The 113318-nt window shown below is 61.9% G+C and carries 105 protein-coding genes, 1 tRNA gene and 1 pseudogene (2 of these 107 running past the window's edge); 65 read left to right on the forward strand and 42 right to left on the reverse strand.

Features of this window, described 5'->3' with window-relative positions:
• Both B9A31_RS12880 and dcd read right to left on the reverse strand, forming a co-directional pair.
• Positions 1-168, reverse strand: the 5' portion of a protein-coding gene (locus tag B9A31_RS12880; RefSeq protein WP_016713758.1) for a hypothetical protein. It extends 60 nt beyond the left edge of the window; 168 of the gene's 228 nt are visible here — the first part of the coding sequence; the start codon lies at positions 166-168; its stop codon lies beyond the left edge, outside the window.
• A 94-nt stretch (positions 169-262) separates the two neighbouring features.
• Positions 263-829 (reverse strand): dCTP deaminase, encoded by a 567-nt coding sequence (dcd, locus tag B9A31_RS12885; protein ID WP_003258001.1) that lies wholly within the window; start codon positions 827-829, stop codon positions 263-265.
• Positions 830-1157: 328 nt separating this feature from the next.
• On the opposite strand from dcd, the gene B9A31_RS12890 reads away from it, so the two are divergent.
• Positions 1158-1367: a cold-shock protein gene (locus B9A31_RS12890; RefSeq protein ID WP_003254922.1), complete on the forward strand. Its 210-nt coding sequence runs from the start codon at positions 1158-1160 to the stop codon at positions 1365-1367.
• Positions 1368-1488: 121 nt separating this feature from the next.
• Here the strand turns inward: B9A31_RS12890 and apbC are convergent, their stop codons facing one another.
• Positions 1489-2583: an iron-sulfur cluster carrier protein ApbC gene (apbC, locus tag B9A31_RS12895; RefSeq protein WP_016713757.1), complete on the reverse strand. Its 1095-nt coding sequence runs from the start codon at positions 2581-2583 to the stop codon at positions 1489-1491.
• A gap of 159 nt (positions 2584-2742) precedes the next feature.
• Between apbC and metG the strand changes: the two genes are divergently transcribed.
• The 7 genes from metG to B9A31_RS27310 all read left to right on the forward strand — a co-directional run bounded on the left by metG (position 2743) and on the right by B9A31_RS27310 (position 8431).
• Entirely contained in the window at positions 2743-4782 is a 2040-nt protein-coding gene (gene metG, locus B9A31_RS12900; protein WP_019096564.1) for a methionine--tRNA ligase, read from the forward strand.
• 89 nt (positions 4783-4871) lie between these two features.
• The gene (locus B9A31_RS12905) at positions 4872-5420 is read left to right on the forward strand and encodes an Rnf-Nqr domain containing protein (protein WP_025754566.1); all 549 of its coding nucleotides are present in this window, start codon (positions 4872-4874) and stop codon (positions 5418-5420) included.
• Positions 5417-6391 carry an RnfABCDGE type electron transport complex subunit D gene (locus B9A31_RS12910; RefSeq protein ID WP_025754567.1) on the forward strand — a complete coding sequence of 325 codons (975 nt, stop codon included), beginning with the start codon at positions 5417-5419 and terminating at the stop codon, positions 6389-6391. Before B9A31_RS12905 ends, B9A31_RS12910 begins: the two co-directional genes overlap by 4 nt.
• The gene (locus B9A31_RS12915; RefSeq protein WP_016713753.1) at positions 6388-6990 is read left to right on the forward strand and encodes an RnfABCDGE type electron transport complex subunit G; all 603 of its coding nucleotides are present in this window, start codon (positions 6388-6390) and stop codon (positions 6988-6990) included. The genes B9A31_RS12910 and B9A31_RS12915 overlap by 4 nt, the downstream gene beginning before the upstream one ends.
• Positions 6983-7507 carry an Rnf-Nqr domain containing protein gene (locus B9A31_RS12920; protein ID WP_019096561.1) on the forward strand — a complete coding sequence of 175 codons (525 nt, stop codon included), beginning with the start codon at positions 6983-6985 and terminating at the stop codon, positions 7505-7507. The genes B9A31_RS12915 and B9A31_RS12920 overlap by 8 nt, the downstream gene beginning before the upstream one ends.
• Before the next feature lie 4 nt (positions 7508-7511).
• The gene (nth, locus tag B9A31_RS12925; RefSeq protein ID WP_009684568.1) at positions 7512-8150 is read left to right on the forward strand and encodes an endonuclease III; all 639 of its coding nucleotides are present in this window, start codon (positions 7512-7514) and stop codon (positions 8148-8150) included.
• Positions 8151-8254: 104 nt separating this feature from the next.
• On the forward strand, positions 8255-8431 hold the full coding sequence (locus tag B9A31_RS27310; protein ID WP_019096560.1) for a PA3496 family putative envelope integrity protein: 177 nt from the start codon (positions 8255-8257) through the stop codon (positions 8429-8431).
• Positions 8432-8487: 56 nt separating this feature from the next.
• Here B9A31_RS27310 and B9A31_RS12930 read toward each other — a convergent pair whose 3' ends face one another.
• A complete protein-coding gene (locus tag B9A31_RS12930; RefSeq protein WP_019096559.1) occupies positions 8488-9111 on the reverse strand; it encodes a response regulator transcription factor in 624 nt (207 codons plus the stop codon).
• 369 nt (positions 9112-9480) lie between these two features.
• Between B9A31_RS12930 and B9A31_RS12935 the strand changes: the two genes are divergently transcribed.
• Positions 9481-9948: a hypothetical protein gene (locus B9A31_RS12935; RefSeq protein ID WP_019096558.1), complete on the forward strand. Its 468-nt coding sequence runs from the start codon at positions 9481-9483 to the stop codon at positions 9946-9948.
• Between the two features lie 71 nt (positions 9949-10019).
• Here B9A31_RS12935 and B9A31_RS12940 read toward each other — a convergent pair whose 3' ends face one another.
• On the reverse strand, positions 10020-11237 hold the full coding sequence (locus B9A31_RS12940) for an argininosuccinate synthase (RefSeq protein ID WP_016713748.1): 1218 nt from the start codon (positions 11235-11237) through the stop codon (positions 10020-10022).
• 208 nt (positions 11238-11445) lie between these two features.
• On the reverse strand, positions 11446-12384 hold the full coding sequence (locus tag B9A31_RS12945) for a flagellar protein MotY (protein ID WP_025754570.1): 939 nt from the start codon (positions 12382-12384) through the stop codon (positions 11446-11448).
• A gap of 130 nt (positions 12385-12514) precedes the next feature.
• On the opposite strand from B9A31_RS12945, the gene pyrC reads away from it, so the two are divergent.
• Both pyrC and rnt read left to right on the forward strand, forming a co-directional pair.
• A complete protein-coding gene (gene pyrC, locus B9A31_RS12950) occupies positions 12515-13561 on the forward strand; it encodes a dihydroorotase (RefSeq protein WP_019096556.1) in 1047 nt (348 codons plus the stop codon).
• Between the two features lie 59 nt (positions 13562-13620).
• Positions 13621-14232: a ribonuclease T gene (rnt, locus tag B9A31_RS12955; protein ID WP_225917480.1), complete on the forward strand. Its 612-nt coding sequence runs from the start codon at positions 13621-13623 to the stop codon at positions 14230-14232.
• 133 nt (positions 14233-14365) lie between these two features.
• Here the strand turns inward: rnt and B9A31_RS12960 are convergent, their stop codons facing one another.
• On the reverse strand, positions 14366-14968 hold the full coding sequence (locus tag B9A31_RS12960) for a peroxiredoxin (protein WP_012273884.1): 603 nt from the start codon (positions 14966-14968) through the stop codon (positions 14366-14368).
• A 224-nt stretch (positions 14969-15192) separates the two neighbouring features.
• Here B9A31_RS12960 and B9A31_RS12970 point away from each other — a divergent pair, with 224 nt between their 5' ends.
• Both B9A31_RS12970 and bfr read left to right on the forward strand, forming a co-directional pair.
• Positions 15193-15411, forward strand: coding sequence for a bacterioferritin-associated ferredoxin (locus B9A31_RS12970; RefSeq protein WP_016713743.1), 219 nt, complete (start codon positions 15193-15195; stop codon positions 15409-15411).
• 200 nt (positions 15412-15611) lie between these two features.
• A complete protein-coding gene (gene bfr, locus B9A31_RS12975; RefSeq protein ID WP_019096555.1) occupies positions 15612-16085 on the forward strand; it encodes a bacterioferritin in 474 nt (157 codons plus the stop codon).
• A gap of 56 nt (positions 16086-16141) precedes the next feature.
• Here bfr and grxD read toward each other — a convergent pair whose 3' ends face one another.
• Entirely contained in the window at positions 16142-16477 is a 336-nt protein-coding gene (grxD, locus tag B9A31_RS12980; protein WP_084297045.1) for a Grx4 family monothiol glutaredoxin, read from the reverse strand.
• A 91-nt stretch (positions 16478-16568) separates the two neighbouring features.
• On the reverse strand, positions 16569-18677 hold the full coding sequence (locus tag B9A31_RS12985; RefSeq protein ID WP_084297046.1) for a molybdopterin oxidoreductase family protein: 2109 nt from the start codon (positions 18675-18677) through the stop codon (positions 16569-16571).
• Between the two features lie 374 nt (positions 18678-19051).
• Between B9A31_RS12985 and argF the strand changes: the two genes are divergently transcribed.
• Together argF and B9A31_RS12995 are read left to right on the forward strand one after the other, a co-directional pair.
• Positions 19052-19972, forward strand: a complete 921-nt coding sequence (gene argF / locus B9A31_RS12990) for an ornithine carbamoyltransferase (protein WP_016713738.1) — start codon at positions 19052-19054, stop codon at positions 19970-19972.
• Entirely contained in the window at positions 19969-21078 is a 1110-nt protein-coding gene (locus B9A31_RS12995) for an ABC transporter ATP-binding protein (RefSeq protein ID WP_025754573.1), read from the forward strand. The genes argF and B9A31_RS12995 overlap by 4 nt, the downstream gene beginning before the upstream one ends.
• Positions 21079-21115: 37 nt before the next feature.
• Here the strand turns inward: B9A31_RS12995 and ybaK are convergent, their stop codons facing one another.
• Entirely contained in the window at positions 21116-21586 is a 471-nt protein-coding gene (ybaK, locus tag B9A31_RS13000; protein ID WP_016488787.1) for a Cys-tRNA(Pro) deacylase, read from the reverse strand.
• Between the two features lie 303 nt (positions 21587-21889).
• Between ybaK and B9A31_RS13005 the strand changes: the two genes are divergently transcribed.
• The 4 genes from B9A31_RS13005 (at position 21890) to glpD (ending at position 26863) form a co-directional block, all read left to right on the forward strand.
• Complete coding sequence (locus tag B9A31_RS13005; RefSeq protein WP_027609168.1) at positions 21890-22741, forward strand: MIP/aquaporin family protein; 852 nt, start codon at positions 21890-21892, stop codon at positions 22739-22741.
• Positions 22742-22792: 51 nt separating this feature from the next.
• Positions 22793-24292 carry a glycerol kinase GlpK gene (glpK, locus tag B9A31_RS13010; RefSeq protein ID WP_016713734.1) on the forward strand — a complete coding sequence of 500 codons (1500 nt, stop codon included), beginning with the start codon at positions 22793-22795 and terminating at the stop codon, positions 24290-24292.
• Between the two features lie 102 nt (positions 24293-24394).
• The gene (glpR, locus tag B9A31_RS13015) at positions 24395-25150 is read left to right on the forward strand and encodes a DNA-binding transcriptional repressor GlpR (RefSeq protein WP_016713733.1); all 756 of its coding nucleotides are present in this window, start codon (positions 24395-24397) and stop codon (positions 25148-25150) included.
• A 174-nt stretch (positions 25151-25324) separates the two neighbouring features.
• Positions 25325-26863, forward strand: a complete 1539-nt coding sequence (gene glpD / locus B9A31_RS13020) for a glycerol-3-phosphate dehydrogenase (protein WP_025754575.1) — start codon at positions 25325-25327, stop codon at positions 26861-26863.
• A gap of 60 nt (positions 26864-26923) precedes the next feature.
• Here the strand turns inward: glpD and B9A31_RS13025 are convergent, their stop codons facing one another.
• Positions 26924-31324, reverse strand: coding sequence for an NEL-type E3 ubiquitin ligase domain-containing protein (locus B9A31_RS13025; protein WP_084297047.1), 4401 nt, complete (start codon positions 31322-31324; stop codon positions 26924-26926).
• Positions 31325-31652: 328 nt separating this feature from the next.
• Here B9A31_RS13025 and B9A31_RS13030 point away from each other — a divergent pair, with 328 nt between their 5' ends.
• The 7 genes from B9A31_RS13030 (at position 31653) to B9A31_RS13060 (ending at position 38531) form a co-directional block, all read left to right on the forward strand.
• Positions 31653-32570 carry a glutamate/aspartate ABC transporter substrate-binding protein gene (locus B9A31_RS13030; protein ID WP_016713730.1) on the forward strand — a complete coding sequence of 306 codons (918 nt, stop codon included), beginning with the start codon at positions 31653-31655 and terminating at the stop codon, positions 32568-32570.
• A 147-nt stretch (positions 32571-32717) separates the two neighbouring features.
• The gene (locus B9A31_RS13035; protein WP_084297048.1) at positions 32718-33464 is read left to right on the forward strand and encodes an amino acid ABC transporter permease; all 747 of its coding nucleotides are present in this window, start codon (positions 32718-32720) and stop codon (positions 33462-33464) included.
• Entirely contained in the window at positions 33465-34136 is a 672-nt protein-coding gene (locus B9A31_RS13040) for an amino acid ABC transporter permease (protein ID WP_019096549.1), read from the forward strand. It begins immediately after the preceding gene.
• Positions 34133-34867, forward strand: a complete 735-nt coding sequence (locus B9A31_RS13045) for an amino acid ABC transporter ATP-binding protein (RefSeq protein WP_003258023.1) — start codon at positions 34133-34135, stop codon at positions 34865-34867. The genes B9A31_RS13040 and B9A31_RS13045 overlap by 4 nt, the downstream gene beginning before the upstream one ends.
• A gap of 73 nt (positions 34868-34940) precedes the next feature.
• Positions 34941-36845, forward strand: a complete 1905-nt coding sequence (locus B9A31_RS13050) for a two-component sensor histidine kinase AauS (protein WP_025754577.1) — start codon at positions 34941-34943, stop codon at positions 36843-36845.
• A complete protein-coding gene (locus B9A31_RS13055) occupies positions 36842-38170 on the forward strand; it encodes a two-component response regulator AauR (RefSeq protein WP_019096547.1) in 1329 nt (442 codons plus the stop codon). Before B9A31_RS13050 ends, B9A31_RS13055 begins: the two co-directional genes overlap by 4 nt.
• 25 nt (positions 38171-38195) lie before the next feature.
• Positions 38196-38531, forward strand: a complete 336-nt coding sequence (locus B9A31_RS13060) for a GlpM family protein (RefSeq protein ID WP_084297049.1) — start codon at positions 38196-38198, stop codon at positions 38529-38531.
• Between the two features lie 18 nt (positions 38532-38549).
• Here the strand turns inward: B9A31_RS13060 and B9A31_RS13065 are convergent, their stop codons facing one another.
• The gene (locus B9A31_RS13065; RefSeq protein WP_084297050.1) at positions 38550-39545 is read right to left on the reverse strand and encodes an alpha/beta fold hydrolase; all 996 of its coding nucleotides are present in this window, start codon (positions 39543-39545) and stop codon (positions 38550-38552) included.
• A gap of 196 nt (positions 39546-39741) precedes the next feature.
• On the opposite strand from B9A31_RS13065, the gene metR reads away from it, so the two are divergent.
• Complete coding sequence (gene metR / locus B9A31_RS13070) at positions 39742-40659, forward strand: transcriptional regulator MetR (protein WP_019097212.1); 918 nt, start codon at positions 39742-39744, stop codon at positions 40657-40659.
• Here metR and B9A31_RS13075 read toward each other — a convergent pair.
• Complete coding sequence (locus B9A31_RS13075) at positions 40643-41056, reverse strand: NUDIX hydrolase (protein WP_084297051.1); 414 nt, start codon at positions 41054-41056, stop codon at positions 40643-40645. The genes metR and B9A31_RS13075 overlap by 17 nt on opposite strands.
• 241 nt (positions 41057-41297) lie before the next feature.
• Between B9A31_RS13075 and B9A31_RS13080 the strand changes: the two genes are divergently transcribed.
• Positions 41298-42917 carry an FMN-binding glutamate synthase family protein gene (locus B9A31_RS13080; RefSeq protein WP_019097214.1) on the forward strand — a complete coding sequence of 540 codons (1620 nt, stop codon included), beginning with the start codon at positions 41298-41300 and terminating at the stop codon, positions 42915-42917.
• Between the two features lie 40 nt (positions 42918-42957).
• Here B9A31_RS13080 and B9A31_RS13085 read toward each other — a convergent pair whose 3' ends face one another.
• Positions 42958-44376, reverse strand: a complete 1419-nt coding sequence (locus B9A31_RS13085) for an amino acid permease (RefSeq protein WP_016713719.1) — start codon at positions 44374-44376, stop codon at positions 42958-42960.
• Between the two features lie 392 nt (positions 44377-44768).
• Between B9A31_RS13085 and B9A31_RS13090 the strand changes: the two genes are divergently transcribed.
• The 3 genes from B9A31_RS13090 to B9A31_RS13100 all read left to right on the forward strand — a co-directional run bounded on the left by B9A31_RS13090 (position 44769) and on the right by B9A31_RS13100 (position 49304).
• Positions 44769-47915 (forward strand): transglycosylase domain-containing protein, encoded by a 3147-nt coding sequence (locus B9A31_RS13090; protein ID WP_027615415.1) that lies wholly within the window; start codon positions 44769-44771, stop codon positions 47913-47915.
• Positions 47916-48004: 89 nt separating this feature from the next.
• Positions 48005-48550 carry a PadR family transcriptional regulator gene (locus B9A31_RS13095; protein WP_027615414.1) on the forward strand — a complete coding sequence of 182 codons (546 nt, stop codon included), beginning with the start codon at positions 48005-48007 and terminating at the stop codon, positions 48548-48550.
• Complete coding sequence (locus B9A31_RS13100) at positions 48543-49304, forward strand: siderophore-interacting protein (RefSeq protein WP_019097217.1); 762 nt, start codon at positions 48543-48545, stop codon at positions 49302-49304. The genes B9A31_RS13095 and B9A31_RS13100 overlap by 8 nt, the downstream gene beginning before the upstream one ends.
• 58 nt (positions 49305-49362) lie before the next feature.
• Here B9A31_RS13100 and B9A31_RS13105 read toward each other — a convergent pair whose 3' ends face one another.
• Positions 49363-49998, reverse strand: coding sequence for a Pr6Pr family membrane protein (locus B9A31_RS13105; protein WP_025754582.1), 636 nt, complete (start codon positions 49996-49998; stop codon positions 49363-49365).
• 1 nt (position 49999) lies between these two features.
• A complete protein-coding gene (locus tag B9A31_RS13110; RefSeq protein WP_016713714.1) occupies positions 50000-50221 on the reverse strand; it encodes a VF530 family protein in 222 nt (73 codons plus the stop codon).
• Between the two features lie 164 nt (positions 50222-50385).
• On the opposite strand from B9A31_RS13110, the gene B9A31_RS13115 reads away from it, so the two are divergent.
• The 5 genes from B9A31_RS13115 to B9A31_RS13135 all read left to right on the forward strand — a co-directional run bounded on the left by B9A31_RS13115 (position 50386) and on the right by B9A31_RS13135 (position 59575).
• Entirely contained in the window at positions 50386-52434 is a 2049-nt protein-coding gene (locus B9A31_RS13115) for a TonB-dependent receptor (protein ID WP_084297052.1), read from the forward strand.
• A 217-nt stretch (positions 52435-52651) separates the two neighbouring features.
• Positions 52652-53986: a carbohydrate porin gene (locus B9A31_RS13120; RefSeq protein WP_019097219.1), complete on the forward strand. Its 1335-nt coding sequence runs from the start codon at positions 52652-52654 to the stop codon at positions 53984-53986.
• Positions 53987-54015: 29 nt separating this feature from the next.
• Complete coding sequence (locus B9A31_RS13125; protein WP_016713711.1) at positions 54016-56427, forward strand: glucose/quinate/shikimate family membrane-bound PQQ-dependent dehydrogenase; 2412 nt, start codon at positions 54016-54018, stop codon at positions 56425-56427.
• Between the two features lie 227 nt (positions 56428-56654).
• Positions 56655-59075: an endopeptidase La gene (gene lon / locus B9A31_RS13130; protein WP_019097220.1), complete on the forward strand. Its 2421-nt coding sequence runs from the start codon at positions 56655-56657 to the stop codon at positions 59073-59075.
• A 107-nt stretch (positions 59076-59182) separates the two neighbouring features.
• Positions 59183-59575, forward strand: a complete 393-nt coding sequence (locus tag B9A31_RS13135; protein WP_019097221.1) for a protease inhibitor I42 family protein — start codon at positions 59183-59185, stop codon at positions 59573-59575.
• 6 nt (positions 59576-59581) lie between these two features.
• On the opposite strand, the gene B9A31_RS13140 is transcribed toward B9A31_RS13135, so the two are convergent.
• Together B9A31_RS13140 and B9A31_RS13145 are read right to left on the reverse strand one after the other, a co-directional pair.
• On the reverse strand, positions 59582-60517 hold the full coding sequence (locus B9A31_RS13140; RefSeq protein ID WP_025754584.1) for an alpha-xenorhabdolysin family binary toxin subunit B: 936 nt from the start codon (positions 60515-60517) through the stop codon (positions 59582-59584).
• Between the two features lies 1 nt (position 60518).
• Positions 60519-61709, reverse strand: a complete 1191-nt coding sequence (locus B9A31_RS13145) for an alpha-xenorhabdolysin family binary toxin subunit A (protein WP_019097223.1) — start codon at positions 61707-61709, stop codon at positions 60519-60521.
• A gap of 210 nt (positions 61710-61919) precedes the next feature.
• Between B9A31_RS13145 and cmoA the strand changes: the two genes are divergently transcribed.
• Both cmoA and cmoB read left to right on the forward strand, forming a co-directional pair.
• On the forward strand, positions 61920-62663 hold the full coding sequence (gene cmoA / locus B9A31_RS13150; RefSeq protein WP_019097224.1) for a carboxy-S-adenosyl-L-methionine synthase CmoA: 744 nt from the start codon (positions 61920-61922) through the stop codon (positions 62661-62663).
• The gene (gene cmoB / locus B9A31_RS13155) at positions 62660-63616 is read left to right on the forward strand and encodes a tRNA 5-methoxyuridine(34)/uridine 5-oxyacetic acid(34) synthase CmoB (RefSeq protein ID WP_019097225.1); all 957 of its coding nucleotides are present in this window, start codon (positions 62660-62662) and stop codon (positions 63614-63616) included. Before cmoA ends, cmoB begins: the two co-directional genes overlap by 4 nt.
• A gap of 68 nt (positions 63617-63684) precedes the next feature.
• Here cmoB and B9A31_RS13160 read toward each other — a convergent pair whose 3' ends face one another.
• Positions 63685-63888: a hypothetical protein gene (locus B9A31_RS13160; protein WP_009684756.1), complete on the reverse strand. Its 204-nt coding sequence runs from the start codon at positions 63886-63888 to the stop codon at positions 63685-63687.
• 239 nt (positions 63889-64127) lie between these two features.
• On the opposite strand from B9A31_RS13160, the gene B9A31_RS13165 reads away from it, so the two are divergent.
• Both B9A31_RS13165 and B9A31_RS13170 read left to right on the forward strand, forming a co-directional pair.
• Positions 64128-64802, forward strand: a complete 675-nt coding sequence (locus tag B9A31_RS13165) for a heavy metal response regulator transcription factor (RefSeq protein WP_003258489.1) — start codon at positions 64128-64130, stop codon at positions 64800-64802.
• On the forward strand, positions 64799-66181 hold the full coding sequence (locus tag B9A31_RS13170) for a heavy metal sensor histidine kinase (RefSeq protein WP_027615408.1): 1383 nt from the start codon (positions 64799-64801) through the stop codon (positions 66179-66181). Before B9A31_RS13165 ends, B9A31_RS13170 begins: the two co-directional genes overlap by 4 nt.
• Before the next feature lie 66 nt (positions 66182-66247).
• Here B9A31_RS13170 and pdxJ read toward each other — a convergent pair whose 3' ends face one another.
• The 10 genes from pdxJ to rpoE form a co-directional block, all read right to left on the reverse strand.
• On the reverse strand, positions 66248-66970 hold the full coding sequence (pdxJ, locus tag B9A31_RS13175) for a pyridoxine 5'-phosphate synthase (RefSeq protein WP_202607098.1): 723 nt from the start codon (positions 66968-66970) through the stop codon (positions 66248-66250).
• A 61-nt stretch (positions 66971-67031) separates the two neighbouring features.
• Complete coding sequence (gene recO / locus B9A31_RS13180) at positions 67032-67715, reverse strand: DNA repair protein RecO (protein ID WP_019097228.1); 684 nt, start codon at positions 67713-67715, stop codon at positions 67032-67034.
• Positions 67716-67839: 124 nt separating this feature from the next.
• Positions 67840-68742 (reverse strand): GTPase Era, encoded by a 903-nt coding sequence (era, locus tag B9A31_RS13185; RefSeq protein ID WP_016498176.1) that lies wholly within the window; start codon positions 68740-68742, stop codon positions 67840-67842.
• Complete coding sequence (rnc, locus tag B9A31_RS13190; RefSeq protein WP_016713699.1) at positions 68735-69424, reverse strand: ribonuclease III; 690 nt, start codon at positions 69422-69424, stop codon at positions 68735-68737. Before rnc ends, era begins: the two co-directional genes overlap by 8 nt.
• Before the next feature lie 163 nt (positions 69425-69587).
• Positions 69588-70442 (reverse strand): signal peptidase I, encoded by an 855-nt coding sequence (lepB, locus tag B9A31_RS13195; protein WP_016713698.1) that lies wholly within the window; start codon positions 70440-70442, stop codon positions 69588-69590.
• Positions 70443-70447: 5 nt separating this feature from the next.
• The gene (gene lepA, locus B9A31_RS13200; RefSeq protein ID WP_025754588.1) at positions 70448-72247 is read right to left on the reverse strand and encodes a translation elongation factor 4; all 1800 of its coding nucleotides are present in this window, start codon (positions 72245-72247) and stop codon (positions 70448-70450) included.
• 181 nt (positions 72248-72428) lie between these two features.
• Positions 72429-73826 carry a DegQ family serine endoprotease gene (locus B9A31_RS13205; RefSeq protein ID WP_371105074.1) on the reverse strand — a complete coding sequence of 466 codons (1398 nt, stop codon included), beginning with the start codon at positions 73824-73826 and terminating at the stop codon, positions 72429-72431.
• Positions 73827-74035: 209 nt separating this feature from the next.
• Positions 74036-75001, reverse strand: coding sequence for a MucB/RseB C-terminal domain-containing protein (locus tag B9A31_RS13210; protein WP_027609162.1), 966 nt, complete (start codon positions 74999-75001; stop codon positions 74036-74038).
• A gap of 12 nt (positions 75002-75013) precedes the next feature.
• On the reverse strand, positions 75014-75604 hold the full coding sequence (locus B9A31_RS13215; protein ID WP_019097231.1) for a sigma-E factor negative regulatory protein: 591 nt from the start codon (positions 75602-75604) through the stop codon (positions 75014-75016).
• A gap of 31 nt (positions 75605-75635) precedes the next feature.
• The gene (gene rpoE, locus B9A31_RS13220) at positions 75636-76217 is read right to left on the reverse strand and encodes an RNA polymerase sigma factor RpoE (RefSeq protein WP_003252049.1); all 582 of its coding nucleotides are present in this window, start codon (positions 76215-76217) and stop codon (positions 75636-75638) included.
• Positions 76218-76651: 434 nt separating this feature from the next.
• Here rpoE and nadB point away from each other — a divergent pair, with 434 nt between their 5' ends.
• Positions 76652-78256 (forward strand): L-aspartate oxidase, encoded by a 1605-nt coding sequence (gene nadB / locus B9A31_RS13225; protein ID WP_019097232.1) that lies wholly within the window; start codon positions 76652-76654, stop codon positions 78254-78256.
• Positions 78257-78374: 118 nt separating this feature from the next.
• Here nadB and B9A31_RS13230 read toward each other — a convergent pair whose 3' ends face one another.
• On the reverse strand, positions 78375-78833 hold the full coding sequence (locus B9A31_RS13230) for a protein YgfX (protein ID WP_084297053.1): 459 nt from the start codon (positions 78831-78833) through the stop codon (positions 78375-78377).
• Positions 78817-79071, reverse strand: coding sequence for an FAD assembly factor SdhE (locus B9A31_RS13235; protein ID WP_003252043.1), 255 nt, complete (start codon positions 79069-79071; stop codon positions 78817-78819). Before B9A31_RS13235 ends, B9A31_RS13230 begins: the two co-directional genes overlap by 17 nt.
• Positions 79072-79204: 133 nt before the next feature.
• Here B9A31_RS13235 and B9A31_RS13240 point away from each other — a divergent pair, with 133 nt between their 5' ends.
• Positions 79205-80146: a CAF17-like 4Fe-4S cluster assembly/insertion protein YgfZ gene (locus tag B9A31_RS13240; protein WP_084297054.1), complete on the forward strand. Its 942-nt coding sequence runs from the start codon at positions 79205-79207 to the stop codon at positions 80144-80146.
• Positions 80147-80201: 55 nt separating this feature from the next.
• Complete coding sequence (locus B9A31_RS13245) at positions 80202-81008, forward strand: HDOD domain-containing protein (protein WP_084297055.1); 807 nt, start codon at positions 80202-80204, stop codon at positions 81006-81008.
• A gap of 62 nt (positions 81009-81070) precedes the next feature.
• On the opposite strand, the gene B9A31_RS13250 is transcribed toward B9A31_RS13245, so the two are convergent.
• Both B9A31_RS13250 and B9A31_RS13255 read right to left on the reverse strand, forming a co-directional pair.
• Positions 81071-82450: a sensor histidine kinase gene (locus tag B9A31_RS13250; RefSeq protein WP_016713689.1), complete on the reverse strand. Its 1380-nt coding sequence runs from the start codon at positions 82448-82450 to the stop codon at positions 81071-81073.
• The gene (locus B9A31_RS13255; protein ID WP_016713688.1) at positions 82443-83114 is read right to left on the reverse strand and encodes a response regulator; all 672 of its coding nucleotides are present in this window, start codon (positions 83112-83114) and stop codon (positions 82443-82445) included. Before B9A31_RS13255 ends, B9A31_RS13250 begins: the two co-directional genes overlap by 8 nt.
• 201 nt (positions 83115-83315) lie before the next feature.
• Between B9A31_RS13255 and B9A31_RS13260 the strand changes: the two genes are divergently transcribed.
• The 5 genes from B9A31_RS13260 to B9A31_RS13280 all read left to right on the forward strand — a co-directional run bounded on the left by B9A31_RS13260 (position 83316) and on the right by B9A31_RS13280 (position 88741).
• Positions 83316-84605, forward strand: coding sequence for an OprD family porin (locus B9A31_RS13260; RefSeq protein ID WP_016713687.1), 1290 nt, complete (start codon positions 83316-83318; stop codon positions 84603-84605).
• 32 nt (positions 84606-84637) lie between these two features.
• On the forward strand, positions 84638-85633 hold the full coding sequence (locus B9A31_RS13265) for a Bug family tripartite tricarboxylate transporter substrate binding protein (RefSeq protein WP_084297056.1): 996 nt from the start codon (positions 84638-84640) through the stop codon (positions 85631-85633).
• A 107-nt stretch (positions 85634-85740) separates the two neighbouring features.
• The gene (locus B9A31_RS13270) at positions 85741-86199 is read left to right on the forward strand and encodes a tripartite tricarboxylate transporter TctB family protein (protein WP_019097236.1); all 459 of its coding nucleotides are present in this window, start codon (positions 85741-85743) and stop codon (positions 86197-86199) included.
• A 3-nt stretch (positions 86200-86202) separates the two neighbouring features.
• Complete coding sequence (locus tag B9A31_RS13275; protein WP_016713684.1) at positions 86203-87717, forward strand: tripartite tricarboxylate transporter permease; 1515 nt, start codon at positions 86203-86205, stop codon at positions 87715-87717.
• Complete coding sequence (locus B9A31_RS13280; RefSeq protein WP_027615405.1) at positions 87710-88741, forward strand: AbrB family transcriptional regulator; 1032 nt, start codon at positions 87710-87712, stop codon at positions 88739-88741. Before B9A31_RS13275 ends, B9A31_RS13280 begins: the two co-directional genes overlap by 8 nt.
• Before the next feature lie 26 nt (positions 88742-88767).
• Here B9A31_RS13280 and ung read toward each other — a convergent pair whose 3' ends face one another.
• Positions 88768-89460, reverse strand: a complete 693-nt coding sequence (ung, locus tag B9A31_RS13285; RefSeq protein WP_016713682.1) for a uracil-DNA glycosylase — start codon at positions 89458-89460, stop codon at positions 88768-88770.
• Between the two features lie 126 nt (positions 89461-89586).
• Between ung and B9A31_RS13290 the strand changes: the two genes are divergently transcribed.
• Positions 89587-90693 carry an enoyl-CoA hydratase/isomerase family protein gene (locus B9A31_RS13290; protein ID WP_019097238.1) on the forward strand — a complete coding sequence of 369 codons (1107 nt, stop codon included), beginning with the start codon at positions 89587-89589 and terminating at the stop codon, positions 90691-90693.
• A gap of 45 nt (positions 90694-90738) precedes the next feature.
• Here the strand turns inward: B9A31_RS13290 and B9A31_RS13295 are convergent, their stop codons facing one another.
• Positions 90739-91188, reverse strand: coding sequence for a hypothetical protein (locus B9A31_RS13295; RefSeq protein ID WP_016713680.1), 450 nt, complete (start codon positions 91186-91188; stop codon positions 90739-90741).
• 212 nt (positions 91189-91400) lie between these two features.
• Here B9A31_RS13295 and B9A31_RS13300 point away from each other — a divergent pair, with 212 nt between their 5' ends.
• The 5 genes from B9A31_RS13300 to B9A31_RS13320 all read left to right on the forward strand — a co-directional run bounded on the left by B9A31_RS13300 (position 91401) and on the right by B9A31_RS13320 (position 95214).
• Positions 91401-92882 (forward strand): sensor domain-containing diguanylate cyclase, encoded by a 1482-nt coding sequence (locus tag B9A31_RS13300; RefSeq protein ID WP_084297057.1) that lies wholly within the window; start codon positions 91401-91403, stop codon positions 92880-92882.
• Positions 92875-93087 carry a cysteine-rich CWC family protein gene (locus tag B9A31_RS13305; protein ID WP_084297058.1) on the forward strand — a complete coding sequence of 71 codons (213 nt, stop codon included), beginning with the start codon at positions 92875-92877 and terminating at the stop codon, positions 93085-93087. The genes B9A31_RS13300 and B9A31_RS13305 overlap by 8 nt, the downstream gene beginning before the upstream one ends.
• 9 nt (positions 93088-93096) lie before the next feature.
• Positions 93097-93789 (forward strand): pseudouridine synthase, encoded by a 693-nt coding sequence (locus B9A31_RS13310; RefSeq protein WP_019097241.1) that lies wholly within the window; start codon positions 93097-93099, stop codon positions 93787-93789.
• A 344-nt stretch (positions 93790-94133) separates the two neighbouring features.
• On the forward strand, positions 94134-95030 hold the full coding sequence (locus tag B9A31_RS13315; RefSeq protein WP_027609155.1) for an alpha/beta fold hydrolase: 897 nt from the start codon (positions 94134-94136) through the stop codon (positions 95028-95030).
• A 110-nt stretch (positions 95031-95140) separates the two neighbouring features.
• Positions 95141-95214: transfer RNA gene (locus B9A31_RS13320), tRNA-Gly, on the forward strand.
• Here B9A31_RS13320 and B9A31_RS13325 read toward each other — a convergent pair.
• Positions 95181-95381 carry a hypothetical protein gene (locus B9A31_RS13325; protein WP_080587352.1) on the reverse strand — a complete coding sequence of 67 codons (201 nt, stop codon included), beginning with the start codon at positions 95379-95381 and terminating at the stop codon, positions 95181-95183. The two genes, B9A31_RS13320 and B9A31_RS13325, sit on opposite strands and share 34 nt — an antisense overlap.
• On the opposite strand from B9A31_RS13325, the gene B9A31_RS13330 reads away from it, so the two are divergent.
• The 4 genes and pseudogenes from B9A31_RS13330 (at position 95380) to B9A31_RS13345 (ending at position 98967) form a co-directional block, all read left to right on the forward strand.
• The gene (locus B9A31_RS13330; RefSeq protein ID WP_019097243.1) at positions 95380-97086 is read left to right on the forward strand and encodes a SulP family inorganic anion transporter; all 1707 of its coding nucleotides are present in this window, start codon (positions 95380-95382) and stop codon (positions 97084-97086) included. The two genes, B9A31_RS13325 and B9A31_RS13330, sit on opposite strands and share 2 nt — an antisense overlap.
• 186 nt (positions 97087-97272) lie before the next feature.
• Positions 97273-97593: pseudogene (locus B9A31_RS13335) on the forward strand (type II toxin-antitoxin system RelE/ParE family toxin).
• The gene (locus B9A31_RS13340; protein WP_084297059.1) at positions 97590-97877 is read left to right on the forward strand and encodes a helix-turn-helix domain-containing protein; all 288 of its coding nucleotides are present in this window, start codon (positions 97590-97592) and stop codon (positions 97875-97877) included. The pseudogene B9A31_RS13335 and the gene B9A31_RS13340 overlap by 4 nt, the downstream one beginning before the upstream one ends.
• A gap of 79 nt (positions 97878-97956) precedes the next feature.
• Positions 97957-98967, forward strand: a complete 1011-nt coding sequence (locus B9A31_RS13345) for a DUF4917 family protein (protein WP_028614289.1) — start codon at positions 97957-97959, stop codon at positions 98965-98967.
• A gap of 46 nt (positions 98968-99013) precedes the next feature.
• Here B9A31_RS13345 and B9A31_RS13350 read toward each other — a convergent pair whose 3' ends face one another.
• Both B9A31_RS13350 and B9A31_RS13355 read right to left on the reverse strand, forming a co-directional pair.
• Positions 99014-100228: a class I SAM-dependent methyltransferase gene (locus tag B9A31_RS13350; protein ID WP_084297060.1), complete on the reverse strand. Its 1215-nt coding sequence runs from the start codon at positions 100226-100228 to the stop codon at positions 99014-99016.
• A 56-nt stretch (positions 100229-100284) separates the two neighbouring features.
• On the reverse strand, positions 100285-100902 hold the full coding sequence (locus tag B9A31_RS13355) for a TPM domain-containing protein (RefSeq protein WP_019097247.1): 618 nt from the start codon (positions 100900-100902) through the stop codon (positions 100285-100287).
• 187 nt (positions 100903-101089) lie between these two features.
• On the opposite strand from B9A31_RS13355, the gene bglX reads away from it, so the two are divergent.
• The 4 genes from bglX to B9A31_RS13375 all read left to right on the forward strand — a co-directional run bounded on the left by bglX (position 101090) and on the right by B9A31_RS13375 (position 108131).
• A complete protein-coding gene (gene bglX, locus B9A31_RS13360; protein WP_084297061.1) occupies positions 101090-103381 on the forward strand; it encodes a beta-glucosidase BglX in 2292 nt (763 codons plus the stop codon).
• A gap of 87 nt (positions 103382-103468) precedes the next feature.
• Positions 103469-105226, forward strand: coding sequence for a sensor histidine kinase (locus tag B9A31_RS13365; protein WP_019097249.1), 1758 nt, complete (start codon positions 103469-103471; stop codon positions 105224-105226).
• Positions 105220-106554: a sigma-54-dependent transcriptional regulator gene (locus tag B9A31_RS13370; protein WP_084297062.1), complete on the forward strand. Its 1335-nt coding sequence runs from the start codon at positions 105220-105222 to the stop codon at positions 106552-106554. The genes B9A31_RS13365 and B9A31_RS13370 overlap by 7 nt, the downstream gene beginning before the upstream one ends.
• 257 nt (positions 106555-106811) lie before the next feature.
• A complete protein-coding gene (locus B9A31_RS13375) occupies positions 106812-108131 on the forward strand; it encodes an MFS transporter (protein WP_016713659.1) in 1320 nt (439 codons plus the stop codon).
• Between the two features lie 164 nt (positions 108132-108295).
• Here the strand turns inward: B9A31_RS13375 and B9A31_RS13380 are convergent, their stop codons facing one another.
• Positions 108296-109048, reverse strand: a complete 753-nt coding sequence (locus B9A31_RS13380) for a COG4705 family protein (protein ID WP_019097251.1) — start codon at positions 109046-109048, stop codon at positions 108296-108298.
• Between the two features lie 342 nt (positions 109049-109390).
• On the opposite strand from B9A31_RS13380, the gene B9A31_RS13385 reads away from it, so the two are divergent.
• Both B9A31_RS13385 and B9A31_RS13390 read left to right on the forward strand, forming a co-directional pair.
• Positions 109391-109717, forward strand: coding sequence for a hypothetical protein (locus B9A31_RS13385; RefSeq protein ID WP_019097252.1), 327 nt, complete (start codon positions 109391-109393; stop codon positions 109715-109717).
• Between the two features lie 117 nt (positions 109718-109834).
• Positions 109835-110440: a flavin reductase family protein gene (locus B9A31_RS13390; RefSeq protein ID WP_016713656.1), complete on the forward strand. Its 606-nt coding sequence runs from the start codon at positions 109835-109837 to the stop codon at positions 110438-110440.
• On the opposite strand, the gene B9A31_RS13395 is transcribed toward B9A31_RS13390, so the two are convergent.
• Positions 110441-110707 (reverse strand): hypothetical protein, encoded by a 267-nt coding sequence (locus B9A31_RS13395; protein WP_016713655.1) that lies wholly within the window; start codon positions 110705-110707, stop codon positions 110441-110443. It abuts the gene before it with no gap.
• Between the two features lie 16 nt (positions 110708-110723).
• The gene (locus B9A31_RS13400; RefSeq protein ID WP_025753918.1) at positions 110724-111017 is read right to left on the reverse strand and encodes a putative quinol monooxygenase; all 294 of its coding nucleotides are present in this window, start codon (positions 111015-111017) and stop codon (positions 110724-110726) included.
• A gap of 202 nt (positions 111018-111219) precedes the next feature.
• Here B9A31_RS13400 and B9A31_RS13405 point away from each other — a divergent pair, with 202 nt between their 5' ends.
• A complete protein-coding gene (locus B9A31_RS13405) occupies positions 111220-112140 on the forward strand; it encodes an AraC family transcriptional regulator (protein ID WP_025753919.1) in 921 nt (306 codons plus the stop codon).
• A gap of 73 nt (positions 112141-112213) precedes the next feature.
• On the opposite strand, the gene B9A31_RS13410 is transcribed toward B9A31_RS13405, so the two are convergent.
• Positions 112214-113318, reverse strand: the 3' portion of a protein-coding gene (locus tag B9A31_RS13410; RefSeq protein ID WP_019097255.1) for a 5-guanidino-2-oxopentanoate decarboxylase. It continues 533 nt past the right edge of the window; the window shows 1105 of its 1638 coding nt (coding positions 534-1638); the start codon falls outside the window, past its right edge; its stop codon occupies positions 112214-112216.

Consider the following 113318-nt stretch of genomic DNA (forward strand, 5'->3'; position numbering starts at 1 on the left):
TGGCCTCTCGCCAGGCTCTGGTGGCTGCGGGGTATCGGGGTCAGGCTGATGGGGCACGCCCCCCGCCTGCATGGGCAGCGGATGCGCCAGCAATGACCAGGGCAACAACCCCACGTGGTTGGGCTGCAGGCCTGCCAGCTTGGCACTGATTGCGGGATGGAGTTTCATTGGCTGCTCCTGACGAAAGCCGATGCGCATCATGCGCACCGGCATTACATCGTTGGAGTGCCAAAGGCGCGGGTAATTCCCCGCGCTTGTCGGCTCAGGTGCGCGGCAGGGTGACGCCGCGCTGGCCCTGGTATTTGCCGCCACGGTCCTTGTAGGACACTTCGCACTCTTCGTCAGACTGCAAGAACAGCATCTGCGCCACGCCTTCGTTGGCGTAGATCTTCGCCGGCAGCGTGGTGGTGTTGGAGAACTCCAGCGTCACGTGGCCTTCCCACTCGGGTTCCAGCGGGGTGACGTTGACGATGATACCGCACCGAGCGTAGGTGCTCTTGCCCAGGCAGATGGTCAGCACGTCACGCGGAATGCGGAAGTATTCGACGGTGCGCGCCAAGGCGAAAGAGTTTGGCGGGATGATGCACACGTCGCTCTTGATGTCGACGAAGCTGCCGGCATCGAAGTTTTTCGGGTCGACGGTAGCCGAGTTGATGTTGGTGAACACCTTGAATTCGTCAGCGCAGCGTACGTCGTAGCCATAGCTGGAGACGCCAAAGGAGATCACCCGGCTGTCTTGTTCGCCGCGCACCTGGCGCTCGACGAACGGTTCGATCATGCCGTGTTCCTGCGCCATGCGGCGAATCCACTTGTCCGATTTGATGCTCATGGCGGGGGTGTCCTGAAGAGTTGCGTGGTGAAAATCGTGACGCGCATCTTACCGGTCCCGGCGCCCAGGTTAAAGTTCTATGCCTCATCCCGCGCCGGGCGGGGGCTGGAGCCGCCGTCGATCCGAATTTGCGTAAAGCGCCTTCTGACCATTGGCAGGTTGCGGAAAGTGGGGTAAGGTGGCGCCACTGTGCTGCACGTGACACCGAGAATCTCTAGTTTGATGCACGATCCTGATCGGCCCATCGCTGAATTTTCTGCTCTCTTTGCGCTCAGTCCCGGGCAGGGTTTTTCCTGACCGTTATCAAATTGTCCAAGGAGACAGAAAAATGTCCAACCGTCAATCCGGTGTTGTTAAGTGGTTCAACGATGAGAAAGGCTACGGCTTCATCACCCCTCAGTCGGGCGACGACCTGTTCGTGCACTTCAAAGCCATCCAAGCTGACGGCTTCAAAACCCTGAAAGAAGGCCAGGCTGTTACTTTCGTCGCTACCCGCGGCCAGAAAGGCATGCAGGCTGAAGAAGTTCAGATCGCCTAAGTCGATCTAGCTTCCTGGCTTTCAAAAAAACCCGCCTTCTGGCGGGTTTTTTTATGCCTCCCTGAAAGACCGAGTCGCCTGTTCGCGGGCAATCCCGCGAAGCAGGTGACTTGGTCTGCGGTCAGTCTTCGCTGATGGTAATGCTCGGCATCGCCGGCGCCGCCGCCTCTTGCAGCACAATCCGCGCGCCTACCTGGCGGGCCAGTTCCTGATAGACCATGGCAATCTGGCTTTCAGGCTCGGCTATCGCCGTCGGCTTGCCGCTGTCGGCCTGCTCGCGGATCAACATCGACAATGGCAACGACGCCAGCAGGTCAACGCCATACTGGCTGGCCAGCTTCTCACCACCGCCTTCGCCGAACAGATGCTCGGCATGGCCGCAATTCGAACAGATATGCACGGCCATGTTCTCGACCACACCCAGCACCGGGATATTGACCTTGCGGAACATCTCCACACCCTTCTTGGCATCCAGCAACGCCAGGTCCTGCGGCGTGGTGACGATCACCGAGCCCGCCACCGGCACTTTCTGCGCCAAGGTCAGCTGAATGTCGCCAGTACCCGGCGGCATGTCGATCACCAGGTAGTCCAGGTCATCCCAGGCGGTCTGGGTGACCAGTTGCAGCAGCGCACCGGAAACCATCGGGCCGCGCCAGACCATCGGTGTGTTGTCGTCGGTGAGGAAGGCCATCGACATGACCTCCACGCCATGGGCCTTGATCGGCACGAACCACTTCTGCTCGCGAATCTGCGGGCGGGTGCCTTCGGCAATACCGAACATCACGCCTTGGCTAGGGCCGTAGATATCGGCATCGAGAATACCCACCCGTGCGCCTTCGCGGGCGAGCGCCAGCGCCAGGTTGGCCGCAGTGGTCGACTTGCCCACACCGCCCTTGCCCGAGGCCACGGCAATGATGTTCTTGACGTTGGCCATGGCCGGCACCTGGGCCTGGGCCTTGTGAGCGGCGACCACGCAGTCGATCGATACCTGGGCGCTGCTGACGCCCTCAAGGTTGCCGATGGCCGTCTGCAACACCTGGGCCCAACCGTTCTTGAACAAACCGGCGGCATAGCCCAGCTGCAATTGCACGCTGACCTGCCCGCCCTGGATGTCGATGGCGCGCACGCAACCGGCGCTGACCGGATCCTGGTTCAGGTAGGGGTCGGTGTACTGGCGAAGCACGCCTTCGACGGCGGCACGGGTGACGGCACTCATGGAGACTCCCATTGGCAAACTGAATGTAAAACAGGCGCCTATCCTAACCCGTCAATCGTCAGTAGATGCGCATGCGGGGTGAAATATCTTCGCCAGCCCTTTATAGTGGCCGATCACCCTTAATTTTTACCCCGTCGCCAGATAAGTAGCCGAGCCACCATGTCCGAGCCACGTCAGATTCTCGTCACCAGCGCCCTGCCCTACGCCAATGGTTCCATCCATCTAGGCCATATGCTCGAGTACATCCAGACAGACATGTGGGTCCGCTTCCAGAAAATGCGTGGCAACCAGTGCATCTATGTCTGCGCCGACGACGCCCACGGCTCGGCCATCATGCTGCGCGCCGAAAAGGAAGGCATCACCCCGGAGCAACTGATCGCCAACGTCCAGGCCGAGCACAGCAGCGACTTCGCCGACTTCCTGGTGGATTTCGACAACTTCCACTCTACCCACAGCGAAGAGAACCGCGAGCTGTCGGGCCTGATCTACACGCGCCTGCGTGAAGCCGGGCACATCGCTACCCGTTCGGTAACCCAGTACTTCGACCCGGAAAAGGGCATGTTCCTGGCCGACCGCTTCATCAAGGGCACCTGCCCCAAGTGCGCAGCGGAAGACCAGTACGGCGACAACTGCGAAAAATGCGGTGCCACCTACGCGCCTACCGAGCTGAAGAACCCCAAGTCGGCGATCTCCGGCGCTACCCCGGTGCTGCGTGACTCCCAGCACTTCTTCTTCAAGCTGCCAGACTTCCAGGCCATGCTGCAGCAGTGGACCCGCAGCGGCACCCTGCAGGACGCGGTAGCCAACAAACTGGCCGAATGGCTGGATTCCGGCTTGCAGGAGTGGGATATCTCCCGCGATGCACCGTACTTCGGCTTCGAAATCCCGGGTGAACCGGGTAAATACTTCTACGTGTGGCTGGACGCGCCAATCGGCTACATGGCCAGCTTCAAGAACCTCTGCGCACGCCGCCCGGAACTGGACTTCGATGCGTTCTGGAACGAAGGCTCCAAGGCCGAGCTGTACCACTTCATCGGCAAGGACATCGTCAACTTCCACGCCCTGTTCTGGCCAGCCATGCTCGAAGGTGCCGGCTTCCGCAAGCCGACTGCCGTCAACGTGCATGGCTACCTGACCGTCAACGGCGCGAAGATGTCCAAATCACGCGGCACCTTCATCAAGGCCCGTACCTACCTCGATCACCTGCAGCCGGAATACCTGCGTTACTACTACGCAGCCAAGCTGGGGCGTGGCGTCGACGACCTGGACCTGAACCTGGAAGACTTCGTGCAGAAGGTCAACTCCGACCTGGTGGGCAAGGTCGTGAACATTGCCAGCCGCTGCGCCGGCTTCATCCACAAAGGCAACGAAGGCGTGATGGTAAGCGGTGATGCCGCGCCTGAGCTGACCGACGCCTTCCTGGCTGCCGCTCCGTCCATCGCTGAAGCCTATGAAGCCCGTGACTTTGGCCGCGCCATGCGTGAAATCATGGCACTGGCCGACCGCGCCAACGCCTGGATCGCCGACAAGGCACCGTGGTCGCTGGCCAAGCAGGAAGGCAAACAGGATGAAGTGCAGGCCATTTGTGCTCAGGGCATCAACCTGTTCCGCCAGCTGGTGATTTTCCTCAAGCCGGTACTGCCGGTGCTGGCAGCAGACGCCGAGGCTTTCCTCAACGTTGCCCCGCTGGCCTGGAACGACCACCTGTCGCGCCTGGAAAACCATAAACTGAACCCGTTCAAGGCCCTGATGAGCCGCATCGAACCCGCCAAGGTCGAAGCCATGGTCGCCGCCAGCAAGGAAGACCTGCTGGCCGCCGAAGCCAAGGCCCCGGCCGGCAACGGCGAACTGACCAAGGACCCGCTGTCGGCAGAAATCGAGTTCGACACCTTCGCTGCCGTCGACCTGCGCGTGGCGCTGATCGTCAAAGCCGAAGCCGTGCCGGGTGCCGACAAACTGCTGCAACTCACCCTGGACATCGGTGACGAGCGCCGCAACGTGTTCTCCGGTATCAAGTCGGCCTACCCCGACCCGTCCAAACTGGAAGGCCGCCTGACCATGATGGTCGCCAACCTCAAGCCCCGGAAGATGCGTTTTGGCGTATCCGAGGGCATGGTCATGGCTGCCGGCCCCGGTGGTGAAGAAATCTACCTGCTGAGCCCGGACAGCGGCGCCAAGCCAGGCCAGCGCATCAAGTAACACCCCCTGCCCCGGCCCTCGTGCCGGGGCAGTTTCTTCTGCGCCTTGATTACCGGACAATCACCCGCATTCCCGGCTATCGTCATCTCATGAGCGATTACCTTCTGGTCCTGATCGGCGCCGCGCTGATCAATCACCTGTGCCTGTCGCAGCAGCCAATCCCCCGGCTGAACCTGCATGTGCATGGCCTGGCCTGCGCCGTGTGCATTGCATTGGGCACGATCGGCGCGCAATTGCTGATGCGGGGGGTACTTGCCCCGCTGCACATCCCCGACCTTGCCCTGTTCCTGTTATTGCCCTGGCTGGCACTGCTCGCCTGGGGCTTGCCTTGGCTAATGACCAAGTGGCGCCCGGCCTGGCCCGTAGTCGGGTTGCCAGCGCTGCTGTCGAGCAATGCCACAGTGCTGGGGCTCGCCCTGCAGCAGGCAGGCGATGACAGCACCTGGCCCTCGACGCTGCTGCAAGGTTTACTGGCGGGCGGCGGCTTCTGGCTGGCTCTGATATTGTTCGCCGATTTGCGCCAGCGCATTGCCCATGCCGATATCCCCGGCGCACTGCGCGGCCTGCCACTCGAGTTGATCGGCGCCGGGGTGATGGCCATGGCATTTTCCGGCTTTAACGGCATGTTCGGACAATGATCAGCCAGCCCGATCCGCGACTGCGCACCAGTATGGGCCTGGTCCTGCTGGCCTGTTTGCCTGGACTGCTGGCGTTGTTGTGGTTGCATGGCTGGGGCATGCTGCTGAACCTGTTGCTAAGTGCCACCGCCGCATTGCTGTGCGAAGCTGTGCTGCTGGCGTTGCGCGGCCAAACGCTGAGCACAGCGCTAGGCGACGGCAGCGCACTGGTAACCGCCGTGCTGCTGGCGGCCGCCCTGCCCACCCTGGCCCCGTGGTGGTTGCCGGTGGTCGCGGCAAGCGTTGCCATCGGTTTCGGTAAACAGGCTTTTGGCGGCGTCGGACGCAACCCGTTCAACCCGGCCATGGTCGGTTATGCCTTCGTGCTGCTGAGCTTCCCGTTGCAGATGAACCATTGGCCGGGGCACCCCCCAGGCCTGCTCGACAGTTTGCAGCAGGTATTCACCGGAGGCGAACAGATCGACGCCTGGGCCCGGCCAACGTTGCTCGACGGCCTGCGCCACAACCGCAGCCTGACCATCGAGGAGCTGTTTGCCAGCCATCCAGGCTTCGGCAACATCGGCGGGCGCGGCAGCGAATGGGTCAACCTGGCATTCCTGCTCGGCGGCCTGTTCCTATTGCAGCGCAACGTGATCAGCTGGCATGCACCACTGGGCCTGCTGACAGGGCTGTTCGTGTTCAGCCTGCTGGGCTGGAACGGCTCTGGGTCGGACTCCAACGGCTCGCCCTTGCTGCACCTGTTCTCCGGCTCGACCATGCTGGCGGCCTTTTTCATCGCCACCGAGCCGGTGTCGGGGCCCAGGAACGAACGGGCCAGGCTGTACTTCGGCCTGGGTGCCGGCCTACTCATCTACCTGATTCGCACCTGGGGCAGCTACCCGGATGGCACCGCGTTCGCCGTCCTGCTGATGAACCTCATGGCTCCAACGCTTGAACGCCTTACGGCACAGCCCCAACAGGCCGCCCGATGAAACGCCTGACGCATGATGTGAGCTTGCTGGTGCTGATTGGGGTATTGGCAGTGTCTGCCACGCTGGCATGGCGGCACTTGACCGGCCCAGCCATCACCGGTGCCGAGAAGCAACTGCAAAGCCGTCAACGGCTGGCCGTGCTGCCCGAGGGCAGTTATGACAACCAACCGTTGGACAGCCCGCTCGCGAAGCCCGAGGCGCAGCGGCCCAACAGCCGCATCCTCGCGGCTTACCGTGCCACGATGGCGGGCAAACCAAGCGCGATCGTGCTGGTCACTCAAACTCAAGGTTATGCCGGGCCAATCGTACTGAGCGTGGCCATCGCCACAGACGGCCGCCTGATCGGCAGCCAGGTCATGGAGCAACAGGAAAGCCCCGGTCTGGGCGCACGCCTGGGCGACCCGCAGTTGCACTGGCTGGGGCAATTCGACAACCGCCATCAGGGCGACCATTGGGCGCTGAAGCGAGACCAGGGTGACTTTGACCAACTGGCCGGCGCGACCGTGACCTCACGGGCGGTGATCACCGCGCTGCAAGAGGCGCTGAGCTATTTCGATGAGCAGCGCAGCGTACTGCTGGAGGGTGCAGCACATGAATAGGTTCTGCCTGCTGGCCGTAAGCCTGACGCCCCTGCTGGGCGCTACTCGAACACTGCATGAGGGCATCGCCATTGGCCTGTGCGCAGTAGTGATGGGCAGCCTGCATCAGCTTTTGCTGACGCCGCTGCGCCAGCGCCTGGCCAGCTGGGCCTATGTGCTAGCCAGCTTGCTGATGCTGGCAGCCTTGGCCAGTTGCCTGCAAATGGCCCTGCGCGCAGGGTCGCTGCCTTTGGCACTTGCCCTGGGCCATTATCCCGCCCTGCTTTGCCTGCAGTGCCTGGCCAGCGATCATCTGCTGCCCGATCAAGGCCGCTGGCGCATGCTCGCCAGGTATTTCAGTGCGGTATTTGCCCTCTGCCTGGTGCTCGGCGCCAGCCGCCAATGGCTGGCCAACGTTGCCGACCTGCACGTGGCCAGCCTGGCCCCGGGCGCCCTGCTACTGCTCGGACTGCTGCTGGCCTTGTACAATCGCTTGCGTCCGGGCCCTGCCCACCCACGTCGTCAAGGAAAGCTCTGAATTCATGAATGCCGCCAAACGCCTGGAGATTTTTCGCAGGCTGCACGAAGACAATCCAGACCCGAAGACAGAACTGGCCTACACCACCCCGTTCGAGCTGCTGGTCGCCGTGACACTGTCCGCGCAATCCACCGACGTCGGCGTCAACAAGGCCACTGCCCGCCTGTTCCCCGTCGCCAATACGCCCGAGGCCATCTATGCCTTGGGCGTTGAAGGCCTTAGCGAGTACATCAAGACCATCGGGCTATACAACAGCAAGGCCAAGAATGTCATAGAGGCCTGCCGGCTGCTGATCGAACGTCACGGCAGCCAGGTGCCACAAACCCGCGAAGCCTTGGAGGCGCTGCCCGGCGTGGGCCGCAAGACCGCCAACGTGGTGCTCAACACAGCGTTCCGCCAGCCGACCATGGCGGTGGACACCCACATTTTCCGGGTGAGCAACCGCACGGGTATTGCCCCTGGCAAAACGGTGCTGGAAGTGGAAAAGAAACTGGTCAAGTTCGTGCCAAAAGATTACCTGCTCGATGCCCACCACTGGCTGATCCTGCACGGGCGCTACGTGTGCCAGGCGCGCAAGCCAAGGTGCGGCAGTTGCAGGATCGAAGATTTGTGCGAGTACAAGCACAAAACCTCCGACGATTGAGGCGATAGCTGGAAACCCGTCACCACGATTGAAAAAATCTTTTTTACCGGCGCCTGCTTTCTGGTTATAAGGACGGCCAATGGCCCCTTGGCTTGGAGCGACTCATGAGTACCGATAAAGACGACCTGTCGATCGAAGATGATTTTGTTGCCGCAGACGATGACGCGGAGCCCCATGTGGAACCTGCAAAGACCAACCTGAGCAAACGCCGCACCATCGATAACATGCTGGAAGAACGGCGCCTGCAAAAGCAGTTGGCCGATTTCGACTACGACTTGTAAAGCCGGACCTGTAGCCTTGGCGAAGCCTCCTGACTGGAGGCTTCAAGGCTTGGCGGTCAGTTCAGTCCTTGCCGCTGCGCCAACTCGATCAGGTCGACCAGCGACCGTGCATTGAGCTTGAGCAGCAGCCGCGACTTGTAGGTACTGACCGTCTTGTTGCTGAGGTACATGCTGTCGGCAATCTCCTTGTTCGAACGCCCTCGCGCCAGTTGTTGCAGCACCGTCATTTCACGCGCGGAGAGGCGGTTGACCATGTCCACCTCGCTGCCCGCCCCCCTGCCACGTGACGCGTGCAAGGCCTGATTGGGAAAGTAGCTGTAACCCGACAACACCGCCTTGATGGCGCTCAACAACTCGGTAAGTTCCTGCTGCTTGCACACGTAACCCGCCGCGCCCGCCTGCATGCAACGCATCGAGAAGTTGCCAGGGGCCTGCGATGTCAGCACCAGCACCTTGCTAGCCGGGCTGAACGTCGTCATGCGGGCGATCACCTCCAGGCCATCCAGTTTCGGGATCCCGATATCCAGCACCACGATATCCGGCAGGTGTTGCCGAGTAAGCTGCAGCGCAGCCACCCCATTATCGGTCTCTGCCACGACGTCATACCCATGCCGCTCCATCAGCATGCGTACGGCCAGGCGTATGACCGGATGATCATCCACGATAAGCACTTTATTCATGCGATATCCATTCATTCATTGTTTTGCTTTGGCACGCCACGATAACCGACAGGACGCTTGCTGGCGCGGCGATTTACTGACGAAACTCATGGACAGACAAAACTTACAACACTTACAGAAATTTCCTACACTTCATGGCCAAGGTTGTAACAAGCGCGTTCCTTAGTCCCAAAACAACGGTATCACCCGCCTGCAAAAACGCACCAGTTGAAAACTGAACATCTGCTGGCGAAACGTCCAACTCAAACGCGCTGAAAAAACTAAGCCGAGTGGCTTTATGTCGATTATTCCTCACCTGGAAAACAATCCAGTCTTTAGTTGAGTACCGCAGTAAGGTAATGATGGGCAAAACCGCTGGAGATGGCCCACATGACCCAAGCACAACCTGTTGCCCCGCTGACGATCATTGCCATCTTCGCGGGGATTATCGAAGCCTCCGCCCTTGCCACACTGCCTTTTCTCAGCGAGTCCAGCCAGAAGCTCTACACCTGGTTCCTGGTAGGCTTTCCGTTCTTTCTGACGGCACTTTTTTTTCTCACGCTCAACTTCAATTACAAGTCATTCTACAGCCCGCCACCGAGCAAGATGGCACACGACAAAACGCCAGCTGTGAACAGTGTCATCAGTGATGCCCCTGAGGCGGCGCAAGGCGAGCCTGTCACGTTCATGTTTTCCGGCCCCGACGCCTATCGCATGATGGAACAACAACTCCTGCATGTACTTGCCCAACCGCCCGTGCCGCCCCGAATATGGCGCTTTTGCAACCTGGACAAACGTCAATGTGCGCAGCTGTCGATCAGTGCACTCGAGGCCGATATTTTGAGCCAACACAGTTGAATACCCTGACTTTCTGCACCCCCAAAAAAAACCCCGGCTTAAGCCGGGGTTTTCATTGCACAAGCGCGCAGTCAGAGCATCGAACGGCCCTTGTTGGCGGCAATGCGCATGCGCAGTGCGTTCAACTTGATGAAGCCTGCAGCATCGGCCTGGTTGTAGGCGCCGCCATCTTCCTCGAAGGTCGCGATGTTGGCATCGAACAGCGAATCGTCCGACTTGCGGCCAACCACGGTAACGTTGCCCTTGTACAGCTTCAGGCGCACGACACCGTTCACGTTGACCTGGGAAGCGTCGATCATCTGCTGCAGCATCAGACGCTCCGGGCTCCACCAGTAGCCGGTGTAGATCAGGCTGGCGTACTTCGGCATCAGCTCATCTTTCAGGTGAGCGACTTCGCGGTCCAGGGTGATCGACTCGATGGCACGGTGGGCCTTGAGCATGATGGTGCCGCCTGGGGTCTCGTAGCAGCCACGCGACTTCATGCCGACGTAACGGTTTTCCACGATGTCGAGGCGGCCGATGCCGTTGGCACCACCGATACGGTTCAGGTCGGCCAGGACGGTGGCCGGGGTTTTCTCGACGCCGTCAATGGCAACGATGTCGCCGTTGCGGTACGTCAGCTCGATGTAGGTCGCCTGGTCCGGGGCGTTCTCAGGCGAGACGCTCCAGCGCCACATGTCTTCTTCGTGCTCGGTCCAGGTATCTTCCAGGACACCGCCTTCGTAGGAGATGTGCAGCAGGTTGGCGTCCATCGAGTACGGCGACTTCTTCTTGCCGTGGCGCTCGATCGGGATGCCGTGCTTTTCGGCGTAGTCCATCAGCTTCTCGCGGGACAGCAGGTCCCACTCACGCCACGGGGCGATGACCTTGACACCAGGCTTGAGGGCATAGGCACCCAGCTCGAAACGAACCTGGTCGTTGCCTTTGCCGGTGGCGCCGTGGGAAATGGCGTCAGCACCGGTTTCGTTGGCGATTTCGATCAGGCGCTTGGCGATCAGCGGACGGGCGATGGAAGTACCCAGCAGGTACTCGCCTTCGTAGACGGTGTTGGCGCGGAACATCGGGAACACGAAATCACGCACGAACTCTTCGCGCAGGTCGTCGATGTAGATCTCTTTAACGCCCATTGCCTGAGCCTTGGCACGGGCCGGCTCGACCTCTTCGCCCTGACCCAGGTCAGCGGTGAAGGTCACCACTTCGCAGTTGTAGGTATCCTGCAGCCACTTGAGAATCACCGAAGTATCAAGGCCGCCGGAATACGCCAGTACGACCTTTTTTACGTCCGCCATGCCATCACTCCACGGGGTTGTACGGAAAGGGATCGATTCTAACGGCCTTGCAGATAAAATTACAGTGGCGCGACAGCTTCTGACGACAAAGCGACAGGAACTGTCGGAAGGGCGACGGCGCTACTGAGCATGACACCGAACCCGCCCCCACAGAGGCCGCGCAAACTCTGGAGATCGAGCACACTCTTATGCCCAGGAAACGCGCGGTTTACTTGGCCGCTGACGCAGGGGCCGTTGGCTCAGGGGCTGTTTCGGCGGGTTTCTCAACCCGCTTCTCCACCGGCTTCTCAACCACCGCAACCCGACCCAGTTCGATATTCACTCGCCGGTTGCGCGCCCGGTTGGCAGGGCTATTGTTTTTCGCCACCGGGTACTGCTCACCATGGAAGCGCACGATGATCTGCTCTTCCTTCAAGCCATGGGCCTTGAAGTAATCAGCCACCGACAATGCCCGACGGCGCGACAGGTCGCGGTTGGTCAGGCGGTTGCCGCTATTGTCCGAATGGCCGTCGAGCTCGATGTGGTTAACCGTCGGGTCGGCTTTCATGTAGTCAAGGATCAGGTCCAGACGCGCCTTGGCGGCTTCATCCAGTTCAATGCCGCCCCCCGGGAAGCCCACCTGGGTCTGACGCACCTGGTCATAGTTCATCGCAAGCAGCTTGCCCGCGCAGGCCTGATAGTCGCTGTAAGCCTTGGCAAAGCTGACCGGCAACACCCGCACCTCCATCGGCCTGCCCGCCTCACCGGCATAGTTGCGCACCACCGTGCTGCGCCCGTCGAGCAGGCCATTGATCAGGCGGCTGGCCTGGCCTTGGGACGAGCTGAACAACACACCGGTGCGGGCCATGCGCACACTGCCCAGGTTGATGTCACCGCGCCCGGGTTGCCATGGGGCTGCCGCTGCCAGCAGGCTGGCGGTGCCTGCACCCAGTACGTTGCTGTCCGAGCGCAACTGGAACACCGGCTGCTCACCCGCCCGGCGCACGAACTCCCCGCTGCCGAAACCTTCGATCGGCTGGATCAGGCGGCACTCGAACTGGTCACCCTCGACCTTCCAGGCGATGTTCTCCATGCGCGTCTGGAAAGTCAGTGCACCGGCCGGCAGGCAGGCGAACAGGGTCAACAGGGCTAGGTAACGCTGGCGCACGGGCGGCTCCACAAATTCTGACGGCTTACCTGCAGGCTATCGGACGCTGGCTGGAAAACTTGATAGCCGTGCTCGACCCAGGGTTTTCCGGTAGCATTGGGGCTTGAGTTCGACCCGCCTGGAATCCCCAATGTCCGATCGCCTGACCCTCCTGCGCCCCGACGACTGGCACATCCATCTGCGCGATGGTGCCGTCCTGCCCCACACCGTTGGCGACGTGGCGCGTACTTTCGCCCGTGCCATCATCATGCCAAACCTGGTTCCTCCGGTGCGCAATGCCGCCGAGGCTGGCGCCTACCGTGAGCGCATCCTTGCCGCGCGCCCGGCCGGTAGCCGCTTCGAGCCGCTGATGGTGCTGTACCTCACCGACCGTACCAGCCCCGAGGACGTCCGCGCGGCCAAGGCCAGCGGGATCGTGTACGCTGCCAAACTGTACCCGGCCGGCGCCACCACCAACTCCGACTCGGGCGTGACCAGCATCGACAACATCTTCCCGGCCATCGAAGCACTGGCGGAAGTTGGCATGCCCCTGCTGGTGCATGGCGAAGTGACCCGTAGCGAAATCGACGTGTTCGACCGCGAGAAGCGCTTCATCGACGAGCACATGCGCCGTCTGGTCGAGCGCTTCCCTACGTTGAAAGTGGTGTTCGAACACATCACCACCGGCGATGCCGCGCAGTTCGTCACCGAGGCCCCGGCCAACGTTGGCGCGACCATCACCGCTCAGCACCTGCTGTACAACCGCAACCACATGCTGGTTGGCGGCATTCGCCCGCACTTCTACTGCCTGCCGATACTCAAGCGCAACACCCACCAGGTGGCGCTGCTGGATGCGGCCACCAGCGGCAACCCGAAGTTCTTCCTCGGCACAGATTCGGCACCTCACGCCCGTCACGCGAAGGAAGCCGCCTGCGGTTGCGCCGGTTGCTACACTGCCTATGCGGCCATCGAGATGTACGCCGAAGCGTTCGAACAACGTAACGCACTGGACAAGCTTGAAGGCTTTGCCAGCCTGCACGGCCCGGCTTTCTATGGCCTGCCGGCAAACACCGACACCATTACCCTGGTCCGCGAAGAATGGACCGCCCCGGACAGCCTGCCGTTTGGCGAGCAGACGATAATCCCGCTGCGCGCTGGCGAAAAACTGCGCTGGCGCCTGCTGGAGGACAACGCGTGAGCGAAGACCTCTACGAAGACGACCTGGACTCCCAGGGCAGCAGCGGCTCTCGCCACCCGATGGCCGAGCGCTTCCGTGGCTACCTCCCGGTCGTGGTGGATGTGGAAACCGGTGGTTTCAACAGCGCCACCGATGCCCTGCTGGAAATTGCCGCCGTCACCATCGGCATGGACGAGAAAGGCTTCCTGTTCCCCGAGCACACCTACTTCCACCGGGTCGAGCCGTTCGAGGGTGCCAATATCGAAGCTGCGGCGTTGGAGTTCACCGGTATCAAGCTGGACCACCCGCTGCGCATGGCCGTCAGCGAGGAAAGCGCGCTGACCGACATCTTCCGTGGCGTGCGCAAGGCGCTCAAGGCCAATGGCTGCAAGCGGGCGATCCTGGTCGGCCATAACAGCAGCTTCGACCTGGGCTTCCTCAATGCAGCGGTAGCGCGCAACGACCTGAAGCGCAACCCGTTCCACCCGTTCTCCAGCTTTGACACTGCGACCTTGGCGGGCTTGGCCTATGGGCAGACCGTGCTGGCACGGGCTTGCCAGAGCGCCGACATCGACTTTGACGGGCGTGAGGCGCATTCGGCGCGTTATGACACCGAGAAGACGGCTGAGCTGTTCTGCGGCATCGTCAACCGCTGGAAAGAGATGGGCGGCTGGCGCGATTTCAACGATTGATCTGGAATCCTGGGGCCGCTTTGCGGCCCTTTCGCGGCACAAGGCCGCTCCTACGGGGGTATGCGTACTCCTGCTGAAGTCCAGACATAAAAAAACCGGCCATGAAGGCCGGTTTTTTTTATGCGAGCGGCAATTACAGCTTGCCGGCGTTCTCGCTCAGGTAGGCAGCAACGCCTTCTGGCGAAGCGTTCATGCCTTTGTCGCCTTTTTTCCAGTTGGCAGGGCAAACTTCGCCGTGCTCTTCGTGGAACTGCAGGGCGTCAACCAGGCGCAGCAGCTCGTCCATGTTACGGCCCAGTGGCAGGTCGTTGATGATCTGCGAACGGACAACACCGTTGGTGTCGATCAGGAAGGCGCCACGGAAAGCCACGCCGCCTTCGGACTCGACGTCGTAGGCTTTGCAGATTTCGTGGGTCATGTCGGCAGCCAGGGTGTACTTCACCTGGCCGATGCCGCCGTTGTTGACCGGGGTGTTACGCCAGGCGTTGTGGGTGAAGTGCGAGTCGATCGACACGCCGATCACTTCAACGTTGCGGGCCTGGAAGTCCGGGATGCGGTTGTCCAGAGCGATCAGCTCGGACGGGCAGACGAAGGTGAAGTCCAGCGGGTAGAAGAACACCAGGCCGTACTTGCCCTTGATGGCCGAAGCCAGGTTGAAGCTGTCGACGATCTCGCCATTGCCCAGCACGGCCGGAACGGTGAAATCGGGGGCTTTCTTACCAACGAGTACGCTCATTGTAATCTCCTGATGAGGGTGAAAAACCGTTTGCCGGGCCAGACGGGCTTGCCCGACATCCAACAAAGGCCAACCATCATACACGGCTTCTGGTGACAGGCCGAATCCATCAGGCGGGCAACCGCCGGTCGCTCAAGCACGGCCCTTTCAGAAAGTCCTTTGACAAGCATTCTCATTAACATTAAGCTCCACCCCATCGACTCAACCCGCGATGGTCAGCCCTTATGTATGTGTGTCTTTGTCTCGGCGTTACCGACGGACAGATCCGCGATGCGATCTATGAAGGATGCTGCAGTTACAAGGAAGTGCGAGCCGCGACCAATGTCGCGAGCCAGTGTGGCAAATGTGCCTGCCTGGCCAAACAGGTGGTCCGCGAGACCCTGACCGAGCTTCAGGTCAGCCAGGCAGCCCTGCCCTACCCTGTGGAATTTACCGCAGCCTGAATGCCAGATTTCAAAGAACCGGACCTTATGTCCGGTTTTTTTATGCCTGTAATTCAATAAGTTAGCGCCGCAACGCGGTTCACAAACATTCTTATTCCTATTAATTTTCACTTATTATTCAATAACTTAGGTTTGACACTCCTAGGTATCGGGATCAAACTTCGCTGTATTGGCACACTTCTACAGGGCAGGAACCCGAAATGAAAGGCGACGTAAGCGTCATCCAGCATCTCAACAAGATCCTCGGAAACGAGCTGGTCGCGATCAACCAGTACTTCCTGCACGCACGCATGTACGAAGATTGGGGCCTGAACAAACTCGGCAAGCACGAGTACAAGGAATCCATCGACGAGATGAAGCACGCTGACAAACTGATCAAGCGTATTCTGTTCCTCGAAGGCATCCCGAACGTTCAGGACCTGGGCAAGCTGATGATCGGCGAGCACACCAAGGAAATGCTCGAGTGCGACCTGAAGCTCGAAAAGAAAGGCCTGGTCGACCTCAAGGCAGCCATCGCCCATTGCGAAACCGCTGGCGACTTCGGCTCGCGTGACATGCTCGAAGACATCCTCGAATCCGAGGAAGAGCACATCGATTGGCTGGAAACCCAACTGGGGCTGATCGACAAGATCACTATCGAGAATTACCTGCAGTCGCAGATGGGCGAAGAGTAATTCTTCACCGCATAAAAAACCCGCGATCAGCGGGTTTTTTTATGCTTGCCTGAAAATCAGGCTTCGGAAGCCTTGGCCTTGGCAGCCGCTTCCTTGATCAGGGTTTGCAGCTCACCCTTTTCGAACATTTCCAGCATGATGTCGCTGCCGCCGACCAGCTCACCGGCTACCCACAGCTGTGGGAAGGTGGGCCAGTTGGCGTACTTTAGCAGGTTGGCGCGGATTTCCGGGTTCTGCAGGATGTCGACGTAGGCGAACTTCTCGCCACAACCCATCACAGCCTGCGATGCCTTGGCCGAGAACCCGCACTGCGGGGCATTCGGCGAGCCTTTCATGTAAAGCAGAATGGTGTTGTTGGCAATCTGCTCTTTGATCGTATCGATGATATCCATCTAGCACCTCAGCTGAACTTTCCGACGCGGTCGTCGGCACGGTGACGCATTGTAACGGAAAGCCGAGCGGCGTGCTCGGCCTTACCATTGCTCATGCAGCCTCTACCTGCACGGGCACGCCATTGAGTGCAGCGTTACCGGAAACCGCGTCCCGAAAGCGCTCGTCGGTCAGGTCATTGGCACTCACGCCGGGTTGTGCCTGGGCGATCTGCATGTGCACGCCCTGGCGGCCATGGCCGAAGCCATGGGGCAGGCTGACCACACCCGGCATCATGTCATCGCAGGCCTGCACCTCGACTTCAAGGGCCCCCGTGCGCGAGCGGATACGTACCCGCTGGCCGTCCTGCAGGTGCCGCTGCTGCAAGTCTTGCGGATGCATCAGTAACTGATGACGCGGCTTGCCTTTCACCAGGCGATGGAAATTGTGCATCCAGGAGTTGTTGCTACGTATATGTCGGCGGCCAATCAGCAACAGTTCGCCGGCTATCGGAGGCGCCTGTTGCGCCAGGCGCTGCACGTCGTCCAGCAACACTTGGGGGGCTGCTTCGACAGCCTTGCTGGCAGTTGCCAGGCGCCCGGCGAGGTTGCTGCGCAAAGGCCCGAGATCGAGCCCGTGCGGGTGATTGGCCAGTGTTGCCAGCGAGAGCTTCCATGGCGTCGCCTCACCATAACGCCCTTTGCGCAGGGCCATGTCGATCATCTGCGCCGGGGCCCAGGTCGGTTTCAACGCCTGCTCGGCACGCGTGGCAAACGCCTGCGCCAGGCCGACGAAGATTTCCCAGTCGTGCAGCGCGCCTTCCGGCTTGGCCAGGATCGCCCGATTGAAACGGGTGACGTTGCGCACGGCCAGCAGGTTGAAGGTGCTGTCGTAGTGGTCGTTTTCCAGCGCGCTGGTGGACGGCAAGATCAGGTCGGCATGCCGGGTGGTTTCGTTGATGTAGAGGTCGATGCTGAGCATGAACTCCAGCCCCTCAAGCGCTGCATCCAGCTGGCGACCGTTAGGTGTGGATAGCACAGGGTTGCCGGCCACTGTCACCAGCGCGCGAACCTGCCCTTCGCCTGGTGCCAACATCTCTTCGGCCAGGGCCGCCACGGGCAGCTCGCCACCGTACTCGGGCAAACCCGATACCCGGCTTTGCCAGGCGTTGAAATGGCCACCCGAGGTGGTCGCCACCAGATCGACGGCAGGCTCCGTGCACAACGCGCCACCTTCACGATCGAGGTTGCCGGTCACCAGGTTGATCAGTTGCACCAGCCAATGGCAAAGGGTACCGAAGGCTTGGGTAGAGACACCCATGCGCCCATAACACACGGCCTTGCCTGCAGCGGCGAAATCCCGTGCTAGCTGGCGGATATCCGCTGCGGCAATACCACAATGCACGCTCATGGCCTCGGCGCTGAGCGGCGCAAGCGCTTCGCGCACTTGTTGCAGGCCGTTGACCGGCAAGTGCGAGCCCTGCGCCAGGCCCTCCTCGAACAGGGTGTTGAGCAAGCCACACAAAAAGGCCGCATCGCCACCCGGGCGAATGAACAGATGGGTATCGGCCATGGCCGCCGTCTCGCTGCGCCGCGGGTCTACCACCACCAGACGCGCTCCCCGCCCACGCAAGGCCTTCAGGCGCTTTTCCACATCTGGCACGGTCATGATGCTGCCGTTGGAGGCCAGCGGATTGCCGCCGAGAATCAGCATGAAGTCGGTCTGGTCGATATCCGGGATCGGCAGCAGCAGTCCATGGCCATACATGAGGTGGCTGACCAGATGTTGTGGCAACTGGTCCACCGAAGTGGCCGAGAAACGGTTGCGCGTCTTGAGCAGGCCAAGGAAGTAGTTGCTGTGGGTCATCAGGCCATAGTTGTGCACGCTCGGGTTACCCTGGTACACCGCCACGGCATTGCGCCCGTGCGCCTGCTGGATCGCCCAGAGCTTGTCGGCGGCCAGGGTAAAGGCCTCGTCCCAGCCAATGGCCTCCCAGCGCTCCCCCACCCGCTTGTGCGGCTGGCGCAGGCGGTCGGGGTCGTTCTGGATGTCTTGCAGGGCCACGGCCTTGGGGCAGACATGGCCACGGCTGAACGGGTCCTCTGGGTCGCCTTTGATCGAGCTGATCAGCGCCCGCCCATCGTCTTCGTGGCTGACTTCGATGTTCAGCCCGCAGATCGCTTCGCACAGGTGACAGGCACGGTGGTGCAGGGTCTTGGTCATGGCCGCCTCTGCCTTGTTGTTGTCGAACAGTGACTATGCACCCGGCCCCGCCCCCGGGCCAGCGCCCTTCGCCGTGTGAATCCACCGACATCAGGCGCACGATTCGCGACAGCCATTTGCCAAATCGCCAGCAAGCCGTGTACAACCCTGTGTAGTAAATAAAAAACAGCACCGGCCAGCGGGTAAAGACACCCTTTGCAACATCCTTTCGAATAGGCCGCTGTTTCCCCCCTTGGCTTGAGGCGACATTTACTTATAGTATTGCGCCTTTCCCTATTTCGTCCGCCCCGTGCGGCTTACGCCGCAGGTCACTCCCGTTGTCAAAAAAAACCATACGGTCGACCTGCATACCGTTGCAGATAAGGTAGTCAATCATGAGCGCTAGGCACTTTCTCTCCCTGCTGGACTTCACCACCGACGAATTGCTCGGGGTGATCCGCCGCGGCATCGAGCTGAAGGACCTGCGCAAGCGAGGCGTGCTGTTCGAGCCCCTGAAGAACCGCGTACTGGGCATGATCTTCGAGAAGTCCTCGACCCGCACCCGGGTGTCGTTCGAAGCCGGCATGATCCAGCTCGGTGGCCAGGCCATCTTCCTGTCGCCGCGCGATACCCAGCTGGGCCGTGGCGAGCCGATCGGCGACAGCGCCATCGTGCTGTCGAGCATGGTCGACGTGGTGATGATCCGTACCCACGCCCACAGCACCCTGACCGAATTCGCCGCCAAATCGCGCGTACCGGTCATCAATGGCCTGTCCGACGAGTCGCACCCGTGCCAGCTGCTGGCCGACATGCAGACGTTCCTGGAACACCGCGGTTCGATCCAGGGCAAGACCGTGACCTGGATCGGCGACGGCTTCAACATGTGCAACTCCTATATCGAGGCCGCCCGGCAGTTCGATTTCCAGCTGCGCATCGCCTGCCCCGAAGGCTACGAGCCGGATGAACGCTTCATGGCACTGGGCGGTGACCGCGTGCAGATCATCCGTGACGCCAAGGAAGCCGTACGTGGCGCACACCTTGTGGTCACCGATGTCTGGACTTCCATGGGCCAGGAGGAGGAAACTGCACGGCGCCTGGCGCACTTCGCGCCTTACCAGGTCACCCGCGAACTGCTCGACCTGGCGGCACCCGATGTCCTCTTCATGCACTGCCTGCCCGCCCACCGTGGCGAGGAAATCAGCCAGGACCTGCTCGACGACCCTCGTTCGGTCGCCTGGGACGAAGCTGAAAACCGCCTGCATGCACAGAAGGCGCTTCTCGAATTCCTTGTAGAACCGGCTTACCACCACGCATGAGTCAACCCCTATTGCTCAACCTGCGCAACCTCGCCTGCGGCTATGGCGACCAGCGCATCGTCCAGAACCTCAACCTGCACCTGAATGCAGGCGACATCGGTTGCCTGCTGGGTTCATCCGGTTGTGGCAAAACCACCACCCTGCGCGCCATTGCCGGCTTCGAGCCGGTGCATGACGGTGAAATCCAGCTGGCCGGCGAAGTCATCTCCCGCGCTGGCTTCACCCTGGCCCCGGAAAAGCGCCGGATCGGCATGGTGTTCCAGGACTACGCGCTGTTCCCGCACCTGACCGTGGCGCAGAACATTGCGTTTGGCATCGCCAAGCACCCGCGCCAGGCCGCCGTCATCGAAGAGATGCTCGAACTGGTCAAGCTGGGCGGCCTGGGCGGGCGTTACCCGCATGAGCTGTCTGGTGGCCAGCAGCAACGGGTCGCTTTGGCCCGTGCACTGGCGCCAGAGCCGCAGTTGCTGCTGCTCGACGAACCGTTCTCCAACCTTGACGTGGAGCTGCGTCGGCGCCTGAGCCACGAGGTTCGCGACATTCTCAAAAGCCGCGGCACCAGCGCCATCCTGGTGACCCATGACCAGGAAGAAGCGTTTGCCGTCAGCGATCAGGTGGGCGTGTTCAAAGAAGGCCGCCTGGAGCAGTGGGACACGCCCTACAACCTTTACCACGAGCCACAAACACCGTTCGTGGCCAGCTTCATCGGCCAGGGGTACTTCATCCGGGGGCAGATGAGCAGCCACGAGGCCGTCAATACCGAGCTGGGTGAACTGCGCGGCAACCGTGCCTACATCATGGCGCCAGGCAGCTCGGTGGATGTGCTGCTGCGCCCGGACGATATCGTGTATGCGCCGGACAGCCCGTTGAGGGCGGCTATCGTGGGCAAAAGTTTCCTGGGGGCATCGACCTTGTATCGCCTGCAACTGCCGACTGGCAGCCAGCTGGAGGCGATTTTCCCCAGCCATGCCGACCATCAGGTGGGTGGGGATGTGGGGATCGCGGTGAAGGCCGATCACCTGGTGCTGTTCCCGGTGCCGGGCAGTGTGGCGGCGCAATTGCTTCGGCAGGAGAATGGCGTGCGTCGATACAGTTCGGCGACCTGACTTTAGACCCTTGGGGCCGCTTTGCGGCCCCAGATACTCAGCCTCTGCCGATCCCGGCAAACTTGCCCTGGGTATGCTCGGCCAGCACCGCTGCGGCCAACTCCACTTCCAGCCCACGCCGGCCAGCACTGACATGGATGGTTGCAAAGTTTTGCGCTGAATCATCAATGAACGTCCGCAGACGTTTCTTCTGCCCCAACGGGCTGATCCCGCCGACCAGATAACCCGTGGCACGTTGCGCCGCCGCAGGGTCGGCCATTTCGCACTTCTTCACCCCGGCAGCATGGGCCAGGGCCTTCAGGTCCAAAGTACCCACCACGGGCACCACCGCCACCAGCAACTCCCCCTTCTCGCTGCTCGCCAGCAACGTCTTGAACACCTGCTGCGGGTCGAGCCCCAGCTTTTCTGCTGCCTCCAGGCCGTAGGATGCCGACTTGGGGTCATGCTCGTAACTGTGCACGCGGTGCTCGGCACGGTGCTTCTTCAACAGGTCTAGGGCGGGGGTCATGCAGGGGCTCCGGTCTTGGACGGCTCGGCGGCTACTTTAGGACAATTCCCACATCCCAGCCAGCGCACCGCAATTGGGCACCTCTAGCACGGGGATCCGAGGCCGATTTTAGCGGCCATATCGTGACTGGTCGTTCACTTTCGACCTTTGACATCAGCGTTTCTTGTCTATATTTTTTCGTTTCTGAATAAATGGTGCACTTATAAGGTGCACTTCCTACATCTGCCCGGGGTCAATGGGGATAGACACCGGGCTTTGCTGTCGAGCGCCACGCGCCTCACAACAAAAAAAACGAGGTCATACATGACGACTGCTCTACGCCAACCCACGCTGTCCAGCCAATGCCTGGCCGAGTTCCTCGGCACCGCCCTGTTGATCTTTTTCGGTACCGGCTGCGTTGCCGCCCTCAAGGTCGCCGGCGCCAGCTTCGGCCTATGGGAAATCAGTATCATCTGGGGCGTCGGCGTGAGCATGGCGATCTACCTCACCGCCGGCATTTCCGGCGCGCACCTGAACCCGGCCGTGAGCATCGCCCTCACCCTGTTTGCCGGTTTCGACAAACGCAAGCTGCCCTTCTACATGCTGGCCCAGGTGTGCGGCGCGTTCTGTGGGGCAGCGCTGGTGTATACCCTGTACAGCAACCTGTTCTTCGATTTCGAACAGGCCCACACCATGTTGCGCGGTAGCGAAGCCAGCCTGGAGCTGGCCTCGGTATTCTCCACCTACCCACACCCGTCGCTGTCCACCGGCCAGGCATTTCTGGTGGAAGTGGTGATCACCGCCATCCTGATGGCCGTGATCATGGCCCTGACCGACGACAACAACGGCCTGCCACGCGGAGCCATGGCACCGCTGCTGATCGGCCTGCTGATTGCCGTGATCGGCAGTGCCATGGGCCCCTTGACCGGCTTCGCGATGAACCCGGCCCGCGACTTCGGGCCAAAACTCATGACTTTCCTGGCCGGCTGGGGCGAAATCGCCTTCACTGGCGGGCGGGATATTCCTTATTTCCTGGTTCCGGTGTTCGCACCGATCCTTGGCGCCTGCGTGGGTGCCGCGACCTATCGCGGCCTTATCGCCCGCAACTTGCCAACGGTACCTGCCGCGAACCCTGAGACAAATGACATCCGCCAGGGCGATACTCAAGCCAGTTGATGCCGGCATCACGCCCAGCCCTGACCCCCTATTTTTGCAAGGCCTACGACCATGACAGACACCCAGGATAAGAACTACATCATCGCCCTGGACCAGGGCACCACCAGTTCGCGGGCGATCATTTTCGACCGCGACGCCAATGTGGTGGGTACCTCCCAGCGCGAGTTCGCCCAGCACTACCCGCAGGCGGGCTGGGTCGAGCACGACCCGATGGAGATCTTCGCCACGCAAAGCGCGACCATGGTCGAAGCCTTGGCCCAGGCCGGTATCAGCCACGCTCAGGTCGCCGCACTGGGCATTACCAACCAGCGCGAAACCACCGTGGTATGGGACAAGGAAACCGGTCGCCCGGTGTACAATGCCATCGTCTGGCAGTGCCGCCGCAGTACCGAAATTTGTGCCCAGCTCAAGCGTGACGGGCATGAAGCCTACATTCGCGAAACAACCGGCCTGGTCACCGACCCCTACTTCTCTGGCACCAAGCTGAAGTGGATCCTCGACAACGTCGAGGGCGCCCGCGAACGCGCCGAGCGTGGCGAGCTGCTGTTCGGCACCATCGATACCTGGCTGATCTGGAAGTTCTCCGGCGGCAAGGTACACGTCACCGACTACACCAATGCCTCGCGCACACTGATGTTCAACATCCACAGCCTGCAGTGGGATGACAAGCTGCTGGAGATCCTCGGCATCCCGCGCCAGATGCTGCCAGAGGTGCGCCCGTCCTCGGAAGTGTACGGCCACACCAAGAGTGGCATCGCCATCGCCGGTATCGCCGGCGACCAGCAGTCGGCACTCTTTGGCCAGATGTGCGTGGAGCCAGGCCAGGCCAAGAACACCTACGGCACCGGCTGCTTCCTGCTGATGAACACCGGCGACAAGGCGGTAACGTCGTCGCATGGCCTGCTCACCACCATCGCCTGCGGCCCGCGTGGCGAGGTGGCCTATGCGCTGGAGGGTGCGGTGTTCAACGGTGGCTCCACCGTGCAATGGCTGCGTGACGAACTGAAAATCGTCAACGATGCTTTGGATACCGAGTACTTCGCCAGCAAGGTCAAGGACAGCAACGGCGTCTATCTGGTGCCCGCCTTCACCGGCCTGGGTGCCCCGTACTGGGACCCGTATGCCCGTGGCGCGCTGTTCGGCCTGACCCGTGGCGTGAAGGTGGACCACATTATCCGCGCCGCACTGGAGTCGATCGCTTACCAGACCCGCGATGTACTCGACGCCATGCAACAAGATTGCGGCCAGCGCCTGTCCGAGCTGCGCGTGGACGGCGGTGCGGTGGCCAACAACTTCCTCATGCAGTTCCAGGCCGACATCCTCGGCACCTGCGTAGAGCGGCCGAAGATGCGCGAAACCACAGCGCTGGGCGCCGCCTATCTGGCTGGCCTGGCCTGTGGCTTCTGGAGTGGCCTGGACGAGCTGCGCGATAAAGCCATCATCGAGCGCGAATTCAGCCCACAACTGGATGAAGCGCAGAAAGAGAAGCTGTATGCCGGCTGGAAAAAGGCGGTCGAGCGCACCCGTGACTGGGAAGATCACGAGGCGTAATGCCTATCGGGGCCGCCACGCGGCCCCAATCGTCTACTGGCCGTCATCCGCGTCCTACGGCATCATTGCAGAATTTGTCCGGCAGCCCCAAAGGACCGCCCCATGAATCTGCCCCCCCGCCAACAACAAATCCTCGAACTGGTGCGTGAGCGCGGTTACGTCAGTATCGAAGAAATGGCGCAGCTGTTCGTCGTGACACCGCAAACCATCCGCCGTGATATCAACCAGCTGGCCGAACTCAATTTGCTACGTCGCTACCACGGTGGCGCGGCCTACGACTCGAGCGTGGAAAACACCGCTTACGCCATGCGTGCCGACCAGATGCGCGACGAAAAGCAACGCATCGCCGAAGCCGTAGCCCGGCAGATTCCCGACCATGCTTCGGTGTTCATCAACATTGGCACCACCACCGAATCCATCGCCCGGGCACTGCTCAATCACAACCACCTGAAGGTCATTACCAACAACCTGCATGTGGCTGCAATCCTCGCCGCCAAGGATGACTTCGAAGTGCTGGTGGCCGGTGGCACGGTACGCCGCGATGGCGGGGTGGTCGGCCAGGCCAGTGTCGACTTCATCAACCAGTTCAAGGTCGACTTCGCCCTGGTCGGCATCAGCGGCATCGATGAAGACGGCAGCCTGCTCGACTTCGACTATCAGGAAGTGCGGGTATCCCAGGCCATCATCGCCAATGCCAGGCAAGTGATCCTTGCCGCCGACTCCAGCAAGTTCGGGCGCAACGCCATGGTGCGTCTGGGTTCGATCAGCCTGGTCGATTGCCTGGTAACCGACCAGGCGCCAACGACCACCCTCACCCAGTTGCTCAACCAGTACAAGATCCGCCTCGAGGTGGTTTGAGCCGCCTGCGGGCTGCCAAGCGGCCCGCCATTTTCGTAAATGTTCACTTTATTGTCATCTGATCAGTTTTTTCTATAAAGACTGACTGGCGACCGGCTTTCTCTTGCGCTAGTATTTTCGAAAACGAACATCAATGTTCATATTCGATGTGAACAGCCTCAGGAGGCCTTGCCCGTGTCCCAGCCCGTTTCGTCCCAGCCCCCACTCGCCGACTGCTATGACCTCGCCGTGATCGGCGGCGGCATCAATGGCGTGGGCATCGCTGCCGACGCCGCTGGGCGTGGCCTGAAGGTATTTCTTTGCGAGAAGGACGACCTGGCCCAACACACCTCGTCAGCCAGCAGCAAATTGATCCACGGCGGCCTGCGCTACCTGGAGCACTACGAGTTTCGCCTGGTGCGTGAAGCGCTGGCTGAACGCGAAGTGCTACTGGCCAAGGCACCGCACATCGTCAAACCGATGCGTTTTGTGTTGCCACACCGTCCGCACCTGCGCCCGGCGTGGATGATTCGTGCAGGCCTGTTCCTGTATGACCACCTGGGCAAGCGCAAGCGTCTGGGTGCCTCGCGCAGCCTGCGCTTCGGCCCGGGGTACCCACTCAAGCCGGCAATCACCCGTGGGTTCGAATACGCGGACTGCGCGGTGGACGACGCACGCCTGGTGGTGCTCAATGCCATGGCGGCTAAAGAAAACGGTGCGGATATCGTCACCCGCACCCGCTGCCTGCGTGCCGAGCGTGTCGATGGCGTGTGGCAGGTCGAGCTGCAGCATGCCGACGGCCACCTGCAGACCATTCGCGCCCGCGCCCTGGTGAACGCCGCCGGCCCATGGGTCGCCAGCTTCATCAAGGACGACCTCAAGCTTGACGCCCCCTACGGTATCCGCCTGATCCAGGGCAGCCACCTCATCGTACCGCGCCTGTACGAAGGCGAACATGCTTACATCCTGCAGAACGAAGACCAGCGCATCGTCTTCTGCATCCCGTACCTGGAGCGTTTCACCCTGATCGGCACCACCGACCGCGAATACAGCGGCGACCCGGCGCAGGTGAAAATCACCGAAGGCGAAACCGACTATCTGCTCAAGGTAGTCAACCAGCACTTCAATCATCAGCTCAGCCGTACCGACATCCTGCACACCTACTCGGGTGTTCGCCCGCTGTGCAATGACGAATCGGACAACCCTTCGGCCGTGACCCGCGACTACACCCTGGCGTTGTCTGCCGGCGAAGGGCAGGCACCCTTGCTGTCGGTCTTTGGCGGCAAGCTCACCACCTACCGCAAATTGGCAGAGTCGGCCATGGGCGAACTCAAACCCTTCTTCGCGCAGATGCGCGGCAGTTGGACCGCAACTGCTCCCTTGCCAGGCGGTGAGCACATGACATCGGTGCAATCGCTAGTAGAAGAAGTGTTAACACGCCACCCTTGGCTGCCAGTGGCTATCGCACAACGCTGGGCTACCACGTACGGCAGTCGTGTCTGGCGCTTGCTGGAAGGCCTCTCGGGGCCTGAAGGCCTGGGGCAATCATTGGGCGGCGGTCTGTTCGCCTGTGAAGTCAATTACCTGCGTGCCGAGGAATGGGCAGTGACTGCCGACGATATTCTGTGGCGGCGAACCAAGCTGGGGCTGTTCACCTCCAGCGCCGAGCAACTAGCGTTGCAGGAGTTCCTGAAGCAGGCTGCGCCTGGTAACGAAAACGAACGGGCCGCATGAGACAATGCCCCACTGCACACGCCAGCGCCTGAGCAGTGGGGCGATCGTGGCCGGGGCAGTTCAGAGTGGCCAGCGCTCGAAAGCCTCTTCGGTTAAACGCCTGATCAGCTCACGCTCTGCGTCTTCCAGATTCGACTTGAGCTCCTTACAGACAACCAAATAGTCCCCCTCAGTCATTTCTTCGCGCGCAAGCCGCTCGTCAGCAAGCGCCAAGTCGGACTGTTTTGCATCGACCAGCTCTTTGAAACGACGGCTGTAAGTGGCACGTAAGTATTCTTGCCAATAGTCCTGGACCACGAGTGAGTCGACCAGGCGTGCTTGAGTCTCGCCTTCCAGTATCTCGAGCCGGGCCGCGTTGATGTCTGCCGCCGTCACCAAGGACTCGGCTTCATAATGCATGCGCACGGGTTGACCCACCAATTGCAGTGGCGATGCCAACCGGATCCGGTAAGCAAGGTAGGTTTCAACATCGTCGATTCTATCGAGACGGGCCGGCTGCCCCTTGAACAGGTCCCTTAGCCGTTGCAGTTTTCGCGCTGCTACCCGGTCGACTTCCTGCAGCCTGTATATCGAACGGCCCAATCTCAACAATGAGCGCTCGCTCATCATTTCTGCAGAACCTGCGGTCTGGGAGTGGATCAAGGCCCTGACTTCCATCTGGCTGAACACCCACAGCAGACGATCCTCACACGTTGCAATGCCACCTGCCTGCTCGAAGAGCAACTCGCGCAGTTCCGTGTTCTGCTCACATGCCTCGATGATCGCCCATACACGTGCACGATAAAATGCCGGATATTTCAGGTAATCCGGAGAATGGGAAAAGTCGGTCAGGAAACGAAAAAAGTCGGCCGAGCCGGGCTCGGCACGCAAGTTGTCCCATGACGTTTCACGTGTGAGTCGCTGCACACCGGTGGAGCCGGCAAGCCAGCTGGAAAGTTCTGCCTGAGCGAGTACATGTTGACGATAGCTCGGGCCAGGCTGGCTAACGTGGTCTGCACTGTTCGAAGGTTCAGGCTGTGGCTGCAACAGGCGGTCGCTCGCTTCGTCCAGCGGGTTATCGTGAACGGCTACTTGCTGCAAGCGTACCCGCAGGCCTTCAAGGTCTTCGTTGATTCGGCGGAGCTGGTTATTTCGGAAGTCCGCCCTACCCCGCCACGGCAATTGTTGAATGTCGGCCGGGAATGTAGTTAGCCCTGTAGAACGAAGTCCTAGCTGCTGCAAATGGGGCAAAGCCCTTACCTGTGGTGCCTGCCCCAGCGGATTATGATTGAGCTCGAGTCGCTCCAGATTGACTAGCAAGTTCAGCCTGGAAGCGTCCCCCACTGTCATTACGATCTGATTATGGTCCAGCCGCAATTCGCGTAACCGGGGCAGCGCAGAGACGCCAGCAGGAATGGATGGAAGACGGTTTTCTCGCAGGTCCAGGTATTCAAGATTTGGGAAACGCCTCAGAAAATCGCTGTCGACAGTAGCCAGATTCATGTCCCGCAGCACCAACCGGGTCACGTGATCAAAGCTGACCTCACCCGGTAGTTCAGGCAAGTCTGTCACCCGCTCGCCGCGGATTTCCAACGTGTACGTGCCATTCGCTGTGCGTCCGATCTTGCGCCGCCAGCAACGGCGCACCGCGTTCATCACCCGGGTCCGACGCAAGTAATCCCTGACCGAGGCTTCGGCGCGCCAAAACTGTAATGCCCGCCGCAATTCCAACCATTGGCGATGCAACAACTCATAATCCGACCATGGGTCTCTACCCGCTGCAATGCAATCAAGCAGGTACTGCTGTACCTCATTGTCATCAAGTGTTGGAAATATCTGCCTGATTCCACGCCTCGCTGCTTGCCCTGAGCTCTCTCCACGACCGCTAAGTGGGTAGCCTATGCGCCCATCACCGAAGCGGATCGGCGGCCTCACGCCGCTCACCATTTCAACCTGCCCAATCAACCGTGACGCCAATGCCCGATGCTCTCGCGCATGGGTCGCCAATGTGTCGCTCAATTGCGACTCACTTGATGCTGAACCGCCCACACGAAGCTTCTGATCGTCGCTCATGCTGAGTAACAATGCGCGCATAAGCGTGAGGTCGGTGGGGGTATCGGGTTGAGGGGCATCCGGCATATGAACGGTGTAAGCACCTTCGTCCCGAACAAGGTAGATCACCTTCTGCGCAGATTCGGCACCCGCCCGGCCAACGAGCGGGCCTTGAATGGATCCTGAGCGCAGCTCTACACGATGAGACGCCGGCCAAGGCGCCAATTCATGCACCAGGCCGAGCGCCAGCTTCTCCGTATCCTCGCAGACAGCCTGCCACTGGCGCAGACCGGCACAGGCGCGGTCCAGGCGGCTGTCGCGCAAAAACCAGCGGACTCGCTCTGCCATAACCAAAGGTACTTTGCCCGAACCCTCGAGTTGCTCAAGTACCTGGCTGCTGACCTGGCTGCATATCTCCTGCGCCCCCCGCGCCGTGAGCCCCGGAAAATCCCGCCGTAGCAGCGTTTCTGGTGCGTCGTCGGCTTCCTGGCCCTTGGCAACCATCAGCTCAACGTTGCTCGGTGTCATGTCGGGATGTAATTCGTGAAGTCGATAGCGCTCCATGGCATCCGCCAAGCGTGCGGGCACAGGTGCATTCTCCAGGTTCAGTTGCCTCAATCGCGCTTCATCGAACCCTGTGCTATCGAGCACCGCGGTAGCCTGTTGCTGAGTGACACCGGCATACTCATCAGCCAGCCGTCGCAGCAGCAGCAGGTCTTCTGCCCAGGTCTCTGGACGCTCTAGCCCGTGCCGCCAGGTTCCTCCCTCCGTGGGCTCAAGCCTAGGGCGATAACGGTTTTCACGAGAGGGGTGACGTATCAACAATTGCGTTCCGTCATCTGAACGGGCCAGCGGGTACGTGCCTTCCTGCTTATGCAAATGCCAGCCAGATTCATCCGGGTGAATTTTCCCCACGAAAGATTGGCCCTGATGCACCGTTTTGTAAGACGACAGATCGTTGGAGCACAGCTTGACCCGACCACTGGCCACAATGGGTGTCAGATCATCGACAAAGGCTATACGTTCAAGCACCTTGCTCCCGGCAGCGGAAACGCCGCCCACAACTGCACCTACTGCCAATGTTTCTGCCACTGAAAACAGGTGCCCCAGCGCCGCTTCACGATCACCTATCTGCCAATCTTCATAACCTTCATAGACCTCGTCAGCAATCTGCAACGCTGTGATTCCAAGCATCACCTCCCCCAACACGGGTACGAACAGCCCTGCCAGCCCTAACAAGGTCAGCCCGACATTTTCGTAGCTGCTTAAACGTTCTGTGCGAGCCGCTGCGTCCTCGACCCCGGTCGGTACGGCCAACGCTTGTGCGTCATCGATGATTTTCTGGATGCACCGGGCACGCAGGTAGATAAACAGGGGCTCGCTGATCTGGACGTGACGGCCATCAAGCTCCAACGCCCGGCCTGCTTTGGTGGCCGCCTGCAAGCGGTCGAGGGTCATCATGAACGCAACGCGTTCCTGCTCCGCGATAAACCTGCTGAAGAACTGGCGGTAGCCCGGGCTTCGTAAGTTCAGCCCGAGCGCCTTGTACAAAGACGCCCATGATGCAAATCGCCTTACCGCCTGGACAGGGTCACCGGGTATCCAGACGACAATTTCGAGTAACGTGAAGCGCTTCTCATCCCAGGCTTCAATGGCCACCACCCCTTGCGCGGCCTTGCCCAGCACATACAGTTGCCGATGCTTGAGCACTGATGTATCTGCCGGCACGATTGGCTTGGGGGTGAAAACCCTCAACATCCGCAGATAGCTGCTTTCATCGATGTGCCCCTTGATGGCTGCATAACGCACCGCTGCCTCCATTGCGGCGCGCATCGATTCTTCAAACAACGCTTCGACATGCTTTCGACGCTGACCTGCAACCTCCCCTTTAGCGTCAACAGGGAACAAATGTTGATGCAACAGCGCCTGGTAGCGCGCACCGATATCCAGCGCCCGACAAAGCTTGGCGAACTGAACAAATGAAACCTGCAAAGGCGTACCCGACGCGCGCTCGAGCTTTCGACGCACCCTCGGCCGAGCTTCCAGCTCCTCCAAGGCAAAATTGTGCAGTGCCGCCGATAACAACGGAATGGATGATGTGCGAACCGTAGCCACAATGGGCGGAAGAGGAAAAATGCTTGGGAATTCCCTCTTCACCACCGTACACAGCAAAGCCGTGCGGGTATCCACCCTGATGTTGAACTCCTTGCGCAATTGCACCTCAAGCAAGGGTTGTGCAAATTCATCAAGCCCCGGAATGCCGGCGAACACTTGCCGGAGTTGCTCGGCTGCTTTCTGCTCCTGCTTCAAGGCCTGGTGAAACTGCTGGAGGGACTCGCTGGCTGTATTCTTGACCCAATCCGGCAGCTGCCGGACGATCAAGGCGTCTACGGACGCGGGTGGAAACAATTTGCTATTTGCTGCGCTCATTGGCTCGCCTCGAAAAAGAAAGCGAGAGTCCCTCAGCGACAGCCGACAAAGTGGTAATTAGTTCTCAAGCCCCATAAAAAATCACCCGTTCGGATAACCGAACACACTACCGATCACTCATTCGGAAAGCCGATCGAAAAACGCCTCACAATCGGTAAGAAAAAACTCGATTGCGCCTTTTTCCGGGGCGTTATGATCGATGTCAGAGCTTGGCACGACTCATGCTCTACACTTGGTAGCCGAATGCTCTCGCTTCTTGCGGTATTCGTTGAACGAAAGAGTCCGCCAACGGCTCCATAAAAAAAACAAACACGTCGAGGAAAATTTGATGCGCATCGTTCGTCAATTGCTGGGCGCCGCCATCGCGGCCGCTGTGATCGCTTCGCCGGCCATGGCCGAAGAACTGACCGGCACCCTGAAGAAGATCAAGGAATCGGGCACCATCACCCTGGGCCACCGCGACTCCTCCATCCCGTTTTCCTACCTGGCCGGCAAGCCCGAGCCCGTGGGCTACTCGCATGACATCCAGCTGGCTGTCGTCGACGCCCTGAAGAAGCAACTGGGTACGGACATCAAGGTCCGTTACAACCTGGTCACCTCCCAGACCCGCATCCCGCTGGTGCAGAACGGCACCGTCGACCTGGAGTGCGGTTCCACCACCAACAACGTCGAGCGCCAGCAGCAAGTCGGCTTCTCGGTCGGCATCTTCGAAGTCGGTACCCGCCTGCTGACCAAGGTCAAGGACGGTCAGCCGGCATACAAAGACTTCCCGGACCTGGCCGGCAAGAACGTGGTAACCACCGCGGGCACCACGTCCGAACGCATCCTCAAGGCGATGAACGCCGACAAGCAGATGAAGATGAACGTGATTTCCGCCAAGGACCACGGTGAAGCCTTCAACATGCTCGAAAGCGGCCGCGCCGTGGCTTTCATGATGGACGACGCCCTGCTCGCCGGCGAAATGGCCAAGGCCCGCAAACCGTCGGACTGGGTCATCACCGGTACCCCGCAGTCGTACGAAATCTACGGCTGCATGGTGCGCAAGGATGACGCAGCCTTCAAGAAAGCGGTCGATGACGCCATCGTCGGTTACTTCAAGTCGGGCGAAGTCAACAAGAGCTACGACAAGTGGTTCCAGCAGCCGATCCCGCCAAAGGGCCTGAACCTGCAGTTCCCGATGAGCGAAGAGCTGAAGAAACTGATCGCCGAGCCGACCGACAAGGCAGCGGACGAGAAGAAGTCCTGATCCTCAGCGTTTAGTGGCCTGATGCGCATCCGCGCACGATTGAACCCACAGGCCGCAACATTAGTGTCTACCCTTTCATCCGAGGGCGCCCAGCGCCCCCGGATGCTCGAAGGTGCCCGTGAAACAACCGTCTGAGGGGAAATCCCGATGAATTACAACTGGGACTGGGGCGTGTTCTTCAAGTCCACCGGCGTGGGCAGCGAGACTTATCTGGACTGGTACGTCACCGGTCTGGGCTGGACCATCGCCATCGCCATTTCCGCCTGGATCATCGCCTTGCTGCTGGGCTCGGTGCTCGGTGTGATGCGTACCGTGCCGAACCGCGTGGTATCCGGTATCGCGACCGCCTATGTGGAGCTGTTCCGCAACGTGCCGCTGCTGGTGCAGCTGTTCATCTGGTACTTCCTGGTACCGGACCTGCTGCCCGAAGGCCTGCAGGAATGGTTCAAGCAAGACCTCAACCCGACGACCTCGGCACTGATCAGCGTGGTGATCTGCCTGGGCCTGTTCACCGCCGCCCGCGTGTGTGAACAGGTACGTACCGGTATCCAGGCGCTGCCCCGCGGCCAGGAAGCCGCTGCCCGTGCCATGGGCTTCAGCCTGCCGCAGATCTACACCAACGTGCTGCTGCCGCAAGCCTACCGGATCATCATTCCGCCGCTCACGTCAGAATTCTTGAACGTGTTCAAGAACTCCTCAGTGGCGTCACTGATCGGCCTGATGGAGCTGCTGGCACAAACCAAGCAAACCGCCGAGTTCTCGGCCAACCTGTTCGAGGCCTTTACCCTGGCCACGCTGATCTACTTCACCCTGAACATGGGCCTCATGATGCTGATGCGCATGGTCGAGAAGAAAGTCTCGGTGCCAGGCCTGATTTCCGTAGGGGGCAAATAAATGGACATGGATTTCAGCGAAATCATCCCGGCCCTGCCTGCCCTGTGGGAAGGCATGGTCATGACCCTGCAACTGATGGTCATGGGCGTGGTCGGCGGCATCGTGCTGGGCACCCTGCTGGCGCTGATGCGCCTGTCGTCGAACAAGCTGCTGTCGAACGTGGCCGGCGCCTACGTCAACTACTTCCGTTCCATCCCGCTGCTGCTGGTGATCACCTGGTTCTATCTGGCGGTGCCGTTCGTGCTGCGCTGGATCACCGGCGAGGACACCCCGGTGGGTGCCTTCACCTCGTGCGTGGTGGCGTTCATGATGTTCGAGGCCGCGTACTTCTGCGAAATCGTCCGCGCCGGCGTGCAGTCGATTTCCAAGGGCCAGATGGGCGCAGCCCAGGCCCTGGGCATGACCTACGGCCAGACCATGCGCCTGATCATCCTGCCCCAGGCCTTCCGCAAGATGACCCCGCTGCTGCTGCAGCAGAGCATCATTCTGTTCCAGGACACCTCGCTGGTGTACACCGTGGGCCTGGTGGACTTCCTCAACTCGGCACGTTCCAACGGCGACATCATAGGGCGCTCCCATGAGTTCCTGATCTTCGCCGGTGTCGTGTACTTCCTCATCAGCTTCTCCGCTTCGTGGCTGGTCAAGCGCCTGCAAAAAAGGATCACCGTATGATTTCCATCAAGAACGTCAACAAGTGGTACGGGGACTTCCAGGTACTGACCGACTGCAGCACCGAGGTCAAGAAGGGTGAAGTAGTGGTGGTGTGTGGCCCGTCGGGTTCGGGCAAGTCCACCCTGATCAAGTGCGTAAACGCCCTGGAACCCTTCCAGAAAGGTGACATCGTGGTCGATGGCACCTCGATTGCCGACCCGAAGACCAACCTGCCCAAGCTGCGCTCCCGGGTTGGCATGGTGTTCCAGCACTTCGAGCTGTTCCCGCACCTGTCCATCACCGAGAACCTGACCATTGCCCAGCGCAAGGTGCTCGGTCGCAGCGAAGCGGAAGCGACCAAGAAGGGCCTGGCCCTGCTCGACCGCGTCGGCCTCGGTGCCCACGCCAAGAAACACCCCGGCCAGCTTTCCGGTGGCCAGCAGCAGCGTGTGGCCATCGCCCGCGCCCTGTCGATGGACCCGATCGTCATGCTGTTCGACGAACCGACCTCGGCGCTGGACCCGGAAATGGTCAATGAAGTACTGGACGTCATGGTGGAGCTGGCCCACGAAGGCATGACCATGATGTGCGTGACCCACGAAATGGGCTTCGCCCGCAAAGTGGCCAACCGCGTCATCTTCATGGACAAGGGCAACATCATCGAGGACTGCCAGAAGGAAGACTTCTTCGGCAACCCGTCGGCCCGCCACGAGCGTACCCAGCACTTCCTCAGCAAGATCCTGCAACACTGATTTTGCTTCACAGAACCGGTCGGCGCCGCTGCCCTTTCGGGCAGTTGGCGCTGGTCGTGACAAGGCCACTGTGATGAAATGCGACCCTTCGCTTCTTCTCCCTGCCAAGCCTGCCGTGAATTCCCGCCTGCTCCGCCAATTGCTGTTGCCGCCCCTGATCATCCTGCTGATGGTCGGCCTGGGAATGGCTGGCTACCTGATCAGCGAAAGCAACGGCATTCGCACCCTCAGCGAAAACGGTGAGCGCCAGCTGGAGCTGCACGCGCGCACGGTCGAAAGCGAAATCAGCAAGTACACCTATCTGCCGAGCCTGCTGGAGCTGGAAGACAGCGTCTCGCACCTGCTCACCGACCCGGACGGCGGCTCACGGCAAACGGTAAACGAATACCTTGAGGGCCTGAACCGGCGCAGCCGCAGCCGGGCCATCTTCGTTCTCGATACCAATGGCCGGGTACAGGCCACCAGCAACTGGCGCGACGCCGACTCGTTCCTGGGTGAAGACCTGTCGTTCCGCGCCTACTTCCAGACAGCCGTGCGCGGTGAGCCTGGGCGTTTCTATGGCATCGGCAGCACCACCGGCGAGGCTGGCTACTACCTGGCTCATGGCCTGGAGGAGCACGGCAAGATCATCGGCGTGGCCGTGATCAAGGTGCGCCTGGACACGCTCGAGGAGCGCTGGCAACGTGCCCGTCTGGAGGCGTTCGTCAGTGACGAGAACGGCATCATCATCCTTTCCAGCGACCCGGCCCGACGCCTGAAATCGGTGCGCCCGCTGACCCCGCAAATCAAGGAGCGCCTGGCGCGCAGCCTGCAATACTACTGGTGGCCGCTGAACGAGTTGCAGCCACTGGCCCGGGAAACCCTGGCCGATGGCGTGGAAAAACTGACCTTCCCGGCCAACAGCGAAACCGCAAAAGGCAAACCCCACGAGGTTGCCTACCTGGCGCAGACCCGTCGCCTGGTGGATACACCCTGGCATTTCACCCTGCTGACCCCGCTGCAGGACCTGCGCCGCGAGTCCATGGTGCAGGGCATCCTGGTGGGCGTGGCGTTCGCCTTGCTGGCGATCCTCGGCATCGCCTGGAACGAGCGACGCAAGGTCATCGCCACCCGCCTGGCAGCCCGTGAAGCCCTTGAGGAAGCGAATAGCCAGCTGGAGCGGCGGATTGCCGAGCGCACCGCCGACCTGCGTGCCAGCAACGAACGCCTGAAGGGGCAAATTCGCGAGCGCCGGCATGCCGAGCAAACCTTGCGCCACGCCCAGGATGAGTTGGTGCAGGCCGGTAAGCTGGCGGCCATCGGGCAAATGTCCACCAGTATCGCCCATGAGCTGAACCAGCCGCTGGCCGCGTTGCGCACCTTGTCTGGCAACACGGTGCGTTTCCTCGAACGTGGGGCACTGGAAACCGCCAGCACCAACCTGCGCACCATGAACGACCTGATTGACCGCATGGGCCGCATCACCGCCAGCCTGCGCTCCTTCGCCCGGCGCGGCGATGACAGCGGCCAGGCCTCGCTGGCCAAGGCGGTGGAGGCGACCTTGCAAGTATTGGCCAACCGCATCAGCGCCTGCCATTTGCAGTTGCACCACCAGTTCGACGACCAGCAGCTGGCTATCGACCAGACGCGCCTCGAACAGATTCTGGTCAACCTGATCGGCAACGCGCTTGATGCCATGGCCGCGCAACCGCTGCCCGAGCTATGGCTGGAAGGCGAACTGCAGGGCGACAAGTACCGCTTGCAGGTGCGCGACAATGGCCACGGCATCGATGCCGAGGCGCGCAAGCACCTGTTCGAACCTTTCTTCACCACCAAACCGGGCGAACATGGCCTGGGCCTGGGCCTGACCTTGTCGGCGAGCCTTGCCGCCGCCGCCAAGGGCAGCCTCAACGTCGAGCACCCCGCCACTGGCGGCACGGCCTTCGTCCTGGCCTTGCCCCTGGTTTCTCCCCCTAGTGAATCGGCAGAGCACCCATGAACCAAGCGCCTCTTACCGTACTGATCGTCGAAGACGACCCGCATGTGCTGCTCGGCTGCCAGCAGGCGCTGGCGCTGGAAGATATCGCCTGCGAAGGCGTGGGCAGCGCCGAACAGGCGCTGGAACGCATCGGCGACGATTTCGCCGGCATTGTCGTCAGTGACATCCGCCTACCGGGCATTGACGGCCTGGAACTGCTCAACCGCCTGAAGGCCCGTGATCGCAGCCTGCCGGTGGTGCTGATCACCGGCCATGGCGATATCGACATGGCCGTCGGCGCCATGCGTAACGGCGCCTACGACTTCATGGAAAAACCGTTCTCCCCCGAGCGCCTGGTCGATGTGGTGCGCCGCGCACTGGAGCAACGCGGGCTGTCGCGAGAAGTGGTGGCCCTACGGCGCCAACTGGCCGGACAGAGCAGCCTTGAGGGCCGCATCATTGGCCGTTCCCCCGCCATGGAGCACTTGCGCGAACTGATCGCCAACGTCGCCGATACCTCAGCCAACGTGCTGATCGAAGGCGAAACCGGTACCGGGAAAGAGCTGGTCGCACGCTGCCTGCACGACTTCAGCCGCCGCCAGAGCCAACCGTTCGTGGCGCTGAACTGTGGCGGCCTGCCGGAAAACCTGTTCGAAAGCGAGATTTTTGGCCATGAGGCCAACGCCTTCACCGGCGCCGGCAAACGCCGCATCGGCAAGATCGAGCACGCCAACGGCGGCACGCTGTTCCTCGATGAAGTCGAGAGCATGCCGATCAACCTGCAGATCAAGCTGCTGCGCGTGCTGCAGGAACGTACCCTGGAACGATTGGGCTCTAACCAGAGCATCCCGGTGGATTGCCGGGTAATTGCCGCGACCAAGGCCGACCTCGACAGCATGGGCCAGAGCGGCCAGTTCCGCAGCGACCTGTATTACCGGCTGAACGTGGTCACCCTGGAACTGCCGCCACTGCGCGAGCGCCGCGAAGACATCCTGCAACTGTTCGAACACTTCCTCCAGCAGTCGGCCTTGCGCTTCGACCGGGAAACCCCGACGCTGGACAGTCAGACCTTGTCGCGCCTGATGGCCCACGATTGGCCGGGCAATGTGCGCGAGTTGCGCAACGTGGCCGAACGCTATGCGCTTGGCCTGCCGGCGTTCAAGAAAGGCCCCAGCGGTGGCGCCAGCCAAGGTTTGGGCTTTGCCGAGGCGGTGGAAGCGTTTGAACGCAACCTGCTCAGCGACGCCCTGCAACGCACCGGGGGCAACCTGAGCCAAGCCAGCCAGGAGCTGGGCATGGCCAAGACCACGTTGTTCGACAAAGTGAAGAAATACGGCCTCGGCTGACCTCAACCCAAACTGGAATAACAACGTGGATCTGGTATTCAAAGCGGCCTTGGGCGCTGGTGTGGTACTGCTGCTGGCGGTGCTGTCAAAGACGCGTAACTATTACATCGCCGGGCTGGTGCCGCTGTTCCCCACTTTTGCCCTGATTGCCCATTACATTGTTGGCAAGGGGCGCAGCATTGCCGACCTGAAGACCACCATCCTGTTCGGCATGTGGTCGATCATTCCGTATTTCGTGTACCTGGCGACCCTGTATGTATTGGTTGACCGCCTGCGCCTGGAGGCAGCGCTGGCACTGGCCACGGTGGCCTGGCTGATGGCCGCGACCGTGCTGGTGACCTTGTGGGTGCGGATGCACTGATTGATATCGGCGCGGGTTTCAGAGCCCTGCGATATGCGTGACATCCTGCCGATGCGCTTGCAGATAAGGCAACACAGCCCCCAGCAGCGACGCTTTGAACGGCTCCTGGAAGCGGTGTGCCAGCCCTGGTATCAAGCGCAGCTGGCTGCCTTGAATATGCGCCGCCAGGTGCACACCATGCATCACCGGCAGCAACGGGTCAGCCGTGCCGTGCACCACCAGGGTCGGCACCCTCAACTGGTTCAATAGCTCGACGCGGCTTGGCTCGGCCAGGATCGCCATGATCTGGCGCTTGGCCCCGTCCGGGTTGAACGCCCGGTCGTAAGCCACCGCTGCCTGGTGCAGCAACACGGCGCGGTCGTCCCGCACCTCTGGGCTGCCCAACGCCGCCAGCAGGTCGGCCTGCTGCTCGATGGCCACCTCGCGGTTTGGCGCGCTACGCCGGGCCAGCAACTGTACCAGCGCCGGGGCCGGCGCCGGCAACCCCGCCGCCCCGGAACTGGACATGACCAACGTCAGGCTGCGCACGCGCTCGGGAGCCATGGCTGCCAGGTGCTGGGCGATCATGCCGCCCATGCTCACGCCCAGTACATGAAACTGGCGCACCCCCAAGGCGTCCATCAGGCGTAAGCCATCGTCTGCCATGTCGGTCAGCGTATAAGGCGCCGCCACTGGCAAGCCCAGCTTGTAACGCAGCAGCTCCACCGTCAGGTTTGCCGACGGCGGCACCTGGTTCCAGCGTGACAGCCCGACATCGCGGTTGTCGTAGCGGATAACCCTGAAACCTTGGCGACACAATGCCTCGACCACATCGTCCGGCCAGTGGATCAGTTGCCCGCCCAGCCCCATGACCAGTAGCAAGGCCGGATCACGCGGCGCGCCCACGCTCTGGTACACCAGGCTGACCGCACCCAGCTCGGCGCGCTGCACCGGTACGTGAGCGTCACAACGCTGTTCGGCGAAGCTGGCAGGTACGCTGAAAAGGAAGATAAGAAAAAGCCAAAAAGCCCGCATGAAAGAAACACCAGAATGCAGATCCCCAGTAAAGCGCGAGTCTGATGAATTCTGTTCGGGCGCGCTGCCACAGTTCGGTGACATTTTCATGACTCCCGCCAGGCGGTGCGGCTGAACGCCCAGTCGACAGGCACGGCAACATGAGAGAAACTCAACTCATTCCCTGCTTCTTCAATCCCACACACCGGAGTCAGCTGTGCTGGAGATCCGTCACCTGAAAACCCTTCATGCCCTGCGCGAAGCCGACAGCTTGGTGGAAGCCGCCGAGCGCCTGCACCTGACCCAGTCGGCGCTGTCGCATCAGTTCAAGGAGCTGGAAGAGCGCCTGGGCCTGCCCCTGTTCGTGCGCAAGACCAAGCCGATCCGCTTCACCAGTGCCGGGCTGCGCCTGCTGCAACTGGCCGATGCCACCCTGCCACTGCTGCGCGGCGCCGAGCGCGACATTGCGCGCCTGGCCGGTGGCACCGCCGGGCGCCTGCACATGGCCATCGAATGCCACAGCTGCTTCCAGTGGCTGATGCCGACCATCGACCAGTTCCGCGATGCTTGGCCGGAAGTGGAGCTGGACCTGGCCTCCGGCTTTGCCTTCGCCCCGCTGCCGGCACTGGCACGCGGCGACCTGGACCTGGTGGTGACTTCCGACCCGGTGGACCTGGCAGGTATCACGTATGTGCCGCTGTTCACGTACGAAGCGATGCTGGCCGTGGCCAACCAGCACGCGCTGGCCAGCAAGCCCTACATCGTGCCGCAAGACTTGCTCGACCAGACGCTGATCACCTACCCGGTGGAGCGCGACCGCCTGGACATCTTCACCCGCTTCCTGGAGCCGGCCGACATCGAGCCGGCTGCCGTGCGCACGTCGGAGCTGACGGTGATGATGATGCAACTGGTGGCCAGCGGCCGTGGGGTCTGCGGCATGCCGCACTGGGCACTGCACGAATACAGCTCGCGCGGCTATGTAAAGGGCAAGCGCCTGGGTGAAAAAGGCCTGTTCGCCACCCTATATGCTGCCGTGCGCACCGACATGCTCGATGCGCCGTACATGCGCGACTTCCTGTTGACCGCCAAAGATACCTCGTTCGCCACGCTCGACGGCGTCAGCGCGGTGCGCTGACTGCCTGGCGGTACAGCGGCAGTATCAGGTCGCGGGTCAAAGGCGCCAGCGGCAGGGCTGGTGCCTGATCGGCAGCCAGCCACACCACCTCTTCGATCTCCGCAGCCGGCGTTACCGGCGAGGCGCTGTCGACACGGAACAGTTCGGCTTGCACCTCGAAGCCTGGTTCGTTCGCGGCCGGGGCACTGAACCGGCCCAGGTGCACGGCCTGGTCCGCGTTGATGCTCAGCCCCAGCTCTTCATGCAGTTCACGCACCAGCGCCTGCACCGGTGATTCACCGGCATCGATCTTGCCACCTGGCTGCATGAAGGCCTCGGTGCCACGCTTGCGCACCAGCAAGGTACGGCCCTGGGGGTCGATCAGCAAGGCAGCGGCGATGCGGATGATGTTGGCCATGGGGAGAGCTCGCTGAAAACAATGGCCGGGGAGGATCCCATGGGGATCATTGGCCTGACAAGGCCAGCGCCCACAAGAAGACAGCTGCTGCCACAGGGCATGTGTTCCGGCTGTGGTCATACCCTCGATTCGAGAATGGTTTTCGCTACCCCGATTTTAATTTGCAGCGCCCCGCAACTTGGCTATGGTCGGGGTTTGCCCCCAGGCCCTGAGCCTGACCGCGCCATCGCAAGGACCCCGTATGAGCCTGTCACTTCTCAGTCGCTACGCCTTCTTCGCCGCCTGTGTGCTGTTCACCCTGGCGAGCCTGCCTTTCACCCACCACGAATGGCTGTGGCCGTTCACCCTGACCACTGGCATCCTCAGCCTGATCGGCATATTCGACCTGCTGCAGCAACGCCATGCGGTGCGCCGCAACTACCCGATCCTGGGCAACATCCGCTACCTGGTCGAAGCCATTCGCCCGGAAATCCGCCAGTACCTGCTGGAATCGGACAGCGACGCCTTGCCGTTCTCCCGTGCCCAGCGTTCGCTGGTGTATGCCCGGGCGAAGAACGAAGCCTCGGACAAGCCATTCGGCACCCTGATCGATGTGTACGAGTCCGGCTTCGAGTTCATCGGCCACTCCATGCGCCCGGCGCCGCTGGCCGACCCGTCCAGCTTCCGCGTCATTGTCGGCGGGCCGCAGTGCAGCCAGCCGTACTCGGCGTCGATTTTCAACATTTCGGCAATGAGCTTCGGCTCGCTCAGCGCCAACGCCATCCGCGCCCTCAACCAGGGTGCCAAGCTGGGTAATTTCCACCATGACACCGGGGAGGGCAGCATCAGTCCTTACCACCGCGAGCACGGTGGCGACCTGGTCTGGGAACTGGGCAGTGGCTACTTCGGTTGCCGCACGCCAGACGGGCGCTTCGACCCCGAACGCTTCGCCGCCCAGGCGCGCAGCCCGCAGGTTCGCATGATCGAGATCAAGATGAGCCAGGGCGCCAAACCCGGCCATGGCGGCATTCTGCCCAAACACAAGGTCACCCAGGAAATCGCCGAGACCCGTGGCGTGCTGATGGGTGAGGACTGCATCTCGCCGTCGCGCCACAGCGCTTTCTCTACGCCAATCGAGATGATGCAGTTCATCGCACAGCTGCGTGAATTGTCCGGTGGCAAACCCGTCGGTTTCAAATTCTGCCTTGGCCACCCTTGGGAGTTCATGGGCATTGCCAAAGCCATGCTGGAAACCGGCATCCTGCCCGACTTCATTGTTGTCGATGGCAAGGAAGGCGGCACCGGCGCGGCGCCGGTGGAATTCACCGACCATATCGGCGTGCCGCTACGCGAAGGGTTGCTGTTCGTGCACAACACCCTGGTGGGCCTTAACTTGCGCGACAAGATCAAGCTCGGGGCCAGCGGCAAGATTGTCAGCGCCTTCGACATCGCCAGCGTACTGGCGATTGGCGCTGACTGGGCAAACTCGGCACGCGGCTTCATGTTCGCCATCGGTTGTATTCAGTCGCAGAGCTGCCACACCAACAAGTGCCCGACCGGCGTGGCGACACAAGACCCACTACGCCAGCGTGCGCTGGTGGTGCCGGACAAGGCCCAGCGGGTATTGAACTTCCACCACAACACCCTGCGTGCCCTGGCTGAAATGCTCGCGGCGGCAGGCCTGGAGCACCCTGCGCAGCTGGAGGCCAAGCACCTGGTGCGGCGCATCTCGGCCACCGAGATCAAGCTGTTCTCGCAGATGCATGTGTTCTTGAAGCCAGGAGAGCTGCTGACGGGCGAGGTGAACGGGCAGTTCTATTCGCGCATGTGGCAACTGGCCCGGGCGGACAGTTTTGAACCGCACAGTGAAGTAGCTGCCTGAGAGAGCCCCGGGGCTGCTGCGCAGCCCCGGCTATTTCAGATCAGGACGCGGTATTTGCTACACCTTGAGCTTCTTTCGGCGCCAGGCGGAACGCGTAATACAACACCGTCAACAGCACCAGGAACGCCGGGCCGATGTACAGGGCCACACGGGTATCCTCGAAGTACGCCATCAAGCCAACCACCAGCACCAGGAACGCCAGCGCCAGGTAGGAGCTCAGCGGCCACAGCCACATACGGTACTTCAGTGCCTTGCGCTCGGCGGTGGTAAGGCCTGCGCGGAACTTGAGCTGTGCGAGCAGAATCATCACCCAGGTCCAGATCGCGCCGAAGGTAGCGATCGAGGTGACCCAGACAAAGACCTTTTCCGGCACCAGATAGTTGGCCAGTACACCCAGCAACAGCGCGCCGATCGACAGCAGCAGCGCATTGCGCGGTACCCCATTCTTCGAAGTACGGGCGAAGGCCGCCGGGGCCTGGCCGTTCTGCGCCAGGCTGTAGAGCATGCGCCCGGTGCTGAAGATGCCGCCGTTGCACGACGACAGTGCCGCTGTGATGACCACGAAGTTGATGATGCCGGCCGCAGTCTTGATACCGAGGCGCTCGAAGGTCATCACGAACGGGCTGCCCTGGCTGCCGATTTCGTTCCACGGGTAGATCGACAGGATCACGAACAACGCGCCCACGTAGAACAGCAGGATGCGCCAGAACACCGAGCCGATGGCCTGCGGGATGGTCTTTTGCGGGTTGCGTGCTTCACCGGCGGTCAGGCCGATCATTTCCACGCCCAGGTAAGCGAACATCACCATCTGCAGCGACATCAGCACGCCGGTCACGCCATTGGGCATGAAGCCACCGTTGCTCCACAGGTTGGAAATGCCCATAGCCACACCGTCATTGCCAAAACCAAAGGCGATGATGCCGATACCGCCCAGGACCATGGCGATGATGGTGACGATCTTGATCAGGGCGAACCAGAACTCGAATTCACCGAAAGCCTTCACCGCTACCAGGTTGACCGCGCCCATGCTGCCCAGCGCCGCCAGGGCCCAGATCCAGCGCGGTACGTCGGGGAACCAGATGCCCATATAGATGGCCACTGCGGTAATTTCGGCAACGCAGGTCACCAGCCACAGGAACCAGTAGTTCCAACCGGTGAGGAAGCCCGCCAGAGGGCCGAGGTAGTCCTGGGCATAGCGGCTGAAGGAGCCGGCGACAGGGTTGTGCACGGCCATTTCACCAAGGGCGCGCATGATCACAAGGATGGCCAGGCCGCCGATGATGTAGGACAGCATGATCGCAGGGCCGGCCATTTCGATGGCCTTGGCCGAACCCAGGAAAAGACCGACACCGATACAGGCGCCCAGCGCCATCAGACGGATGTGCCGTTCGCCCAGTTCACGCTTGAGCGGGCCGCCTTCAGTGGCAGGGCCGTGGGCAGGGTGGTTGCCGACTGGCATAGCAATACAACCTCATTTTGTTATTGGATTTGACCTTCGTGCAGCACCGGCCATGCCGATAGGCGTGGCGTTGGCTTGCCAGACTGGCCTTGTGGGCCGGCCCGTATGCCGGAATAGAGCGCCCGGCAGGTCGAAGGGGGCGAGCAGTATAGGAAGAGCGTTGTAGGGGTTTTCACTGTATATGTGCAGAAATTTGGCGAGAACCCCGGGATCGCGTCACACTTATCACGATCGCCCGAGCACCATAGCAACATCCCGGTACGAAGAAACCCACACCAAAGCCGCATAGCCCTACCTCGCCTTTCTTCCCTTCCTACAAATTTTTCACCTCACCCGCTCAACGTCTAAGCTTCAGACAAGCAAGACGAAAATACCTGGCCGGATAGAAGACTATGGGCGCACTGTGGCAATCGGAACCAACCAGAACGGAAGCACCCGAGATACCTCCGGCCGAGACGCCACAACCCAAGTCACCCCGTCAGCGTCGGCTATGGTGGCGGCTGATCATCCTTATTCTGCTGGTGGCGCTGGTTGCCATCGGCTTTGCGGCGTATGACGAATTCCGCACGTCCGAGCTGCAATCGCGAGAATTCAGCAAACTGGCCGGCACGCTGACCTATTCGCTGCAGCCAGGCCCCAGCGATGCCATCGTGTACCCGGGTGAAGGGCCGTTCGACAAACGCCTGGGCTACAGCGCGATGGGCGAGTTCTTGCCACGCCTGCTCAAGCGCGACTACCTGATCAGCGAGCAGGTGAAGTTCTCGCCAGCGTTGATGAACTACGTCGAACACGGGCTGTTCGTGCCTTACATCGAGAAAATCCAGGCCGGCCTGTCGATCACCGACTGCCGTGGCGACACCCTGTACCAGTACAACTACCCGCAGCACCTGTACCCTGATTTTGCAGCGATCCCGCCGGTGATGGTCAACAGCCTGCTGTTCATCGAGAACCGCGACCTGCTCGACACCCAGGACCCGCGCAACAACCCGGCCGTGGACTGGCCACGCTTTGCCAAGGCAGCCTACAGCCAGGTGGCCAAGTACCTGGCCTTGCCCGGCCAGTCCGCTGGCGGCAGTACCTTGGCCACGCAGCTGGAAAAATACCGTCACTCCCCAGACGGCCTGACTGTCTCGGGGGCCGAGAAAATCCGCCAGATGATTTCTGCCAGCGTACGCGCCTACCAAGGTGGCCCTGACACGACTGAGGCTCGTCAGCGTATCGTGCGTGACTACCTCAACAGCGTGCCTCTCTCGGCTGTACCGGGGCATGGCGAAGTGCATGGCATGGCCGAAGGCCTGCGGGTGTGGTACGGCGCCGACTTCGACCAGGTCAACCAGGCCCTGACTTCCACGGCCAGCGACCCCGAGAGCATGGCCGCACGCGGCCTGGCCCTGCGCCAGGTACTGTCACTGATGATTGCCCAGCGCCGCCCCTCGCATTACCTGTCCAAGGGCCGCGTCGAGCTGGCAGAACTGACCGATTCGCACATCCGCGTGCTGGCCGCCAACAAGGTGATCGAGCAGCCCTTGGCCGACGCCGCGCTGGCCAGCAAGGCGGTGTACCGCGACTGGGTTGCGCAGCCGACCATCGTGCCGATTGTGACCAACAAGGGCATCAGCCTGGCACGCAACCGCCTGGCCGCCATGCTCAACCGCCCTTTGTACGACCTCGACCGCCTCGACCTGTCGGCCACCAGCACCTTGCAGGCGGATTTGCAGTTGCAAGTGAGCCAGTACCTGAAGAACCTTGCCGACCCCGAATTCGCGGCGCAGATCGGCCTGATCGGCGAGCGCCTGCTGACCAGCAAGACCACCGACCAGGTGAGCTACAGCTTTACCCTGTTCGAGCGCACCGGCGACGGCTCACGGGTGCGTGTGCAGACCGATAGCACCAACCAGCCTTTCGACATCAACGAAGGCAGCAAGCTGGAGCTGGGCTCGACCGCCAAGCTGCGGGTACTGACCACCTACCTGGAAATCATCGCGCAGCTGCACGACAAGTACGCGGGCAAACCCGCCGCCGAGTTGAAAAAGGTCGAAGTCGCCGAACTCGACCGCATTACCCAGTGGTCGCTGGAGTGGCTTGCACAAAACAGCAAGAACCAGAGCCTGGATGCCATGCTCGATGCGGCGCTGGAGCGCAAGTATTCCGCCAACACCGGTGAAGCCTTCTTCACCGGCGGCGGCATGCATGTGTTCAACAACTTCCGCAAGGAAGACAACAACCGCAACCCGACGCTCAAGGATGCCCTGCGCGAATCGATCAACCTGCCGTTCATCCGCCTGATGCGCGACCTGGTGCGCTACGTGACCTACCAGCAGCCGTACAACCGCGTGCCGCTGCTAAAGGACGACGCCGACCCGCGCCGCCAGGAATACCTGGCCCGCTTCGCCGACAAGGAAGGCACCAATTACCTGATGCGCTTCTGGAAGAAATACCAACGCAAGACCTCGCAGCAGCGCCTGGACACCTTCCTCGACAGCATGCGCGTGACGCCGCAGCGGCTGGCAGCGGTGCACCGCTACCTGTTCCCCGAAGCCGGCCAGGAAACCTTCAATGCTTTCGTCCGTGCCCATCTCAAGGGCGACAAGATTGCCTTGGGCAAGCTGACCGACGGTCGCCTGTCGGAAATGTACGATGCCTACGGCCCAGGCAAGTACGACCTGCCTGATCAAGGCTACATCGCCAAGGTCCACCCGCTCGACCTGTGGCTGCTCGGGTACTTGCTGAAGAACCCCAGCTCGACCCTGACCGAGATGGTCAACGCCAGCCGCTTCGAGCGCCAGGAGGTATACGGCTGGTTGTTCAAGAGTCGCCACCAAGGCGCCCGCGATAGCCGCATCCGCACCATGGTCGAGATCGAAGCCTTCCTCGACATCCACCAGCGCTGGAAGCGTGTGGGCTATCCATTCGACCACCTGGTGCCTTCGCTGGCCACTGCCATCGGCAGCTCGGGCGACCGCCCTGCTGCCCTTTCCGAACTGGTCGGTATCATCCAGAACGACGGCGTTCGCCTGCCAACCTTGCGTATCGATACCCTGCACTTTGCAGCCAACACACCTTACGAAACCAAGCTGATCACCGACCCTGACCGGGGCGTGCGGATTCTGCCGGTCGAAGTCGCGCGTGCCCTGAAAGGCGCCATGTCGCAAGTGGTAGACGCAGGTACTGCGCGGCGTATTTCCGGCAGCTTCAAGCTGCAGGACGGCACACCATTGGTGATGGGTGGCAAGACCGGTACCGGTGACAACCGCATCGAAAGCTTCGGCGCCGGCGGTCGGTTGATTGGCTCGCGCTCGCTGAACCGTACCGCCACCTTCGTGTTCTTCCTGGGCGACAACCACTTCGGCACCCTCACCGCCTTCGTCCCGGGGCGCTCGGCAGAGGCGTTCAAATTCACCTCGGCGCTGCCCGTGCAGGTGCTCAAGGGCATGGCCCCGATCCTCATGCCGTACCTGCAGCCGGGCAATCCAAACGAGTGCAAGCCACCACAGGTTGCCGTGCACACACCAGCAGCAGGGGACGTATCGAATAAATAGATGATAATCATCTGCATTAACGGGCTTGTGTTTAGATATATCTTGAGTAATATCTTACGATATATCGCAAACGACGGAGCCCTGTTCCCATGCGCGAACACACCCCTCATGATCCCTTCGAACGGCGCCCCGGCCGTGGCGAGCGCGGCCCACGCGTCTTCGCCCCCGGTGACCTCAAGCTATTGATGCTCGACTTGCTGGCCGAACAGCCCGGCCACGGTTACGACCTGATCCGACAGATCGAAAACCTGTTCGACGGCAGCTACAGCCCAAGCCCCGGGGTGATCTACCCCACGCTGAACTTCCTTGAAGAAGCCGAGCTGATCAGCGGCCAGATACAGGGCAGCAAACGCCTCTATGCCATCACTGATGCCGGCCGCCATGCGCTGGCCGAGCAAGCTGTCGCTCTGGACGGCGTGCGTATGCGCATCGAAGTCAGCAAACGCGCCCTGCGCGGCCATGACCGCCCGCCAGAAATTCACGAAGCGGTCGGCAACCTGCGCCACGCACTGCACATGCACAGCGGCCGCTGGACACCGGAAGAAATCGAACGGGTTCGCGACCTGCTCAACCATACCGCCAAGGCCATTGCCTCCGGGCCGGCCGAACCTGTCTGGGAGACTCCCCATGAGTGACACCATCCACCGCGTCAACCATGAGATCCGCCAACGCCGCCTGCAGGTACTGCGGGTCACCGACCTTACCCCACGCATGCGCCGCATCACCCTGGGAGGTACCGAGCTGCAAGGCTTCACCAGCGTGGGCAGCGACGACCATATCAAGCTGCTGTTCGCCGAAACGCCAGAACAACAGCAGGCTATCGAGGCCCGTAATCTGGGGCGTGACGGTGGTGCACGGCCCACCATGCGCGAGTACACACCACGGCGTATCGACCTGGTGGCCAATGAGCTGGATATCGACTTTGTACTGCACGGTGACGGCCCTGCCTCCACCTGGGCTGCGCAGGCCGCGCCGGGGCACACGCTGGATATCGCCGGGCCACGGGCGTCGATGGTGGTGCCGGACATGTTCGACAGCTATTTGCTGATTGGTGACGAAACGGCCATTCCGGCAATTGGCCGTCGGCTGGAAGAGTTGCCGGCGGGCCGCCAGGTGCTGGCGGTGATCCAGATCGAAGATGAGCAGGAGCGCCAGCCACTGCCGAGCAAGGCTCAAGTTGAAGTGATCTGGGTGCGCCGCCAGCAGGAAGATTTGCTGGCACTGGTGAAGAACCTGACCTTGCCGCAAGGCCGGTTGTATGGCTGGGTGGCGCTGGAAAAAGGCCTGACCCGCCAGGCCAAGGCGCTGCTGCTGGAGAAAGGCGTGCCGGAAGATGCGCTGAAGGCTGCGGCCTACTGGCGTGCCGACGGGACTGCGGACGACGAATAAACTGTCGTTTCCAGGCCCGGCCTCTTCGCGGGCAAGCCCGCGAAGAGGCCGGGACAGGCTAAGCAAACTTATGCTTCCCGCGCCACAGATCCAGCCCCAGCAAAACAAGACCAATCCCCCAGAACCCCGCCAGCACCCCCAAGGCATTGAGCATCACCTGCCCATACCCAAGGCTCGCCACATCGATGAACGGGTAGGCATACACGCCAATCTCGCTCCCCCGCCACAGCGCATAGGCAAAGTACACCACCGGGTATATCGCCCAGACCGCCAGGTGCCATAGCCGCAACGTGCCCTTGCGCACCTCGCACCACCAATACAAGGCATACAGCACGGGCATCACGTCGTGCAGCAGTTCATCCGCCAGCCACTGCCAACCCTGCGGTTGCCACAAGTGGCGCAGCAGCACGCTGTAGGCCAGTGCCACCAGCACGATACTGGCAGCGATCGCGGAACTCACCGAAGGAGACAGGAAAAAACACTTGGCACGCCCTTCCCGCCCAAACGCCGCATAACTGAGCACCGTCGCCACCAAGGTATTGCTCAGCACGGTGAAGTACCCGAACACGTTGATCAGGCCGCCAATCAGGCTGGCCTGTTCCTGCCAACGCGCCACCAGCACCAGGTACACCTGCACAGTCAGACCGAACCAGCCCAGTACAGCCATACCGGTCAGCCAAGGACGCTGTGGCATGTCAGGCCTGTCGCTGCATTTTCACATACAGCTGCTCGACCTTTTCCCGCGCCCACGGTGTCTTGCGCAAGAAGGTCAGGCTCGACTTGATGGTCGGGTTGCTCTTGAAGCAGCGCACATCGATGCGTTCGGCCAGGCCCTGCCATTGGTAGTGCGCCACCAGCTCGGTAAGGATCTGCTCAAGGGTCTTGCCGTGTAGCGCGTTGTGTTGGGCCGTGCTCATGCTGTGCTCCGTAGGAAAGATGCGCACCTTACACGAGTGTAGTGGTGGGTGGGATCAGTCGACTCGACAGAAAAACCGCTGGCAATGGGCAAAACCTCTGTGCTGAAATAGATATGTTATGTTGTAACATTACAAAAGCCTCTGCCAAGGAACGCCCCATCCCCATGCTGTACACACCGCTTCGCCTCTCCCCACTTGCCGTCGCGCTCTGGCTGGCGGCATCGCCCAGCCAGGCCGTGGAACTCGAACCCCAGGTCATCACCGCCAACCCGCTGGGCAATCGCCAGCTGGCCGCTCCCAGCACCGTGCTTGAAGGCGACAACCTGTTGCAGCAACAGCACGGCAGCCTCGGTGAAACCCTGAACAAACAGCCTGGTGTCGCCTCCACCTGGTTCGGACCGGGTGCCAGCCGCCCGGTGATTCGTGGCCTGGACGGCGACCGCATTCGTATCCTGCGCAATGGCGTCGGCGCGCTGGATGCCTCGTCGCTGTCCTACGACCATGCCGTACCGCTGGACCCGGTCACCGTCGACCGCGTCGAGATCGTCCGTGGCCCTGCCGCCCTGCTGTACGGCGGTAACGCCATCGGCGGTGTGGTCAACACCTTCGACAACCGCATCCCGGATGCGCCCATCGAGGGCATTCACGGTGCCGGTGAGCTGCGCTACGGCGGCGCCGACACCACCCGCAGCAGCGCCGGCAAGCTGGAGGCCGGTAACGGTGCCTTTGCCCTGCACCTGGATGCCAACAGTCGCCAGTTCAACGACCTGCGCATCCCCGGCTACGCCCGCAGCTCCAAGGTACGTGACGCTGACGAGCCCGGCAGCAAGCACCGCCTGGAAAACAGCGACGGTCGCCAGGATGGCGGTGCGGTCGGTGGCGCGTACCATTGGGATCACGGCTATGCTGGCCTGTCCTACAGCGGCTATGACAGCAACTACGGCTCGGTGGCCGAATCTGGCGTGCGCCTGGACATGAAGCAGGACCACTACGCCTTCGCCTCCGAACTACGCGACCTCGACGGCCTGTTCAGCTCGGTCAAGGTCGATGCCGGCTACACCGACTACAAACACAGGGAGATTGAAGAAGGCGAGGTGCACACCACCTTCAAGAACAAAGGCTACGAAGCGCGCATCGAAGCCCGCCACCAACCGCTCGGGCCGGTGGAAGGGGTGATTGGCGCCCAGGTCAGCCGCAACGAGTTCTCTGCCCTGGGCGAAGAAGCCTTTGTACCGCACACCGATACCGACAGCCTGGCGCTGTTCATGCTCGAACAGTGGCAGGCCACCGAGCGCCTGAACCTGAGCCTGGGTGCACGCATGGAGCATACCCGGGTAGACCCCGACGCCAAAGGCAACGAAAACTTCGTCGATGCCGACAGCGCGAGCAGCTTCAACGCCTTCAGCCTGTCGTCAGGTGCGGTGTACCAGCTTGACCCGATCTGGTCGCTGGCCGCCAACCTCGGCTACACCGAACGCGCTCCGACGTTCTACGAGCTGTATGCCAATGGCGCACATGTGGCCACTGGCGCCTTTGAAGTCGGCGATGCCAGCCTGAACAAGGAAAAGGCCATTTCTGCCGACTTGGCACTACGCTTCGACAATGGCACGCACAAGGGCAGTTTCGGGGTGTTCTACAGCCACTTCCGCAACTACATCGGATTGATCGGCACCGGCAACACCCGCGAAGGTGGGCATGACCACGACCACGACGAGGATGACCACGACCACGATCATGACCACGAGGGCTTCCCGGAGTACCAGTACCAGGGTGTGCGTGCGCGCTTCTATGGCATCGAAGCCCAGGACCGCTGGCAACTGGCCGAGAACCGTTACGGCAGCTTCGCGCTGGAACTCTCCGGCGACTACACCCGAGCCAAGAACCTCGACAGTGGCGAGCCGCTGCCACGCATCGCCCCGCTGCGCCTGAACAGCGGGCTGGTCTGGGAACTGGACCGCTGGCAGGCACGGGTCGATGTGCAACACGCGGCATCGCAACACCGCAAGCCGGCCAACGAAACCAGCACCGAGGGCTACACCACACTGGGGGCAAGCGTTGGATACCGCTTCGAGGTTGGCCAGAGCCAGTGGCTGGCGTTTGTGCGCGGTGAAAACCTGACCGACCAGACTGTGCGTTATGCCAGCTCTATTCTGCGCGATATTGCCCCGGCCCCCGGGCGCAGTGTGGAAGTCGGCCTGCGTACTACCTTCTGAAATCGCGGGGGCGCTTTGCGCCCCCTACAGGCCATTGTTACCAGACAAACAATAATGCCCTGCGACATTTTGTCTTTTTTTCTTACAGCTTCCCCTATATCCTCCTCGCCCCAAGCTGAAACGCTTCATCGAAACCCTCTTGTCGCCATATCCATTGAAGGGCCCGCCCTTTGATGCGCTTGCCGTTTTTTCAATAATCAAAAGATAGCGCTATCTCATGTTTCAACTGCCCAAACCCTGTTACATCGGCCTTGCCCTCAGTGCCTTGGCGACCCACGCCAGCGCCAGCGAAATGTTCGCCAACGACTCCCCCTGGATGCTCGGCGACTGGGGCGGCACCCGCAGCGAATTGCTGGAAAAAGGCTACGACTTCACCCTCGGCTACACCGGCGAGATGGGCAGCAACCTGCACGGCGGCTACGACCACGACCGCACGGCGCGCTACAGCGACCAGTTCACCTTTGGCAGCCACCTGGACCTGGAAAAGATCCTGGGCTGGCATGACACCGAGTTCCAACTGACCATCACCGAACGCCACGGCGACAACATCAGCAACGACCGCATCAACGACCCACGCGTCGGCGGCTTCACCTCGGCCCAGGAAGTCTGGGGCCGTGGCGAAACCTGGCGCCTGACCCAGATGTGGATCAAGCAGAAGTACTTCGACGGCGCGCTGGACGTGAAATTCGGCCGCTTCGGCGAAGGCGAGGACTTCAACAGCTTCCCCTGTGACTTCCAGAACCTGGCCTTCTGCGGCTCGCAGGTGGGCAACTGGGTGGGCGGCATCTGGTACAACTGGCCGGTCAGCCAGTGGGCCCTGCGCGTGCGCTACAACCTTACCCCCGAGCTTTACGCGCAGGTCGGCATCTTCGAGCAGAACCCTTCCAACCTTGAATCCGGCAACGGCTTCAAGCTCAGCGGCAGCGGCACCCAAGGCGCGGTAATGCCAGTCGAACTGGTATGGGCCCCACGTATCCAAGGCCTGAAAGGGGAATATCGCGCCGGCTACTACTACAGTAATGCCAAGGCACAAGATGTTCTCAAGGACAGCAACGGTCAGCCGGCAGCCCTCAGCGGCGCCGCCTACCGCAGCAGCTCGAGCAAGCACGGGATGTGGCTCGGCGCCCAGCAACAGGTGACCTCGCTGGCGTCAGACCAGTCACGTGGCCTGAGCTTGTTCGCCAACGCCACGGTGCACGACAAGAAGACCAATGCCATCGACAACTATGTGCAGGCAGGACTGGTATACAAAGGGCCTTTCGACGCCCGCGCCAAGGACGACATCGGTTTCGCCCTGGCCCGCGTGCACGTCAACCCTGCCTACCGCAAGAACGCCCGCCTGGCCAACCAGGCCGCCGGCGTCGACGACTACGACAACCCCGGCTTCCTGCCCGTGCAGGACACCGAATACAGCGCCGAGCTGTACTACGGCATTCATTTGGCCGACTGGCTCACGGTTCGCCCCAACCTGCAGTACATCCGCCACCCGGGCGGGGTATCGCAGGTTGATGGCGCCCTGGTCGGCGGCCTGAAGATCCAGAGCAGTTTCTAACCCCTTTTTGACCTGACGGAGAACCTACGATGAGCACTGAAAGTGCCAACAATGGAAGCCGCTGGCTACCGCGCCTGATGGGCGCGCTGCTGTTGCTGATGGGCCTGGCCCTGCTGGCCGGCGGCATCAAGCTGAGCCAGCTGGGTGGATCGCTTTACTACCTGATCGCCGGTATCGGTTTTGCCCTGTCGGGCATCCTGCTGCTGGCTCAGCGCCGTATCGCCCTGGGCCTGTATGGCCTGGTACTGCTGGCCAGCACCGTCTGGGCCCTGCTCGAAGTGGGCCTGGACTGGTGGCAACTGGTGCCACGCCTGGCCATCTGGTTCGCCATCGGCGTGGTGCTGCTGCTGCCATGGGCACGTCGCCCGCTGATCGGCCCGGCCAGCAAAGCCAACACCGCGCTGCTGAGCGTTGCCGTGGTCGCATCCGGCGCTTGCGCGGTCGCCAGCCAGTTCACCCACCCCGGTGAAGTGTTCGGCGAGCTGGGCCGCGAAAGCAGTGAAATGGCCAGTGCTGCCCCGGCCATGCCCGACGGCGAATGGCAGGCCTACGGCCGTACCGAACATGGCGACCGCTACTCGCCGCTGCGCCAGATCACCCCACAAAACGCCTACCGCCTGGAAGAAGCCTGGCGTATTCGTACCGGTGACTTGCCGACCGAAAACGACCCGGTGGAGCTGACCAACCAGAACACCCCGCTGAAGGTCAACGGCATGCTCTATGCCTGCACCGCGCACAGCCGCCTGCTGGCCCTGGACCCGGACACGGGTGCGGAAATCTGGCGCTACGACCCTCAGGTCAAAAGCCCGGTCGGCACCTTCAAGGGCTTTGCCCACATGACCTGCCGTGGCGTTTCGTACTATGACGAAAACCGCTACGTCAGCCGCGACGGCAGCCCGGCACCGAAAATCACTGACGCAGGCCAAGCCGTGGCCCAGGCCTGCCCGCGCCGCCTCTACCTGCCTACCGCAGATGCCCGCCTGATCGCCATCAACGCCGACAACGGCAAGGTGTGCGAAGGCTTCGCCAACCAGGGCGTGATCGACCTCACCACCGGCATCGGCCCGTTCACCGCCGGCGGCTACTACTCCACCTCGCCTGCTGCAGTCACCCGTGACCTGGTGATCATCGGCGGCCACGTGACCGACAACGAGTCGACCAACGAGCCGTCCGGCGTGATCCGTGCCTATGACGTGCACGATGGCCACCTGGTATGGAACTGGGACAGCAACAACCCGGACGACACCAAGCCATTGGCCCCGGGCAAGCTGTACAGCCGCAACTCGGCCAACATGTGGTCGATCGCCAGCGTCGATGAAGACCTTGGCATGATCTACCTGCCGCTGGGCAACCAGACCCCGGACCAGTGGGGCGCCGACCGCACACCAGGCGCAGAGAAGTACAGCGCCGGCGTGGTCGCGCTTGACCTGGCCACCGGCAAGGCCCGCTGGAACTACCAGTTCACCCACCATGACTTGTGGGACATGGACGTCGGCAGCCAGCCGACCCTGGTGCACCTGAAGACCGACGATGGCGTGAAACCGGCGATCATCGTGCCGACCAAGCAAGGCAGCCTGTATGTGCTCGACCGCCGCGACGGCACGCCGATCGTACCGATTCGCGAAATCCCTACCCCGCAAGGCGCGGTGAAGGGCGACCACACCTCGCCGACCCAGGCCCGCTCCGACCTCAACCTGCTTGGCCCTGAGCTGACCGAACAGGCCATGTGGGGCGCCACGCCGTTCGACCAGATGCTGTGCCGCATCCAGTTCCGCGAGCTGCGCTACGAAGGCCAGTACACCCCGCCGTCCGAGCAGGGCTCGCTGGTCTACCCAGGCAACGTCGGCGTATTCAACTGGGGCAGCGTGTCGGTTGACCCGGTGCGCCAGCTGCTGTTCACCTCGCCCAACTACATGGCCTTCGTATCGAAGATGGTCCCGCGTGAGCAGGTTGCCGAAGGCAGCAAACGCGAAAGCGAGACCAGCGGCGTGCAGCCGAATACCGGCGCACCGTACGCCGTGACCATGCACCCGTTCATGTCACCACTGGGTGTACCGTGCCAGGCTCCAGCCTGGGGTTACGTTGCCGCCATCGACCTGTTCACCAACAAGGTGGTGTGGAAGCACAAGAACGGTACCACCCGCGACAGCACCCCGGTCCCGATCGGCCTGCCGGTTGGCGTGCCGAGCATGGGCGGCTCGATCGTGACCGCTGGTGGCGTCGGCTTCCTCAGCGGCACCCTGGACCAGTACCTGCGCGCCTATGACGTGAACAACGGCAAGGAACTGTGGAAAGCCCGCCTGCCGGCAGGTGGCCAAGCCACGCCGATGAGCTACACCGGCAAGGATGGCAAGCAGTACGTGCTGGTGACCGCTGGCGGCCATGGCTCGCTGGGTACCAAAATGGGCGACTACATCATTGCTTACAAACTCGCGGAGTAACCTCCAGTTGCGGTGGTGACATCACTATCGCATTCGCGGGCAAGCCCGCTCCCACAGGTTCTGTGCTGCCCTCAAGGCAGGCACCGTATCTGTGGGGGCAGGCTTGCCCGCGAAGAGGCCGGTACAGCCAACCAAAGATGAAAGCCCTGCCTGCTGCCTTCGTCTACCATTGAAACCCATCCCACCCTGCCCCATCTAAGCACCATAGTCATTCACGCAGGTGCCCCATGAGCGACCAGCAGGATTTCCCGGAACACCCCGACGAACACAGCGAAGTCGAACACACCACCACGCAGGCCGAAACCGGCCATGCCCTCGCCCTGCCCGGCCAGCAGCTGCCGGACAAGGTCTACGTGATCCCGATCCACAACCGCCCGTTCTTCCCGGCCCAGGTACTGCCGGTCATCGTCAACGAAGAACCTTGGGCCGAAACCCTCGACCTGGTGGCCAAGTCGCCGGACCACTGCCTGGCACTGTTCTTCATGGACACCCCGCCAGAAGACCACCGCCACTTCGACACCGCCGCGCTGCCGCAGTACGGCACGCTGGTCAAGGTGCACCATGCCAGCCGTGAAAACGGCAAGCTGCAGTTCGTTGCCCAGGGCCTGACCCGGGTACGCATCCGCACCTGGCTCAAGCACCACCGCCCGCCCTACCTGGTTGAAGTCGAATACCCGCGCCAGCCTGCCGAGCCCACCGACGAGGTCAAGGCCTACGGCATGGCGTTGATCAACGCGATCAAAGAGCTGCTGCCGCTCAACCCGTTGTACAGCGAAGAGTTGAAGAACTACCTCAATCGCTTCAGCCCCAACGACCCGTCGCCGCTCACCGACTTCGCCGCCGCGCTCACCTCGGCCACCGGCAACCAGTTGCAGGAAGTGCTCGACTGCGCGCCCATGCTCAAACGCATGGAAAAGGTGCTGCCAATGCTGCGCAAAGAGGTGGAAGTCGCGCGCCTGCAGAACGAGATCTCGGCCGAGGTCAACCGGCAGATCGGCGAACATCAGCGCGAGTTCTTCCTGAAGGAACAGCTCAAGGTCATCCAGCAAGAGCTGGGCCTGACCAAGGACGACCGCAGTGCCGACCTCGAACAGTTCGAGCAGCGCCTGGAAGGCAAGACCTTGCCCCCCCAGGCAAGCAAGCGCATCGATGAAGAGATGGGCAAGCTGGCCATTCTCGAAACTGGCTCGCCCGAGTACGCCGTCACCCGCAATTACCTCGAATGGGCCACCGCCCTGCCGTGGGGTGTTTACGGCAAGGACAAGCTCGACCTCAAGCATGCGCGCAAGGTCCTCGACCAGTACCATGCCGGCCTCGACGACATCAAGGAGCGCATCCTCGAATTCCTCGCCGTAGGGGCCTGGAAAGGCGAAATCAGCGGCTCGATCGTGCTGCTGGTCGGCCCGCCCGGGGTGGGCAAGACCAGCATCGGCAAGTCCATCGCCGAATCGCTTGGCCGGCCGTTCTACCGCTTCAGCGTCGGCGGCATGCGTGACGAGGCCGAGATCAAGGGCCATCGCCGGACCTACATCGGCGCCCAGCCCGGCAAGCTGGTGCAAGCCCTGAAAGACGTAGAAGTGATGAACCCGGTGATCATGCTCGACGAAATCGACAAGATGGGCCAGAGCTACCAGGGCGACCCGGCTTCAGCGCTGCTGGAAACCCTCGACCCGGAGCAGAACGTCGACTTCCTCGACCACTACCTCGACCTGCGCCTGGACTTGTCCAAGGTGCTGTTCGTGTGCACTGCCAACACCCTCGACTCGATCCCCGGCCCATTGCTCGACCGCATGGAAGTGATCCGCCTGTCCGGCTATATCACCGAGGAAAAGCTGGCCATCGCCAAACGCCACCTGTGGCCCAAGCAACTGGAAAAGGCCGGCGTGGCCAGGACCAGCCTCAGCATCAGCGACAGCGCCCTGCGCATGGTGATCGAAGGCTACGCCCGCGAAGCCGGCGTGCGCCAGCTGGAGAAGCAACTGGGCAAGCTGGTGCGCAAGTCCGTGGTCAAATTGATGGAAGACCCTGAAGCCAGACTGAAGATCGGCACCAAGGACCTGGAAACCGCGCTGGGCACGCCGGTGTTCCGCAGCGAGCAGGTACTGGCTGGCAAAGGCGTGATCACGGGCCTGGCCTGGACCAGCATGGGTGGCGCCACGCTGCCGATCGAGGCTACCCGCATTCACACCCTCAACCGTGGCTTCAAGCTGACGGGCAAGCTGGGTGACGTGATGAAGGAGTCGGCCGAAATTGCCTACAGCTATGTCAGCTCCAACCTCAGGCAGTTTGGCGGTGACCCAGGCTTCTTCAACGAAGCGTTCATCCACCTGCATGTACCTGAAGGGGCCACGCCCAAAGACGGCCCGAGCGCGGGCATCACCATGGCAAGTGCCCTGCTGTCGCTGGCCCGCGACCAGGCGCCGAAAAAAGGCGTGGCCATGACCGGCGAGCTGACCCTCACCGGCCAGGTACTACCGATTGGTGGTGTGCGCGAGAAGGTGATTGCGGCGCGGCGGCAGAAAATCTTCGAGCTGATCTTGCCAGAGCCTAACCGAGGGGACTTCGAAGAACTGCCGGACTATTTGCGCGAAGGCCTGACGGTTCACTTCGCCAAGCGCTTTGCCGATGTGGCCAAGGTCCTGTTCTAACCTGCACCGGCCTCTTCACGGCTTCAGCCGCGAAGAGGCCGGCACTGACAACACAAAACCCAGCAGCATCGGTTATCCTCGGGCCATCGCCAGCCCCCGGAGCCAACATGACCGCCCCTCGTCTGCTCGTTCCCCTGAGCTTCGCCCTGCTTTCTGCCTGCGCCCAGCACCCCGCACAGCCCGTCGAACTGGATGCCGAGAGTGAATGCCCAACCCGGCTGCAGGTAGGCCAGGCACTCACCCTGAGCTTGCCCAGCAACCCGTCCACCGGCTATCGCTGGCGTGTCGAAAACCCAGCCTCAAGCGTACTGCGTAGCCTCGGCCCGGAGGTATACAGCGCCCCCGAAGAAGAAGACGTGGTCGGCAGCGCCGGTGTTTCCACCTGGCGCTTCCAGGCCAGCAGCACAGGAGACGCCCAATTGGTGCTGGTCTACCAGCAGCCGTGGGCCGCAGACGTCGCCCCGGTGCAAACCTTCGACTGCAAGATTATCGTCCGCTGAGCACGATCAACTGCGGTCATACGCCATCTGCACGACCTTGAGGTAGTCACAGAGGTCTTTCAGCGCGGCCGTGGCAGCATCCAGGCCCATCGTCGCGTTGAGCTTCACGGCCTGAGCCTGCCACTCCAGTTCAACCTTGCGCAGTTCGTGCAGCCACGCGTTCTTGAGTGGTTCAAGGCCAGACAACGCCGTGATCGCCTCCCGCTCACCCTGCGCACTCTGCAAGGCTCGCTGCAGCTGCCGCTGGTCGCCCAGCGCTTCCTCTATTTTTGCATCAAGCCTGGTGCGTACCTTGCTCAAGTCGCTGAACGTCTTGGCACCCTCCAGTGCATCAGCATGCTTGGTCAACTTGCCAGTCATAGCCTTCAACAGGCTGGCATCGACCTTCGGGTCCGTGATCAACCCGATGACCTGGTCAATGTCATCATCACTCGGGATCAAGCCCTTCAGTGCACTGGCAACGGACGGCCTTTCGAACAATTCGATAGCCTGGCCAATATCTGCCCGCTGCTGGCGCAATTGGGCCAATCGTTGATCGAAGGCTAACGCCTGGCTCTGGAGGCTGACGATTCGTTTGTCCAGTTCCGCTAACGGCTCTACCAACGCAGACAGTGTGAAAAGTTCCAACCGCAGATTCTGCCTGGACAACAGTGAATGAAGCTGGCTTAAACGGCTTAGCACACTGGCAAGCCGGTAATGGGTATCGCCCCCCAGTTTGCTCGGAATGAAATCGCGGTCCTCCAGCAAAACGATAGCGCCTATGAGGCTCTCCTTGAAGGCGCGCTCGACACTCAGCAACAATGTACGCAGTTCACCCAATTGCTCACGCGCCCCGGGTAACACGTTCATGTCCCAGCTTTGTATCAGGTGGAATACCTGATCTTGCACGGTTTGCATCTGGACGAAATCCGGCAGGGTCGCATTCACGTTGGTCACGTCCATGTCAAACGTCCTCATATTCTTCAATCAATTCATTAAATAACTCAGACAATGTGTGGCAGATATTGCCTATCTTGCTCCACGGTTTGATAACCTCAGCGAAATCGTGAACAAACGATTCAAGTTGAGTGAGGGTGCTCAGCTCTTTGGCTTCGTTCACGGAGTTATTGGCGTACGAGGCCAGAAACAGCCATACGTCTGCCAGGCGGCGGGTCGCTGCCGACAGGTCCTTGCACCTGAACTGCAGGTCCCTGACCAATGTCGAGATACGCTCGAAGTCGCTCAGCGCGGGGGCCATCCTGCCCAGTGCATCCGCCAGTTCTTTACGCTCTTCGATCAACGCGTTTTTTCTGGCCCGGATCTTTTCTGCCTTGTCACCGAACACACCGCCGGTGATGACCAGGCCAATCGGCCCCAGCAAGATACCTGTGAACGCGTAGCCCACATTGGCATCGTACTCGGACTTCAACTGGTCAATCTGTTCGTCCCACTGATCCAGCTGCCGCCGTTTCATCAGAATGTCTTCATGGGAAACTTTCTCGTCGAAGTGTTTCAACAACCGTACCATTCGCGGCTTGAGCTCGCGTTTGATCTCACTGTTAAACCAGTTGGCACGTGCGTCGACGTCATCGATTCGCCGGCGAGTGCCTTCAATTTCCCTGACCAGTTCGTTGATGCCAAGTGTCAGCACACTGGCGATCTGCGCTTGATCCTCTTCACTCAGTTCCAACGTATAAACATCATCGCCCTGCTCGGTCTGTCGCTGCTTGATTGCCACAAAGACATCACTGTTTTCAAGATGCGCAAGCAGGCTGGCGCCACGCTGTACCAGGCTTTCAGCGAACAGCTCAATTTCAGGGCCCAGTTGCTTGATGCTGCGTTCCAGTATGTCCCACTCGTACACATGTCTGTGCAGCGCCGTATACAGCTCATGAACCATCGAGGCGTCAAGGCCGAGTGCCGCATAATCGACTTCGCGTTCGATTTCGGCTCGCGTGTGTGGCAACTGATTTACAGTATTGGCGTATCGCTTGATGACTTTCAGATTATCAGCCGTCAATAAACTGCCAACGTGTTGGCCACCCTCAAGTCGGTTCTCGATGAACGTAAAATAGCGTTCCGGCAACATCTTGACCTTGGACACCGGGTCCAGTTCATCTACGGTAACTTCTTCCCGCCCAGTAATGGCACTCATCACTTAACCCAATATCCTTTTTCAAATCCAGTCAACCTGCATTCGAAGTGTCCTTCTTCACCCGACTGAATTCATTCATCTTGATAACTTAGCACTGTGGGAAAGTTCACTGCTCCCGGTCTGAACGCTCCGACCCTGAAGCATTGCCATGGCAAGATGCGCGGCCTTTGGATAAAATGCGCCCCCGTTTCACCCTGTATCGAGCCTGCCGTGAGCAAACAACCCGACCGCCTCTTCTCCCAGCCCCTGGAGCAGGTGCCTGATTTCGTCTTCAACGAGGACGTGGTGCGTGTGTTCCCGGACATGATCAAACGCTCGGTGCCCGGGTACCCGACCATCGTCGAGAACCTCGGTGTGCTGGCCGCACGTTTCGCCCAGCCAAATACCGCGCTGTACGACCTGGGTGCATCGCTGGGGGCAGTCACCCAGTCGCTGCGCCGCCATGTGCGCAGCGACGGCTGCCGGGTGATCGCGGTGGACAATTCCGCCGCCATGGTCGAGCGTTGCCGCCAGTACCTCACCGCCCAGGACTCGATGTTCCAGGAGCTGCTGCCGGTGCACGTGCTGGAGGCCGATATCCTTACCCTGCCCTTCGAGCCCGCCTCGGTAGTGGCGATGAACTTCACCCTGCAGTTCATCGCCCCCGACCAGCGTCTGGAACTGCTCGGCCGTATCCGCCAGGCACTGCTACCCGGTGGCGCGCTGATCCTCTCGGAAAAGCTGCGGTTCGCCGATGAGCAAGAGCAGGACCTGCTCAATGAACTGCACCTGGACTTCAAGCGGGCCAATGGCTACAGCGAACTGGAAATCGCCCAGAAGCGCAGCGCCATTGAAAACGTGATGCGCCCCGATACCCTCGAAGCCCACCAGGAGCGCCTGCGCGCCGCCGGTTTCTCGAAAGTGGTGCCTTGGTTCCAATGCCTTAACTTCGCCTCGCTGATAGCCCTGCCATGATCGATCTGTCCCCCCTCGTCCGCCGCCTGGCGGGCACGCCCCTGGCTTCCTGGTCGCAAGGCCTGCAAGCGCAACTGGAAGCCAAGCTGGAGAAAGGCCACGGTGACCTCGACCGCTGGCGTGGTGCGCTCGATGCCCTGCCCGCCCTGCAACCCAGCGATATCGACCTGGTCAACGGGCTGCGTCTGGACTGCGACTGCGACGACGCCACCCGTGCGCAAATGCGTCAGGCACTGATGGGCCTGTCGCCTTGGCGCAAAGGCCCGTTCGACCTGTTTGGCGTGCATGTGGATACCGAGTGGCATTCGGACTGGAAATGGTCTCGCGTTGCGCCGCACCTGGACCTCAAAGGCAAGCGTGTGCTCGACGTGGGCTGTGGCAACGGCTACTACCAGTGGCGCATGCTCGGTGCCGGGGCCGACATGGTGATCGGCGTCGACCCCAACTGGCTGTTCTTCTGCCAGTTCCAGGCCGTGCAGCAATACCTGCCGGAGCTGCCGGCGTGGCATCTGCCGTTCGCCCTGGAGGACCTTCCCGCCAACCTGGAAGGTTTCGACACGGTGTTTTCCATGGGCGTGTTCTACCACCGCCGCTCCCCCATCGAACACTTGCTGGCACTGAAAGACTGCCTGGTCAAAGGTGGCGAGCTAGTGCTGGAGACCCTGGTGATCGAAGGCGACGAAAACCAGGTACTGGTACCTGAAGACCGTTATGCGCAGATGCGCAACGTCTGGTACTTGCCATCGGTTCCCGCCCTGGAGCGCTGGTTGCGCCGTGCCGGTTTCAGCGATGTGCGTTGCGTCGATGTTTGCGTGACCAGCGTTGAGGAGCAGCGCAGCACCGAGTGGATGCGCTATCAGTCGCTGGGCGACTTCCTCGACCCGAACGACCACAGCAAGACCATCGAAGGCCTGCCGGCCCCACGCCGCGCCACCCTGCTGGCGCGCAAATAAAAAAGGCGCCCGATCGGGCGCCTGAATACACCTGCGCCGAGGAGCTGTCGCGCGCAGGTGCTGTTACCTCAGTCCTTGGCCACCTCGCGGGCCTTCTCTTGCGCCTTGCGCTCGCGTTCGGCAACGGCTTGTTGCTTGTCGCCGTGCAAGCGCTGCTGGTCTTCGCGGAAAGCTTGCCAGAACTGCCTGGAGCGTTCCGCACCGCCCTCGGCATAGACGCTGGCGCTGCCCAGGGCAAGGGTGGCCAACAGCAGGTATTTGGTCAGGTTCATCGTGGTTGCCTCGTGCTAACCGATCAGACACGGCCATCCTAGTGAGGGGAAACTAACAGCAAGGTGAGGCGGGGATTACAGTCCTGCAATCTGCGCAGAACAGACAGCCAGATAACCGCAGCATTACAAATCCGTTATCTGCGCCGCGATTCCCTTCTCATGCCGTAACATCCCGCCCCTTGACCCTGATGCCACTACAGGGTCGAGAATCGCCCACTTTCATCACACCGAGCCCCTTCATGCGCCTACTGATCATCGAGGACGAACTGCGTACCGCCGATTACCTGCAACAGGGCCTGCGCGAAAACGGCTACGTGGTCGACTGCGCCCATACCGGCACCGACGGCCTGCACTTGGCCCGCCAGCAGCCGTACGACCTGGTCATCCTCGACGTCAACCTGCCAGAGCTCGATGGCTGGACCGTGCTGCAGCGGCTGCGTGCCGAGTCGGCCACGCGCATCATGATGCTCACCGCTCACGGTCGTCTCGCCGACCGGGTCAAAGGCCTGGACCTGGGCGCCGATGACTACTTGCTCAAGCCCTTCGAGTTCCCCGAGTTGCTGGCCCGCATCCGCAGCCTGCTGCGCCGCAACGACCAGCAACTGCAGCCGAGCACCCTGCGCGTCGCCGACCTGGAGCTGGACCCCGGCCGCCACCGCGCCTACCGCGCCGGGCAACGCATCGACCTGACCGCCAAGGAGTTCGCGCTGCTACACCTGCTGATGCGTCAGACCGGCGAAGTGTTATCGCGCACACAGATCATCTCGTTGGTCTGGGACATGAATTTCGACTGCGACACCAACGTGGTCGAGGTCTCGATCCGGCGCCTGCGGGCGAAGATAGACGACCCGTTCGACAACAAGCTCATCCACACCCTGCGTGGCGTAGGCTATGTACTCGAGGCGCGCTTTTGAAAAACCCCAGCCTGTCGCTGCGCCTGGGCCTGAGCGTCACACTGATGGGCGCCGCACTCGTGCTGCTGCTTGCCTGCCTGGCGGTGTTCGCGCTGGATCACGAACTGGACAACCGCGCACGCAAAGACCTGGCGCGCAAGATGCTGCAGGTCGAGCACAACCTGCGCGTCGACCTGCGCAGCGAAGACCTGGGCAGCCGCGCCCACCCCCTGCTCGACCTGGTGATGGGGCATGACAACCTCAGCCTCAGCGTAATGGCCCTGGAGGGCCGCCACCCCCACCTGCTCAGCCTCGGCCCGGCTCTGGAGTCGCAGGTGGGCGATTTGCACACCGGTGCCCGCCTGCGCTTTCACGCCTGGCGCGACAGCAGCGGCAATCAGATCCTCACCGTGACTCGGCTGATGCGCCTGCGCGACAACACGCCGGTGAAGGTGATGATGTCGCTCAACCGCGGCGACGACAACGCCCTGCTGCAGGCTTACCTGCATTCCACTTTGCTCGCTTTGCCGCTGCTGCTGGTCTTGATTGGCGCGGGCGCCTGGTGGCTGATGCAACGCGGCCTGAAACCCCTGCGGCACTTCCGGCGCATTGCCGGGCAGGTATCGGCCCAGGACCTGCAGCATCGTTTGCCCGCCACCGGCTTGCCGCAGGAGCTGGCAGAACTGGCCAGCAGCATCAACGTCATGCTCGATCGCCTCGACCAAGGTATCAGCCAGTTGTCGCAGTTTTCCGATGATCTGGCCCATGAACTGCGCACCCCATTGAGCAACCTGATGGGCAAGGCGCAGGTGACCCTGGCCCGTGAGCGGGACAACGCCAACTACCGGGAAGTGCTGGAAGACAGCATCGAGGAACTGACGCGGCTCAACCGCATCATCAACGACATGCTGTTTCTCGCCCAGGTCAGCCAGCCTCAGGTGCAGATCGCGCTCAAACCGATGGCATTGGCCGGCGAGGCTGCAAGGGTGGCCGAGCTGTTTGCTTTCAGCGCCGAGGTGAAAGCCGTTGAATTGCGTGTTCAGGGGTGGGGCACGGCGCTGGGTGACCGGTTGATGTTCCAGCGGGCGTTGTCGAACCTGCTAAGCAATGCGATACGGCATGGCCCTGAGGGTGAGCCCATCGAACTGCGTATCGAACGGTATGGCAACGAAGTACGGCTATCTGTGGAGAACCAGGGCCCCGGCATTGCTGCCGAGCACCAGTCGCGCTTGTTCGAGCGGTTTTACCGGGTGGGCTCGGGGCGCTCGCGTCTGGAGGGCGGGACCGGGTTGGGGTTGGCGATCGTGAAGTCGATCATGCAGTTGCATGGTGGGCGGGTCGAAGTGAACAGCAGCCCCCTTGGGCCTACCCGCTTTACCCTGGTGTTTCCTGCCGAGTAATCGGCTGCTTGTACCGGCCTCTTCGCGGGCAAGCCCGCGAAGAGGCCGGTACAAGCGACCATCAAATCAGCGCGAAGCCGCCACGATCAGCGCCTTCATCTCGGCCACTGCGGCCTTGAAGCCAACGAACAGCGCATGCGCCACCAGCGCATGGCCAATGTTCAGCTCATTGATACCCTTGATCGCCGCCACCGCCTCAACGTTGTGGTAATGCAGCCCGTGACCGGCATTGACGATCAGCCCCTGCCCCACGCCAAAGGCCACGCCATCGACAATACGCTTGAGTTCCTCAGCCACTTCAGCCGGGGTTTCGGCATCGGCGTAACGCCCGGTGTGCAGCTCGACGGCCGGCGCGCCTACGCGACGTGACGCCTCGATCTGCCGCTCGTCAGCATCGATGAACAACGACACCTCGGCACCGGTGCGCGACAGGCGCTCCACGGCGGCCTTGATTCGCGCCTCTTGTCCCGCCACATCCAGGCCACCTTCGGTGGTCAACTCCTGACGGGTTTCGGGGACCAGGCAAATGTGCGCAGGGCGGATCTTCTCGGCAAAGGCCATCATCTCTTCGGTGACGCCCATCTCGAAGTTCATGCGCGTCTGCAGCACATCCTTGAGCAGCACCACGTCACGCTCCTGGATGTGCCGGCGGTCTTCGCGCAGGTGCACGGTGATGCCATCGGCACCCGCCTCTTCGGCGTCCAGAGCAGCCTTGACCGGATCAGGGTAACGCGTGCCCCGGGCCTGGCGCAGGGTCGCCACGTGGTCGATGTTTACGCCAAGAAGCATGCGGTTGCTGTGAGTCACGAAAGGCTCTCCTGAAGATTGAGCCCCACAGCATACGTCGTGATCAGCGCTTGCGAAACAGTTCCCGGCTGACCAGCGGTTTTGCGCCCAGGTGAACGGCCAATGCCTGGCGCATCAGGCGCTTGGCGGCGAGCAAGGCGCCTGGGGCGTTCCAATCGGCTTCGGCCAAGGCAATGAGCTCGGTGCCGCGGAACAGGCCGGGTTGCACCAGCTCGACCCGCTCCAGACCGGCATCCACGCGCAAGCGGTAAAGGCCGTCGGCCACGATGGAGTGGTCGTTGACGTCATGGTTCAAGGAAAACGCATAACCGAGTTCGTCCAGCAGCCGCCATTCGAACGAACGCAGCAGCGGCTCCAGCGGGCGCCCGGCGGCCAAGGCTTGCAGGGTCAATGTGTAATGCTCGAACAGGGCCGGGAACGGCGCTTCAGCCGGCAGCAGGCGCATGAGCAGCTCGTTGAGGTACAAGCCGCTGAACAGGGCATCACCGTGTAGCCAAGCCGCAATCCCGACGCTGTCCATGCGACCGACATTCTTCAGCTCGCCACGCCCGCGCAGCTCCACCTCCACCGGCACGAACGGCCGCACCAGGCTGCCGCCCTTGCCGCGCGCACGGCGCAGCACAGCGCGCATGCGGCCCTGCGGGGTGAAGAAGTCTACCAGCGCGCTGGTTTCCTTGTAGGCACGGCTGTGCAGCACATAGGCTGGCTGGCCGACGGGTTGTTCCATAAGTGATCTCTAAAAGCCACATGCAACTGTGGGAGCGGGTTCACCCGCGAATGCGCCAGTGAACCCACCATAGCATTCGCGGGTGAACCCGCTCCCACAGAGATACCTGAGCCGTCAGGTAGCCTTACAGGTCGCCGTAACCCAGCGAACGCAGGGCGCGCTCGTCGTCGGACCAGCCGCCTTTCACCTTGACCCACAGGTTGAGCATGACCTTGGAGTCGAACAGCACTTCCATGTCCTTGCGCGCCTCGGAGCCGATGCGCTTGATGCGCTCGCCCTTGTCGCCAATGATGATTTTCTTTTGACCATCACGCTCGACCAGAATCAGCGCATGAATGTGCAGCACATGGCCCTGTTGCTTGAATTCCTCGATCTCCACGGTGATCTGATACGGCAGTTCCGCACCCAGCTGGCGCATGATCTTCTCGCGCACCAGTTCGGCGGCCAGGAAACGGCTGCTGCGGTCAGTGATCTGGTCTTCCGGGAAGAAGTGATCGTTTTCAGGCAAGTGCTTGGCGATCTGTGCTTCCAGCGCTTCGAGGTTGTGACCCTGCTGCGCGGAGATCGGCATCACCTCGGCGTTAGGCAGTTGCTCCTGCAGCCACTGCAGGTGCGGAATCAACTCGGCCTTCTCTTCCATGCGGTCGGTCTTGTTGACCGCGATGATCAGCGGGCCAGTCACGTACTGCACGCGCTCCAGCACCAGTTGGTCCTCGTCGGTCCACTTGGTGCGGTCGACCACGAAAATCACCACGTCGACGTCCTTCAGGGCCGCCGAGGCGTTGCGGTTCATGTAGCGGTTCAGGGCCTTGTCGTTGGCCTTGTGCATACCCGGGGTATCGACGTAGATCGCCTGCACGTCACCCTCGGTCTTGATGCCGAGCATGTTGTGGCGGGTGGTCTGCGGCTTGCGCGAAGTAATCGCCAGCTTCTGGCCGAGGATGTGGTTGAGCAGGGTCGACTTGCCGACGTTGGGGCGGCCGACAATGGCGACGTAGCCGCAGCGGGTCGGGTTGTTATCAGTCATTGCCATTCTCCACGCCCAGGGCGATCAGTGCAGACGCGGCAGCTACTTGCTCGGCAATACGCCGGCTAACGCCCTGACCACGGCTCTTGTTGTTCAGCAGCACCACTTCGCATTCGACGAAGAACGTGCGGCAGTGCGGTTCACCCTGGATATCCACCACTTCGTAGCGCGGCAGCTCACAGCTGCGCGACTGCAGAAACTCTTGCAGGCGGGTTTTCGGGTCCTTGTTGGTATCGACCAGGGTCAAGCCCTCGAACTCATCGGCAAGCCAGGCCAGAACGCGCTCCCGTGCGGTTTCCATATCGGCGTCCAGGTAGATGGCACCGATCAGTGCCTCCAGGGCGTCGGCCAGGATCGACTCGCGACGGAAACCGCCGCTCTTGAGCTCACCCGAACCCAGGCGCAAATATTCGCCCAGGTCGAAACCACGGGCCAGCCGGGCCAGGGTTTCGCCCTTGACCAGCCGCGCACGCAGGCGTGACAGCTGGCCTTCACGGGCCTGCGGGAAACGCTCGAAAAGCGCTTCGCCGGCGACGAAGTTGAGAATGGCGTCACCGAGAAACTCCAGGCGCTCGTTGTTGCGCCCGGCATAGCTGCGATGGGTCAGCGCCAGGAGCATCTGGTCCTGGTTCTTGAAGGTGTAACCGAGCTTTCGCTCCAGACGGGCAAGGGAAGCACTCATGCGGCCACCCGTTCGTTGTTCAACGCGTTGTTCAAATCAACATCCTGAAAGACTGTTTGGCTGTGGTTCGCCACGTGATGTGCGACGAATCTCCCGATCCCTGAGAACACAGCCTATGTCAGAAATGCATTCGGCGCTGTCTGCTGGACAGCGCCGATGGGTATCAATGGATCAGGCCAACCCGCGACAGGTTGGGCAGGTGGCTGAGCTTGGGTTCTGGCCAGCTCATCCACACCGCAAAGGCCTTGCCGACGATGTTCCGGTCCGGAACCATGCCGTGCAGCTCCTTGGGAATGTTCGGGTCATCCCAGAAACGGCTGTCGTTGGAATTGTCGCGGTTGTCGCCCATCATGAAGTAATGGCCTGCCGGCACGGTCCATTGCTGGTCCGGCGGCATGCGGTAACGGCTCATTTCCTTGCGGATCAGGTGTTCGGCCTCGCCGAGTTTTTCCTTGTACAGCTCGGCGCTGCCCAAGGTACCTGGCTCGGTGCCCACCAGTTGTTCGGCAATCGGCTGGCCGTTGACGAACAGCCGCTTGTCGTTGGTGTAGCGAACCACATCACCCGGCAAGCCAACCACACGCTTGATGTAGTTGACGTTCGGGTCGCTCGGGTAGCGGAACACCATTACATCACCGCGTTGCGGGTCACCGACCTCGATGACCTTCTTGTCGATCACCGGCAAACGAATGCCGTACGAGAACTTGTTCACCAGGATGAAATCGCCCACTTCCAGGGTCGGTTTCATCGACCCCGAAGGGATCTGGAACGGTTCGACCAGGAACGAGCGCAGCACCAGCACGATGAACAGCACCGGAAAGAACGACTTGCCGTACTCGACCAGCAACGGTTCCTTGTTCAGGCGCTCGACCACGGCCATCTCGGGCTGGCTGACGCTGCCCTGGTAGTTGGCGATTGCTGCGCGCCGGCGCGGGGCCAGGAACAGCAGGTCGATCAAGCCCAGCAGACCGCAGACGAAGACGGCGATGACTAGCAACAGCGGGAAATTTAGCGACATAGGACCTAGCTATCCAACCTGAGCACGGCGAGGAAGGCTTCTTGTGGAATCTCCACGTTGCCCACCTGTTTCATGCGTTTCTTACCGGCCTTCTGCTTCTCCAGCAGTTTCTTCTTACGGCTGACGTCACCACCGTAGCACTTAGCCAGTACGTTCTTTCTGAGCGCCTTGACGGTTGTCCGGGCGATGATCTGGCCGCCGATAGCTGCCTGGATCGCCACGTCGAACATCTGCCGAGGGATCAGTTCCTTCATCTTTTCGGTCAACGCACGGCCTTTGTAGGCCGCGTTGTCGCGGTGCACGATCAATGCCAAAGCATCGACCTTGTCGCCGTTGATCAGTACATCCAGCTTGACCAGGTTGGCCGACTGGTAGCGGTCGAAATGATAGTCCAGCGAAGCATAGCCGCGGCTGGTGGACTTGAGGCGGTCGAAGAAGTCCAGTACCACTTCGTTCATCGGCATGTCGTAACGCACCTGAACCTGGCTGCCGAGGAACTGCATGTCGCGCTGCACGCCACGCTTCTCGATGCACAGGGTGATGACGTTACCCAGGTGCTCTTGCGGTACCAGAATGGTCGCGGTGACGATCGGCTCACGGAAGTCGGCCACAGCCGATACGTCTGGCAGCTTCGACGGGTTGTCGACAACGATGGTTTCGCCGGTTTTCAGCTCCAGCTCGTAGATCACGCTAGGTGCGGTGGTGATCAGGTCCAGGTCGTATTCGCGCTCCAGGCGCTCCTGGATGATCTCCATGTGCAGCATGCCAAGGAAGCCGCAACGGAAGCCGAAGCCCAGGGCGTCAGAGCTTTCCGGCATGTACTGCAGCGACGAGTCGTTCAGGGTCAGCTTCTGCAGGGCATCGCGGAAGTCTTCGAAGTCGTCGGAGCTGACCGGGAACAGGCCGGCGTAAACCTGCGGCTGGATCTTCTTGAAGCCTGGCAGCACTTCGACCTCAGGGGTCGAGGACAGGGTCAGGGTGTCACCCACAGGGGCACCGTGAATGTCCTTGATGCTGGCGATGATGAAGCCTACTTCGCCGGCTTTCAGGTCTGCGGTCTGGGTGTGTTTCGGGGTGAATACACCCACGCTGTCGACCAGGTGCACCTTGCCGGTGGACTTGACCAGGATCTTGTCACCCTTCTTGACGCGGCCCTGGCGCACGCGCACCAGCGAGACCACGCCCAGGTAGTTGTCGAACCAGGAGTCGATGATCAGCGCTTGCAGCGGCGCATCGATCTCGCCCTCGGGTGCAGGAATGGAGTGCACCAGGCGCTCGAGCACCTCGTCCACGCCCATGCCGCTTTTGGCACTGCAGGCCACCGCGTCGGTAGCGTCGATGCCGATGATCTTCTCGATCTCGTCCTTGACGCGGTCCGGGTCGGCCTGGGGCAGGTCCATCTTGTTCAGCACCGGCATGACCTCCAGGCCCTGCTCGATGGCGGTGTAGCAGTTGGCCACGGACTGGGCCTCCACGCCCTGGCCGGCGTCGACGACCAGCAGAGCACCTTCACAGGCCGCCAGCGAGCGCGAGACTTCGTAGGTGAAGTCGACGTGGCCGGGGGTGTCAATGAAGTTCAACTGGTAGGTCTTGCCGTCCTGCGCCTTGTAGTGCAGCGTGACGCTGTGGGCCTTGATGGTAATACCGCGTTCACGCTCCAGGTCCATGGAATCAAGCACCTGGGCTTCCATTTCGCGTGCCGACAGGCCACCGCACATCTGGATGAAACGGTCGGCCAGCGTCGACTTGCCATGGTCGATGTGGGCGATGATGGAGAAATTGCGGATATGACTCAAATCACTCACGGGTCAACACTCGAAAAGGCTGCGAGCCGGACGCCCGCCGAAAAATAGCCGGGAATTGTACCTCAAGCTGCCGGGATATGGGAGATTCCTCTGTCCGACTGTACACAGCAATCCACCGTCCAATTGTGAATAATCATGAAAAAGGGCAGCCGTAGCTGCCCTTTTTCCCTTTCCAGGCCGCTTATTCAGCGAGCTTGAAGGTGATGAAGCTGGCGCGGCCCTGACGCAGCACGCGCATCGACACCGAACGGTTCTTCGGCAGCTCCTTGGCGATTTCGGTGAACTCTTTGGCCGAACCGATGGCCTGGTTGTTCAGGTGGCTGATGACATCACCCGGACGCAGACCGATCAGCGCTGCCGGGCCATCCTGCACTTCCTTGATGACCACACCGCCTTTGAGCTCCAGGGATTTCTTCTGCTCGGCGGTCAGGTCGGCGACCGACACACCCAGACGGTTACTGCTGCGCTCGGCACTGCCATCGGCACCGGTGCCGATGTCGGCATCATCGTCCGGCAGCGCGCCGACGCTGATGTCCAGGGTCTGGCGCTTGCCGTTGCGGATGATTTCCAGCTTGGCCTTCTCGCCATCCTTGAGGCCGCCCACCAGGTGTGGCAGGTCGGCCGACATGACGATTGGCTGGCCGTTCATGCTCAGGATCACGTCGCCCACCTGCAGGCCGCCCTTGGCTGCCGGGCCGTTTTCCAGCACCTGGGCCACCAGGGCACCGGCCGGTTTTTCCAGACCGAAGGATTCCGCCAGGTCCTTGTTGACCTCCTGAATGACCACGCCCAGCCAGCCGCGGCTGACCTTACCGTCTTTCTTCAGCTGGTTGGACACATCGATCGCCACATCGATCGGGATGGCGAATGACAGGCCCATGAAGCCACCGGAGCGGGTGAAGATCTGCGAGTTGATACCCACCACCTCGCCCTTCATGTTGAACAGCGGGCCGCCGGAGTTACCCGGGTTGATGGCCACGTCAGTCTGGATGAACGGTACATAGGTGTCGTTTGGCAAGGTACGGCCCTTGGCGCTGACGATGCCTTTGGTCACCGAATGGTCGAAGCCGAACGGCGAACCGATGGCCAATACCCATTCGCCCACCTTGAGTTTCTCGGAGTCACCCAACTTGACCGTCGGCAGGTTCTTGCCTTCGACCTTGAGCAGAGCCACGTCGGTGCGCGGGTCGGTGCCGACCAGCTTGGCCTGCAGCTCGCTGCGGTCCGACAGGCGGACGATGATCTCGTCGGCATCGGCCACCACATGGTTGTTGGTCAGCACGTAGCCATCGCTGGAAATGATGAAGCCCGAGCCCAGCGACTGCGCCTCGCGCTGGCGGTCACCCCGCGGCGAACGCGGCTGCTGCGGCATGTTGCGCTCGAAGAACTCGCGGAACATCGGCGGCAGGCCTTCCAGGTCCGGCATCTGCCCGGCGGCGACGCGGTCGGGCAGCTTCTGCTTGGTACTGATGTTGACCACGGCCGGCGAGGCCTGCTCGACGAGGGTGGTGAAGTCCGGCAGGGCTTCCTCGGCCTGGGCGGTGAGCACCTGGCCAAGCATCAGCACGGCGGCGAACATCGTTAGGTAGGATTTCAAGCGTGGTATTGACATACGGCTCCCGTCACAACGAGCGGTAGTTTAGAAAGGCCCCTGCACAAAGCAGGAAAGGCCAGGCTCCTGAAAGCCTGACCTATAGAAAATTTGCCGGTGGATTGCAAATGACAATGCTTTAATTTCATTTCAGCCGTATGTCCGCCTGCCTTGGCACGGCCCTCAAACGCGCGCCATCACTGGCGCGCCTGGGCATCCTGAGGGCGCATCGACAAAGCGACGCGTTCTGCCGTACCGAGCGGAATTTCGCCCACCACGGTCACCATCACCTTGCCCTTTGGCGTATTCAGGCGACGCGAAACGGCCGAAGTCGGGCCGAGCTGGGTGCGCATATCGGTGCCACCGTCATCGTTCACAGGTTCGAGGAACACGGAAAAACGTGCGAGGCCATCGTCATACATCAGGCTGCTGACCGAACTTTTGTGTTTGGGGTCGCGGCTCACCGAGCTGTTAACCAGTTCGAACCCGGGCGGCAGCCAATCCGAGCGCCAGCCAGCAACGCTGTCATTGCTGACGGGCCCGCCATGCTGCACAGGCTTGCAGGTAGCGCTGGGGCGCAAGTCATCGTCGCCAGGCGGCTCGTCGGTATCGAGGCGGGTCATCTGGAAGCGCTCCAGCAACTGCCCTTTGTCGTTGAGCATCAACGAGCGCAGTGGCAGGCCGGTATTACGGTCCAGGTGCAGTTCGAAGGCATAGCGGTGCTGGTCGCGGGGTGTGAGCGTCACGATCACGGCGTCGCGCCCTGCGACCCGTGACTTGCCAGCCACGCTCAAATCGTACCAGCCCATCAGTTTCAGCGGATCAAGCACACGCGGTGCGGTGTCTGGCGGTGCCGTGACACTGCTCACCAAGGCCCCACTGACACACTCCACCTTCCCATCCACACGCACGATTTCCTGGGCGGCGCCATCGAGCTGCAGCAGCCGCTCGCTGACCTTGCCGTCCTCGACCCGGTGCCAGATATCGTGGGAAGAGAAGCTGCCGTTGCGCTCGTAGACGAAAGAGCCTTGGTAGCTCTGCTTTTGCTCGGCCTGTGCCAGCTTGTTCAGCCACTCACTCGCCTGGGGCGAGGAATTGGCCGCCAATGCTGGCACCATCATGCAGCTGCCAATCAGCAGCGACAACAGAGGTAGCGCGCGCATGATCCTCCTTACTTAACGGTTTTCCAGGCTGGCAGCGCGGGCATAAGGCAATGCGGTTTCAGTGCCCTTGAGCGCAGATTCCTGGGCATGCTGGCGCAGGTAGCCTGGCAGACGCTGATCCCAGCCGGCCTGGTTCTGCAGCACGCCGTTGGCCATTGGCCCGGTCGGTTGCTCGCTGCTCTCACTATAGCCTGCCAAAACGGCCGGGCCTTGTGCTTGTGGCACGCTCAGGCCTTGCTGGGCAGGCTGCTGGGCTGCAAGCTCCGCACCGGTGATTTCGTCCTGGTTGTACATGCGTACACCAGCGAGCACCGCAACGGTGACCGAAGCCGCTACAGCCAGGCGGCCAATGCTGCGCCACGGGCCTTTCTTGACCTTGGCCGGGACCGCTTCGTCAGCCAGCGCAGCAGACACCGCCGAGGCGATATCCAGGTTAGGCAGCAGCAGCTCCTTGTGCATGGCTGCACGGGCCACCTGGTAACGCGACCAGGTGGCACGGGCTTCGGCATCGTCGACGGCGTTCAACACCCGACGCAATTCCAGTTCGTCCGCTTCGTTATCCATCACCGCGGACAGCGATTCCTGCAAAGCTTCACGACTCATGGTGGTTCCTCTCTTGGCTGTCGCCGCTGTCTCAGGTTTCCTGCAACAACGGCTGCAGGGCTTTGTCTATGGCCTCCCGAGCGCGAAAGATTCGAGAGCGCACGGTACCCACCGGACATTGCATGACACTGGCAATGTCTTCGTAACTCAGCCCGTCGAACTCGCGCAGGGTCAGTGCCGTGCGCAGGTCTTCGGGCAGTTGCTGGATGGTGCGATGGACGGTGCCTTCGATTTCATCCCGCAACAACGAGCGCTCTGGGGACTCGAGATCCTTGAGGCCATGATCGCCGTCGTAAAACTCCGCATCCTCGGAGCTCACATCACTGTCTGGCGGCCGTCTTCCACGGGACACCAGGTAATTCTTCGCCGTGTTGATGGCGATACGGTACAGCCAGGTATAAAACGCACTGTCACCGCGAAAATTGCCAAGCGCACGGTAGGCCTTGATAAAGGCTTCCTGCGCCACATCCTGGGCTTCGTGGGTATCGTGAACGAACCGCACGATCAACCCGAGAATCTTGTGCTGATACTTCAGCACCAACAGATCGAACGCTCGCCTGTCGCCGCGCTGAACGCGCTCGACAAGCTGCTGATCCTCTTCCTGGGTTAGCATGAACACTCCTCGGTGAACTCGAAGGAGCGTTGCAACAGCCATCGATCAGGCTTGCAACCATAGACTCGGGCTTTACGCAAAAGTTCTCCCCTCCAAGCAAGTTTCCTGCAGCCCTTGGTCGGCTTGCACGAAAGACGCGGCGCGGTCACGGCCGGCTACGTCAATAATCAGGTTTCGAATACGCAGAGACAGCCCGGACAGGCCTGCCACCCTGCGTCGCCGCGGCAAATTGTGGCGTGCGGGCAGCCTTCATAGGATTTCCGGCCATGCCGGAAAGTTCCCACAAAGGTTGCCGCAACCTGGCAAGTGGCATGGAAATTGGCCACCCCGGGCTGCTATAAAGGCATCCCGGCCAAGTTTAACGATAGTTTCACAATGCCATCTGCGCGTGACTATTGTGCCGTGCCCCTTCCAAAGATTACTAGTGTCCCGACATGAGCCAACAATTCCAACATGATGTCCTGGTGATCGGCAGCGGTGCCGCCGGTCTCAGCCTGGCACTTAACCTTCCCAGCCACCTGCGCGTTGCGGTGCTCAGCAAGGGCGACCTGGCCAACGGCTCGACCTTCTGGGCCCAGGGCGGGGTCGCTGCGGTGCTCGACAACACCGATACCGTGCAGTCGCATGTCGAGGACACCCTCAATGCCGGCGGCGGCCTGTGCAACGAAGAGGCGGTGCGCTTTACCGTCGAGCACAGCCGGGAAGCCATTCAATGGCTGATCGAGCAAGGCGTGCCCTTTACCCGCGACGAGCACTACAGCGTTGATGACGGCGGTTTCGAGTTTCATCTCACCCGTGAGGGCGGCCATAGCCACCGGCGCATCATCCACGCCGCCGATGCGACCGGCGCGGCCATTTTCACTACGCTTCTGCAGCAGGCTCGCCTGCGCCCGAACATACAGCTGCTGGAACAACGTGTAGCGGTCGACCTGATCACCGAACGCCGCTTGGGCCTGCCTGGCGAACGCTGCCTGGGCGCCTATGTGTTAAACCGCAATACCGGCGAGGTAGACACCTTCGGCGCACGTTTCACCGTGCTGGCCACCGGTGGCGCGGCCAAGGTCTACCTCTATACCAGCAACCCCGATGGCGCTTGCGGTGACGGTATCGCCATGGCCTGGCGGGCGGGTTGCCGGGTGGCCAACCTTGAGTTCAACCAGTTCCACCCGACCTGCCTGTACCACCCGCAGGCCAAGAGCTTCCTGGTCACCGAAGCCCTGCGCGGCGAAGGCGCGCTGCTGCGCCTGCCCAACGGCGAACGCTTCATGCCACGCTTCGACCCACGCGAAGAACTGGCCCCGCGCGACATCGTGGCCCGCGCCATCGACCATGAGATGAAGCGCCTGGGCGTGGACTGCGTCTACCTGGACATCACCCACAAGCCGGCAGACTTCATCAAGAGCCATTTCCCCACCGTGTACGAGCGCTGCCTGGCATTTGGCATCGACATCACCCGCCAACCGATCCCGGTGGTGCCTGCCGCGCACTACACCTGCGGCGGGGTGATGGTCGACGACCGTGGTCACACCGACGTACCGGGCTTGTACGCGATCGGCGAAACCAGCTTCACCGGCCTGCACGGCGCCAACCGCATGGCCAGCAACTCATTGCTGGAATGCTTCGTCTATGGCCGGGCCGCCGCTGCCGACATCGAGGCGAACCTGGAGGCAGTGGCCATGCCCAAGGCCCTGCCGGGTTGGGACGCCAGCCAGGTCACCGACTCGGACGAAGACGTGATCATTGCGCACAACTGGGACGAACTGCGGCGTTTCATGTGGGACTACGTCGGCATCGTGCGCACCAGCAAACGCCTGCAACGCGCGCAGCATCGCATTCGCCTGCTGCTGGATGAAATTGACGAGTTCTACAGCAACTACAAGGTCAGCCGCGACTTGATCGAACTGCGCAACCTGGCGCAGGTTGCCGAGTTGATGATCCTGTCGGCCATGCAACGCAAGGAAAGCCGTGGGCTGCATTACACCCTGGACTACCCTGGGATGCTGGACGAGGCCAAGGACACCATTCTTAGTCCGCTCTGAGATCGGCGTCGCGGCCTTCGCGGGCTCGCCCGCTCCCACAGGAGCTCCACTGCCTTGCAGCCTTGCGCAGTACCTGTGGGAGCGGGCAAGCCCGCGAAGAAGCCAACCCGGTCTGTAACTATGTGCGGGCCACTTCTGCCCACCTGCGCCTGCTGAACTTCAACCTTACCCGCAAGCGCCGATGCTCATCCGCCCCCAACGCATCCCGCGCTATGCACTGGCTCTCCCCCAGCCACCGCCCCACCCGCTCAAAGCGCAACACCACCAGCCCCGGCAGCGCCACGCTGTCCCGGCACAAGCGCACCGGCTGCCAGCCACGGGCACGGCTGAGCACCTGCCAGCCACGCACATCACGGCGCAAGCCAACAACGGCATGCTCATGCATCAACAGGATACGTCGGGGAATGGCCCAGCCAGCGTGGGCAATACAGAGGGTGACAACAGAGAAGGCGAGCCACCCAGGCAGCGGGCTCGCCCACACGGCAAGCCACGCCAGTACCTGGCACACCAGATAGGCCGCTAGCAGCAGGCGTGAGCCTTGCCAGCGGCACTCGAAGCACTCACTTGGGCTGGACACGGTCCAGGATGATGCGAACCATGCGCTGCAGCTCCGGGTCTTCAGACTCGGTGCGCTCCATGAACCAGCCGAACATGTCCTGATCCTCGCAGCTCAACAGACGCACGTACAGTTCGCGGTCGGTCTCGTTGAGGGTGGGGTAGACTTCCTGGGTGAAAGGCACCAGCAGCACGTCCAGTTCCAGCATGCCACGGCGGCTGTGCCAGAAAAGCCGGTTGAGTTCAGTTTGTTCGACCATGGGGCCCTCCTCGAATGGCCCGCCAGTATACAGCCAGGCACGCGAAGCGACACCGGGCGTTGGTCTAGTCACCTACCTATTTTGTTACCGGCGTTCTATGATGGCCGCCAGTCTTTAGCCACCGCGATGACCCATGGCCGATTCCGCTTTCTTCTGCCCCCTGTCCCACGAGGGCATCCTCGCCGTCCGCGGCTCCGATGCAGGCAAGTTCCTGCAAGGCCAGCTGACTTGCAACATCAACTACCTCAGCCAGGAACACGCCAGCCTCGGCGCCCGCTGCATGGTCAAGGGGCGCATGCAGTCCAGCTTCCGCATCCTGCCTGAAGGCAACGGCTACCTGCTGGCCATGGCCAGTGAACTGCTCGATGCGCAACTGGCCGACCTGAAAAAGTACGCCGTGTTCTCCAAGGCCACGCTGACCGATGAAAGCGCCGCCTGGGCACGCTTTGGCCTGCAAGGTGGCGACGCTGCGCTGCAGGCGCTGGGGCTCGACGTGCCCGCAGTTGCCGGCAGCACCGTACGCCATGAGGGCCTGATTGCCATTGCCGTTTCTGCAGGCCGCGTAGAACTGTGGGTGCCGGCAGACAACGCCGACAGCGTGCGCCAGGCCCTCGTCGGCGCCCTGCCCGAGGGCAGTCTCAACGACTGGCTGCTTGGGCAGGTTCGCGCCGGTATCGGCCAGGTCATGGGGCCGACCCGTGAGCTGTTCATCCCGCAGATGATCAACCTGCAAGCCGTCGATGGTGTCAGCTTCAAGAAAGGCTGCTACACCGGCCAGGAAATCGTCGCCCGCATGCAGTACCTGGGCAAGCTCAAGCGCCGCCAGTACCGTCTGGCACTGGACCAGCAGGCCATCCCGGCGCCGGGCGCCGAAATTTTCTCGCCCACCCATGGTTCGTCGGTCGGTGAAGTGATCATTGCTGCTGGCAACGGCGCAGGCTGTGAACTGCTTGCGGTGCTCAGCGCCGAGGCAGTTGAAGATGACAACCTGCACCTGGGGAGCCTGGAAGGCCCGCGCCTGCAGGTACTGACCCTGCCTTACGAACTGGACCGCGACCGGGAAATCCAGCGCTGACCAGCCTGCCCCGCCCTTGTGGCGGGGCCGCACCACCACTGCGGTAGACACGCCCATGAACAAGCTGGCCGAGATGGTTCAAGCACAGTTGCTCGATGCCATCGAAAAGGATGACCTGGTCCTGCCGACCCTGCCAGAGGTTGCCTTGAGCATCCGCGAAGCAGCGGAAGACAGCGAGATCAGCGTAGCGGCCCTGAGCAAGGTGATCGGTCGCGATGCGGCCCTTTCTGCGCGCCTGATAAAGGTAGTCAACAGCCCGCTGCTGCGTGCAGCGGTCGAGGTCACCGACCTGCACACTGCCATCACGCGGCTGGGCATCAATTACAGCTGCAACCTGGCCATTGGTCTGGTGATCGAGCAGATTTTCCATGCTCGCGCGCCGGCCGTTGAACAAAAACTGCGCGACATCTGGGCCAACAGCCTGGAAGTTGCGGGTATCAGCTACGAAATCTGCAAGCGCTACACGCACCTCAAGCCCGATCAGGCTACCTTGGGTGGGCTGGTCAACCAGATTGGCGCACTGCCGGTACTCATTTACGCCGAAGAGCACAACGAACTGCTGTCCGACCCGGTTTGCCTGCATTACGTGATAGAGCAGATCCAGCCGGTGCTGGGGGACAAGATCCTCAAGGCCTGGGAGTTTCCGGAGCAACTGGTCAACCTGCCCAGCCAGGTTCAGGACCTGGACCGGCAGACTGACAAGGTCGATTACATCGATATCGTGCAGATCGCCCGCTGCATCAGCCAGCGCGGGCGCCATCGGCCATTGGCGGCGCTGCCGGCTTATCGCCACCTGGGGTTGCCGTTTGGTACTGAGCTGGAGGTGGAAGAGCTGCTTGAAGCGCGGAGCATGTTCCGCTGAGCAGTGCCAGCCTGTTCTGGCCCTATCTGGCTTGCCGGCGATAGGGCCAGAACAGCAACACATCAATCGGCGATAAAACTCACCCGCACCCGCAGCCCGCCGTTCTCGCCATCATGCAGGCTTACCTGCGCCAGGTGCGCCCGGCAGATCTCACCGACAATCGCCAGCCCAAGCCCGCTCCCTTGCGCACTGCGCCGGTAGAACCGCTCGAACACCCGCTCACGCTCAGCCTCGGGAATACCCGGCCCGTCGTCTTCCACCTCCAGCACCGCCGGCGCCACCACCCGCAAGATCACATTGCCACCCTCTGGCGTGTGCGCCAGGGCATTGTCCACCAGGTTGCTCAACAGCTCGTTGAGCAGCGTCGGCTCACCCTTCAGCCACACCGGCGCCTCGGCCTCCAGGGCCAGCGCAACGCCGCGTTTGTGTGCCAACGGGGCCATGGCCATACCCAACTCACGGGCCAGCTGGCTCAGGTCCAGGCGCTGCGCGCCGCCCTCGGCAATTGCCCGTGCTCCGTTCTCCACCCGTGCCAACGATAACAGCTGGTTAGCCAGGTGGGTCAGGCGGTCAGTGCCTTGTGCCGCAGATTCCAGCGTCTGCCGCCACGCTTGCGGCTCGGAGGAGCGAAGGCCCAGCTCCACCCGCGCCTTCAAGGCAGCCAGCGGCGTACGCAATTCATGGGCGGCATCGGCAATGAACTGCGCCTGGCGCTCGAACTGGCCGCGCAGGCGCTCGGTAAAGTGGTTCAAGGCTCGCACCAGCGGGCCGAGCTCACGCTGCACCTGCACCACCGGCAAGGCCCGCAAGTCATCTGGCTGGCGCTCTTCCACCGCCGTGCGCAGGCGCTCCAATGGCCGCAACGCCGCACTCACGGCAAACCACACCATCACCAACGCCCCCAGCGCCAGCATACCCAGGCGCAACAGGGTGTCGGCCATCAGCCCACGGGCCATGCGCACCCGCGCCTCTTCCGTCTCGGCCACGCGGATTTCCGCCATGCCGTTCATGTTCGGCTCGGTCACTGCCTTCAGCAGGCTGACCACCCGCACATCCTGGCCCAGGTAGGTGGCGTTGTAGAACCGCGCAAGCGCCGGGTAATCGTCAGTGCGCGGCGTGCCGGGCGGCGGCGGTGGCAGGTTCTCGTAGCCGGAGATCAGCCGCTGTTTGATGTCCAGCACCTGGTAGTAGATGCGCCCGGCGCTGTCGTAAGCGAACGTGTCCAAAGCCACGTAGGGCACATCCGCGCTCAGCGAGCCGTCACGCTGCGACAGGCCAGCGGCGATGGTGCGCGCCGAGGCCAGCAGGGTGCGGTCGTAGGCGGTATCGGCGGCCTCACGGCCATTCCAGTAGGCGCTCAGGCCGCTGGCCAGCATCAGCACCACCAGCAGCAGGGCCAGGTTGCCCAGCAGGCGCCCGCGCAAGCTGCCGTTGTCACGCATCGCGGTGCTCTAGCAGGTAGCCCAGCCCACGGAAAGTGACAATGGCCACCGGGTGGCCGTCGAGCTTTTTGCGCAGCCGGTGGATATAGATTTCGATGGCATCCGGGCTGGCTTCTTCATCCAGGCCGAACACCTGGGCAGCCAGTTGCTCTTTGCTCATCACCCGACCCGGGCGTGCGATCAGCGCTTCCAGCACGCTTTGCTCGCGCGACGTCAGGGTCAGGTTGTCGTCGCCAAGGGCAAAGCGCCGGGTATCCAGGTCGTAGACCAGCGGCCCGCAACGTTGCTGGCGCTCGCCACCGAGCACACTGCGGCGCAGCAAGGCCTTGACCCGTGCTTCCAGCTCGGTCAGCTCGAACGGTTTGGCCAGGTAGTCGTCTGCCCCCAGGTTCAGGCCATGAACCCGGTCCTTGACGTCGCTGCGCGCGGTCAGCATCAGCACCGGCACCGTCTTGCCACGGCCGCGCAGGCGCGCCAGCACCTCAAAGCCATCCATGCGCGGCAAGCCGACATCCAGCACGGCGACAGCGTATTCCTCGCTGGCCAGGGCCAGGTCGGCAGCCACGCCGTCATGCAGCACATCCACGGTCAGGCCGTGGCTTTTCAAGGCCTGGGCCACGCTTTCGGCCAGTTGCAGATGGTCTTCGACCAGCAGCACACGCATCGGATTCTCCCTGCTCGGGTGGGGCGGTTGGCGCGGAGTGTACCGCTGTCGCCAAGCCTGTGAAGCCCCTCGTAACAAACCTTTCACGCTGAAAGGTTAGCGAAAGGTTCGTTACCTAGCATCGCACCACGGTCGCCCTTCGCGCCGAAAAAAGCACCAGCAAGGTGCAACGAATAAGAACAATAAACGGAGTCATCGACGATGCTGTCATCGCAGCCGCAGGCGTTCGCGCCTACCCGTTCCTTTGCCGCACGCCCCTCCGCCATCGCCAGCGCCCTTGCGCTTGCCGGTGTCGCCCCGATGAGCCAGGCCGCCTTCTTCGAAGACAGCACAGCCACCTTCGAAACCCGCAACATGTACTTCAACCGCGACTTCCGCGACGGCACCAGCGCGCAGCAATCCAAGCGCGACGAGTGGGCCCAGGGCTTCATCCTCAACTTCGAGTCCGGCTACACCGATGGCACCGTAGGCTTTGGCCTGGATGCACTGGGCATGCTCGGCATCAAGCTCGATTCCAGCCCCGACCGCACCGACACCGGCCTGTTGCCGACCCACGATGATGGCAAGGCCGCCGATGAGTATTCCAAACTCGGCCTGACCGGTAAGGTGAAGATTTCCCAGACCGAACTGAAGATCGGCACCCTGATCCCCGAGCTGCCAACCCTGCAGCCCAACGACGGGCGCATCCTGCCGCAAACGTTCGAAGGCGGCCTGCTCACCTCGAAGGAAATCAAGGGCCTGACCTTCACTGGCGGTCGCCTGGACAAGGCCAAGGACCGCAACGACACCAACTGGGAAGACCTGGCGCTGAACAACAAGAACGGCCGCTTCGGTGGCAGCTTCAGCGCCGACAACCTGGCCCTGGGCGGGCTGGACTACCAGTTCACCGACCGCATCACCGGCAGCTATCACTTCGCCCAGCTCGACGACATCTACCGCCAGCACTTCATCGGCATGGTCGCCACCCAGCCGTGGGGCCCGGGCACCTTCGGCGCCGACCTGCGCCTGGCCGTGAGCGACGACGCCGGTGCGGCCAAGGCGGGCAACATCGACAACACCACCGTCAACGGCATGCTCAGCTACGCCCTGGGCGGGCACAAGGTCAGCGCCGCCTGGCAGCAGCTGTCAGGGGACAGCGCCTTCCCGTATGTCGATGGTGCCGACCCTTACCTGGTCAACTTCGTCCAGATCAACGACTTCGCCGGCGCCGACGAGCGCTCCTGGCAAGCGCGCTACGACTACAACTTCGCCGCACTCGGCGTGCCCGGCCTGACCTTCATGACCCGCTACATCAGCGGCGACAACGTCAGCCGCGCCGCTGGCGGCGAGGGCAAGGAGTGGGAACGCAACACCGAGCTCAAGTACGTGGTACAAAGCGGCCCGTTGAAGAACGTCGCCGTGCGCCTGCGCAACGCCACCTTCCGCTCCAACTTCGCCCGTGACGCGGACGAAGTGCGGCTGCTGGTGAGCTACAGCGTCGCCCTGTGGTAACCCAATAACAACAACGCTCACGGAGATAGACGATGACCTTTTCACTGCGCCGCCTCGTCCTCGCTACCGGCTGCCTGCTGTTGGCCGGCAATGCCCTCGCTGCCGAACCGAAACGCCCCGAATGCATCGCCCCCGCCTCACCCGGCGGCGGCTTCGACCTGACCTGCAAACTGGTGCAAAGCGCCCTGGTGCAAAGCGCCCTGGTGCAGGAAAAAATCCTCAGCAAGCCGATGCGCGTCACCTACATGCCCGGCGGTGTCGGCGCGGTGGCCTACAACGCCGTGGTCGCCCAACGCCCGGCCGATGCCGGCACCTTGGTGGCGTGGTCCAGTGGTTCGCTGCTGAACCTGGCACAAGGCAAGTTCGGCCGCTTTGACGAGAACGCGGTGAAGTGGCTGGCCGCTGTCGGTACCAGCTATGGCGCCATCGCGGTGAAAAGCGACTCCCCTTATAAAACCCTCGATGACCTGGTCGCCGCGCTGAAGAAAGACCCGAGCAAAGTGGTGATCGGCTCTGGCGGGACCGTGGGCAGCCAGGACTGGATGCAGACCGCCCTGATCGCCAAGGCTGCCGGCATCAACCCGCGTGACCTGCGCTACGTGGCCCTGGAAGGCGGTGGCGAAATTGCCACGGCGTTGCTGGGTGGCCATATCCAGGTTGGCTCGACCGACATCTCCGACTCCATGCCGCATATCCAGAGCGGCAACATGCGCATCCTTGCGGTGTTCTCGGAAAACCGCCTGGACGAGCCCGAGATGAAAGACATCCCCACTGCCAAGGAACAGGGCTACGACATTGTCTGGCCGGTGGTACGCGGTTTCTACCTGGGGCCAAAGGTGAGCGACGAGGACTACGCCTGGTGGAAAGCTTCGTTCGACAAAATGCTGGCCTCGGAAGACTTCGCCAAGCTGCGTGACCAGCGCGAGCTGTTCCCGTTCGCCATGACCGGCGAAGAGCTGGACGGCTATGTGAAGAAGCAAGTGGCTGACTACAAGGCATTGGCCAAGGAATTCGGGCTGATTCAGTAAGCCTGTCGGATTCACCACAATCCCTGGGGGAGCAGGCACCGCGGTGCCTGACACCGGCCTTGCCGGTGTTCGCGGGCACGCCCGCTCCCCCAAACGAGGACTCTGCAATGATCCTGCAACGCATCTTCGCCCTGGCCCTGCTGGCGGTGTGCGCCGCCCTGGCCGTGATGGCATTGCCCTACCAGGCGGCGTTTTCCTATGAGCCGGTCGGCCCACGCGCCTACCCGCTGCTGATGCTCGGCCTGATGAGCCTTGGCCTGCTGTACCTGGTGTTTCGCCCTACGCCCATCGTGCGCAAGGACGACGAACCGGAACTGGACCGCGAAACCCTGACCAAGATTGCCGCCTGCGTCGGCCTGCTGGTTGTTTTCGCCGCCACCTTCGAGCCTTTGGGCTTCATTCTCAGCGCCATGCTGGTCGGTGTGCCCATGGCCCGGCTGTACGGCGGTCGCTGGCTGCACAGTGCCATGGTGGTGGTCGGCATGAGCGTCTTTCTCTACTGGCTGTTCGACCGCGTAATGGACGTGCCCCTGCCCCTTGGCCTGCTGAGCGTACTGGAGAACTGACACATGGATACCTTGAGCTACCTGGGCCAGGGCTTCGGCGTCGCCCTGTCCCCCTACAACCTGGTCACCGCCCTCTCCGGCACCCTGATCGGTACCGTGGTCGGCCTGCTGCCAGGCCTGGGCCCGATCAACGGCGTGGCCCTGCTGATTCCCATCGCCTTCGCCCTGGGCTTGCCACCGGAGTCGGCGCTGATCCTGCTGGCGGCGGTGTACCTGGGTTGCGAGTACGGTGGGCGTATCAGCTCGATCCTGCTGAACATCCCGGGCGAGGCCTCGACCGTGATGACCACCCTCGACGGTTACCCGATGGCCCGGCAGGGCTTGGCCGGCGTGGCCCTGTCGCTGTCGGCCTGGAGTTCGTTCATCGGTGCCTTCATCGCCACCTGCGGCATGGTGCTGTTCGCGCCGTTGCTGGCGAAATGGGCCATTGCTTTCGGCCCGGCGGAGTACTTCGTGCTGATGGTGTTCGCCATCGTCGCCCTGGGTGGCATGGCCGGTGACAAGCCCCTGAAAACCTTCATTGCCGCCCTGATCGGCCTGTTCCTGTCGGCGGTCGGCATCGACGCCAACAGCGGCGTCTACCGCTTCACCGGTGACAGCGTGCACCTGGCCGACGGCATCCAGTTCGTGGTGCTGGTACTGGGCCTGTTCTCCATCAGCGAAATCCTCCTGCTGCTGGAAAAGACCCACCATGGCCACCAGGCGGTCAAGGCTACCGGCCGCATGCTGTTCAACTTCAAGGAAGCGGCTTCGGTGTTCGTGGTGAACATTCGTTGCGGTCTGCTTGGTTTCATCATGGGTGTTCTGCCTGGCGCCGGCGCAACCTTGGCCAGTGCCGTGGCCTACATGACCGAGAAGCGCCTGGCGGGTGAAAGCGGCAAGTTCGGCAAGGGCGATGCCCGTGGCCTGGCCGCACCGGAAACCGCCATCGGTGCTTCGTGCTGTGGCGCCCTGGTGCCGATGCTGACCCTGGGTGTGCCGGGCTCTGGCACCACCGCCGTGATGATCGGTGCCCTGACCCTGTACAACATCACCCCCGGCCCACTGCTGTTCGAACAGCAGCCAGACATCGTCTGGGGCCTGATCGCCTCGCTGTTCATCGCCAACATCATGCTGGTGATCCTCAATATTCCGATGATCCGCATTTTCACCCGCATCCTCGCCGTGCCGAACTGGGCGCTGGTGCCGGTGATCGCCATCATCACCGCCATCGGCGTGTACGCCGTGCATGCCACCACCTTCGACCTGTTCCTGATGGTCGGCATCGGCATCATGGGCTACATCCTGCGCAAGCTGGACTTCCCGCTGTCGCCAATCCTGCTCGGTTTCATTCTCGGCGGGCTGATGGAGCAGAACCTGCGCCGCGCACTGTCGATTTCCAACGGTGAGCTGGGCATCCTCTGGTCGAGCCCGATCAGCATGGGCGTGTGGGCGCTGGTGGTGCTGATGCTCGCCTTGCCGCTGCTTCGCATCTGGCGCAAACGCAGCCAGCAGCGCCGGGCCCTGGCCGATGCCTGATCGCGGGTTGCCGTTGTTTGTCGCAACCGGGCTGGTCGGCCTTGCTGGCGGTTACATCGCCAGCAAGGTCGGCTGGCCTTTGCCGTGGATGGTCGGCTCGCTGCTGGCCATCATCCTGGTGCGCTGCCTGACGCCCTGGCAACTGTCAGAGATACCCAACGGCCGCAAGTGCGGGCAGTGCATCATCGGCATCGGCATTGGCCTGCACTTTACCCCGGCGGTGATCGAGCAGGTGGGCAGCCATTTTGCGCTGATTTTCTTCGGCGCCCTGTTCACGACCCTGTCCAGCGTGATCAGCGTGTGGCTGTTGCGAAAGACCGGTGAAGACCGCGCCACGGCTTTTTTCGCCAGCATGCCAGGAGGCTCGGGGGAGATGGTCAACCTCGGCGCACGTAACGGCGCGGTACTGAGCCAGGTGGCTGCGGCGCAGAGCCTGCGGGTGCTGGCGGTGGTGCTGTGCGTACCGGCGCTGTTCAAGTTCTTGCTGGGTGACGGGGTGCCGCTGAACCACGCGGGAAGCGTCAGCTGGAGCTGGCTGGCCTTGATAGCGCCGTTGGGCGGTGCCGTTGCGCTGCTCTGGCAACGCTTGCGCCAGCCCAATCCATGGCTGTTCGGGCCATTGCTGGTAGCGGCCACGGTCAGCCTGGCCGGCAACCTGCAAATCGCACTGCCCAATGGTGCCAGCCAGATCGGCCAGTGGCTGATAGGCAGCGGCCTGGCTTGCCACTTCAACCGCGCCTTCTTCCGCCGCGCACCGTCGTTCCTGGGGCGCACGCTGTTAGCCACGGCGCTATGCATGGCGATTGCCGGCAGTGCCGCGTGGGTACTCAGCGTGATGACCGCGCTGGATTTGCGTTCGCTGACGCTGGGAATGATGCCGGGCGGAATTGCCGAAATGAGCCTGACGGCAGAAACCCTGCAACTGTCGGTACCGCTGGTGACGGCGCTGCAGGTGATGCGCCTGCTGTTCGTGCTGTTTTTGGCAGAGCCGTTGTTCAAGTATTGGGTAAGGAACCAGCACTAGGGGCCGTTGCACGGCCCCGGTAATCCTCAAAGCGGCGGCAACGCCCAGTTGATCGGCGCCATGCCACGCTGCTCAAGGAAGCTGTTGGTCCGGCTGAAATGCCCGCAACCCAAGAAACCACGGTAAGCCGACAGTGGCGACGGATGCACCGATTTCAGCACCAGGTGCTTGGTCCCATCGATCAGCTTCTGTTTGCTCTGCGCATGCGAACCCCACAGCAGGAACACCACGTTCGGGCACTGCTCACTGACTACCTGGATAACCCGGTCGGTAAAGAACTCCCACCCCTTCTTGGCGTGCGATGCCGCATTGGCTCGCTCCACGGTCATGGTCGTGTTGAGCAGCAATACACCCTGCTCGGCCCAGCTTTGCAGGTAGCCATGGCTGGCGATCGGGATGTTCAGATCGCGCTGCAGTTCCTTGTAGATGTTGACCAGCGACGGCGGCGTGGCCACGCCCGGTTGCACCGAGAAACACAGACCATGCGCCTGGCCCGGCCCGTGGTAAGGGTCCTGCCCAAGGATGACCACCTTCACCTGGTCCAGCGGTGTCGAGTTGAGTGCATTGAAGATCAGCGGCCCTGGCGGGTAGATCTCCTTGCCGGCGGCATATTCGCTGCGCAGGAACTCTCGCAGCTGATGCATGTAGGGCTGGTCGAATTCGGCGCGCAGTGCGGCCTTCCAGCTGGGTTCGAGTTTGATGCGATCGTCGTCAGTCATGGGGCCATCCGTAAACAATGGCGCGACACTAGGTAAGCCCTTCCCGCTTGTCAAACGATCCGACCGACAACCGGCATGTTCGGCCAGGCAGGCCATACTTGTGCGATGACTTGAGCGAGGTAGTCCATGGCCATTCATTGCGAGGTTCTCATCGGCGCCGATGGCGCCCGCATCGGCATTGCCACCCTGGATGCACCCAAGGCACTCAATGCCCTGAACCTGCCCATGATCGAAGTATTGGGCGAACAACTGCATGCCTGGGCCCACGACCCGGGCATTGTCTGCGTGCTGCTGCGCGGCACCGGCGCAAAAGCCTTCTGCGCCGGTGGCGATGTACGTGCACTGGTACAAGCCTGCCGCGACCACCCCGGCAGCGTGCCGCCCCTGGCTGCCACCTTCTTCGCCGCCGAATACCGCCTGGACTTTGCCCTGCACACCTACCCCAAGCCGCTGCTGTGCTGGGGGCATGGGCATGTGCTAGGAGGCGGCATGGGGCTGTTGCAGGGTGCCAACGTGCGTATCGTCACACCCAGCAGCCGGCTGGCCATGCCGGAAATCAGCATTGGCCTGTACCCGGATGTGGGCGCGAGCTGGTTTCTGGCACGGCTGCCGGGCAAGCTGGGGTTGTTCCTGGGGCTGACGGGGGCACCGATCAACGCCCGCGATGCCCTTGACCTGAGCCTGGCCGACCGCTTTCTGGGCGAGCACCAGCAAGAGGCATTGATCGAAGAACTGCTGCAGTTGAACTGGCAAGAGCAGACCGCCCTGCAGCTGAACAGCCTGCTCAAGGCCGAACAGCACCGCGCCTGTGCCGAGTTGCCCGAAGCCCAGTGGTTGCCAAGGCGGCAGGTTATCGATGCGTTGCTCGACGTGGCCGATGCGGCGGCGGCCTGGCGTGCGCTGGAAGGGCTCAAGCATCATGACGACCCGCTGCTGGCCGATGCCGGCCAACGGCTGCATCAGGGTTGCCCACTGACGGCGCACCTGGTCTGGGAGCAAATCCGCAGGGCACGGTATCTGTCGCTGGCACAGGTGTTCCAGATGGAATACAGCATGAGCCTGAACTGTTGCCGTCACCCCGAGTTCAGCGAAGGCGTACGCGCCCGCCTGCTGGACAAGGACGACCAGCCGCGCTGGCACTGGCCCGATGTGGCGCAGGTTCCGGCGGCGGTGGTCGAGGCGCATTTTGCCAAGGTGTGGGAGGGTCGGCACCCATTGGCAGATCTGGGTTAGGCTTGCCGGTGATGGGGCGCAAAGCGCCCCCCGCTTCACTTCACCTTACCGCCGCCAGTTGCCTCCTTGCCCCTGGCCACGCTGGCCATCCCAACGCCCGCCACCATTCCCCTGCCTGTTGGAATGCGAATCGCCACGCTGGTAGCGCTGGCTGCCATCACGATAGTCATGGCGATCCCGGTCTTGCCTGTAGTCTTGCCGTTGGCGATTGCCATAGTCGTAGCGGGGGTTGCCATGCCAACGGTTCATCCCCGGCTGCGGATACGGCCGGTATTGCGGCGCGGGGGCTGGCCGGTAGTAATAGCGTGGTGCAGGCTGGTAGTAATAGCGCGGTTGCGGCGTGACGTAATAACGGTCATAGCGGTAATAGCCCGGCGAGACGTAACGGTCGGTGGAATAGTAGTCCGAACGGTAATAGCCCCCGCTCTCGTAGTACGGGGCGCAGGCGGAAGTCATCAGCCCCAGCAGGGCGATCAACAGGATTCGATAGGACATGGCGGCCTCCTGGACCGCTGGAGTGCCCGAACAGCGGCGCTGGCGAGCATCGATGCGTGATGCATTCATCGACACTGAATAAGACAGCGACGCCAAGGTGCAGTGCCATTTCTGCAACAATTTGATACAGGTGCGATAGCCCCTAAAAACTTGCAGTCATTTATCGGTCATCTCACTAGAATGGGCGGCTCGGCACACATCATGGGAAGATCATGCCCTCACGTTCCGCTCTGTTCTCGCAGCGCTCGCTGATCGTTACCCTGCTGGTGCTGCTGGCCTGCGGCTTCCTTGCTACCTCGCTGCTCAGCTACTTCTCCTCGCGCAGCGCCATCCGCGACGGCATTATCAATACCGAATTGCCGCTGACCTCCGACACGGTCTACTCGGAAATCCAGAAAGACCTGATTCGCCCGGTGCTGATCGCCTCGATGATGGCCCAGGATACTTTTTTGCGTGACTGGGTACTGTCGGGCGAAAAGGACACCCAGCGCATGACACGCTACCTGGGCGAGGTCATGGGTAAGCAGGGCACCTTCACCTCGTTCTTCGTCTCCAACCGCACCCTCACCTACTATCAAGCCAAGGGCGTGCTCAAGCAGGTGCAAGCCGGCACATGGCGCGATGCCTGGTATTTCCGCCTGCGCGACCTCAAGGCCCCCTATGAGATCAACGTCGACCTCGATATGGCCAACCAGGACAGCCTGACCGTGTTCATCAACTACCAGGTGCACGACTACCAGCACCGCTTCATTGGCGCTGCCGGGGTGGGGCTGAGTGTGTCCTCGGTGGTCAAGCTGATCGACCAGTACCAGCGCCGCTACCAGCGGTCGGTCGTGTTTGTCGATGCCGAAGGCAAAGTGTTGCTGACCGGGTCCGAAGGTGGTCCGCACGGTTTGCGGGTCGGCCAACCACTGAGCGACAACGCCGAACTGAACGATGTGCTGGCCGAACAGCCAGTACCCGGCGAAGGCAGCCACGAGTACCACGACAGCGACAACCACAGCCACTTCCTCAACGTGCGTCACCTGCCCGAGCTGGACTGGTACCTGTTGGTGGACAAGCGCGAAACCGGCGCCCTCGACCGCATTCGCCATTCCCTGTACCTGAACCTGGCCATCTGCGCGATGATCACCTTGGTGGTGCTGGCGCTGGTGCATGCCATGGTGCGCCGTCATCAGGCCAGCACCGAGGCGCTGGCCACGCTCGACAGCCTTACCGGCCTGCCCAACCGGCGCAGCTTCGACTTGCTCGCCGCCCAGGCGTTGCACGAAGCCCAGCGCGACAGTGGGCCGCTGGTGGCGCTGCTGATCGACCTGGACCACTTCAAGGCGCTGAATGACACCCACGGTCACCTGGCAGGCGACGAAGTGCTGCGCCAGTTCGCCAATGTGCTACAGGGCAGCCTGCGCCAATCGGATATACTCTGCCGCTGGGGCGGCGAGGAGTTCATCGTGCTGCTGCGTGAAGCCGAGGGTCGGCAGGCCATCGAGGTAGCGGAAAAGATCCGCCGCCGCACCGAACAGCTCACGTTCAGCTACGACGAACACCCCTTGCGCCTGACCACCAGCATCGGCCTGAGCAGTCTGCAACCGGGAGATACCCTGCACGCCCTGCTGACCCGCGCCGACCGAGCGCTCTATCGTGCCAAGCAGGCCGGCCGTAACCGCGTCTGCAGTGAAACCCAAGATGAATGACAGCCAACACTGCCCCGCTTGCGGTGCCCTCAACCAGTGCAGCCTGGCCGTCCCCCGCCGCGCCACCCAGGCCTGCTGGTGCTACAGCGTGAGTATCGACCCGGCCGTGCTCCAGGCCCTGCCCGCCGATTTACGCGACAAAGCCTGCCTGTGCCCACGCTGCGCGGCCGTTGAAGAACAACTTCGATCAACCACTTCTCACTGACCTGTTGCAATGCGCCTCGACCGCTTCCTCGCCAACCTGCCCAGCCTCAACCGCCAACAAACCCGCCTGATGCTGGTACAGCGTCGTGTGCGGGTAGATGGACAGGTGGTCAGCGACCCGCTGACCGAGGTACGCGAATTCAGCCGCGTGGAACTGGACGACCAGGTGCTGCAGGCTGGCCGACCGGCGCGCTACCTGATGCTGCACAAACCCACGGGCTGCGTCAGCGCCACCCAGGACCCGCAGCACCCTACCGTGCTCGACCTGCTGCCCGAAGCATTGCGAGGCGACCTGCACATAGCCGGGCGCCTGGATTTCAACACCACCGGGTTGATGATCCTGACCAACGATGGCCAATGGTCACGGCGCCTGACCCAACCTGCCACCAAGCTGCCCAAGCACTACCTGGTGGACACCGAGGACGAGATTGGCGAGCACTATGAGGCCAAGTTCCGTGAGGGTTTCTACTTCGCCTTTGAGGACCTCACTACTCTGCCCGCCCAGCTGGACATCCTCGGCCCGCGCCAGGCACGGCTGGCGATCGTCGAAGGGCGCTATCACCAGGTCAAGCGCATGTTCGGGTTCTTCGACAACAAGGTGGTGGGGTTGCACCGGGAAAGCATGGGCGCGATCCGCCTGGATCCTGACTTGGCTCCGGGGGCGTTTCGTGAACTGACGGCGGAAGAAATCGCCACTGTCTAGGCTGCCCGTTCTGGCCCAAGGTGGTCATACGACCGCTGAGCGACAAAAGTCACAAATTCTCCCGAACGGCACTTGCAGGATCCCCGACCCACTGCTTGAATCCAAATCGTCAGTCTGCATGTGACTAACAAGTCACACCCGCAGTCGAAGACGCCTTTTGCCGGCCACCCAGGGCCTTGATGCCTTGGGGCACGGCAAATTGCCCGCCAAAAACAATACCGTCGACGCATGTGCCAAGGATCGACACAGGGCCCCCGGTTACTCTTCAGGCAAATGCCTACCTGTCATAAAGAACGTGCACCCTAGGTGACGCGAATACCCTTTTTGCGCCAGGAGTCGATGACATGAGGCCAGAAATCGCTGTACTTGATATCCAAGGTCAGTATCGGGTTTACACGGAGTTCTATCGCGCGGAAGCGGCCGAGAATACGATCATCATGATCAATGGTTCGCTGGCCACCACGGCCTCGTTCGCCCAAACGGTACGTAACCTGCACCCGCAGTTCAACGTAGTGCTGTTCGACCAGCCGTATGCCGGCAAGTCCAAGCCACACAACCGCCAGGAACGGTTTATCAGCAAGGAGACCGAGGCGCATATTCTCCTTGAGCTGATCGAGCACTTCCAGGCCGACCATGTGATGTCGTTCTCATGGGGTGGCGCAAGTACGCTGCTGGCGCTGGCGCACCAGCCGCGGTGCGTGAAGAAGGCCGTCGTGAGTTCCTTCTCGCCGGTGATCAACGAACCGATGCGCGACTACCTGGACCGTGGCTGCCAGTACCTGGCCGCCTGCGATCGCTACCAGGTCGGCAACCTGGTCAACGACACCATCGGCAAGCATCTGCCATCACTGTTCAAGCGCTTCAACTACCGCCACGTCAGCAGCCTGGACAGCCACGAGTACGCGCAGATGCACTTCCACATCAACGAGGTGCTGCATCGCGACCTGGACCGGGCGCTGGAGGGTGCGCGCAATATCGACATCCCTGTGCTGTTCGTCAACGGCGACCGCGACGAGTACACCACGGTCGAAGATGCCCGGCAGTTCGGCAAGCATGTGGGCAAGAGCCATTTCAGCGTGATTCGTGACGCTGGCCACTTCCTGGACATGGAGAACAAAACGGCCTGTGAAGACACCCGCAGCGTCCTGCTCGGTTTCCTCAAGCCGGCCGTGCGTGAAACGCGTCACCGCTACCGGCCTGTTCAACAAGGGCAGCAGGGGCAGCATGCATTGGCCATTTGAGCGCATCGGCGCCCTGTGGCTGATCCCGCAGGCTATAGGGTGCCGACAAGCTTTTTTATAACTTGGGCTTCTAATTCGTGGAGGGTTCTGGTAAAAAGTGCTGCGCAGACGCGGGTATAGTTTAGTGGTAAAACGAAAGCTTCCCAAGCTTTAGTTGAGGGTTCGATTCCCTCTACCCGCTCCACATTGCATCACCGCATGGCGTTCCAGCAACGTCATCGCTGTCAGAAGGGGCCTCGGCTCCTTTTTTCGTTTCTGCCCTCCCGGTTTGATCTGGCCCATGGCCAATTGCCTGCCGATCCGCTTCAATGCGTAGATGGTTACGTGAAGCATTTCGAAAGGACGACGCATGTTTCTCTCCCGCTGGCTACCGGGCCTTGCCAACCTGCTGCACTACCGCCGCGAATGGTTCCATGCCGATTTGCAGGCAGGCCTCTCGGTCGCGGCGATTCAGATACCCATCGCCATCGCTTACGCACAAATTGTCGGTTTGCCGCCACAGTACGGCCTGTACGCCTGCGTGCTGCCAATGATGGTCTATGCCTTGATCGGCAGCTCACGCCAGCTGATGGTTGGCCCTGACGCCGCTACCTGCGCGATGATCGCCGGTGCCGTGGCGCCGCTGGCCATGGGCGACCCGCAGCGCATTGCCGAACTGTCGGTGATCGTCACCGTGCTGGTGGGGGTAATGCTGATCGCTGCCGGCCTGGCACGGGCCGGGTTCATCGCCAGCTTCTTCTCGCGGCCGATCCTCATCGGCTACCTCAACGGCATCGGCCTGAGCCTGATCGCCGGGCAGCTGTCCAAGGTGGTGGGGTTCAAGATCGAAGGCGACGGTTTTATCCTCAGCCTGATCAACTTTTTCCAGCGCCTGGGTGAGATCCACTGGATCACGTTGTTCATCGGCCTGGCCGCTCTGGGCCTGCTGATCTGGCTACCACGGCGTTTCCCACGCCTGCCCGCCGCACTGACCGTGGTGGCACTGTTCATGTTGCTGGTCGGCCTGTTTGGCCTCGACCGCTTCGGCGTCGCCATCCTCGGCCCGGTGCCGGCCGGCATCCCGCAGCTGGCCTGGCCGCACAGCAACCTGGCGGAAATGAAGAGCCTGCTGCGCGACGCCCTGGGTATCGCCACCGTCAGCTTCTGCAGCGCCATGCTCACCGCACGCAGCTTTGCCGCCCGCCACGGCTACGCGATCAACGCCAACCACGAATTCGTCGCCCTGGGCGTGAGCAACCTGGCGGCCGGGGTGTCCCAGGGCTTTGCCATCAGCGGCGCCGACTCGCGCACCGCCGTCAATGACATGGTGGGTGGCAAGAGCCAGCTGGTGGGCATCGTCGCCGCGCTGGTCATTGCCCTGATCCTGTTGTTCTTCACCGCGCCGATGGCGTGGATCCCGCAGGCAGCATTAGGCGCCGTGCTGCTGATGGCCGGCTGGGGGCTGATCGACATCAAGTCGCTGGGGCTCATCCGCCGCCTGAGCCGCTTCGAGTTCTGGCTCTGCCTGCTGACCACGGCCGGTGTGCTGGGCCTGGGCGTGCTGCCCGGCATCGTGTTTGCTGTGACCCTGGCGATCCTGCGCCTGCTCTACAGCATCTACCAACCCACCGACGCCGTGCTCGGCTGGCTGCCGGGCACCGAAGGCCAGGTCGACATCCGCAAATTCAAGGAAGCGCGTACCGTGCCAGGCCTGGTGGTGTACCGCTTCGACGACGCGATCCTGTTCTTCAACGCCGACTACTTCAAGATGCGCCTGCTCGAAGCGGTGCAGAGCCAGGACCAACCCAAGGCCGTGCTGTTCGATGCCGAAGCCGTCACCAGCATCGACGTCAGCGGTATCGCCGCCCTGCGTGAAGTGCGCGATACCCTGGCCGCGCAAGGCATCTTCTTTGCGATCGCCCGCGCCCGGGGCACCTTCCTGCGCATGCTGGTGCGCTCGGGGATGGCACGGGAAATGGAAGACAAACTGCTGTTCGGCTCGGTGCGGGCGGGGATTCGGGCGTATCGGGTGTGGCGTAACCGCAACCGTAGCACGCTCATTACCGGAGAGGGCTGAACAGAACGCTATCGCAACCCATTCGGCCCCCTACAGAGAAAAGGACTACCCGCCCCTCGAAAAAGGATGATCGCCCAGTGAGGAGCGGATTCGCTAGCCTCGCTGACCCGATCCTGAATACGGCCGGGCAATCCTTCTCCGTGGCGCTGGACAACCAGCAGCTACGCCAATGGCGTACAACCTGTTATGCTTTTTACCGAAACAGCCGTGTTCACCAAGCGAGTCAAGGAACTCCTTGATGACGATGCCTATCGCTTGCTCCAAGTCCGGCTCATGATTTCACCTGAGGCAGGTGACCTGATCGAGGGAACAGGCGGCCTGCGCAAATTACGTGTGGCCGCAAACGGGCACGGAAAACGCGGTGGTGCCAGGGTTATCTACTACCACTTCATCTCCAAGTCACAGATAGCCCTGCTCTACATCTAGCGCAAGAACGAGCAACCCGGCCTGTCCCCCGAGCAACGCAAGGCGCTGAGGTCGATCATTGAACACTGGAGGCACGCATGAACCGCTTTTTTGACGAACTGCTGGAAGGCGTGCAACAAATGGACGACATCGTCCAAGGGAAGCAGGCGCCTTCTCGAGAATTCGAGATCGATGCACTCCTGGTGCGTAACATCCGCAAGGCAACGGGGCTCACGCAAGCACGCTTTGCCGAGATCATCGATGTTCAGGTAGCAACATTGAGGAATTGGGAACAAGGGCGACGAGAACCTACCGGGCCTGCCAAGGCATTACTACGCGCAATACGTAATGATCCTGATCATGTATTAAAGGCCCTTGCGCACTGACAAGGGCCTGTAGGCGTCGCACACCCTGCACGACATGCTAAAGTCCCCCCGCTCCCCGCTCCACCCAACGGACTCCAGCATGCCTGCACTTGACGCCACCCTCACCCCTTGGCCAGAACTCGCCGCCCGCCACCCCTGCGATGCCCTGCTGCTGGGCAACGGCGCCAGCCGCGCAGTGTGGAAGCCTTTCGGCTATTTCTCGCTGTTCGAGGAAGCACAACGCGCAGGCCGCAAGAAAGGCCTGGCGGTCAGTGACCAGGCCCTGTTCAAGTCGTTGGGCACGGAACTGTTCGAGCCGGTGCTCAGCGCCCTCAACACCACCGTGCGCGCCAACGCGGCGCTGGCCATCAACTCCACCGCACCGCTGAACCGCTATTACTCGATCAAGGAAGCGTTGATTCACGCCGTGCGCACGGTGCACCTGCCGTGGCCGCTGATGCCGCCAGCCACCCTCGCGACCCTCAACCAGGCGCTGCGTGGCTACCGCAGCGTCTACACCAGCAACTACGACCTGCTGCTACCGTGGGCTGTACAGAGCGCCCCACACGGCTTCGCCGACCTGTTCGACGAACAAGGCTTCTTCGACGTGCGTCGCACCCGCAGCGAAGGCACGCGGGTGATGCACCTGCACGGCGGCCTGCACCTGCTGAAGCTACCCGACGGCACCACCCGCCAACGCAGCGCCGACAGCGCCGAACTGCTTGATGGCTTTGCCGTGAACATCCCAGGTGAAGTGCCACTGTTCGTCAATGAAGACCGCAGCGAGGAAAAACTGCGCGCCATCCGCCATTCGGATTACCTCAGCTGGTGCCTGGGGCAGCTGGCCCAGGAAAGCCAAGGGGTATGCCTGTTCGGTCAGCACCTGGACAGCAGTGACCAGCACCTGCTCGAAGCCATCCGCCAGGCCCGACCGAAGCAGCTCTCGATTGCTATCCGGCCAGTGAGCGATGCGTCGGTGATCAACCAGAAGCAGCATTTTGTTGATCGGTTTGGAGATTTGTCGGGGACGCAGGTGCATTTCTATGACGCCAGTACGCATCCGCTGGGGCTACCAGATTTGGCGATCGATCGACCAGCGGCTAGACGCTAGCACGCCCGCTGCACGAGCACGCCAGCAGGCTTGCCAGTGGCTGTTTTCAAAGCAAGCCATCCGCCCGCAGCAATGTTTCCAGGCAATGCTCCTGCACCCCATAAAACGCCTTGAGCTGGCCAATCTTCTCCAGCAACTCGCCGTTAGCCACCGGCTGCCGCCGCTTCACCGCAAGAATCATCTTGTTCTTGTTGGTGTGCTCCAGCGAGATGAACTCGAACACCTTGGTTTCGTAACCGCAGGCTTCCAGGTACAACGCGCGCAGGCTGTCGGTGAGCATTTCGGCCTGCTGGCCCAGGTGCAAGCCGTATTGCAGCATGGGTTGCAGCAACCCCGGGCTGTGCAGTTGCGGGCGGATCTGCTTGTGGCAGCACGGCGAGCACATGATGATCGCGGCGTTGCAGCGGATACCGGTGTGAATGGCGTAGTCGGTGGCGATATCGCACGCATGCAGGGCGATCATCACTTCGATGGCCTCGGGAACCACGCTACGTACATCCCCGCACTGGAATTCCAGGCCCGGGTGCTCCAGGCGCGAAGCGGCGGCGTTGCACAAGTCGACCATGTCCTGGCGCAGCTCTACACCGGTCACCTGCGCCTCACGGCCCAGGCTGTTGCTCAGGTAGTCATGCATGGCAAAGGTCAGGTAGCCCTTGCCCGAGCCGAAGTCGGCCACCCGAAGTGCCTGTTTCGCAGGTACCGGCGCACTGGCCAGGGCGTGGTCGAAGACCTCGATGAACTTGTTGATCTGCTTCCACTTGCGCGACATGGACGGGATCAATGCACCTTGTGCGTCGGTCACGCCAAGGTCACGCAGGAACGGCCTGGACAAATCCAGGTAGCGCTTCTTCTCGCGGTCATGGCCACTGCTCGCCGCGGCCTCGCGTGGAGCCTGCGCGCCGTGACGTTGCAACATCGGCTTGCCCTTCTTGCTGAAGGTCAGTTGCACTTCGCCATCTGCGTCGAACAGGTGGGCATTGCGGAAGCTGTCCGGCAGCAGCTCGGCTACCAGCGCCTGCGCCTGTTCCAGCGACAGGTTGCGGGTGATGTCGCGGGTCTGGTGGCGGTAGACCAGCGACAGGCATGGCTGGCCCTTGACCTGCAGCGGCTTGGCGATGATCCGTTGCAAGGTCTGGTCGGCACCGACATGGCGCGCCAGCACCAGTTTGACCAAGGTGTTGCCGTGCAAGGCTGCATTCAGAAGGCCGAGAAACCGGGCGCGTGCATCTGACGCAGAGAGGGCGAAAGAACTGGCGGACATGGAGAAACGGTGCCTCGAATAGCGGGAAACGCATTCTACACCCTGCAGGTTCCAAGTCAGTCCAGGATCACCAACCGGTTGGGCAACTCGTTGCGCGCACGGGTAGGCGGCACATGCTCGCTAAGCAGCTCGCCGCAGGCATCGATGCACTCGACAAACCCCTGCAAGGTCCGCCCCTGACGCACCTGCTCGGCAAAGCGGGCGACAATGGCCGCCCGCGCGTTGGTATCCAGATAATGCTCGATACCGCGGTCGACCAGGATCTCCACATGCCGTTCCGCCTCGCTGACGAAGATCAGCACGCCCGTAGCGCCTGCCGTGCGCTGCAAGTTCTGCTCGCGGAACTGCTGCCGAGCCAGCCGCGAGGCGCGCCAGCGACGCAAAGTCCGAGGAATCAGCCAGCCGGCCAGAAGCGGGTTGCGCAGCAGCAGGCACAAACCGACGAACAGCAACACGTTGGCCACCAGCAAGCCACGCACGCTGGGCCAACCCAGCAGCCAATGCAACAGCCCCGGCACAGCCAGCGCCAGCACGGCGGCCCACAACAGCGGCCAATACGCGTAATCGTCAGCACGGCGGGCCAGTACCGTCACCAGTTCGGCATCGGTTCGCTTTTCAGCACGGGCAATGGCTTCGGCAATCTGCCGTTGATGGTATTCGTCGAAGGGGGTCATGCCGTCGGTCTCTTTAGCGTTCTTATAGTTGTTGTCCCGGCATTCGGGGCTTCGTCCCCAGGCGACATATTCAGGCATAATCCGCCGCTGGAAAATGAGCGTGTCAATCGTACAACAATAGCCGCCTGAAAACTTCGGCCGCGCACGTATCACCGCTGGATACGGCAGAGGCCCCACAACGGAATTGATGATGAAATTGTCTTTGCTGGGCCTGGCCATGGGCCTTGCCAGTCAGGCGGCCCTCGCCGCCCCCACCGCCCCGCCCCTGCAGGACAAGCAGGCGTTCATCGACCATCTGATCAGCCAGATGACCGAAGCCGAGAAAATCGGCCAGTTGCGCCTGATCAGCATCGGCCCGGAAATGCCTCGCGACAAGATTCGTGAGGAAATCGCCGCCGGCCGCATCGGCGGCACCTTCAACTCACGCACCGCGCCCGAAAACCGCCCGATGCAGGACGCGGCCATGCGCAGCCGCCTGAAGATCCCGATGTTCTTCGCCTACGACACCGTCCACGGCGAGCGCACCATCTTCCCGATCGGCCTGGGCATGGCCGCCACCTGGGACATGGACGCCGTGGCCAAGGTTGGCCGCACCGCCGCCATCGAAGCCTCGGCCGACGCCCTGGACATGACCTTCGCCCCCATGGTCGATATTGCCCGCGACCCACGTTGGGGCCGCACCAGTGAAGGCTTTGGTGAAGACACCTACCTGACCTCGAAGATTGGCCAGGTGATGGTGCGCTCGTTCCAGGGCAGCAGCCCGGCCAACCCCGACAGCATCATGGCCATCGTCAAGCACTTCGCCCTGTACGGCGCCGTGGAAGGCGGGCGCGACTACAACACGGTCGATATGAGCCTGCCGAAGATGTACAACGACTACCTGCCGCCCTACCGCGCCGCCCTCGACGCCGGTGCCGGCGGAGTGATGGTGGCACTGAACTCGATAAACGGCGTGCCGGCCACCTCCAACACCTGGCTGATGCACGACCTGCTGCGCAAGGAGTGGGGCTTCAAGGGTGTGACCATCAGCGACCATGGCGCCATCCAGGAACTGATCCGCCACGGTGTCGCCCGGGACGGTCGCGAAGCCGCCAAGCTGGCGATCAAGGCCGGCATCGACATGAGCATGAACGACACCCTGTACGGCGAAGAGCTGCCAGGCCTGCTGAAGTCCGGAGAAGTGACCCAGGGCGAGCTGGACCAGGCGGTGCGCGAAGTACTCGGAGCCAAGTACGACATGGGCCTGTTCAAGGACCCTTACGTGCGCATCGGCAAGGCCGAAACCGACCTGAAAGACTACTACGGCAACGACCGCCTGCACCGCGAAGCCGCGCGCGATGTGGCCCGCCGCAGCCTGGTACTGCTGGAAAACCACAACCAGACCCTGCCGCTGAAAAAAGCCGGCACCATCGCCCTGGTCGGCCCGCTGGCCGATGCACCGATCGACATGATGGGCAGCTGGGCCGCCGACGGCAAACCCGTGCACTCGGTGACAGTGCGTGAAGGCTTGCGCCGCGCCGTAGAAGGCAAAGCCAAGCTGGTCTACGCCAAAGGCTCCAACGTCACCGGCGACAAGGCGATATTCGATTACCTGAACTTCCTCAACTTCGACGCACCGGAAATCGTCGACGACCCACGCCCGCCTGCGGTGCTGATCGACGAAGCCGTGAAGGCTGCCAAGCAGTCCGACGTGGTCGTAGCGGTTGTCGGCGAGTCGCGTGGCATGTCCCACGAGTCGTCCAGCCGCACCACCCTGGAAATTCCAGCCAGCCAGCGTGAGCTGATCAAGGCCCTGAAGGCGACCGGCAAGCCGCTGGTACTGGTATTGATGAACGGCCGGCCGCTGTCGATCGGCTGGGAACGCGAGCAGGCCGACGCCATCCTCGAAACCTGGTTCGCCGGTACCGAGGGCGGCAATGCCATCGCCGACGTGCTGTTTGGCGACTACAACCCATCCGGCAAGCTGGCCATCACCTTCCCGCGTTCGGTCGGGCAGATCCCGATGTACTACAACCACACGCGCATTGGCCGGCCGTTCACGCCGGGTAAGCCGGGTAACTACACCTCGCAGTACTTCGAAGAGCCTAACGGCCCGCTGTACCCGTTCGGCTATGGCCTGAGCTACAGCAGCTTCGAGCTGTCCGGCCTGAAGCTGTCGCACAAGGACCTCAAGCGCGGTGACAACCTGGAGGCCAAGGTGACGGTGAAGAATACCGGCAAGGTGGCCGGCGAGACCGTGGTGCAACTGTACCTGCAAGATGTGTCGGCTTCGATGAGCCGCCCCGTCAAGGAACTTAAAAACTTCCAGAAGCTGATGCTCAAGCCGGGTGAGTCGCGGACCTTGACCTTCCGCATCAACGAGGATGACCTGAGGTTCTACAATGGCCAGCTGCAGCGGGTTGCCGAGCCAGGTGAGTTCAATGTCCAGGTAGGGCTGGATTCCCAGGCGGTGCAACAGCAGAGCTTTGAACTGCTGTAACTGAAACCGGCCGCCTGTACCGGCCCTTTCGCAGGTAGACCTGCGAAAGGGCCGGCCCCGATCCCCAAATATTCCGGATCCGCCCCAATGCCCTTTTCCTTTCGCGCCCTGCGTCTGGGGCTGATCACCTTGCTCATCCTGCTGGGCACCGCTCTCAGTGCCGGCTGGGCCATGCACCAGGCCAAGCGCCAGGCCATGGAAGACGACGCCCGGCGTGCCAGTCAGCAACTGGGGCTGTACGCCAATGGCCTGCACACCCTGATCGACCGCTACCGCGCCCTGCCCGCTGTACTGGCGTTGGACCCGGAACTGATCGCCGCCCTGCGCGGCCCGGTCAATGAACAGGTGCAGGACGCCCTGAACCGCAAGCTGGAACGCATCAATGGCGCGGCCAATTCCTCCACCCTTGAGCTGCTCGACCGCACCGGCCTGGCCATTGCCGCCAGCAACTGGCGGCTGCCCAGTAGCTACGTCGGCTCCAACTACGGTTTCCGCCCCTATTTCAAGCAAACCCGCAGCCAAGGCAGTGGCCGCTTCTACGCCGTGGGCGTAACCAGTGGCGTACCGGGCTACTTCCTCGCCAGCGCGGTAAATGACGAGCATGGCCGCTTTCTCGGTGCCATGGTGGTCAAGCTGGAGTTCCCCGAGCTGGAACGCGAGTGGCGCCAGGGCAGCGATATCCTGCTGGTCAGCGACGCCCGTGGCATCACCTTCATCGCCAACCAGGATGGCTGGCGCTACCGCGAGCTCCAGCCGCTGAGTGGTGCCGACCGTGCCGAGCTGGCTGAAACACGCCAGTACGACAAACAGCCGCTGGTGCCCCTGCAGCACCAGGTGCTGACCCGTTTTGCCGAGTACAGCACCCTTAGCCGCGTGGAAGGCCCGCAGGGCAGTGCCGAGTACCTGTGGGAAAGCCTGCCGCTGGAAGGTGACCACTGGACCTTGCACCTGTTGCGCAAGCCACAGGTGGCCGCCGATGGCCGCAATGCCGCCTTGGGCGCCGCAGCCGTGTGGCTGAGCTTGGTGTTCGCCGCCCTGTTCGTCAGCCAGCGCCTGCGCCTGGCCCGCCTGCGCCAGCGCAGCCGGCAAGAGCTCAAACGCCAGGTCGAAGAACGCACCCGTGAGTTGCGCACCGCCCAGGAGGGGCTGGTGCAGTCGGCCAAACTGGCCGCCCTCGGGCAGATGTCGGCCGCCATGGCCCACGAAATCAACCAGCCGCTGACCACCCAGCGCATGCAACTGGAAACCCTACGGCTGCTGCTGGACCACGGCCGTTACGACGAAGCGCGCCAGGCCCTCGAACCGCTGGAGCAAATGCTCACACGCATGGCCGCACTGACCAGCCACCTGAAAACCTTTGCCCGCAACAGCCCGGTCGGCCTGCGCGAGCGCCTCGATCTGGCCACCGTGGTCGACCAGGCCTTGCACCTGCTGGAAACCCGCATCCGGAGTGAAGAGGTCGAGGTGGCCTTGTACCTGGCACGCCCGGCCTGGGTACGCGGCGATGCCATTCGTCTGGAGCAAGTGCTGATCAACCTGCTGCGCAATGCCCTCGACGCCATGGCCGACAAGCGCTACAAACGCCTGGAGGTGCGCATCGAGCCAGATGGCGAGCTGTGGCGCCTGAGCGTGCTGGATTCAGGTGGCGGCATTGCCGAGGCCGACCTGGCCAAGGTGTTCGACCCGTTCTTCACCACCAAACCGGTGGGTGAAGGGCTGGGCCTGGGCCTGGCCATTTCCTACGGCATCGTCCACGAGGCCGGTGGCCAACTGCGGGCCGAAAACGTACCTGGTGGCGCACGCCTGAGCCTTACCCTGCCCCGTGACCTGGAGCCTGTATGTTGAATTCAGTGATCGTCGTCGACGATGAAGCCAGCATCCGTACTGCCGTCGAGCAATGGCTGAGCCTGTCCGGCTTCACTGTGCAGCTGTTCGCTCGGGCTGAAGAATGCCTGGCACACCTGCCACGGCACTTCCCGGGGGTGATCATCAGCGATGTGCGCATGCCAGGCATGGACGGCCTGCAATTGCTCGAGCGCCTGCAGGCGGACGACCCCGACCTGCCCGTGATCCTGCTGACCGGCCACGGTGATGTGCCCATGGCAGTAGAAGCCATGCGCAACGGGGCCTATGACTTCCTGGAAAAACCCTTCACCCCGCAGCACCTGCTGGGTAGCCTGCGCAGGGCACTGGAAAAGCGCCAGCTGGTCCTTGAAAACCGTCGGCTGCACGAACAGGCTGACCTCAAGTCACGCCTGGAAGGCACACTGCTGGGGATGTCCCAGGGCCTGCAGCAACTGCGCCGGCAGGTGCTGGACCTGGCCGGCCTGCCAGTCAACGTGCTGATTCGTGGTGAAACCGGCAGCGGCAAAGAGCGGGTCGCCCGCTGCCTGCACAATTTTGGCCCGCGCGCCGGCAAACCATTCGTTGCCCTCAACTGCGCGGCCATCCCCGAAGCGCTGTTCGAAGCCGAACTGTTCGGCCATGAAAGCGGTGCCTTCACCGGCGCCCAAGGCAAGCGCATCGGCAAACTGGAGTACGCCAACGGTGGCACGGTGTTCCTCGACGAAATCGAGAGCATGCCACTGGCGCAACAGGCCAAGCTGCTAAGGGTGATCCAGGAGCAGAAACTGGAGCGTTTGGGGGCTAACCAGAGCATCAGCATCGACTTGCGAATCATTGCCGCGACCAAGCCCGACCTGCTCGACGAGGCCCGTGCCGGGCGTTTTCGCGAAGACCTGGCCTACCGCCTGAACGTGGCCGAATTGCGCCTGGCGCCGTTGCGTGAGCGGCGTGAGGACATTCCGCTGCTGTTCGAACACTTTGCCCGTGCAGCAGGCGAAAAGCTTGGGCGCTGCGCACCGCCGCTGTCGGGGGCACAGCTGGCACAACTGCTGTCGCATGACTGGCCAGGTAATGTTCGCGAGCTGGCCAATGCGGCGGAGCGGCACGCGTTGGGGCTAGGTTCGCCGAACATCGAGGTAGCGCCTGCCGGGCAATCGCTGGGCGAGCAGATGGAGGCGTTCGAGGCGCAATGCCTGCGCGCAGCGTTGCGACAGCATGGGGGCGAGATCAAGGCGGTGATGGAGACCTTGCAGCTGCCGCGGCGCACGCTTAATGAAAAGATGCAGCGGCACGGGTTGGTGCGCGAGGATTTTGTCGAGCGAGAATGAGCGGATTTCCGCTTATGAACGACTGGAGATAGGCGGGTTTCCGCTTATTCTTGTGAGATTTTGGGGCTACTTTGCAGCCCGTCGCGACACCTGGCCGCTCCTACAAGGGCCGTTCAAAGCCGTCTATTTCGGGGCTCAAGAAACTCGCAACGCCTTCAAATGAATCACCCTGCCCCCATTTGGCACACCTTCTGCTATTGCCTTGGCAAGCTGCGCCACGGCGCGCTCCACACAAAAACAACGAGAAGGTATCTCTGATGGATAACGCCACCTCCCTGCCCGCCGGGGCGGCCACTGCGCCCGCCGCGGAAAAAACCACCGCCAGCCGCCTGAAGTCGATCTTCAGCGGGTCCATCGGCAACATGGTCGAATGGTACGACTGGTACGTCTACGCCGCATTCTCGCTGTACTTCGCCAAGGCCTTCTTCCCGGCCGGCGACTCCACCGCACAACTGCTCAACACCGCCGCGATTTTCGCCGTGGGCTTCCTGATGCGCCCGATCGGTGGCTGGCTGATGGGCCTGTACGCCGACCGCAAGGGCCGCAAAGCTGCATTGATGGCCTCGGTACTGCTGATGTGCGCAGGCTCGCTGGTCATCGCCCTGACCCCGGGCTACGAAACCATCGGTGTCGCCGCACCGATCCTGCTGGTGATCGCGCGCCTGATGCAGGGCCTGTCGGTGGGTGGTGAATACGGCACCTCGGCCACCTACCTCAGCGAAATGGCCAGCAAGGACCGCCGTGGTTTCTTCTCCAGCTTCCAGTACGTGACCCTGATCTCTGGACAGCTCATTGCCCTGGCGGTACTGATCATCCTGCAGCAGACCCTGACCACCGAGCAGCTGTACGCCTGGGGCTGGCGCGTGCCGTTCGTGATCGGTGCGCTGTGCGCCGTGGTGGCCCTGTACCTGCGTCGCGGCATGGAAGAAACCGCCTCCTTCACCAAGAAGGAAAAGGCCAAGGAAAGCCTGATGCGCACCCTTATGCGCCACCCCAAAGAGCTGATGACCGTGGTCGGCCTGACCATGGGCGGCACCTTGGCCTTCTACACCTACACCACCTACATGCAGAAGTACCTGGTCAACACCGTGGGCATGAGCATCAGCGACTCGACCACCATCTCGGCCGCCACGCTGTTCCTGTTCATGTGCCTGCAGCCGTTGATTGGTGGGCTGTCCGACAAGATCGGCCGTCGCCCGATCCTGATCGCCTTCGGTGTGCTCGGCACCCTGTTCACCGTCCCTATCCTCAGCACCTTGCACACCATCCAGACCTGGTGGGGCGCGTTCTTCCTGATCATGGCCGCGCTGATCATCGTCAGCGGCTACACCTCGATCAATGCCGTGGTCAAGGCAGAGCTGTTCCCGACGGAAATCCGCGCTCTGGGCGTGGGCCTGCCGTACGCCCTGACCGTGTCCATCTTCGGCGGCACCGCCGAATACGTGGCCCTGTGGTTCAAGAGCGCAGGTATGGAAAGCGGCTTCTACTGGTACGTCACTGCCTGTATCGCCTGTTCGCTGCTGGTATACGCAACCATGAAAGACACCAAACAGCACTCGCGGATTACTACTGAGTGAGTTTGAACCTGCCGCAATGAAGAAGGGCGCACCGTTTCGGGCGCCCTTTTTTCATGCATTGTGAATGCATGATGTGATTCGATGAGCCAATGATTAATCCTATTCGGCTCATCATGTGAGCCGAATAGCTCAATTAATCGTCTCACCAGCTCCTGAAACCTGGCTCAGGACATCTCCAACGCCTGACGCGGCTCACGGCGCTGGTACCAGCTGGCCATCAGCACCAGCACCAGCAACACCCCGCCCAGCACAGCCGAAGATCCGACCGTGCCAAAGTCCAGGCCCCCCTTTTCATGGGGTTTGGTCAGGACATCGCCCAGCGTGGCGCCAAACGGACGGGTAAGCACGAACGCCACCCAGAACAGCACAACGCCTGGAATACGCGTCCAGTAGCGGGCCACCACTACCAAGGCAATGGCACTGCCGATCAGCAACGCGCCGCCAGCAAAACCGAGCCCCGAATCATCGGCCAGGTAATCGCCCAGAGCGGTGCCAAGCGTGTTGGAAAACAGGATCGCCACCCAGTAGAACAGCTCGCCCGTGCGGTTCTTGATACGGGTGACATCCAGTGGGTTGCCGCTCAGGCGCCACACCAGGAAGGTCAGCAGCAGGATGCCGATGAGCAAGGCCGACCCCGTGGCATAACCCAGGCCCAGAGTGCGGTCCATGAAGTCGGACATGGTGGTGCCGGCGGTACTGGTGGAGAGGATCACCAGCCAATACAGCATTGGGTGGTAACGGCGCGAGTAGAGTTGGCCGAGCAACGTCAGCAGGAACACGCTGATCAGCAGCAGCGAGCTGACGGCATAGCCAACGTTCAGCGTCATCGACAGCAAGTCGCCCGCCGTTTCGCCAAGGGTGGTAGCGCAGATCTTCATGACCCAGAAGGCCAAGGTGATTTGCGGGAGTTTGTTCATTGTTGTACCGCTCCAGTTTGAGGTGCGGCGATGGTGCTGATCGTTACCTAAAAAATCGGTTGGTGATGCATGAAAAAAGCGTTGATAAATCTTTGAAACAAGATATTTCGTTCTTAACGTCCCATTAATTCCCACCCTTCAAGCTGAAATAGCTGAAAGAACGACAACGCGCGGGCATGCGGCTCCTGGGTGATGCCACAGCCTGATTCACGAAAAGCGCTCCTATATACATCGAATAATTAGATTTTTAATCGCTATTTTTTGCGCTTTTTAATCAAATTAATCGGCGTAGGATTAAACCCATAGAAACAAACAACCCCTGTAGCCCTTGGAGCAACGACCATGAAAAACAAACTGATCCTTACTCTGGCCCTCTCGGTTTTCGCAGCTGGCGCTTACGCCGAAGATGGCTTCGACCGTACCAACGCCCACACATTTGCAGCGGTACAGAGCCAGTCCGCTACCTACGCTGAAGATGGTTTCGACCGCACCGGTGGCCAACGCTTCGCCGAAGACGGCTTCGACCGCACCGGTGGCCAACGCTTCGCCGAAGACGGCTTCGACCGCACCGGTGGCCAACGCTTCGCCGAAGACGGTTTCGACCGCACTGGCGGCCAACGCTTCGCCGAAGACGGCTTCGACCGCACCAACGCCCACCGCATCAGCTGATCCCTGATGCGTGCACCCAGCCCGGCTTTCGCCGGGCTTGATCATTTGCAGACGGGCACAGGCTTGGCACACTAGGCACCTCGTAACCCAGGAGGTGGGCCAGCAAGCCCAGCACAGATGTATTACTACGAACCCGCCAAAGGCCACGGCCTGCCCCACGACCCGTTCAACGCTATCGTCGGCCCCCGCCCCATCGGTTGGATCTCCTCGCAAGACCGTGAAGGCCGCCTGAACCTGGCGCCCTACAGCTTTTTCAACGCGTTCAACTACATCCCGCCGATCATCGGTTTCTGCAGCGTCGGGCGCAAAGACAGCCTGAACAACATCGAACAGACCGGCGAATTTGTCTGGAACCTGGCCACCCGCCCGCTGGCTGAGCAGATGAACCAGAGCTGCGCACCGGTTGCGGCCGAAGTAAACGAATTTGAATTGAGCGGCCTCACTGCCACGCCGTCGAGCATCGTCAACGTACCGCGCGTGGGGGAAACACCCGTGGCCTTCGAGTGCAAGGTCAGCCAGATCGTGCAGCTCAAGCGGGCAGACCAGGCGCTGGTGCCCAGCTGGCTGATCCTGGGTGAAGTGGTGGCGGTGCACATTGCCGAGCACCTGCTGAAAAACGGCATCTACGACACCGCTGCCGCCGAACCGATCCTGCGTGGCGGTGGCCCGGCGGACTACTTCGAGCTGGGCAACCTGTTCAAGATGGCCCGCCCGCCGGCCTGATCACCAGATCAGCTCGCCCTCTTCGCTTACGCCTTGCAGGCGTTGCAGCTCGGCCGTAGCCGCTTCGTCGGCGGCCACGGCCCCCTTGAACACCTGCCCGTCCAGTACCTTGTGAAAACGCGGCGCGCCGCCCATGCCCAAGGCCTTGACCGCGATAGCCGCGTTGTAGCCGCCCCCCTCGACCGGGACCATTGCCGAAACTGCTTCGAAATGCGGGAATTCCCTACGTGCCATGTTGCTATCCACTTGATTGAACAAGGCGGTCATTTTACCCCATCACTGATCAATCGAAGGTATGCAGGTCCAAGCTTCTGACCACCTGTGCCTGTACCAGCTCGCCAAACACCTCCAACGTTGGCGAAGCAAAGTAGCCACTCATCGCCTGCTGGTCCTGCCAGCTACCGCTGAGTAACCAAAGGTCGGCATCCGCCTGGGAGCGCTGCACCGTGAAACTCAGGCAACCCGGCGCCCGCAGCGAGGGTTCGAGCAGGTCACGCAGTCGCGCACCCAACTCGGCTGAGCGCCCGCTGCTGGCACGGATGAAAGCAAGGTGGGTGACCGGTTGTGTTGAGGTCATTGCACAATCTCCTTGAAGCAGGCGGACGGAAAAGCCAGGCTGCCAAGGTTAGGGGCTACCTCGCGCGACGCGTTAGGCCATTACTGCATGCCGATTGCCTAATCCTGCAGCGCGACAGGATCAGGCAATCGACGTGCAGCTTTCGACTAGCGCCCGTCCTTGCCCAAACCTATGCTGCGTCGGTCAGCAGAGGAAATCCACCATGACCACACCGACACCCATCGACCCGCCCCTGGAATTGCAGCGCCAGGAGCTTGCGGAACTGATCCGCCGCCATGCCGGCGATCCCCACGGCCCGGCCTCGGCCATCGATGGCTTGTTCCTGGTGCGCTACACCGAGAACGTGCGCTCGGTGCCGACTCTCGCTCAACCCGCGCTGTGCATCCTGGCCCAGGGTAGCAAAAGCCTGTTCCTCGGTGACGAACAATATGCCTACGACCCGCTGCACTACATGGTGGTTTCGGTAACCTTGCCACTGAGCGGCGTAAAGCTCGACGCCAGCCCCGAACACCCCAGCCTTGGGTTGCGCATAGACCTGGACCCGGCAGAGATCAGCCAGCTGATTGCCGAGAGCGGGCCGATGCTGGTGCCTAACCGGCCTTCCGGCCGCGGTTTGTATGTGGACAGAACCGATGCGCCATTGCTTGATGCCCTGCTGAGGTTGATCCGACTGCTGGACACGCCGCGCGATATCGCGATGTTGGCGCCGTTGTTCCGCCGTGAAATTCTCTACCGTTTGTTGCGCGGGCCACAGGGTTATCGGCTGTACGAAATTGCCTTGGCCAACAGCCAGACGCACCGGGTTTGCCAGGCCATTACCTGGCTCAACAACAACTATCAACAGCCGCTGCGTATCGAGGACCTGGCCCGGGAGGTCAACCTCAGCACCTCGACCCTGCACCACCGCTTCAAGGCCGTGACGTCGATGAGCCCGTTGCAGTACCAGAAGCAGCTGCGCCTGCAGGAGGCGCGCAGGTTGATGCTCAATGACGGGCTGGAGGCGGCGGTGGCGGCTTATCGGGTGGGGTATGAAAGCCCATCGCAGTTCAGCCGGGAGTACAGCAGGCTGTATGGAGCGCCGCCGATTCGGGATGTCGCCAGATTGAGAGCCACTGCTGTCTAGGACTTTTTGGTGGCTGTACCGGCCTCTTCGCGGGCTCGCCCGCGAAAGGGCCGGTACAGGCAACAGCTTCACTTCAACCCAAAACTGTCCCTTGCCACTGATTCTGGTCAACCTGAATCAAGGTAGGCCCCTTGCGTTCCACCGCCTGCCCCAGCGCCGCCTGCAACTGCGCCACATTCGTCACATTCTCCGCCGCAGCCCCCAACGCCCGCGCCACGCCGATGAAGTCCGGCGTATGAATATCCACGCCAACCGGCTCGATCGCCCGGTTGACCATGTACTTCTTGATTTCCTCATACCCCTGGTTATTCCACAGCAGCACGATCAGCGGCACCTGCGCCTCCACCGCGCTGGCCAGCTCCGGCAGGGTGAATTGCATACCACCATCGCCAATCAGGCACACGGCAGGCGCACGCTGGCAGATTTGCTCCGCACTCCCGAGCCAGGCGCCCATGGCCGCAGGTAGCGCATAACCCAGGGTGCCATAGCCGGTCGAGGCATTGAACCAGCGACGTGGCTGATCCATGTCCAGGGTCAGGTTGCCGGTGTACACCGGCTGGGTCGAGTCGCCCACCAGAATGGCATTGGGCAGGCGCTCAAGAATGGCGCTCAACAAACGCGTCTGGCTCAATGTCGGCTGATCCCAGCCTGCCGCCAGAGCCTTGCGCAGGTTGGCCACCCGGGCCACACCCCAGGTGCTTTCACGCACGGGTTGCGGCTGAGCCTGCAAAGCAACGAGCAGCGCTTCGGCGGCCAATTCGGCATCAGCCACCAGCGCCAGCTCCGGCAGGTAATTGCGCACGGTCTGGTCCGGGTCGATATCGATGCGCAGCAGGCTTCCCGGGATCTCGAAGCCACCCTTGAAGGTCACGTCATAATCGGTTTCGGCCAATTCGGTGCCGATCGCCAGCACCACGTCGGCCTCGGCGACGAGCGCCCGCGTGGCAGGCAACGACTGGGTCGAACCGATTTGCAGCGGGTGGCTGGCCGGCAGCAAACCCTTGGCATTGATGGTCAACGCCACCGGTGCCTGAAGGTGTTCGGCCAGGCGTGCCAAGGCAGCACCGGCTGCCAACGCGCCACCGCCGGCCAGAATCAACGGCCGCTTTGCACCGGCCAGGCGCTCGGCCATCTGTGTTACAGCTTGCGGGGCAGCCCCCGCACGGCTACCGCGCACG

This window comes from Pseudomonas sp. URIL14HWK12:I5 (genome assembly GCF_900176445.1).
GTDB lineage: Bacteria > Pseudomonadota > Gammaproteobacteria > Pseudomonadales > Pseudomonadaceae > Aquipseudomonas > Aquipseudomonas monteilii.

Bases quoted from the DNA above. Each gene is read 5' to 3' on its own strand.
- dcd (WP_003258001.1), bottom strand. From the start codon at position 829: ATGAGCATCAAATCGGACAAGTGGATTCGCCGCATGGCGCAGGAACAC.
- B9A31_RS12890 (WP_003254922.1), top strand. From the start codon at position 1,158: ATGTCCAACCGTCAATCCGGTGTTGTTAAGTGGTTCAACGATGAGAAA.
- apbC (WP_016713757.1), bottom strand. From the start codon at position 2,583: ATGAGTGCCGTCACCCGTGCCGCCGTCGAAGGCGTGCTTCGCCAGTAC.
- metG (WP_019096564.1), top strand. From the start codon at position 2,743: ATGTCCGAGCCACGTCAGATTCTCGTCACCAGCGCCCTGCCCTACGCC.
- B9A31_RS12905 (WP_025754566.1), top strand. From the start codon at position 4,872: ATGAGCGATTACCTTCTGGTCCTGATCGGCGCCGCGCTGATCAATCAC.
- B9A31_RS12910 (WP_025754567.1), top strand. From the start codon at position 5,417: ATGATCAGCCAGCCCGATCCGCGACTGCGCACCAGTATGGGCCTGGTC.
- B9A31_RS12915 (WP_016713753.1), top strand. From the start codon at position 6,388: ATGAAACGCCTGACGCATGATGTGAGCTTGCTGGTGCTGATTGGGGTA.
- B9A31_RS12920 (WP_019096561.1), top strand. From the start codon at position 6,983: ATGAATAGGTTCTGCCTGCTGGCCGTAAGCCTGACGCCCCTGCTGGGC.
- nth (WP_009684568.1), top strand. From the start codon at position 7,512: ATGAATGCCGCCAAACGCCTGGAGATTTTTCGCAGGCTGCACGAAGAC.
- B9A31_RS27310 (WP_019096560.1), top strand. From the start codon at position 8,255: ATGAGTACCGATAAAGACGACCTGTCGATCGAAGATGATTTTGTTGCC.
- B9A31_RS12930 (WP_019096559.1), bottom strand. From the start codon at position 9,111: ATGAATAAAGTGCTTATCGTGGATGATCATCCGGTCATACGCCTGGCC.
- B9A31_RS12935 (WP_019096558.1), top strand. From the start codon at position 9,481: ATGACCCAAGCACAACCTGTTGCCCCGCTGACGATCATTGCCATCTTC.
- B9A31_RS12940 (WP_016713748.1), bottom strand. From the start codon at position 11,237: ATGGCGGACGTAAAAAAGGTCGTACTGGCGTATTCCGGCGGCCTTGAT.
- pyrC (WP_019096556.1), top strand. From the start codon at position 12,515: ATGTCCGATCGCCTGACCCTCCTGCGCCCCGACGACTGGCACATCCAT.
- rnt (WP_225917480.1), top strand. From the start codon at position 13,621: ATGGCCGAGCGCTTCCGTGGCTACCTCCCGGTCGTGGTGGATGTGGAA.
- B9A31_RS12960 (WP_012273884.1), bottom strand. From the start codon at position 14,968: ATGAGCGTACTCGTTGGTAAGAAAGCCCCCGATTTCACCGTTCCGGCC.
- B9A31_RS12970 (WP_016713743.1), top strand. From the start codon at position 15,193: ATGTATGTGTGTCTTTGTCTCGGCGTTACCGACGGACAGATCCGCGAT.
- bfr (WP_019096555.1), top strand. From the start codon at position 15,612: ATGAAAGGCGACGTAAGCGTCATCCAGCATCTCAACAAGATCCTCGGA.
- grxD (WP_084297045.1), bottom strand. From the start codon at position 16,477: ATGGATATCATCGATACGATCAAAGAGCAGATTGCCAACAACACCATT.
- B9A31_RS12985 (WP_084297046.1), bottom strand. From the start codon at position 18,677: ATGACCAAGACCCTGCACCACCGTGCCTGTCACCTGTGCGAAGCGATC.
- argF (WP_016713738.1), top strand. From the start codon at position 19,052: ATGAGCGCTAGGCACTTTCTCTCCCTGCTGGACTTCACCACCGACGAA.
- B9A31_RS12995 (WP_025754573.1), top strand. From the start codon at position 19,969: ATGAGTCAACCCCTATTGCTCAACCTGCGCAACCTCGCCTGCGGCTAT.
- ybaK (WP_016488787.1), bottom strand. From the start codon at position 21,586: ATGACCCCCGCCCTAGACCTGTTGAAGAAGCACCGTGCCGAGCACCGC.
- B9A31_RS13005 (WP_027609168.1), top strand. From the start codon at position 21,890: ATGACGACTGCTCTACGCCAACCCACGCTGTCCAGCCAATGCCTGGCC.
- glpK (WP_016713734.1), top strand. From the start codon at position 22,793: ATGACAGACACCCAGGATAAGAACTACATCATCGCCCTGGACCAGGGC.
- glpR (WP_016713733.1), top strand. From the start codon at position 24,395: ATGAATCTGCCCCCCCGCCAACAACAAATCCTCGAACTGGTGCGTGAG.
- B9A31_RS13025 (WP_084297047.1), bottom strand. From the start codon at position 31,324: ATGAGCGCAGCAAATAGCAAATTGTTTCCACCCGCGTCCGTAGACGCC.
- B9A31_RS13030 (WP_016713730.1), top strand. From the start codon at position 31,653: ATGCGCATCGTTCGTCAATTGCTGGGCGCCGCCATCGCGGCCGCTGTG.
- B9A31_RS13035 (WP_084297048.1), top strand. From the start codon at position 32,718: ATGAATTACAACTGGGACTGGGGCGTGTTCTTCAAGTCCACCGGCGTG.
- B9A31_RS13040 (WP_019096549.1), top strand. From the start codon at position 33,465: ATGGACATGGATTTCAGCGAAATCATCCCGGCCCTGCCTGCCCTGTGG.
- B9A31_RS13045 (WP_003258023.1), top strand. From the start codon at position 34,133: ATGATTTCCATCAAGAACGTCAACAAGTGGTACGGGGACTTCCAGGTA.
- B9A31_RS13050 (WP_025754577.1), top strand. From the start codon at position 34,941: ATGAAATGCGACCCTTCGCTTCTTCTCCCTGCCAAGCCTGCCGTGAAT.
- B9A31_RS13055 (WP_019096547.1), top strand. From the start codon at position 36,842: ATGAACCAAGCGCCTCTTACCGTACTGATCGTCGAAGACGACCCGCAT.
- B9A31_RS13065 (WP_084297050.1), bottom strand. From the start codon at position 39,545: ATGCGGGCTTTTTGGCTTTTTCTTATCTTCCTTTTCAGCGTACCTGCC.
- B9A31_RS13075 (WP_084297051.1), bottom strand. From the start codon at position 41,056: ATGGCCAACATCATCCGCATCGCCGCTGCCTTGCTGATCGACCCCCAG.
- B9A31_RS13080 (WP_019097214.1), top strand. From the start codon at position 41,298: ATGAGCCTGTCACTTCTCAGTCGCTACGCCTTCTTCGCCGCCTGTGTG.
- B9A31_RS13085 (WP_016713719.1), bottom strand. From the start codon at position 44,376: ATGCCAGTCGGCAACCACCCTGCCCACGGCCCTGCCACTGAAGGCGGC.
- B9A31_RS13090 (WP_027615415.1), top strand. From the start codon at position 44,769: ATGGGCGCACTGTGGCAATCGGAACCAACCAGAACGGAAGCACCCGAG.
- B9A31_RS13095 (WP_027615414.1), top strand. From the start codon at position 48,005: ATGCGCGAACACACCCCTCATGATCCCTTCGAACGGCGCCCCGGCCGT.
- B9A31_RS13100 (WP_019097217.1), top strand. From the start codon at position 48,543: ATGAGTGACACCATCCACCGCGTCAACCATGAGATCCGCCAACGCCGC.
- B9A31_RS13105 (WP_025754582.1), bottom strand. From the start codon at position 49,998: ATGCCACAGCGTCCTTGGCTGACCGGTATGGCTGTACTGGGCTGGTTC.
- B9A31_RS13110 (WP_016713714.1), bottom strand. From the start codon at position 50,221: ATGAGCACGGCCCAACACAACGCGCTACACGGCAAGACCCTTGAGCAG.
- B9A31_RS13115 (WP_084297052.1), top strand. From the start codon at position 50,386: ATGCTGTACACACCGCTTCGCCTCTCCCCACTTGCCGTCGCGCTCTGG.
- B9A31_RS13120 (WP_019097219.1), top strand. From the start codon at position 52,652: ATGTTTCAACTGCCCAAACCCTGTTACATCGGCCTTGCCCTCAGTGCC.
- B9A31_RS13125 (WP_016713711.1), top strand. From the start codon at position 54,016: ATGAGCACTGAAAGTGCCAACAATGGAAGCCGCTGGCTACCGCGCCTG.
- lon (WP_019097220.1), top strand. From the start codon at position 56,655: ATGAGCGACCAGCAGGATTTCCCGGAACACCCCGACGAACACAGCGAA.
- B9A31_RS13135 (WP_019097221.1), top strand. From the start codon at position 59,183: ATGACCGCCCCTCGTCTGCTCGTTCCCCTGAGCTTCGCCCTGCTTTCT.
- B9A31_RS13140 (WP_025754584.1), bottom strand. From the start codon at position 60,517: ATGGACGTGACCAACGTGAATGCGACCCTGCCGGATTTCGTCCAGATG.
- B9A31_RS13145 (WP_019097223.1), bottom strand. From the start codon at position 61,709: ATGAGTGCCATTACTGGGCGGGAAGAAGTTACCGTAGATGAACTGGAC.
- cmoB (WP_019097225.1), top strand. From the start codon at position 62,660: ATGATCGATCTGTCCCCCCTCGTCCGCCGCCTGGCGGGCACGCCCCTG.
- B9A31_RS13160 (WP_009684756.1), bottom strand. From the start codon at position 63,888: ATGAACCTGACCAAATACCTGCTGTTGGCCACCCTTGCCCTGGGCAGC.
- B9A31_RS13165 (WP_003258489.1), top strand. From the start codon at position 64,128: ATGCGCCTACTGATCATCGAGGACGAACTGCGTACCGCCGATTACCTG.
- pdxJ (WP_202607098.1), bottom strand. From the start codon at position 66,970: ATGCTTCTTGGCGTAAACATCGACCACGTGGCGACCCTGCGCCAGGCC.
- recO (WP_019097228.1), bottom strand. From the start codon at position 67,715: ATGGAACAACCCGTCGGCCAGCCAGCCTATGTGCTGCACAGCCGTGCC.
- era (WP_016498176.1), bottom strand. From the start codon at position 68,742: ATGACTGATAACAACCCGACCCGCTGCGGCTACGTCGCCATTGTCGGC.
- rnc (WP_016713699.1), bottom strand. From the start codon at position 69,424: ATGAGTGCTTCCCTTGCCCGTCTGGAGCGAAAGCTCGGTTACACCTTC.
- lepB (WP_016713698.1), bottom strand. From the start codon at position 70,442: ATGTCGCTAAATTTCCCGCTGTTGCTAGTCATCGCCGTCTTCGTCTGC.
- B9A31_RS13205 (WP_371105074.1), bottom strand. From the start codon at position 73,826: ATGTTCGCCGCCGTGCTGATGCTTGGCCAGGTGCTCACCGCCCAGGCC.
- B9A31_RS13210 (WP_027609162.1), bottom strand. From the start codon at position 75,001: ATGCGCGCGCTACCTCTGTTGTCGCTGCTGATTGGCAGCTGCATGATG.
- B9A31_RS13215 (WP_019097231.1), bottom strand. From the start codon at position 75,604: ATGAGTCGTGAAGCTTTGCAGGAATCGCTGTCCGCGGTGATGGATAAC.
- rpoE (WP_003252049.1), bottom strand. From the start codon at position 76,217: ATGCTAACCCAGGAAGAGGATCAGCAGCTTGTCGAGCGCGTTCAGCGC.
- nadB (WP_019097232.1), top strand. From the start codon at position 76,652: ATGAGCCAACAATTCCAACATGATGTCCTGGTGATCGGCAGCGGTGCC.
- B9A31_RS13235 (WP_003252043.1), bottom strand. From the start codon at position 79,071: ATGGTCGAACAAACTGAACTCAACCGGCTTTTCTGGCACAGCCGCCGT.
- B9A31_RS13240 (WP_084297054.1), top strand. From the start codon at position 79,205: ATGGCCGATTCCGCTTTCTTCTGCCCCCTGTCCCACGAGGGCATCCTC.
- B9A31_RS13245 (WP_084297055.1), top strand. From the start codon at position 80,202: ATGAACAAGCTGGCCGAGATGGTTCAAGCACAGTTGCTCGATGCCATC.
- B9A31_RS13250 (WP_016713689.1), bottom strand. From the start codon at position 82,450: ATGCGTGACAACGGCAGCTTGCGCGGGCGCCTGCTGGGCAACCTGGCC.
- B9A31_RS13255 (WP_016713688.1), bottom strand. From the start codon at position 83,114: ATGCGTGTGCTGCTGGTCGAAGACCATCTGCAACTGGCCGAAAGCGTG.
- B9A31_RS13260 (WP_016713687.1), top strand. From the start codon at position 83,316: ATGCTGTCATCGCAGCCGCAGGCGTTCGCGCCTACCCGTTCCTTTGCC.
- B9A31_RS13265 (WP_084297056.1), top strand. From the start codon at position 84,638: ATGACCTTTTCACTGCGCCGCCTCGTCCTCGCTACCGGCTGCCTGCTG.
- B9A31_RS13270 (WP_019097236.1), top strand. From the start codon at position 85,741: ATGATCCTGCAACGCATCTTCGCCCTGGCCCTGCTGGCGGTGTGCGCC.
- B9A31_RS13275 (WP_016713684.1), top strand. From the start codon at position 86,203: ATGGATACCTTGAGCTACCTGGGCCAGGGCTTCGGCGTCGCCCTGTCC.
- B9A31_RS13280 (WP_027615405.1), top strand. From the start codon at position 87,710: ATGCCTGATCGCGGGTTGCCGTTGTTTGTCGCAACCGGGCTGGTCGGC.
- ung (WP_016713682.1), bottom strand. From the start codon at position 89,460: ATGACTGACGACGATCGCATCAAACTCGAACCCAGCTGGAAGGCCGCA.
- B9A31_RS13290 (WP_019097238.1), top strand. From the start codon at position 89,587: ATGGCCATTCATTGCGAGGTTCTCATCGGCGCCGATGGCGCCCGCATC.
- B9A31_RS13295 (WP_016713680.1), bottom strand. From the start codon at position 91,188: ATGTCCTATCGAATCCTGTTGATCGCCCTGCTGGGGCTGATGACTTCC.
- B9A31_RS13300 (WP_084297057.1), top strand. From the start codon at position 91,401: ATGCCCTCACGTTCCGCTCTGTTCTCGCAGCGCTCGCTGATCGTTACC.
- B9A31_RS13305 (WP_084297058.1), top strand. From the start codon at position 92,875: ATGAATGACAGCCAACACTGCCCCGCTTGCGGTGCCCTCAACCAGTGC.
- B9A31_RS13310 (WP_019097241.1), top strand. From the start codon at position 93,097: ATGCGCCTCGACCGCTTCCTCGCCAACCTGCCCAGCCTCAACCGCCAA.
- B9A31_RS13315 (WP_027609155.1), top strand. From the start codon at position 94,134: ATGAGGCCAGAAATCGCTGTACTTGATATCCAAGGTCAGTATCGGGTT.
- B9A31_RS13330 (WP_019097243.1), top strand. From the start codon at position 95,380: ATGTTTCTCTCCCGCTGGCTACCGGGCCTTGCCAACCTGCTGCACTAC.
- B9A31_RS13325 (WP_080587352.1), bottom strand. From the start codon at position 95,381: ATGCGTCGTCCTTTCGAAATGCTTCACGTAACCATCTACGCATTGAAG.
- B9A31_RS13340 (WP_084297059.1), top strand. From the start codon at position 97,590: ATGAACCGCTTTTTTGACGAACTGCTGGAAGGCGTGCAACAAATGGAC.
- B9A31_RS13345 (WP_028614289.1), top strand. From the start codon at position 97,957: ATGCCTGCACTTGACGCCACCCTCACCCCTTGGCCAGAACTCGCCGCC.
- B9A31_RS13350 (WP_084297060.1), bottom strand. From the start codon at position 100,228: ATGTCCGCCAGTTCTTTCGCCCTCTCTGCGTCAGATGCACGCGCCCGG.
- B9A31_RS13355 (WP_019097247.1), bottom strand. From the start codon at position 100,902: ATGACCCCCTTCGACGAATACCATCAACGGCAGATTGCCGAAGCCATT.
- bglX (WP_084297061.1), top strand. From the start codon at position 101,090: ATGATGAAATTGTCTTTGCTGGGCCTGGCCATGGGCCTTGCCAGTCAG.
- B9A31_RS13365 (WP_019097249.1), top strand. From the start codon at position 103,469: ATGCCCTTTTCCTTTCGCGCCCTGCGTCTGGGGCTGATCACCTTGCTC.
- B9A31_RS13370 (WP_084297062.1), top strand. From the start codon at position 105,220: ATGTTGAATTCAGTGATCGTCGTCGACGATGAAGCCAGCATCCGTACT.
- B9A31_RS13375 (WP_016713659.1), top strand. From the start codon at position 106,812: ATGGATAACGCCACCTCCCTGCCCGCCGGGGCGGCCACTGCGCCCGCC.
- B9A31_RS13380 (WP_019097251.1), bottom strand. From the start codon at position 109,048: ATGAACAAACTCCCGCAAATCACCTTGGCCTTCTGGGTCATGAAGATC.
- B9A31_RS13385 (WP_019097252.1), top strand. From the start codon at position 109,391: ATGAAAAACAAACTGATCCTTACTCTGGCCCTCTCGGTTTTCGCAGCT.
- B9A31_RS13390 (WP_016713656.1), top strand. From the start codon at position 109,835: ATGTATTACTACGAACCCGCCAAAGGCCACGGCCTGCCCCACGACCCG.
- B9A31_RS13395 (WP_016713655.1), bottom strand. From the start codon at position 110,707: ATGACCGCCTTGTTCAATCAAGTGGATAGCAACATGGCACGTAGGGAA.
- B9A31_RS13400 (WP_025753918.1), bottom strand. From the start codon at position 111,017: ATGACCTCAACACAACCGGTCACCCACCTTGCTTTCATCCGTGCCAGC.
- B9A31_RS13405 (WP_025753919.1), top strand. From the start codon at position 111,220: ATGACCACACCGACACCCATCGACCCGCCCCTGGAATTGCAGCGCCAG.